Annotated in this window: 114 protein-coding genes and 1 pseudogene (1 of these 115 cut by a window edge); 41 read left to right on the top strand and 74 right to left on the bottom strand. The window is 70.5% G+C overall.

Annotated features, from left to right (window positions below; genetic code table 11):
• The 6 genes from M8H82_RS03480 to M8H82_RS03455 all read right to left on the bottom strand — a co-directional run.
• Positions 1-567, bottom strand: the 5' portion of a protein-coding gene (locus tag M8H82_RS03480; RefSeq protein ID WP_250070863.1) for a hypothetical protein. Its footprint begins 78 nt before the window's first position; the window shows 567 of its 645 coding nt (coding positions 1-567); it begins with the start codon at positions 565-567; the stop codon falls past the left edge of the window.
• A gap of 47 nt (positions 568-614) precedes the next feature.
• The gene (locus tag M8H82_RS03475; RefSeq protein WP_250070862.1) at positions 615-1,058 is read right to left on the bottom strand and encodes an SUKH-3 domain-containing protein; all 444 of its coding nucleotides are present in this window, start codon (positions 1,056-1,058) and stop codon (positions 615-617) included.
• A 2-nt stretch (positions 1,059-1,060) separates the two neighbouring features.
• On the bottom strand, positions 1,061-5,677 hold the full coding sequence (locus M8H82_RS03470) for a DUF6531 domain-containing protein (RefSeq protein WP_250070861.1): 4,617 nt from the start codon (positions 5,675-5,677) through the stop codon (positions 1,061-1,063).
• A 102-nt stretch (positions 5,678-5,779) separates the two neighbouring features.
• Positions 5,780-6,322, bottom strand: a complete 543-nt coding sequence (locus M8H82_RS03465) for a hypothetical protein (protein WP_250070860.1) — start codon at positions 6,320-6,322, stop codon at positions 5,780-5,782.
• Between the two features lie 40 nt (positions 6,323-6,362).
• A complete protein-coding gene (locus M8H82_RS03460) occupies positions 6,363-6,998 on the bottom strand; it encodes a hypothetical protein (protein ID WP_250070859.1) in 636 nt (211 codons plus the stop codon).
• Positions 6,999-7,000: 2 nt separating this feature from the next.
• Positions 7,001-7,648, bottom strand: a complete 648-nt coding sequence (locus tag M8H82_RS03455; protein ID WP_250070858.1) for a hypothetical protein — start codon at positions 7,646-7,648, stop codon at positions 7,001-7,003.
• Positions 7,649-7,720: 72 nt separating this feature from the next.
• Here M8H82_RS03455 and M8H82_RS03450 point away from each other — a divergent pair, with 72 nt between their 5' ends.
• Complete coding sequence (locus M8H82_RS03450; protein ID WP_250070857.1) at positions 7,721-8,056, top strand: hypothetical protein; 336 nt, start codon at positions 7,721-7,723, stop codon at positions 8,054-8,056.
• Positions 8,057-8,080: 24 nt separating this feature from the next.
• On the opposite strand, the gene M8H82_RS03445 is transcribed toward M8H82_RS03450, so the two are convergent.
• From M8H82_RS03445 to M8H82_RS03405, 9 genes are read right to left on the bottom strand one after another with little or no spacing between them, the layout of a single operon-like run.
• Entirely contained in the window at positions 8,081-8,497 is a 417-nt protein-coding gene (locus M8H82_RS03445) for a Tad domain-containing protein (RefSeq protein WP_250071134.1), read from the bottom strand.
• A 29-nt stretch (positions 8,498-8,526) separates the two neighbouring features.
• Positions 8,527-8,967 carry a TadE/TadG family type IV pilus assembly protein gene (locus M8H82_RS03440; RefSeq protein ID WP_250070856.1) on the bottom strand — a complete coding sequence of 147 codons (441 nt, stop codon included), beginning with the start codon at positions 8,965-8,967 and terminating at the stop codon, positions 8,527-8,529.
• Complete coding sequence (locus tag M8H82_RS03435) at positions 8,967-9,404, bottom strand: TadE family protein (protein WP_250071133.1); 438 nt, start codon at positions 9,402-9,404, stop codon at positions 8,967-8,969. The genes M8H82_RS03440 and M8H82_RS03435 overlap by 1 nt, the downstream gene beginning before the upstream one ends.
• Positions 9,405-9,430: 26 nt before the next feature.
• Positions 9,431-9,682: a hypothetical protein gene (locus tag M8H82_RS03430; RefSeq protein WP_250070855.1), complete on the bottom strand. Its 252-nt coding sequence runs from the start codon at positions 9,680-9,682 to the stop codon at positions 9,431-9,433.
• A gap of 32 nt (positions 9,683-9,714) precedes the next feature.
• Positions 9,715-10,623 carry a type II secretion system F family protein gene (locus tag M8H82_RS03425; RefSeq protein ID WP_250071132.1) on the bottom strand — a complete coding sequence of 303 codons (909 nt, stop codon included), beginning with the start codon at positions 10,621-10,623 and terminating at the stop codon, positions 9,715-9,717.
• Between the two features lie 11 nt (positions 10,624-10,634).
• Positions 10,635-11,606: a type II secretion system F family protein gene (locus tag M8H82_RS03420; RefSeq protein WP_250070854.1), complete on the bottom strand. Its 972-nt coding sequence runs from the start codon at positions 11,604-11,606 to the stop codon at positions 10,635-10,637.
• A 4-nt stretch (positions 11,607-11,610) separates the two neighbouring features.
• A complete protein-coding gene (locus M8H82_RS03415; protein WP_250070853.1) occupies positions 11,611-12,918 on the bottom strand; it encodes a CpaF family protein in 1,308 nt (435 codons plus the stop codon).
• Positions 12,915-13,751 carry a hypothetical protein gene (locus tag M8H82_RS03410; RefSeq protein WP_250070852.1) on the bottom strand — a complete coding sequence of 279 codons (837 nt, stop codon included), beginning with the start codon at positions 13,749-13,751 and terminating at the stop codon, positions 12,915-12,917. Before M8H82_RS03410 ends, M8H82_RS03415 begins: the two co-directional genes overlap by 4 nt.
• Positions 13,752-13,768: 17 nt before the next feature.
• On the bottom strand, positions 13,769-14,503 hold the full coding sequence (locus tag M8H82_RS03405; RefSeq protein WP_250070851.1) for a hypothetical protein: 735 nt from the start codon (positions 14,501-14,503) through the stop codon (positions 13,769-13,771).
• A gap of 483 nt (positions 14,504-14,986) precedes the next feature.
• On the opposite strand from M8H82_RS03405, the gene M8H82_RS03400 reads away from it, so the two are divergent.
• The 8 genes from M8H82_RS03400 to M8H82_RS03365 all read left to right on the top strand — a co-directional run bounded on the left by M8H82_RS03400 (position 14,987) and on the right by M8H82_RS03365 (position 22,414).
• Entirely contained in the window at positions 14,987-16,984 is a 1,998-nt protein-coding gene (locus M8H82_RS03400; protein WP_250070850.1) for a hypothetical protein, read from the top strand.
• A 244-nt stretch (positions 16,985-17,228) separates the two neighbouring features.
• On the top strand, positions 17,229-17,900 hold the full coding sequence (locus tag M8H82_RS03395; protein ID WP_250070849.1) for a hypothetical protein: 672 nt from the start codon (positions 17,229-17,231) through the stop codon (positions 17,898-17,900).
• Complete coding sequence (locus M8H82_RS03390; RefSeq protein ID WP_374211618.1) at positions 17,897-18,988, top strand: hypothetical protein; 1,092 nt, start codon at positions 17,897-17,899, stop codon at positions 18,986-18,988. The genes M8H82_RS03395 and M8H82_RS03390 overlap by 4 nt, the downstream gene beginning before the upstream one ends.
• Positions 18,989-19,024: 36 nt before the next feature.
• Positions 19,025-19,324 carry a hypothetical protein gene (locus M8H82_RS03385; protein WP_250070847.1) on the top strand — a complete coding sequence of 100 codons (300 nt, stop codon included), beginning with the start codon at positions 19,025-19,027 and terminating at the stop codon, positions 19,322-19,324.
• A gap of 4 nt (positions 19,325-19,328) precedes the next feature.
• The gene (locus M8H82_RS03380; RefSeq protein WP_250070846.1) at positions 19,329-20,687 is read left to right on the top strand and encodes a hypothetical protein; all 1,359 of its coding nucleotides are present in this window, start codon (positions 19,329-19,331) and stop codon (positions 20,685-20,687) included.
• 9 nt (positions 20,688-20,696) lie between these two features.
• Positions 20,697-21,110 carry a hypothetical protein gene (locus M8H82_RS03375; protein WP_250070845.1) on the top strand — a complete coding sequence of 138 codons (414 nt, stop codon included), beginning with the start codon at positions 20,697-20,699 and terminating at the stop codon, positions 21,108-21,110.
• Positions 21,097-21,729, top strand: coding sequence for a hypothetical protein (locus M8H82_RS03370; RefSeq protein WP_250070844.1), 633 nt, complete (start codon positions 21,097-21,099; stop codon positions 21,727-21,729). The genes M8H82_RS03375 and M8H82_RS03370 overlap by 14 nt, the downstream gene beginning before the upstream one ends.
• Positions 21,730-21,775: 46 nt before the next feature.
• Positions 21,776-22,414: a hypothetical protein gene (locus M8H82_RS03365; protein WP_250070843.1), complete on the top strand. Its 639-nt coding sequence runs from the start codon at positions 21,776-21,778 to the stop codon at positions 22,412-22,414.
• 237 nt (positions 22,415-22,651) lie between these two features.
• On the opposite strand, the gene M8H82_RS03360 is transcribed toward M8H82_RS03365, so the two are convergent.
• Positions 22,652-23,215: a hypothetical protein gene (locus M8H82_RS03360; RefSeq protein WP_250070842.1), complete on the bottom strand. Its 564-nt coding sequence runs from the start codon at positions 23,213-23,215 to the stop codon at positions 22,652-22,654.
• A 221-nt stretch (positions 23,216-23,436) separates the two neighbouring features.
• Entirely contained in the window at positions 23,437-23,739 is a 303-nt protein-coding gene (locus M8H82_RS03355) for a WXG100 family type VII secretion target (RefSeq protein ID WP_186287136.1), read from the bottom strand.
• Between the two features lie 342 nt (positions 23,740-24,081).
• Between M8H82_RS03355 and M8H82_RS03350 the strand changes: the two genes are divergently transcribed.
• Complete coding sequence (locus M8H82_RS03350; protein WP_250070841.1) at positions 24,082-28,794, top strand: FtsK/SpoIIIE domain-containing protein; 4,713 nt, start codon at positions 24,082-24,084, stop codon at positions 28,792-28,794.
• Between the two features lie 23 nt (positions 28,795-28,817).
• Here the strand turns inward: M8H82_RS03350 and M8H82_RS03345 are convergent, their stop codons facing one another.
• Both M8H82_RS03345 and M8H82_RS03340 read right to left on the bottom strand, forming a co-directional pair.
• Entirely contained in the window at positions 28,818-30,536 is a 1,719-nt protein-coding gene (locus M8H82_RS03345; protein WP_250070840.1) for a serine/threonine-protein kinase, read from the bottom strand.
• Positions 30,537-30,603: 67 nt separating this feature from the next.
• Complete coding sequence (locus tag M8H82_RS03340; protein ID WP_250070839.1) at positions 30,604-31,452, bottom strand: menaquinone biosynthesis protein; 849 nt, start codon at positions 31,450-31,452, stop codon at positions 30,604-30,606.
• Positions 31,453-31,736: 284 nt separating this feature from the next.
• Between M8H82_RS03340 and M8H82_RS03335 the strand changes: the two genes are divergently transcribed.
• Positions 31,737-31,940 carry a cold-shock protein gene (locus M8H82_RS03335; protein WP_003992177.1) on the top strand — a complete coding sequence of 68 codons (204 nt, stop codon included), beginning with the start codon at positions 31,737-31,739 and terminating at the stop codon, positions 31,938-31,940.
• Between the two features lie 92 nt (positions 31,941-32,032).
• Here M8H82_RS03335 and M8H82_RS03330 read toward each other — a convergent pair whose 3' ends face one another.
• Positions 32,033-32,599 carry a helix-turn-helix domain-containing protein gene (locus M8H82_RS03330; RefSeq protein WP_250070838.1) on the bottom strand — a complete coding sequence of 189 codons (567 nt, stop codon included), beginning with the start codon at positions 32,597-32,599 and terminating at the stop codon, positions 32,033-32,035.
• A gap of 70 nt (positions 32,600-32,669) precedes the next feature.
• Here M8H82_RS03330 and M8H82_RS03325 point away from each other — a divergent pair, with 70 nt between their 5' ends.
• Entirely contained in the window at positions 32,670-33,365 is a 696-nt protein-coding gene (locus tag M8H82_RS03325) for an AzlC family ABC transporter permease (RefSeq protein WP_250070837.1), read from the top strand.
• Complete coding sequence (locus M8H82_RS03320; protein WP_250070836.1) at positions 33,362-33,676, top strand: AzlD domain-containing protein; 315 nt, start codon at positions 33,362-33,364, stop codon at positions 33,674-33,676. Before M8H82_RS03325 ends, M8H82_RS03320 begins: the two co-directional genes overlap by 4 nt.
• A gap of 151 nt (positions 33,677-33,827) precedes the next feature.
• Here M8H82_RS03320 and M8H82_RS03315 read toward each other — a convergent pair whose 3' ends face one another.
• From M8H82_RS03315 to M8H82_RS03305, 3 genes are read right to left on the bottom strand one after another with little or no spacing between them, the layout of a single operon-like run.
• Positions 33,828-34,619: an ABC transporter permease gene (locus tag M8H82_RS03315; RefSeq protein WP_250070835.1), complete on the bottom strand. Its 792-nt coding sequence runs from the start codon at positions 34,617-34,619 to the stop codon at positions 33,828-33,830.
• Complete coding sequence (locus M8H82_RS03310; protein WP_250070834.1) at positions 34,616-35,575, bottom strand: ATP-binding cassette domain-containing protein; 960 nt, start codon at positions 35,573-35,575, stop codon at positions 34,616-34,618. Before M8H82_RS03310 ends, M8H82_RS03315 begins: the two co-directional genes overlap by 4 nt.
• A gap of 29 nt (positions 35,576-35,604) precedes the next feature.
• Positions 35,605-36,276, bottom strand: a complete 672-nt coding sequence (locus M8H82_RS03305; protein ID WP_250070833.1) for a DUF4097 family beta strand repeat-containing protein — start codon at positions 36,274-36,276, stop codon at positions 35,605-35,607.
• A 244-nt stretch (positions 36,277-36,520) separates the two neighbouring features.
• Here M8H82_RS03305 and M8H82_RS03300 point away from each other — a divergent pair, with 244 nt between their 5' ends.
• Positions 36,521-37,291, top strand: a complete 771-nt coding sequence (locus M8H82_RS03300; RefSeq protein ID WP_250070832.1) for a helix-turn-helix domain-containing protein — start codon at positions 36,521-36,523, stop codon at positions 37,289-37,291.
• A 10-nt stretch (positions 37,292-37,301) separates the two neighbouring features.
• On the opposite strand, the gene M8H82_RS03295 is transcribed toward M8H82_RS03300, so the two are convergent.
• Positions 37,302-37,724, bottom strand: a complete 423-nt coding sequence (locus M8H82_RS03295; protein ID WP_250070831.1) for an ATP-binding protein — start codon at positions 37,722-37,724, stop codon at positions 37,302-37,304.
• 115 nt (positions 37,725-37,839) lie between these two features.
• Between M8H82_RS03295 and M8H82_RS03290 the strand changes: the two genes are divergently transcribed.
• Together M8H82_RS03290 and M8H82_RS03285 are read left to right on the top strand one after the other, a co-directional pair.
• Complete coding sequence (locus M8H82_RS03290) at positions 37,840-38,694, top strand: helix-turn-helix transcriptional regulator (RefSeq protein ID WP_250071131.1); 855 nt, start codon at positions 37,840-37,842, stop codon at positions 38,692-38,694.
• Positions 38,691-38,900 (top strand): DUF397 domain-containing protein, encoded by a 210-nt coding sequence (locus tag M8H82_RS03285; RefSeq protein WP_250070830.1) that lies wholly within the window; start codon positions 38,691-38,693, stop codon positions 38,898-38,900. The genes M8H82_RS03290 and M8H82_RS03285 overlap by 4 nt, the downstream gene beginning before the upstream one ends.
• Here M8H82_RS03285 and M8H82_RS03280 read toward each other — a convergent pair.
• Positions 38,864-40,240: an FG-GAP and VCBS repeat-containing protein gene (locus tag M8H82_RS03280; protein WP_250070829.1), complete on the bottom strand. Its 1,377-nt coding sequence runs from the start codon at positions 40,238-40,240 to the stop codon at positions 38,864-38,866. The two genes, M8H82_RS03285 and M8H82_RS03280, sit on opposite strands and share 37 nt — an antisense overlap.
• 81 nt (positions 40,241-40,321) lie before the next feature.
• A complete protein-coding gene (locus M8H82_RS03275) occupies positions 40,322-42,250 on the bottom strand; it encodes an AMP-dependent synthetase/ligase (RefSeq protein WP_250070828.1) in 1,929 nt (642 codons plus the stop codon).
• A gap of 264 nt (positions 42,251-42,514) precedes the next feature.
• Here M8H82_RS03275 and M8H82_RS03270 point away from each other — a divergent pair, with 264 nt between their 5' ends.
• A complete protein-coding gene (locus M8H82_RS03270; protein ID WP_250070827.1) occupies positions 42,515-43,306 on the top strand; it encodes a MaoC family dehydratase in 792 nt (263 codons plus the stop codon).
• Here M8H82_RS03270 and M8H82_RS03265 read toward each other — a convergent pair.
• From M8H82_RS03265 to M8H82_RS03225, 9 genes are all read right to left on the bottom strand, one after another.
• On the bottom strand, positions 43,299-43,943 hold the full coding sequence (locus tag M8H82_RS03265) for a TetR/AcrR family transcriptional regulator (RefSeq protein ID WP_250070826.1): 645 nt from the start codon (positions 43,941-43,943) through the stop codon (positions 43,299-43,301). The genes M8H82_RS03270 and M8H82_RS03265 overlap by 8 nt on opposite strands.
• Positions 43,944-43,953: 10 nt before the next feature.
• Entirely contained in the window at positions 43,954-44,253 is a 300-nt protein-coding gene (locus M8H82_RS03260; protein WP_250070825.1) for a DUF4229 domain-containing protein, read from the bottom strand.
• Between the two features lie 86 nt (positions 44,254-44,339).
• On the bottom strand, positions 44,340-44,864 hold the full coding sequence (locus M8H82_RS03255) for a GNAT family N-acetyltransferase (RefSeq protein WP_250070824.1): 525 nt from the start codon (positions 44,862-44,864) through the stop codon (positions 44,340-44,342).
• 16 nt (positions 44,865-44,880) lie between these two features.
• On the bottom strand, positions 44,881-45,528 hold the full coding sequence (locus M8H82_RS03250) for a UdgX family uracil-DNA binding protein (RefSeq protein ID WP_250070823.1): 648 nt from the start codon (positions 45,526-45,528) through the stop codon (positions 44,881-44,883).
• 395 nt (positions 45,529-45,923) lie between these two features.
• Positions 45,924-47,087, bottom strand: a complete 1,164-nt coding sequence (gene mqnE, locus M8H82_RS03245) for an aminofutalosine synthase MqnE (protein ID WP_250070822.1) — start codon at positions 47,085-47,087, stop codon at positions 45,924-45,926.
• An 82-nt stretch (positions 47,088-47,169) separates the two neighbouring features.
• Positions 47,170-47,625 (bottom strand): Lrp/AsnC family transcriptional regulator, encoded by a 456-nt coding sequence (locus M8H82_RS03240; protein WP_250070821.1) that lies wholly within the window; start codon positions 47,623-47,625, stop codon positions 47,170-47,172.
• Between the two features lie 114 nt (positions 47,626-47,739).
• Positions 47,740-48,387, bottom strand: coding sequence for a UbiX family flavin prenyltransferase (locus M8H82_RS03235; RefSeq protein WP_250070820.1), 648 nt, complete (start codon positions 48,385-48,387; stop codon positions 47,740-47,742).
• Positions 48,388-48,439: 52 nt separating this feature from the next.
• Positions 48,440-49,342, bottom strand: a complete 903-nt coding sequence (gene mqnP, locus M8H82_RS03230; protein WP_250070819.1) for a menaquinone biosynthesis prenyltransferase MqnP — start codon at positions 49,340-49,342, stop codon at positions 48,440-48,442.
• Positions 49,339-50,796 (bottom strand): menaquinone biosynthesis decarboxylase, encoded by a 1,458-nt coding sequence (locus M8H82_RS03225; protein ID WP_250070818.1) that lies wholly within the window; start codon positions 50,794-50,796, stop codon positions 49,339-49,341. Before M8H82_RS03225 ends, mqnP begins: the two co-directional genes overlap by 4 nt.
• 86 nt (positions 50,797-50,882) lie before the next feature.
• Between M8H82_RS03225 and M8H82_RS03220 the strand changes: the two genes are divergently transcribed.
• Entirely contained in the window at positions 50,883-51,191 is a 309-nt protein-coding gene (locus M8H82_RS03220) for a PLD nuclease N-terminal domain-containing protein (RefSeq protein WP_250070817.1), read from the top strand.
• Position 51,192: 1 nt separating this feature from the next.
• Entirely contained in the window at positions 51,193-52,065 is an 873-nt protein-coding gene (locus tag M8H82_RS03215) for a LysR family transcriptional regulator (RefSeq protein ID WP_250070816.1), read from the top strand.
• On the opposite strand, the gene M8H82_RS03210 is transcribed toward M8H82_RS03215, so the two are convergent.
• Together M8H82_RS03210 and M8H82_RS03205 are read right to left on the bottom strand one after the other, a co-directional pair.
• Entirely contained in the window at positions 51,962-52,915 is a 954-nt protein-coding gene (locus tag M8H82_RS03210; RefSeq protein ID WP_250070815.1) for a DMT family transporter, read from the bottom strand. The genes M8H82_RS03215 and M8H82_RS03210 overlap by 104 nt on opposite strands.
• An 82-nt stretch (positions 52,916-52,997) precedes the next feature.
• Positions 52,998-53,852, bottom strand: coding sequence for a DUF6281 family protein (locus tag M8H82_RS03205; protein ID WP_250070814.1), 855 nt, complete (start codon positions 53,850-53,852; stop codon positions 52,998-53,000).
• Between the two features lie 72 nt (positions 53,853-53,924).
• Between M8H82_RS03205 and M8H82_RS03200 the strand changes: the two genes are divergently transcribed.
• On the top strand, positions 53,925-54,374 hold the full coding sequence (locus M8H82_RS03200; protein WP_250070813.1) for a nucleoside deaminase: 450 nt from the start codon (positions 53,925-53,927) through the stop codon (positions 54,372-54,374).
• A gap of 24 nt (positions 54,375-54,398) precedes the next feature.
• On the opposite strand, the gene M8H82_RS03195 is transcribed toward M8H82_RS03200, so the two are convergent.
• The 8 genes from M8H82_RS03195 to hemL all read right to left on the bottom strand — a co-directional run bounded on the left by M8H82_RS03195 (position 54,399) and on the right by hemL (position 62,389).
• Positions 54,399-54,794, bottom strand: coding sequence for a hypothetical protein (locus M8H82_RS03195; RefSeq protein WP_250070812.1), 396 nt, complete (start codon positions 54,792-54,794; stop codon positions 54,399-54,401).
• A gap of 15 nt (positions 54,795-54,809) precedes the next feature.
• Positions 54,810-55,916 (bottom strand): c-type cytochrome biogenesis protein CcsB, encoded by a 1,107-nt coding sequence (ccsB, locus tag M8H82_RS03190; RefSeq protein ID WP_250070811.1) that lies wholly within the window; start codon positions 55,914-55,916, stop codon positions 54,810-54,812.
• The gene (locus tag M8H82_RS03185) at positions 55,913-57,601 is read right to left on the bottom strand and encodes a cytochrome c biogenesis protein ResB (protein ID WP_250070810.1); all 1,689 of its coding nucleotides are present in this window, start codon (positions 57,599-57,601) and stop codon (positions 55,913-55,915) included. The genes ccsB and M8H82_RS03185 overlap by 4 nt, the downstream gene beginning before the upstream one ends.
• 3 nt (positions 57,602-57,604) lie before the next feature.
• A complete protein-coding gene (locus M8H82_RS03180; protein ID WP_250070809.1) occupies positions 57,605-58,378 on the bottom strand; it encodes a cytochrome c biogenesis protein CcdA in 774 nt (257 codons plus the stop codon).
• A 1-nt stretch (position 58,379) separates the two neighbouring features.
• A complete protein-coding gene (locus tag M8H82_RS03175; protein ID WP_250070808.1) occupies positions 58,380-58,970 on the bottom strand; it encodes a TlpA disulfide reductase family protein in 591 nt (196 codons plus the stop codon).
• A 66-nt stretch (positions 58,971-59,036) separates the two neighbouring features.
• Positions 59,037-60,275: a hypothetical protein gene (locus M8H82_RS03170; RefSeq protein WP_250070807.1), complete on the bottom strand. Its 1,239-nt coding sequence runs from the start codon at positions 60,273-60,275 to the stop codon at positions 59,037-59,039.
• Between the two features lie 120 nt (positions 60,276-60,395).
• Positions 60,396-61,076: a histidine phosphatase family protein gene (locus M8H82_RS03165; RefSeq protein WP_250070806.1), complete on the bottom strand. Its 681-nt coding sequence runs from the start codon at positions 61,074-61,076 to the stop codon at positions 60,396-60,398.
• Entirely contained in the window at positions 61,073-62,389 is a 1,317-nt protein-coding gene (gene hemL / locus M8H82_RS03160) for a glutamate-1-semialdehyde 2,1-aminomutase (protein ID WP_250070805.1), read from the bottom strand. The genes M8H82_RS03165 and hemL overlap by 4 nt, the downstream gene beginning before the upstream one ends.
• Positions 62,390-62,672: 283 nt before the next feature.
• Here hemL and M8H82_RS03155 point away from each other — a divergent pair, with 283 nt between their 5' ends.
• The 4 genes from M8H82_RS03155 to M8H82_RS03140 all read left to right on the top strand — a co-directional run bounded on the left by M8H82_RS03155 (position 62,673) and on the right by M8H82_RS03140 (position 65,425).
• On the top strand, positions 62,673-63,299 hold the full coding sequence (locus M8H82_RS03155; protein WP_250070804.1) for a hypothetical protein: 627 nt from the start codon (positions 62,673-62,675) through the stop codon (positions 63,297-63,299).
• A 289-nt stretch (positions 63,300-63,588) separates the two neighbouring features.
• Complete coding sequence (locus tag M8H82_RS03150; RefSeq protein WP_250070803.1) at positions 63,589-64,077, top strand: hypothetical protein; 489 nt, start codon at positions 63,589-63,591, stop codon at positions 64,075-64,077.
• 39 nt (positions 64,078-64,116) lie between these two features.
• Positions 64,117-64,464 carry a hypothetical protein gene (locus M8H82_RS03145; protein ID WP_250070802.1) on the top strand — a complete coding sequence of 116 codons (348 nt, stop codon included), beginning with the start codon at positions 64,117-64,119 and terminating at the stop codon, positions 64,462-64,464.
• A gap of 121 nt (positions 64,465-64,585) precedes the next feature.
• A complete protein-coding gene (locus tag M8H82_RS03140; RefSeq protein WP_250070801.1) occupies positions 64,586-65,425 on the top strand; it encodes a YhjD/YihY/BrkB family envelope integrity protein in 840 nt (279 codons plus the stop codon).
• Positions 65,426-65,481: 56 nt separating this feature from the next.
• On the opposite strand, the gene M8H82_RS03135 is transcribed toward M8H82_RS03140, so the two are convergent.
• Positions 65,482-66,087, bottom strand: coding sequence for a sigma-70 family RNA polymerase sigma factor (locus tag M8H82_RS03135; protein ID WP_250071130.1), 606 nt, complete (start codon positions 66,085-66,087; stop codon positions 65,482-65,484).
• A 220-nt stretch (positions 66,088-66,307) separates the two neighbouring features.
• Between M8H82_RS03135 and M8H82_RS03130 the strand changes: the two genes are divergently transcribed.
• Positions 66,308-66,517: a hypothetical protein gene (locus M8H82_RS03130; RefSeq protein ID WP_250070800.1), complete on the top strand. Its 210-nt coding sequence runs from the start codon at positions 66,308-66,310 to the stop codon at positions 66,515-66,517.
• Between the two features lie 125 nt (positions 66,518-66,642).
• Here the strand turns inward: M8H82_RS03130 and M8H82_RS03125 are convergent, their stop codons facing one another.
• On the bottom strand, positions 66,643-67,383 hold the full coding sequence (locus M8H82_RS03125; RefSeq protein WP_250070799.1) for a hypothetical protein: 741 nt from the start codon (positions 67,381-67,383) through the stop codon (positions 66,643-66,645).
• Between the two features lie 222 nt (positions 67,384-67,605).
• Between M8H82_RS03125 and M8H82_RS03120 the strand changes: the two genes are divergently transcribed.
• Entirely contained in the window at positions 67,606-69,165 is a 1,560-nt protein-coding gene (locus M8H82_RS03120) for a carbohydrate-binding protein (RefSeq protein ID WP_374211622.1), read from the top strand.
• A 42-nt stretch (positions 69,166-69,207) separates the two neighbouring features.
• On the opposite strand, the gene M8H82_RS03115 is transcribed toward M8H82_RS03120, so the two are convergent.
• The 5 genes from M8H82_RS03115 to M8H82_RS03095 form a co-directional block, all read right to left on the bottom strand.
• Positions 69,208-70,620, bottom strand: a complete 1,413-nt coding sequence (locus tag M8H82_RS03115; RefSeq protein ID WP_250070797.1) for a HAMP domain-containing sensor histidine kinase — start codon at positions 70,618-70,620, stop codon at positions 69,208-69,210.
• Positions 70,621-71,373: a response regulator transcription factor gene (locus M8H82_RS03110; protein WP_250070796.1), complete on the bottom strand. Its 753-nt coding sequence runs from the start codon at positions 71,371-71,373 to the stop codon at positions 70,621-70,623.
• A 105-nt stretch (positions 71,374-71,478) separates the two neighbouring features.
• The gene (locus tag M8H82_RS03105; protein ID WP_250070795.1) at positions 71,479-72,081 is read right to left on the bottom strand and encodes an FMN reductase; all 603 of its coding nucleotides are present in this window, start codon (positions 72,079-72,081) and stop codon (positions 71,479-71,481) included.
• Positions 72,078-73,181, bottom strand: coding sequence for an LLM class flavin-dependent oxidoreductase (locus M8H82_RS03100; RefSeq protein ID WP_250070794.1), 1,104 nt, complete (start codon positions 73,179-73,181; stop codon positions 72,078-72,080). Before M8H82_RS03100 ends, M8H82_RS03105 begins: the two co-directional genes overlap by 4 nt.
• 79 nt (positions 73,182-73,260) lie before the next feature.
• Positions 73,261-74,145 (bottom strand): NADP-dependent oxidoreductase, encoded by an 885-nt coding sequence (locus tag M8H82_RS03095; RefSeq protein WP_250070793.1) that lies wholly within the window; start codon positions 74,143-74,145, stop codon positions 73,261-73,263.
• A 128-nt stretch (positions 74,146-74,273) separates the two neighbouring features.
• On the opposite strand from M8H82_RS03095, the gene M8H82_RS03090 reads away from it, so the two are divergent.
• Entirely contained in the window at positions 74,274-74,693 is a 420-nt protein-coding gene (locus M8H82_RS03090) for a helix-turn-helix domain-containing protein (RefSeq protein WP_250070792.1), read from the top strand.
• Here the strand turns inward: M8H82_RS03090 and M8H82_RS03085 are convergent.
• Positions 74,690-75,160 (bottom strand): hypothetical protein, encoded by a 471-nt coding sequence (locus tag M8H82_RS03085; protein WP_250070791.1) that lies wholly within the window; start codon positions 75,158-75,160, stop codon positions 74,690-74,692. The two genes, M8H82_RS03090 and M8H82_RS03085, sit on opposite strands and share 4 nt — an antisense overlap.
• Before the next feature lie 129 nt (positions 75,161-75,289).
• Here M8H82_RS03085 and M8H82_RS03080 point away from each other — a divergent pair, with 129 nt between their 5' ends.
• A complete protein-coding gene (locus tag M8H82_RS03080; protein WP_250071129.1) occupies positions 75,290-75,625 on the top strand; it encodes a YnfA family protein in 336 nt (111 codons plus the stop codon).
• A 9-nt stretch (positions 75,626-75,634) separates the two neighbouring features.
• Here the strand turns inward: M8H82_RS03080 and M8H82_RS03075 are convergent, their stop codons facing one another.
• On the bottom strand, positions 75,635-76,063 hold the full coding sequence (locus M8H82_RS03075) for an ester cyclase (protein ID WP_250070790.1): 429 nt from the start codon (positions 76,061-76,063) through the stop codon (positions 75,635-75,637).
• A 112-nt stretch (positions 76,064-76,175) separates the two neighbouring features.
• Between M8H82_RS03075 and M8H82_RS03070 the strand changes: the two genes are divergently transcribed.
• Positions 76,176-76,952, top strand: a complete 777-nt coding sequence (locus tag M8H82_RS03070) for an SDR family NAD(P)-dependent oxidoreductase (protein WP_250070789.1) — start codon at positions 76,176-76,178, stop codon at positions 76,950-76,952.
• Between the two features lie 54 nt (positions 76,953-77,006).
• On the top strand, positions 77,007-78,272 hold the full coding sequence (locus M8H82_RS03065; protein WP_250070788.1) for a GNAT family N-acetyltransferase: 1,266 nt from the start codon (positions 77,007-77,009) through the stop codon (positions 78,270-78,272).
• Positions 78,273-78,315: 43 nt separating this feature from the next.
• Here M8H82_RS03065 and M8H82_RS03060 read toward each other — a convergent pair whose 3' ends face one another.
• On the bottom strand, positions 78,316-79,509 hold the full coding sequence (locus M8H82_RS03060) for an RtcB family protein (RefSeq protein ID WP_250070787.1): 1,194 nt from the start codon (positions 79,507-79,509) through the stop codon (positions 78,316-78,318).
• 170 nt (positions 79,510-79,679) lie between these two features.
• On the opposite strand from M8H82_RS03060, the gene M8H82_RS03055 reads away from it, so the two are divergent.
• The 3 genes from M8H82_RS03055 (at position 79,680) to M8H82_RS03045 (ending at position 82,794) form a co-directional block, all read left to right on the top strand.
• Positions 79,680-80,519 carry a DUF3558 domain-containing protein gene (locus tag M8H82_RS03055; protein WP_250070786.1) on the top strand — a complete coding sequence of 280 codons (840 nt, stop codon included), beginning with the start codon at positions 79,680-79,682 and terminating at the stop codon, positions 80,517-80,519.
• A gap of 107 nt (positions 80,520-80,626) precedes the next feature.
• The gene (locus M8H82_RS03050; protein WP_250070785.1) at positions 80,627-81,481 is read left to right on the top strand and encodes a DUF3558 family protein; all 855 of its coding nucleotides are present in this window, start codon (positions 80,627-80,629) and stop codon (positions 81,479-81,481) included.
• Positions 81,482-81,558: 77 nt separating this feature from the next.
• Complete coding sequence (locus tag M8H82_RS03045) at positions 81,559-82,794, top strand: DUF2637 domain-containing protein (RefSeq protein WP_250070784.1); 1,236 nt, start codon at positions 81,559-81,561, stop codon at positions 82,792-82,794.
• A 59-nt stretch (positions 82,795-82,853) separates the two neighbouring features.
• Here the strand turns inward: M8H82_RS03045 and lysS are convergent, their stop codons facing one another.
• Complete coding sequence (gene lysS, locus M8H82_RS03040; RefSeq protein WP_250070783.1) at positions 82,854-84,599, bottom strand: lysine--tRNA ligase; 1,746 nt, start codon at positions 84,597-84,599, stop codon at positions 82,854-82,856.
• Positions 84,600-84,726: 127 nt separating this feature from the next.
• Here lysS and argS point away from each other — a divergent pair, with 127 nt between their 5' ends.
• A complete protein-coding gene (gene argS / locus M8H82_RS03035) occupies positions 84,727-86,481 on the top strand; it encodes an arginine--tRNA ligase (protein WP_250070782.1) in 1,755 nt (584 codons plus the stop codon).
• Positions 86,482-86,548: 67 nt separating this feature from the next.
• Here argS and M8H82_RS03030 read toward each other — a convergent pair whose 3' ends face one another.
• Positions 86,549-86,986, bottom strand: coding sequence for a peptidoglycan-binding domain-containing protein (locus M8H82_RS03030; protein WP_308293230.1), 438 nt, complete (start codon positions 86,984-86,986; stop codon positions 86,549-86,551).
• Between the two features lie 228 nt (positions 86,987-87,214).
• Here M8H82_RS03030 and M8H82_RS03025 point away from each other — a divergent pair, with 228 nt between their 5' ends.
• Together M8H82_RS03025 and M8H82_RS03020 are read left to right on the top strand one after the other, a co-directional pair.
• Positions 87,215-87,931: a peptidoglycan-binding protein gene (locus M8H82_RS03025; RefSeq protein ID WP_250070780.1), complete on the top strand. Its 717-nt coding sequence runs from the start codon at positions 87,215-87,217 to the stop codon at positions 87,929-87,931.
• Positions 87,928-88,557 (top strand): annotated as a pseudogene (locus M8H82_RS03020) (helix-turn-helix domain-containing protein); the annotation flags it as partial. The gene M8H82_RS03025 and the pseudogene M8H82_RS03020, both read left to right, overlap by 4 nt.
• Positions 88,558-88,568: 11 nt before the next feature.
• Here the strand turns inward: M8H82_RS03020 and M8H82_RS36595 are convergent.
• The 3 genes from M8H82_RS36595 to M8H82_RS03010 form a co-directional block, all read right to left on the bottom strand.
• Positions 88,569-88,715 carry a hypothetical protein gene (locus tag M8H82_RS36595; RefSeq protein WP_308293229.1) on the bottom strand — a complete coding sequence of 49 codons (147 nt, stop codon included), beginning with the start codon at positions 88,713-88,715 and terminating at the stop codon, positions 88,569-88,571.
• Between the two features lie 37 nt (positions 88,716-88,752).
• The gene (locus M8H82_RS03015; protein ID WP_250070779.1) at positions 88,753-89,964 is read right to left on the bottom strand and encodes a PLP-dependent aminotransferase family protein; all 1,212 of its coding nucleotides are present in this window, start codon (positions 89,962-89,964) and stop codon (positions 88,753-88,755) included.
• A 145-nt stretch (positions 89,965-90,109) separates the two neighbouring features.
• On the bottom strand, positions 90,110-91,384 hold the full coding sequence (locus M8H82_RS03010; RefSeq protein WP_250070778.1) for a helix-turn-helix transcriptional regulator: 1,275 nt from the start codon (positions 91,382-91,384) through the stop codon (positions 90,110-90,112).
• A gap of 182 nt (positions 91,385-91,566) precedes the next feature.
• Between M8H82_RS03010 and M8H82_RS03005 the strand changes: the two genes are divergently transcribed.
• Positions 91,567-92,268, top strand: coding sequence for a DUF4232 domain-containing protein (locus M8H82_RS03005; RefSeq protein WP_250070777.1), 702 nt, complete (start codon positions 91,567-91,569; stop codon positions 92,266-92,268).
• Positions 92,269-92,270: 2 nt separating this feature from the next.
• Here the strand turns inward: M8H82_RS03005 and hemB are convergent, their stop codons facing one another.
• Positions 92,271-93,272, bottom strand: a complete 1,002-nt coding sequence (hemB, locus tag M8H82_RS03000) for a porphobilinogen synthase (protein WP_250070776.1) — start codon at positions 93,270-93,272, stop codon at positions 92,271-92,273.
• 274 nt (positions 93,273-93,546) lie between these two features.
• Between hemB and M8H82_RS02995 the strand changes: the two genes are divergently transcribed.
• Complete coding sequence (locus M8H82_RS02995; protein ID WP_250070775.1) at positions 93,547-94,929, top strand: FAD-binding oxidoreductase; 1,383 nt, start codon at positions 93,547-93,549, stop codon at positions 94,927-94,929.
• Positions 94,930-94,990: 61 nt separating this feature from the next.
• On the opposite strand, the gene M8H82_RS02990 is transcribed toward M8H82_RS02995, so the two are convergent.
• The 5 genes from M8H82_RS02990 to M8H82_RS02970 all read right to left on the bottom strand — a co-directional run bounded on the left by M8H82_RS02990 (position 94,991) and on the right by M8H82_RS02970 (position 100,613).
• Complete coding sequence (locus M8H82_RS02990; protein WP_250070774.1) at positions 94,991-96,691, bottom strand: uroporphyrinogen-III synthase; 1,701 nt, start codon at positions 96,689-96,691, stop codon at positions 94,991-94,993.
• A complete protein-coding gene (gene hemC, locus M8H82_RS02985; protein ID WP_250070773.1) occupies positions 96,688-97,647 on the bottom strand; it encodes a hydroxymethylbilane synthase in 960 nt (319 codons plus the stop codon). The genes M8H82_RS02990 and hemC overlap by 4 nt, the downstream gene beginning before the upstream one ends.
• Positions 97,644-99,332, bottom strand: a complete 1,689-nt coding sequence (locus M8H82_RS02980; protein WP_250070772.1) for a glutamyl-tRNA reductase — start codon at positions 99,330-99,332, stop codon at positions 97,644-97,646. The genes hemC and M8H82_RS02980 overlap by 4 nt, the downstream gene beginning before the upstream one ends.
• On the bottom strand, positions 99,329-100,093 hold the full coding sequence (locus M8H82_RS02975) for a redox-sensing transcriptional repressor Rex (protein WP_250070771.1): 765 nt from the start codon (positions 100,091-100,093) through the stop codon (positions 99,329-99,331). Before M8H82_RS02975 ends, M8H82_RS02980 begins: the two co-directional genes overlap by 4 nt.
• Positions 100,094-100,328: 235 nt before the next feature.
• Entirely contained in the window at positions 100,329-100,613 is a 285-nt protein-coding gene (locus M8H82_RS02970; protein ID WP_250070770.1) for a glutaredoxin family protein, read from the bottom strand.
• Positions 100,614-100,777: 164 nt separating this feature from the next.
• Here M8H82_RS02970 and M8H82_RS02965 point away from each other — a divergent pair, with 164 nt between their 5' ends.
• From M8H82_RS02965 to M8H82_RS02955, 3 genes are all read left to right on the top strand, one after another.
• Positions 100,778-101,683, top strand: a complete 906-nt coding sequence (locus M8H82_RS02965; RefSeq protein ID WP_250070769.1) for an HAD family phosphatase — start codon at positions 100,778-100,780, stop codon at positions 101,681-101,683.
• A 390-nt stretch (positions 101,684-102,073) separates the two neighbouring features.
• Entirely contained in the window at positions 102,074-102,847 is a 774-nt protein-coding gene (locus M8H82_RS02960) for an ECF subfamily RNA polymerase sigma factor, BldN family (protein ID WP_250070768.1), read from the top strand.
• A 233-nt stretch (positions 102,848-103,080) separates the two neighbouring features.
• On the top strand, positions 103,081-104,316 hold the full coding sequence (locus M8H82_RS02955; protein WP_250070767.1) for a DUF5667 domain-containing protein: 1,236 nt from the start codon (positions 103,081-103,083) through the stop codon (positions 104,314-104,316).
• 90 nt (positions 104,317-104,406) lie between these two features.
• Here the strand turns inward: M8H82_RS02955 and M8H82_RS02950 are convergent, their stop codons facing one another.
• The 8 genes from M8H82_RS02950 to M8H82_RS02915 all read right to left on the bottom strand — a co-directional run bounded on the left by M8H82_RS02950 (position 104,407) and on the right by M8H82_RS02915 (position 111,413).
• A complete protein-coding gene (locus M8H82_RS02950; RefSeq protein WP_250070766.1) occupies positions 104,407-105,459 on the bottom strand; it encodes a lysophospholipid acyltransferase family protein in 1,053 nt (350 codons plus the stop codon).
• 14 nt (positions 105,460-105,473) lie between these two features.
• Positions 105,474-106,535 (bottom strand): NAD-dependent epimerase/dehydratase family protein, encoded by a 1,062-nt coding sequence (locus M8H82_RS02945; protein WP_250070765.1) that lies wholly within the window; start codon positions 106,533-106,535, stop codon positions 105,474-105,476.
• A 287-nt stretch (positions 106,536-106,822) separates the two neighbouring features.
• Positions 106,823-106,921 carry a 30S ribosomal protein bS22 gene (locus M8H82_RS02940; protein ID WP_003948845.1) on the bottom strand — a complete coding sequence of 33 codons (99 nt, stop codon included), beginning with the start codon at positions 106,919-106,921 and terminating at the stop codon, positions 106,823-106,825.
• Between the two features lie 157 nt (positions 106,922-107,078).
• A complete protein-coding gene (locus M8H82_RS02935) occupies positions 107,079-107,291 on the bottom strand; it encodes a helix-turn-helix domain-containing protein (protein ID WP_004984898.1) in 213 nt (70 codons plus the stop codon).
• Between the two features lie 129 nt (positions 107,292-107,420).
• A complete protein-coding gene (locus tag M8H82_RS02930) occupies positions 107,421-108,236 on the bottom strand; it encodes a phosphatase (protein ID WP_250070764.1) in 816 nt (271 codons plus the stop codon).
• Positions 108,237-108,352: 116 nt separating this feature from the next.
• Positions 108,353-109,528 (bottom strand): acetoin utilization protein AcuC, encoded by a 1,176-nt coding sequence (locus M8H82_RS02925; protein WP_250070763.1) that lies wholly within the window; start codon positions 109,526-109,528, stop codon positions 108,353-108,355.
• On the bottom strand, positions 109,479-110,741 hold the full coding sequence (locus M8H82_RS02920; RefSeq protein ID WP_374211621.1) for an MFS transporter: 1,263 nt from the start codon (positions 110,739-110,741) through the stop codon (positions 109,479-109,481). The genes M8H82_RS02925 and M8H82_RS02920 overlap by 50 nt, the downstream gene beginning before the upstream one ends.
• Before the next feature lie 27 nt (positions 110,742-110,768).
• Positions 110,769-111,413: an HAD family phosphatase gene (locus tag M8H82_RS02915; RefSeq protein WP_250070761.1), complete on the bottom strand. Its 645-nt coding sequence runs from the start codon at positions 111,411-111,413 to the stop codon at positions 110,769-110,771.
• Positions 111,414-111,469: the final 56 nt, after the last annotated feature.

The raw sequence follows: 111,469 nt of genomic DNA, 5'->3' as shown, positions 1-111,469 counted from the left end.
CTCAGGACTGAGGATGGCCGGGAGATGAGCGACTCGCCACATCCTGAAGATGTCCGCCGGGGCACTGCGGCCCGTGGCATCGGCCAAATCAGAGGCCGTGGCAAGAACTTCGGCGACATGGGGCGCTCCTCGTCCGGCTTCCGTTCCGGCCGCGATGGCGGCGTTGATCAGAGCCTGGAGAAAGAGGGTGAGTTGAAGATCCGCCGCCATACGGCACATGCGCCGCACCACCGGCGGCTCCTCAAGTCGCTCCAGCGGCTGGGGCACGCCCGTGATGCCCCCTGACCAGAGCAGCAGGTAGGCCGCGGGCACGTCGTGGTCGCGGAGTCGGCCCAACTCGTCGACGATCGCCATCGCGTCGTCACTGAACCGGCAGACGGACCGGATGCCCTCCAGCAGGCGCTCGACATCGGACCGGCGACGCGCCAGATAGTCGCCCATGGAGACCTCGGTGAGCCGCCAGGTGCCGGTGGCGTTCACCGCACCGACTTCCACCACCCCACCGAGCGGCCCGAACACCGCGCGGGCGAGCAGCGCTTCCGAAATGGGAGTGACCTGCTCAGGCATGTCGTGAAGCCTCCCCCAGTCCCATCCGACGTCAGACGGGCCAATGCTTACCGGATGCCCTCGACCAACTTTTCCAGGGCCTCATCGGCTGTTTCTGCAAGCAGCGTGACGCTGTCCATGCCGACGTAGACCGCGCCGTTGGGCGCAATGCCCAAGTACAAGTTGCGGCGGTCGGCCTCCCCAATCGGGTACAAGTCGGTTCCCGCCTCCTCGCTCAGCACGTCAAAGATCTCGTCGTCCCACTCGGCCAGGGTCGGGTCAAGCGTGAATCCCATACGGGCCATCGTCTTCCCGGGACCTCGCTCCTTGCTCTCCAACCCGCCGAACTCGGCGAGAAAGCGCCGGGCCGCCTCGTGGATCTCGAAGCCGCCGTGCTCACTGAGGGTGTTCTCCCACTCCACCGTGGACACCGAGCGGCCGGGATACCACCCGGCCCCCCGCAATACGCGATCGGTCTCCTCGGACCATCGCTGCCCGCGCACTTCGGTCATCCTCAAGTCACCGCCGTAATTCCGAATTGGTCAAGCACATGTTGGCATGAGGAGCACGGCGGCTTCGGCGCACCGTGCTTCGGGTTGCCGGCCGCACGGACGTCCACAGCAGCACTGATACCGCCCCGTGGATCGACCCCGGCGTTCATAGCGTTCGACAGCGCTTCAGCCTCGGCGCATCTCCCGTGCTGGTTGCCCGCCGGGCGGACTTCGAGCGGAACCCGGTCGTACGCGGCCTGGACGTCGGGGTGCAGATTGTGGTTGCCGCCACCCTTGATGCTCGCACCGGTGAACGGCCCATGCTGTCCCGGCACGGAAAGACCGCTGGCAACCGTCGGCCTGGTCTGCTTGCTCGCCCCCGGCCTTGACTGTTCCTGGTCTGCGCGCCGTTTCGCGGCATCGCGCGCCTCCTGTTCGCAAGGTGAAAGCCCGAAGGGGTCCACAGCAGTGAACGGATTTCGGACGTATACGCGAGGGTTCGGACCCGGTGTGAGTCCGAGGGGGTCCAGAGAGGCGTACTGACCCGTCTCCGGGTCGTAGTAGCGCTGATAGTTGTAATTGAGTGACGTCTCGGGGTCGTGGTACTGGCCCGGGAATCGCAGCGGACAGTACGCATCGCCCTGCCCCGAAGCATCGAGCGGTGCGCCCCACACCGTCGTCCGCGCTCTCCAAGCGATTTCGCCATGCTCGGCGACCATCTCGGTTGGAGTTCCGACCAAGTCGGTGACGATGGAGTAGAACTTGTCGTCCACCCACTCCTGGGGGCGGTCCCGAGCGGGCACCCTCTCGACCTGAGTGACGGGGCTGAAACGGTCTTGCTCCCAATCCCAAACCGTGCACTTGGGCGCCGCGTCGTCCGCACGGGTGACCTGTTCAGCCGGTACGAAGCCGTCCCAGACATAGATCACCTCCTCGACCACAGTCATCCCGTCCGGTGCCAGCCGACGCTTGGCGATACGGCGTCCGAACGGATCGTATTGATAGGCCCACCGGGTGCCGTCAGGCGTGATCACTCCGACGAGTCGGTCCTGGCTGTCCCAGGCGTAGCGCCATACGTCGGGCTTGCGGGACAGGCGCTTCTTCCGCCTGACCACCACTCGCCCCTGAGCGTCATACTCGTAACTTATGTGGCCGACCGCGCCGCCGACAGATCGGGCCGTGAGTACCGACAGGGGGTGAGCGGGCGTAACGCTCTGCCACTCACCTTCCGTGATATTGCCGGCCGCGTCGTACGCATAGCGCTCCGACCAGGTCCCAGCCCGTACCCCGGTGACTCGCCCGGTGTCGTCGTTGTCGACGACACGGTCACCATTGAGCAGATCGCTGATCGCGGCGACCGTTCCGTCCTGCCCGTAACGGTACGCACGGTGCTGGAGACGCCGTGCGGTCGGTGCCACCCCCGAATCGGCGCCCATACCTTTGGCGGTCAGGATCTGCGAGTCAAGCCTGCCGGCCGCGTCCCAGGTCTGGTTGAGCGCGACAGTGCCCGTGCGCCGCTCGATCTCTCGTCCAGACCCGTCATAGGCGAAGCTGACAGTACGTCCCGCCGTCCGCAGCAACACAGGTCGGTCGCGCCCGTCGTACTCCCACGTACTCTCGGCGTTCGACGGGGTCACGCGACGAATGCGCCTGCCGAGCCGGTCGTAGGCGGAGCGTACGGTTGCCCCGTTGCAGGTTTCAGCAAGGATCCGGCCACGGGCGTCCCGCTCGTAGTTGAGCTCGATCCGGTCCCCGACCACACGACGCACGTGGCCGAGGGCGTCATAGGCGTAGGTTGTCAGGCCTTCCGGCGTGCGCTGCTCTATGACATTGCCGAGGTCATCACGGACATACTCCGTGGACACGCCCGCGCCGCTGGTCCGCCCGACGAGGCGGCCCGCCGCGTCGAACCGATAGCTCTGTACACGTCCACCGAAGTCCTGTTCGCGGACAAGTCGCCCCGCCGCGTCGTAGAGGTAACTCCACGTCGCACCCTGTTGGTTGGTGACCGAAGTGACGCGCAGCTGGCTGTCGTAGGTGAACACCAGCCGCGAGCCGTCGGGGTCGGTGCGGACCACGGGCAGGTCGAACCCGCCGTATTCGAAGCGCGTCACCTGTCCCCGGGCGTCCGTGTGCTCGACAAGGTTTCCTTCGCCGTCGTACACCCGGCGTTCCGTGGCTCCGTTCGGCAGAGTACGCCAGCTCGGCCGACCGTCCGTCGTCCAGCCGAGTCGGGTGACCGCCCCGTCCGGCTCGATCTGCGCGGTGATCCTTCCGAACGCGTCGCGCTCGTAACGTGTCGTCGAGCCCTCCGCGTCGGTGCAGGCCATGGGCAGGCCTGCACCGTCCGGCTTCAGCTGAGCCCTGCGCCCGGAGGCGTCCGTGACCGCGGTGAGCGCACCGAATTCGTTGTAGGAGTATGTGACGCGGGCCCCCGTGGGGTCCGTCTCCGACGTGAGGTTCCCCCGTGGGTCGTACTCCATGAGCCAGACGTGCCCATCGGCCTGAGTCACCGACACAGGCTGGCCGTAGTCATTGTTCTCCGCCGCCTCCCGACTGCCGTCGGGCCGGATGACTGCGGTCGGCGCGCCGTGCTCGTCATACTCATAGCGAGTCGTCCGTCCCAGGGCGTCCGTCCGGGCAGTCAGACGGTCGTAGCGGTCCCACTCGGAGTACGTCGTATGGCCAAGGGGGTCGGTCTCGGCGACCAGCTGGAGCAACTCGTTGTAGCGGTACGTCGTCGTGTTCCCGAGCGCGTCCGTGTAGCGCGTCTCGCGGTTCTCGCTGTCGTACTCGACCGTGCAGGAGAGGCTGCCGTCGTCGCCCTCGCCCGCAGTGCAGCGGTCCAGGGCGTCATAGGTGAAGCGGTAGGAGTAGCCGTTGCGGTCGGTCCAGGAGGTGACGCGGCTGCGGGCGTCGTACGTCAGCTTCCGGGGCAGGCCGCTGGAGTTGTGGATGTCGCTGAGGTTGCCCTCGGCGTCGTAGCCGAAGCGCCTGAGGAGCGTGCCGTCGGGGCCGTCCTCGGGGTTGTGGAGGCGCAGTGCGGTGACGCGGCCGTCGGCGGTGTCGACGTAGAGGTGGCGTCCGGCCGAATCCCTTACGGCTACCGGCGTGCCGTCGTCGTCACGGTCGAAGTCGATTCGGGAGCCGTTGCGGTCGGTGATCGCGGCGAGGGGGAGGGTGAAGGCCTCGTCGGGTGCCGCCGGCTTCCGGCGCGGGGCGAAGTGGCGTGTGATGCCGCTGAGCGGGTCGGTGATCCGGACCGGGGCGCCGGGAGCGCCGTCCCAGTCGAGTCGCAGGCGCGGGCCTTCCAGGGGCAGGACGGAGGTGCCCGGCGTCGGCACCGGGTAGAAGAGGAGCATGCCGTCCTCGGTGGCGAAGACGGCTCCCTCGTCGTCCAGTTCCAGGCGCTCGTCCAGGGTGGAGGCCCAGGAGGGGCCGAAGAAGCGGCCATAGGGGTAGCTGGACAGGTGCGTACGGCGCAGGACCAGCGGGAGGAGGCCCGGCAGGTCGACGTCCCTCTCCTCCATCAGCATGTCGCCGGAGATCATGTCGATGGGGTCGCCGTTCTTGCAGCGGCCCTTCGTCGGCTTGCTGTGCGCGGCGGCGTCGTCGGCTTCTCTGCGCAGGCCCTTCCCCAGCCCCTTGGCCATGCCCTTGAGACCGCCCTTGCCGAGCGCCTTCATACCCATGGCGAGCTTGCCGAGGCTGGTGAGGCCCTTCATACCGGGTACGCAGTCCAAGGCGGCGAAAGCGACGTCGAGTAGGCCGGCTTGACCTTTGGAGTATTTGTAGAGGGAGTCGGCGAGGACGATGAGGCCGGCGACGATCACGATCGCGGCGAGGATCGGCCCACCGATGATCATCGCGATCACGCCCACGACCGCGACGACGACCTTGCACACCGCGACGATCGTGTCCCAGTTGTCGACGAACCAGTCCCCGATGTCCTCCCACCACGACCGGTTCTGGATCCCCGCGTCCGACGCCTCGTCGATCTTCGTCTTCGCCGTCCGCGCAGCCTCCTCGCGCATTGTGCGCGCGTCCTCGGCCATCTTCTTCGCCGCGTCCAACGCACCCTGCGCATCCGCGACATCCCCACGCGCACTCGCCTGCGCGGACTCCGCCTGCTGCACATCCCGCGTCGCAGCCCGGACCTTCGCCTCATCCGGCTTCTCAGCCGCCTTGCTGCCGGTCGGGTCGTCCTTGTACTTGTCGGCTTCCTTCCCCGCCCGCGTCACCCACGAATCAGCCGTGGACAGACGGGACTTCGCCGACGCGAGATCCGAGCGCGCCTCGCGCCCCCTGGCCAGCGCCCGGTCCGCCAACGCCTGCGCCCGCTCCAGCTTCGGCCAGTAATCCGCCAGCGCATCACCGCACAACTCGTACGACGACTTCAGCTTCTTCAGATTCTTCGGCACATCGGCGAAGTCCTCCTTGAAGACATCCGCCGACTTCCCCGCCCACTCGGCGAGAGTGCCCTCCCCGGCCATCCCCTTCACCAGACGCAACGCATCCGAGACATCGTCCGCGAAGTCATGCAGCTTCTTCGCCAGCTGCCGCACCTGCTGCGGATCCCCCGGCACCGGATCACCGTCCAGGTCCAGGACATGCCAATCCGTGGGCCGATGCCCCGCCATACCGCAACCCCCGTCACGTACGCATCACCAACAACCGTATGCACACGTGAACATACAAGGATCAGACGTTCGATGCGAAGGGTGCCCGGTGGGTCCGTGGACTCAGAGATACGGGTCCGAAGAGAAGGAGGGCCGCTCGCCGGGAAAGTCGTCGGGGAAGAAGGGGACGCGCAGAGCCCTGGTGAGGAGTCCGAGGACGATGTCGACCGAACTGCGGTCACTCACGACCGCGCTGAGCCGGCCGGCCTGGATGATCAAGGTCGGCCAGCGCTCGGGGTCACCCACGGGGATCCATGCGAGCAGATCGGCGTTGTCCGTGACACCCCACTGGACGAGATCCCCCGATTCGGCCCGGTATGCGTCCAGGACGGGGAGCGGCTTGTCCTGGAGGAGGGAGCGCAACTGCCCGGTCTGCTCGGCGATGTCGAGATGCACGTTGGTCGCGCCCTGCGCGAAGACCCACAGGAATGCATCAAAACAGCCCACCCCGTAGATCTCGGTCAACGCGCGGTGACCGGCGGGGACGGCCAGGCCGGGCGGCTCGCCTGGCACAGGCCGACTCACCAGCGGGACCACCGGAACCGGCGGCGGGGGACACAGGTCCTTGAGGTGTGAGAGCACGGCATCCGCGTCCGCTTCCTCCATGTGATCCTCCGCTCTCAGGCACAAGCCAAACCAAAGGGGTCTACGGGTCAATCAGGCCCTCCAGTGCATGGGCGTAGGCCCTGAGCCCTTCCTTCACCCCCGGCGGCGCCGCAGCGTCCGGACGCAGGGCATCCGGCAGGAAGGCGATCCGCCACATCCGGAAGGCATCTCGGGCCTCCTGCTCGCCGTCCCCACCCAGCAACTCACCGGCCCGACACACCACATCGACGATCAGTCTCGGCGCCTCCTCCAAGCCAGGGCCGCGCACGGTGGCGGTCCCCACCAGTGCGTTCATGAGGAGGGTCTGCTGAAGGTCGCCCCCCATGCGCACCATCCGTCCCAGCACGCGAGGGTCGTCAGTGTCAGGCGGATAGCGCTCGATACAGCCCGAGTACAACATCAGGTACTCGGCCGTCACCTCACGTCCCTCGCTCCACCCACCCTGCCGCTCGAAAACGGACATGGTGTCGGCCGAGAAGTCTCCGATGATCCGGACGGTGTCGAGAATGCCGTCCAGCCGGGCCCGATGAACTTGCACGAAGTTCACGAGCGAAACGTCCCTGAGCGTCCGCGTCCCCGTAGCGGACACCGCAGCCAGCTCCAGAATTCCCCACAGCGGCGCGAACACCTCGTAGGCGAGCCCTGTCTCGGAAACCGGCGCAGGTCTGCCCGTCATGCCTACTCCGCGAAGCGGAACGTAGAAGTGATCGCGTCGAAGATGTCGAAGAACGAGTCCGCCAGGTCCAGCACCTGGCTGCTCCCCGCCACCAGTGCCACCTTCCCCTCCTGGCCCGGCACCGGGATGAACGTCTGCATCAGCACAGCCCGGATCGTGCGCTTCAGGGCGTCGTCCGGTACGGCGATGTCCTCGATGCCGTACGTCCGGGCCGCCGGGCCCACGCCCGGGATGTCGACCGTGGTCACCTTGCGCCAGGAGTCGCCCTCCCTCTTGGCCTCCTTGACGGCCAGTTGGCTCGCGATGACCGACGGGTCCGTGGACAGGGGCTCGCCCGACTGCGAGCGGCCGCCGACCAGGGACACCGTCACCGAGCCCGTGATCGGGGTCTCGCCGCCGAAGCTCTCCGCCATGCAGCCGCAGTACAGGGCGCCGGACTTCCAGGCGTCGGCGGCGGCCTTGCGGAGGAAGTCGGTGTACGCGTCGCGGTACTTGGCCAGCTCGGGGTGGCCGGCCACCCGGTCGTTCACCATGCGGCGGATCGAGTCGTCGCGGGACTCGGGGCGGACGTCGAACTCCCACCACGATTCCGGGACCTTGATCCGGAAGCCGCCGCGCTCGATCGTGAGCGCCTCCATGTAGCGGGCCATGACGTCGACCTTCCCCCTTCATCCGATGTACGGTGCCGATCAGCCTACGAGTACCGGTCGGGGGACGAATACATGGGCAAGGGCAAGAGCGATCTCTCGCTGCCGCTCACCGAGCTGGAGGACTACGGGCGGCGGCTGCGGTCCATCAAGACCCGGATGAACCACACCAAGAAGATGTTCGAGGCCTACGCGGACGACATCGGCGACGGCACCGTCAACAGCGCTCTCGGGGACTTCGAGTCCAACTGGGAGGACGGCCGCGAGGACATCGGCCAGCAGCTCGACGCCCTCGCGGGCATGTCCGACGCCGTGGTCCGCGAGTTCAAGAAGCTCGACGACGAGCTCGCCAAGCAGGTCAACGACGCGATGAAGACCGAGGACAAGCGGCCCAAGAAGGACCAGGGCTGAGCCCGGGACGTGAGCTGAGCCCGGTCAGCCGACCTCGTTCTCGGCCACGGCCTCCCCGCGGACGGTCACATCACCGCCGTAGAACATGCCGGTGAACACCGGGGAGTACGTGAGCTGGACCTGTACCTGCACCTGGTTCACGTCCGCCGCCACGCAGTGCGTCGCCGCGATGTCCGGGCCGGTCATGTCCATCTCGCGCGCGAAGGCCTTCACGCGGGCGTCGCAGTTCTCGAAGTTGATCGGCGCGGGGCCGCCCTCGTTGTCGTAGAGGGCCTCGCGGTCGATGTCCTGGGCGGCGTAGCGGGCCGCCTGTTCCGCGATGTCGGCCGCGCGCTCGCGCTTGCTGATGGACATGCCCCCGTCGATGACGAACGCCGCGAGGGACAGGAACAGCAGCGCGAAGATGATCACCGCGCCTGCGCCCGAACCCCGGTCGTCCATCCCCGCCCGGACCTGCGAGAACCACCGTCTCACGCCGACCTCCGGAAGGGATCGAGCGGCGAGCTGAAGGTCGCGTCCATCGTCGGGTCGATGTCCAGTCCGAGCATCGCCAGGCCCCGCACCTCGCAGCTGACCTGGACCGAGAAGAGGGGGTCCACCTCCGGGTCGAAGCCCGCGCTCGTCTGCGTCACCGTCACCGGGCCCGAGCACACGTCCGCCAGGTTCGCGGCGGCCGCCTTGCGGGCCTCGGCCATCGCCGTGCCGTGGTCCTTCTGGATGGAACCCGCGCGGGCCGCGTCCCGGGCGGCGCCGTCCAGGGCGCCCCGCCCGTCGACGAGTTGGCCGAAGGCGACCAGCACCAGGATGAACAGCATCATCACCGGGGCGAGGATCACGACCTCGATGGTGGACAGGCCCCGGTCCTCCCGCAGGGACCACACCCGGAGGTACCGCACCCGCAGAGACCGCATCAGTTCTCCCCCTCCGGCACGAACCGCTCCACCGGCCCCGCCGACTGCGCGTGCACCGTCAGGTCCAGGCCCGGGAAGACCGACGGCACCTTGGCGGTGATCTCCACGCCCACCGTGTTCTGCTCCGGCTGGAGCATCCTCACGTCCGGCGAGAGCACCAGCGTCGGGCCCAGCTGGTCGATGTAGCTGTCGACGACCGTACGGGCCTCGCCGCGCCAGCCGCCCGGCTGGGCGTCCGCCGTGGCTCGGGCCTTGCGGGCACCGGCCTGGGCCGCCGCCTGGGCGACGTGATCGGCGAAGAAGTACAGCGCGAACTGCACGGTCGCGAAGATCATGAAGAACAGGACGGGGGTCAGCAGCACGAACTCGATCGCGGTCATGCCGGAGTCGCCGCGCACGGCGGCTTCCTCCCGTCTACGGCGTACCCACGCCCGCATACGTCGCTGCACCCCCGTCACCATGGTCAGCAGGTGCCGGCCGCGCTGGCGCCCTCGATGCAGTCCTCCACGTTCTCCGCGCCGCTCTCCAGCGCGCGGTTGATGATCGCGGCGACCACGCCGACGATCGCCACGACGACCGCGGAGATGATGACCCACTCCACGGCCGAGGCACCGCGGTCCAGTTCGCCGGAGCGGGCGCGCTGCACGCGGCCCTGGAGGAAGGTGACGAGGAAGTCCACCGCCGGGATACCGGTGCGGAAGTTCCGTTCGGTCATGGTCAGTTGTCCTTTCAGAGGGTTGGTCGGCGTCAGACCTGGAACACGCGCATAGCGGCCGGATAGATCAGGAACACCAGGAAGCCGGCGCACAGCAGCAGCTGCGCCACGAGCATCGACTGGGACTTCTCGCCCGCGCTGCCCTCGATCTCGGCGAGTTCGCGGTGCCGCATGGTCTCGGCGCGGGAGGCGAGGGACTCCCGGACCTTCGCGCCGTCGTCGGCGACCAGGGCCAGCGACGCCGACAGGTCCTTCAGTTCCTCCACGCCCAGCTCCTCACCGAGCGAACCCAGCGCCTGCCACTGGCTGGTGCCGGTGATCCGGGCGTCGGCGAGGGCGTTGCGGATGCGCTGGTTGGCCCAGCCGTCCGAGATCTCGGCCGCCGCCATCAGCGCCTCCGGCAGACCGCGTCCGCCGGCCAGGCTCATCGACACCAGGTCCAGGTAGGCGCCGATCACCCGCCGCAGGTCGCGCCGCTTGTCGGCCGCGTCCCGCCGTACCTCCACATCGGGGAGGAAGAAGAAGAGGACCGCGAAGACCAGGGCCAGCCAGACCGGGATGATCGGGCTGCTGCCGAAGCCGAGGGTCCAGACGACCGCGAACAGGAACGGGCCGAAGAACAGGCCCGCCACCCCCAGCAGCACCTTCGTCGCCAGGAACTTCTCCCAGCTGCGCTCCAGCACCGCGAGGTCCGCCCGCAGCGAGCGCTGCTCCCAGCCCTGCTGCAGGTAGAACTCGGCGACCCGGCGGCCCACTTCGGCCCGGGACGAGGAGAGGCGGCCCGTGTCCTGCCTGGTGCGTGCCGACTCGTACGCCGCACCCCGCGCCCGCATCGCGTCGATCCGCGCGACCTGCGCGACGGCACTGCGCTTGGTCGGCATCAGGGCGCGGACGAGGGCGTAGACGCCCAGTCCGAAGATCGCGCCGACGACGATCGGCATCGTCACATCGCTCACTGGCGTGCCCCCTCCTCCGGCTGGAACGGCGACTGCTGGGCCGGACCGGCGGGCGTCCGCGGGCGCACGAACTGCACCGACGCCTCGTCGCGGACCAGGAAGCGCTCCGGTGTCTCGATCGTCGACAGCTTGCGCAGCCACAGGAAGCCGAGCGCGAACAGGCCGCAGACGCAGGCGAGGACGAGCTGGCCGACCGGGTCGCCGTAGGGCTCGACGAACTCGCGGTTGAAGACGGACAGGCCGAGCACGAAGGCCACGGACACCGCGACGACGATCTGCACCGAGCGCCGCGTGGACGCACGTTGGGCCATCACGCGCTGGCGCATGTCGACCTCCTCGCGGGCGGACTTGGCGAGCGCGCCGAGGACCTGCCGCAGACCGGGTCCGCGCAGCCGGGCGTTGAGGATGAGCGCCGCGACGATGATGTCGGCGGAGGCGTCGTCGATCTCGTCGGCGAGCTGCTGGAGCGCGTCGGGCAGCGGGGTGCGCGAACGCAGCCGGTCGACGAGCGCGTCCAGGTGCGGCCGCAGCACCGGGGCCGCGGCCCGCGCCGAGGCGGGGATGGCCTGCTCCAGGCCGACCGCGCCGGCGATGGTGTCGCGCAGCGACTCCGTCCAGGAGGCCAGCGCCTCCACCCGCTTCATGGCGCCCCGCTCCTCGGCGGCCCCGCCGAAGAGCCGGTCCCAGAAGAAGACGAGGATGCCGGCCGCGATGCCGAGCACCGCCCACCGGGTGAGCAGCAGGACGACCAGTCCTACGCCCGCGGCGAGCGACCCGCGCTGACCGGCGAACCGGATCAGTTCGTTGGCGCGCTCGCTCGCCCGCTGCTTCTCGTGCTCGGGCTTGGCGGGCAGTCCGCGTACGGCGATCAGGAGCAGCGCGAGCCCGCCGCCGACGGCGACACCGCAGGCGAGCGCGTACAGGACGGTGGTGGAGAAGAGGCCGCCCATGGAACCGAGTTCACTCATGTGCTCACCCCCATGTTCCGGCGGGCCGGTATCCGTGCGCCATCAGGTCCTCCAGGCAGGCGAGCGGTGCGTGCGGTACGACCCGGCCGTCGGGCGCCTCGGCGAAGACCTCGCTGGACAGCACGCGGCCGTCGACGCCGTTGACCTCGCGGATGGAGGTGACCATGCGCTGGAGGCGGCCGCCGGTCTGGTAGTCGTTGCGCCGCTGGATGAAGACGACGAAGTTCACCGCGCCCGCGATCAGCATCTGGCTGGCCTCGATGGGCAGTCGCTCGGTCGCCTGCAGCGCATAGGTGGAAATGCGGTTGAAGACCTCGCTGGAGCTGTTGGCGTGGATCGTGGACAGCGAGCCGTCGTTGCCCTGCGACATCGCGTTGAGCATGGTCACGATCTCGTCGCCGAGGACCTCACCGACGATGACCCGGGAGGGGTTCATGCGCAGGCTGCGGCGGACCAGTTCGGCCATGGTGATGGCGCCCTGGCCCTCGGAGTTGGGCAGCCGCTCCTCGAACGCCACGACGTTCGGGTGGAGTTCGGGGAAGGTGTCGAGCCCGAGCTCCAGGGCGCGCTCGACGGTGATCAGGCGCTCATGGCCCGGGATCTCGTTGGCGAGGGCCCGCAGCAGCGTGGTTTTACCGGCGTTGGTGGCGCCCGCGATCATGATGTTCTTGCGGGCGCGGACCGCGCAGGCGAGGAAGTGGCCGACCTCGGGGGTCAGCGTGCCGTTGCCGACGAGGTCGGAGATGAAGACCTTGCCCATGCGCGCGCGACGGATGGACAGCGCGGGCCGCCGGGCGACGTCCATGACGGCCGACAGCCGGGAGCCGTCGGGAAGCCGCAGGTCGAGCTGGGGGTTGGCGGAGTCGAAGGGCCGGGAGGAGAGACCGGAGTACGCGCCGAGCACCTGGATGAGCTCGATGAGCTCCTCGTCGGTCTCCGCGACCGGGTCGCCCTTGACCTCCCGGCCGTCGCTGTAGCCGACGAAGACCTGGTCGCACCCGTTGATGTCGATGTTCTCGACCTCGGGGTTGTCGAGGAGCGGCTGCAGGCGCCCCACCCCGAACAGCGCCGCGTGCACGGCCGCCGCGTACTGCTCCTCGGTCTCCGCGTCCAGCGGGGTGCGCCCGGCGTTGATCTCGGTGCGGGCGTACTCCTCCAGTATCTGGGCGATGACGGCACGGGCGTACTGCCGCTCGTCCTCGCTGGACATGGGGGTGACACCGCTGACCTGGTCCAGGCGGCGCTGTTCGGAGATGCGGTCGCCGGCCTCCTGCCGGAACCGCTTGACCAGCTGATGATCGACAGCGCTCATCGAGCCGGGCCGCCGTCCAGCTGCGCCTGGTGGGCCCATGCGGCGCCGTACTGCTGGTAGATGTCGGCCGCGACCTTGCGGGCCGAGCGGATCAGCAGCGACTTGTCGAGGCGTCCGCGCTTGCGGCCGGCCAGCTGGTCGGCGCCGCTGGGGTCCTCGGCGATGGTGCCGACGACCCGGGCGCCGGTCTGGGCGTGCACGAGCATGTCGTTGACCTGGCCGGCGATCTTGGGTGCGTCGCCCGGGTCGGCGATGAGCACGACGCCGATCAGCGGGGTGGCGAGGCTCGCGGCGCCGCGCGGGCCGCCGTGCAGCTTGGTGGCGAGGGCGGCGGCGCGGTCCCGGACCCGGGCGATGGCCTCGGGTTCGGTACGGCTGATCAGCAGGACGAGGGCGGCGTGCGGGAAGAGTTCCACGGCCGGGGTGTCGCCGCTGATCCGGCCGCAGTCGGCGATGACGTCGGCGGGCGCGTGCGGGGAGTCGGCGAGGGCCGAGAAGGCGCGCCCGAGGGTGGGCCACAGCCCGGCGAGTCCGGCGGCCTGCTCGGCGATGCCGAGTCCGACGAGGACTTCGAGCCCGCCGCTCAACGGCTGGACGTGGTCCCAGAGCTGGTCGGGCACGAGGCCGCGTCGCGCGGTCGCGGCTATGGACAGCATGCCGGTGTTCGGGTTGAGCGGCCCGCCGTGCGCGGCGGCACTGCGGTACACCAGGTCACCGCCCGCCGGGTCGGTCTCGGCGAGCAGGACGCGACGCGGCCAGACCGCCGAGAGGGCGACGGCCGCGGTGGTGACGCCGGGGGAACCCTTGTCGGCGGCGAGAGCGATGAGCGCCATGGGTGGTGTGCCGCCTTCTAGTTGCTGCCGGGGACGAGCACGAGGGCCACTTCGTTGTTGGAGGCGGCCTGGGCCAGGAGGGCGGCTTTGTCAGCGTCGACGGTGAGAGTCACGGCCAGGTTGCTGCTGGCGACGATGTCCTCGCCGCCGGCGCCCGGCACGGAGGTGACGGTGGCCTGGTCGACGATGAGGGTGTCGTTGCCGCCGGCGGCGGAGCCGCTGCTGTCCTGGTCGTTGGAGTCGGAGTTGGAGCTGCCGCCGGTGGTGCCGACGCGGTAGGCGGCGACGGTGTCGCCCGCCTTCAGACCGGCCGGATACTGGCCGGCCTTGAGGGAGAGGCCGACGGTGGCCTTGCCCTGGGTCACGCCCGTCTCTTTGGTGAGCATCTCGCCGATGACCAGGGTGCCCTTGTAGATCGTGGACTTGGCCTTGTAGCCCTCGAGAGCGGCCCGGTCCTTCCACTGGACGTAGTTGATGCTGTCGTCGTCGGCGACCAGCACGGAAGTGATGTTGTCGCCCACCGACTCACCGGCCTGGATCTCCCCCGTCACCTTGACGACTTCGATCCGGTCACCGGCCTGCAGCACGAGCATGGTCGCGCCGAGCGCGCCGACCAGGATCAGCAGCACCGCCAGTGCGGCCAGCGCGGGTTTGCGCTCGCGAGGAGGGGTGGGAAGCCGATCGCCGACCGACGGCTGAGCCGGAGCGGCGGAACGCCCAGCGCCCGCCCCCGTACGCTCTTGGATCTTCACGCAACCGCTCCCCGTACACCCAAGAAATTGTCTGCCACGACTGTCAAATTCTTTGCATTTCCGGACACTTCACCCGGCATCCCGCCTCATCGTCGCGGTCTGCGCGGATAGTCAGCAGCTGGGGTGAGTGTCAAGCCATGGCACCGTATCAGCCGCTCATAAGCCCCTCAAGACGCGTCCGGCCCCGTGGGGATCGGTGGCTGGACTGTTACTCACCTGCAACGGAAGCCCCTGGTCACCCAGTGGTGCAAGGCCCCGGATCCCGCACCTGCCTGTGCGGCCGCGAAGCCGACGCGGGCGGGGCGGCCCGCCCCGCCCGGGAGGTTCCTCACGCGTCACTCATCAGGCCTGCACGATTCGCTCACGCGGGTGGGCGCGGGATCGGGCTGCGGCCGTTGCACACCTGTGGGTGAACCGGCGGCAGCAGCGAAGCGCTGAGTAGAGTGCCGCGGTGAACTGCGGGGCTTGTACGGGGAGGCGACAGTGGGTGTGAGGCAATTCGCGCTGCGGGTACGGACGTTGCTCGTGCTCTCCGTCCTGACCGCCCTGTTCGCGGGATTTGCCGCAGCGACTCCCGCCCGCGCCGACTCCCAGGCGGCCTACCTGGCCGACCGTCTCCGCGAGAGCCCGGTGTACGTCTCGGACCAGCTCCCCCGGGAAGTCCCGAAGTCGATGACCCGCGACTTCGAGCGGGTGGCGAAGGACACAGGCGTACCGACGTACGTCCTGGTCCTGCCCGGCCTTGCGGGGGACGGCGAGGCCCTGCTCGGCGCGGTGCACGACCGGCTGGGCCGGGACGGGGTGTACGTCCTCCTCGACGAGTCGACGGCCTCGCACGCCGCCGCCTTCGGGGTCAGCGCCCCGGTGGACGACGCCCTGACGGTCTGCCTCTACGAACTCCCCTACGACGCCGGCCCCTTGCGCGAGTTCGAGCTGTTCGCGGAGGTCATCGCCGGCGGCGCTGAAAAGGCCGCGGACCGGGCGGAGGCGGCCCGGGAGAAGTACGGCGACGACGAGCCCGAGGAGATGTACATCGGGCCGTCCGACCGGGAGAACCAGTCCTTCCTGACCGGGATGCTGCTCACGGGCGTACCGCTGCTGATCCTGCTGCTGGCCCCGTACGTGCGCCGGCTGCGCGGCCGGAAGGGCAAGCCCAGGCACCGCTGGCTGGTCCCGGCCGTTGCGCTGGCCGCCGCGCTCACCGTCCCCTTGATCGCCACGGCGGCCTTCGACCAGACCACGTCGAGCGCCTCCCCCCGCCCCCGGGCGATGGACCTCAACGCCCGCCTCGACCGGGTCGCCCAGGGCCTGGCCGAGGACCCGGTGTACACGGACCCCGAGAGCCCTCGGGTCCTGGACGCGGCGCAACTCGCGCGCCTGCACGGCCGTATCGAGAAGTTCCGGAAGTCCGAGGGCGGCGGGCCGGTCTACGTGTCCGTCGTACCGCAGCTGCCGGCGGACGAGTCCGAGGGGGACGAGGAGGCGTTCGCGTCCGCGCTCCACGACAAGCTGGGCGAGGACGGCGTGTACGTCGTCGCGGACCCGCTGTACGGCTCCATCGAGATCTTCAACCACGGCCTCCGGCTGGACAGCCTCGACCTCCTCTTCGACCTCCCGGAGTCCATCACCTACGGCGACGACAGGGCAGAGGAAGCCGACGACCACCTGCTCGGCGATCGCCTCGACGCCCTGATGACGGTCCTCGACAAGGCCCCGCGCACGGACCGGCCCGAGAGTTCCGGCGATCCGTACCCGGTCACGGACCCCGTCACCGAGGACGACCTCCCGCCCCTGTTCGGGACCGACTTCACCCCCGGACTGTTCATGGGGACGCTCGCGGCGGGGGCGGCGTTCGGACTCGTGGTGGCCGTCGTGGCGGTCACCCGGAGGGTGCTGCGGCGCCTGCGGCCCGGGCCGTTGCCGACGGCTTCGCTCCCGGAGGTGTCGCCGACCGAGCCGCCGATGACGTACCTGCGGAGCACGGCCCGAGTCGAACTGCGCGCGCTGACCCGCGACTTCGACGCGTCGACCGGCGTGACGGCGACGGACCGACGGCCGGCGGACAGCCTCGACGCGGCGCTGCTGCTCCTCGACGGGGACGCGGGCAGGATCGAGGACTCCGCGACGTCCGCGGCCACGTTGGTGGCGGTGATCGTACTGGCCCGGGCGGGCCGCGCCGCCCTGGCAGGCACGGGCTACAACCGCTGCTGCGCGGTCAACCCCCTGCACGGCCCGGCGGTCACCCGCCACCATGTACGGGTCTCCGCCCAGGGCAGGCAGCGGCGGCTGCTGCACGTGTGCGGATTGTGCCGCGATACGGCGATCGCGACGCCGGCCGACCTGCACACCCGGATCCTCAACCTCCCCACCAGCGGAGGCGCCCGGGTGCCGTACGAGGAGGCGGACGAGCTGCTGACGGCCGTACCCGAGGGCGTTCGGCGGCTGATCGAGCGGGTGCGGGAGTCGGCGAGCGTTCCGTAACCCGTAACTAGTAACTCGTAGCTTCCGCGAAGCGGGCACGCCGGACTCAACCCGGATCGCCCCCGCCGCCCGAGACCGACGTCACTCCCCACCGGATACGATTCAGGACACACACGGCGCACGATTTGCACCAGATGTTTCCTGAACGCCCACCTCACAGGGCACGTTCCGCCTGGCGAACCGACCAGCCCCACAGATACCGTCAGTGCTCCCAACTGCATCTGTATCCCACGGGGAGTCCACTGTGAAGCGCCGCTCTTTGCCCGTTGCTGCCGCGCTCGCCACGACGGCGGCTCTGCTGCTGACAGCGTGTGGCAGCGAGGACGACAAGTCCAGCGCCAACGACAAGATCGCCGGCGCCGAACAGAACACGGGCAAGCCGACGAAGTCGGCGCAGCCTTCCGGGGCACCGGCGCAGGACAGGCCGGACGGGGTGGATGTGTCCCTGCCGAAGGATATGAAGCTGGTCTTCGACTGGGCTCGGCCGGAGGGGGAGAACGAGGCGGCGGCGATGGATGATGCGGCGAACTTCCTCCGCGCCATCTACCGGGGTGTCGATAAGCGCACGACCAAGGACGCAGCCTTGACTGCCTACGGCACCGGCGACGGGCTCCGCTACGGCCAAGTGCAGATCAACGAGTGGATCAAGGGTGGCTGGACCGCCACCGGGACCCGACGCCACTATGACGCCACCACTCGGTCCGCCTCGAACGGCAGCTCGGTGGAAGTCGCGTTCTGCTCGGATGCCAGCAAGTTCTACGGCAAGGAAGTCAAGACAGGGAAGGTCCTGAAGACCGAGCCCAGCCTCAAGGACTTCGGACACTACAAGATCATCATGGTCAAGGTTCCCACAGGTGACGGTCTGTGGCAGGCATCCAAGGTATTCGTGGAGACCGGAGCGGAGCAGTGCCAGTGAACCGATCGCTGCGTACGCTCCTCGGTGCCAGCGGTGCCCTGGCCATCGCGATCAGCACCGTCCTCCTCACGGCAACCAACTCCGCCGCGGAACCGGTGGACTACGGCAAGGGCGACGGCGCGGAAGAGACGGGGGGAAGCGACAAGAACGGCATCTACGCCGCCGCACGGATCACGTACTCCGGCTCGGTCGCCAAGGGCGGCGGCACCGGAAACGTCACCCCCGCCGACGTCAACTGGACGCCCCCGCCCTGCTGGTACGCCCCCTACCTCGGCGCCAAGGACTTCAAGGAAAAGATGTCGAAGGACATCGAGGGCCAGCTGAACGCACCCGGCATGGGCGGCCACGCCGGCGCCGCGCTCAGCGAGTTGCAGCGCCACTACGAGGACGAGTACGGCTGGACCGACACCCCCGGCTACAAGGACTACAACGTCGAGAACGACGGCAAGGGCATGTTCTGGGCCGCCGTGGAGAACCCGGACGAGCCCGACCTGCTCAAGCGCAGTTCCTGCAACGACCTCCCGTTCTGGGTCGAGAACGGCGAGGCCCCGCCGCCCCAGTACGAACAGGCGATCACCCCGCAGATCCTCGCGGCCCTCGCCTATCAGCACATGGAGCTGCCGGACACCGAGGTCACCCTGGCCCCCGAGGCGGTCACCAAGGTGAATCTGCCGACCTGGGCCTGGCTCGACAAGGCCGTCTTCGACGAGGTCCAGGCCACGGCCGCCATCAACGCCCCCGGTTTCAACCTCCAGGCCACGACCACGGCCAAGCCGGTAGCCCTGAAACTGCAGCCGGGCACGGAAGACGCCGAGACCTACCCGGCATCAGGCGAGTGCGTCATCAACGCCGACGGCTCCATCGGCGAGCCGTACGCCAAGGGCAAGGCCGACAAGACCCCACCCTGCGGCCTGAAATACCTCCGCTCCTCGGGCAACGGCACCTTCAACCTCCAGGCCACGATCACCTGGGAAATCACCTGGACAGGCACGGGCGGCGCGGGCGGCGCGGGCGGAGACCTCCCGAACGGCACCTTCGGCAACGACCAGGCCATCACGGTCCAGGAAATCCAGGCCGTCAACCGATAGTTGCGGAAGTACTGAAGTGCACATAGGGAGCAACCGGTGGCAGATCCGGACCTGACAGTTGACTACGACTTCCTCATGGACTCCGAGAAGAAGCTGGGTCAGCTCAAGAAGACATTCGAGGATCTTGAGGACCGGCGCGACGACATGAAGGAGCACTGGGGCTCCGGTGACGTCGCCGGGGCCATGAAGAAATTCGTCGACAACTGGGACGACTATCGCACCAGACTCGTCGAGTCCATTGAATCCGTCGGCAAGCTCGTCGCCAGCAGCAAGAAGGCATTCGAGGATCTCGACGAAGAGCTGGCCAAGGCAAACAAGACGAAGCAGAAGAAGTGACGCCGTGACACCGACATCCAAGCGCCGTCCGGTGGACTGGCAACCACTCTGCGAATCCGACCCCGTACCCGGCGATCCGGAAGAGATCCGCGCCGAGGTCAAACACATGATCTCGGTGGCCGAGAAGCTCCGGGACCAGGCCAAGAACCTCAAGGCGATCAGCGACGACGAGACCCTCAAGGGCAAGTACGTAAAGGCCCTGCGCGAGGAGTCGTCCACGCTGGAGAAGCACATGCGGGAGGTGGCCGGACGGTACGAGCGTGTGCACGGCCACCTGACCAAGTGGTCGAACGAGCTGGAAGACTTCCAGTCCGACGCGGACAAGGTGCTGCACCAGGCCAAGCAGAAGCAGGACGAGATCGAGGCGGACAAGGCCAAGAAGTCCGGCTCCGACGACAAGGACGGTCCGCAGACCTCACCCAGCGGAACCGACCATCCCGACGACGACCCCCTTCAGCAGTACCGCACCCGGCTGAGCACCATCACCGGCAACCGGGATACCCGCGCAAGCCACTATGCGGGCAAGATCCGCCACGAGATCGACGACGTGATCGAGGACTCGTGGTGGGACGACATCAAGGGATGGGTCCATGACCATGCCGACGCAATCAAGGCCTTCATCGATGTTCTCGGCTGGGTCGCGACATTTGCCGGCTTTCTGGCGCTCGCCATTCCCGGCTTGGGCTGGCTCGTCCTCGGCATCGCGTTCCTCACGATCGGACTCAGACTCTTGCTGGTGGCATCCGGTGACGCCACCTGGACGGATGTCATCTTCGACGTCGTGGGTGGGCTGCTCGTCGTGGGTGGCATCAGGGCCGCCGCGAAGCTCGCCAGCGGCGCCAAGGCCACCGTGGGCGCCGCTCAGGCCGCCCGGACCGCCGGCCTGAGCCGAGGGCTCAGCGGCGTCAAGGGCATCATGGACGACATGGGACGTCTGATGTCCAAAATGCCGGAAGGGGCGGGACGACAGGTTGTCCGCACGGCCCGCAACAACATGCGCAAGTCCATCTCCCAGAACGTGGGCCTAGTGGCCAAGGGACCTCTGCGGGTCAGCCCGCTGTCGACCCTGCTGCACCTCGGCGACAAGGAAATGGCTGGAATGGCCAAGATGCTGAAGGCAAACAAGGCCACCTTCCCGGAGGCTGCCGGGGCCGCGGCAGACAGGGCATACAAGTCCTACCAGATGGGCCTCGGAGTCGCGTGGACCGGTATGGGGATGGACGTCATGGACAAAACGCTGGGCAAGAGCGACCTGACAAGCTGGACACACGAAAACCTCGGGACCGGCGAAAAACCGTACAACGAGGGCTATTCCGACTGGAAGGACAACACCCTGAAACCCGCCCCCGACACCCATTGGTAAGGAGCGATCATGGACCAGTACGCAGCGCAACGCATCGCCGATGCCGAAGCCGCCCGCACGGGACTCGGCACCGGCCCCAACCGGCGGCTCAGGCTGACTCTGTTCATCGGAATGCCGCTAGTCTTTCCGGTGATCGGAATCATGATCCTCGTGCCGAAATTTCTGAGGAACGATGTTCTATACGTCTATGAGGCCGGGATCATCGGCTGCCTCCTCCACTATGTCTGGGTCTTCGCGAAGTACCCCCGGTATGCAGGCCGACCGCCCTACCTCACCCGAGATCTCGCCATGGGCGGCGGCTTCTTCCTGCCCTCTTTGATGCTCGGCTTCTGGCCGGGCATCATCGCCGCCCCGGCGTGGGCTCTCTTCGTTGGCGTTGCCTACGCAGTGGAAGGAGTGCGGGAGCACCGTGGCCACCGCTGAACACCGGCGGGCCCCGAACGGCTTCAACTTGGTGCCGCCGCCGGGCTGGGACGTGATTCCGCTGCACACGGGCACCAAGGAAGCGATGGACCGCATCGTCCGCAAGGCCGTGGCGCAACTGCCCGTCGGCTTTCCCAAGGACGACATTCCGAAGGCCCGGCTGAAGCTCACTCAGGAGATGAAGAAGGTCGTCCGCCGAGCCAGCGCCAAAGGAGGAATGACCCTATATCTCCCTACCGAACGCCTTCACGGCGTCGCGCTGCCCGTCTCGATCGTGGCCTCCGCGCCGATCGAGATTCCACGGGTCAAACCCAACAGCGGCCCGGAAGCAGTTCTGACCGCGCTCGCCTCCGTGACTCCCGGTGCCGAAATGCGGGAACTCGACGACACCGCGGCGCTGCGCTCGGAGCGAGATGTACCCGCCGACGCGGCCCAAGGCGTCGATGTCGCTCACCGACAGGTCGAGTACCTCGTTCCGGTTCCGGACAGCACCCCCGATCAGTACCTCACCTTCTCCTTCAGCGCCTTGATCGCGCCCGGCTCGAATCCCGCCTTCTACGACACCCTCGTGGAGTTGTTCGATGCCGTGATGGGCACCTTCCGCTGGGCCTACGCCTGATGGCACCACCGCCCCACTACCCGCGCCCCGATGAAAGGGACCGCTCATGTCTGAAGGCACCTTGTGGAGCGCCGACCTCGGTGTGCTTCACGTCGATACGGATGCCAATAAGGGCCTCTGGGGCTATCTCTGGCTCCAGATGGACAAGAAGACCTTCAAAGAATGGCTGGACGCGACTCTGGCCGATCTGGCCGCCGCACACGGCGTCGAACTCACCCGCAAACTCCGCCGGTTCCACAAAAGCTTCTACGAGCAGACGATCGTCACGCTCCGGGACAAGCTCCAGGCCGACGAGGCGTTCATCTACCACCCCGTTCCACTGACCTACATGCCGCTGGTGGTGCACGCCACCCGCATCCATTGCGAGGCCCGTGACGCTGCCTCCTGCGAGGGAATCACCGCGCTCACGGTGCCGCACCCCGACATCCCCGAGTGGCAGCAGCGGACCGGCAGCATTTCGTTCGACTCTCCGCATCTGGGCGCGGACGGGGTCCGGGTCACGCGCTCCTACCCTGCGGACAGCACCATCATGATGACCTCGGTGACGTACCACTGGCACACACAGCCTGGCCTCCCCGACGTCATGCTCCGCGGGCACCACGACGATCCGGAGGTGATCGCCGCGGCACTGGAGGCGCTGGACGACTTCGCGCGGACGCTCCGGCTTCCTGGTGCGGCCCATTGACCGGAACCGCCGGGGGCGGGTTCCCGCCGTGAGCTGATCTCGGTCCTGGGAAGTTCTTGCGTTGACTGCACCGGTAGGAGCCGCGGGTCTCGCGGCTCGAGGTCGTCGGCCGAGGTTGCGCGGATCGCGTGGACGTGGTGCTTCAGGTCGGCGTCAGCAGTTCCTCGCGTCTGAGTTCGGGGCTGAAACCAGGCATCAGGTGCTACTCGGCCTCCTCTTCGGGCCATGCAACGTCCGCTACCGCCGCGCCCGCTCCCGCGCCGCCCTGCTTTTCCTCCCCCGCTTGCGGAGATTGCGCATGCGGGTGCGCTCCTTGGCCGCGTGGCCCTCCTCCAGCACGCTGAGCGTGCGGAGCACGATCCATGCCACCAAGGCCACGCTCATCGCGTAGGCCAGCAGTGCGCTGCCCGTTCCGGGGATGTACGCGCATTTCGGGCCGTTGGAGCAGTTCTTGCCCGGGAGGGTGCTGATGAAGTAGAAGAGCGGGCCAATGGCGGCCAGGCAGCAGACGCCTGCCGCCAGGCTCCACAGGGCTCGCTGCACGCCCGTCCGGGACGGTTTCGCGGCAACGCACCACAGACCACCGAAGGCTCCGAGAACGGAGACGACGCCAAGGACACCACCCGCCATCCAGGATCCCCCGGGCAGGTCGACCAGCGTCGGTGCGGTGGCCCGGGCAAAGCTCTTCCACAGCCCCAGGACCAGCAACAGCAGGGCCACAGCGGCGGCCCCTGCCCCGATGGCAATGGCCAGACCGAACCCGATCTGCGCTCGCGAACCGATACCCGCTCTCTCTGTCATCAGTTCAAATCCCCGGATAGTCCTGCACGCTGAAATTCGAGCACCTGAGGAAGACCTTTTCCTCCATCAGCGACCGCATGGAGGACACGCGCCGCAGTCTCAAGGGGACTGACGCCTCAGCCGTCGGCGAGAGGGTGCGGTATCGAGCAACTCGGCAAACACACTGAACGAACGGTGCGGCGAGGCGACCCATCGCCCCACCGCACCGAGAGTTCAGGAACTCACTTACCCCGAGCCTGCTTCGCCAGCTCGTCGTCGATCTGCTCGAACTTGTCCGCCGCCATGGTCAGGTAGTCCCCCATGCCGTCCAGACCGTCCAGCGTGTCCTTCGAACCCTGCACGAACTCCGTGAAGTTCTCGTCGAAGGCCTTGGAGGAGCTCTTCGTGACGTAACCGGACTCGACCAGGTTGTTGATGTACTTCTTCAGGCCGTCGAGCTTCTCCTGAAGTCGCTCCTTCTCCTTCACGACATGCTTGGCAGCGTCCCGCATGTCCTGATATGTGACGTCAAGGTCCTTGGCCATGAAGCCGCTCCATCTCCACAACGCCGCAGGGCCAACCCCCGTGGCTCCCTGTTTGCGGTCCGACAGTGACCGGCCGGCCCCAACTCCGTGTGGCAGCCGGTGTGATCGTCCGCTCTCGAGGCAGCAGCTTACGGGTGAGGCCTGAGGTGTCACATCCCGGCTTCGTGAACAAGCCGTCATGACCCCGTCACAGCAGCTCCGCACCTCGTTGCCATCGGGAAGACGGAACAGCAAGTCGCCCGCCTCCCGCTGTCGCCGCTCCGGCCCCAGCGGATATCGTCGCTTCCAACTGTGGCCAGCGTTGCGGAAGCGGTCACGGGGGCATCGGGGAGGACAAGAGACGTGCGCCTGACTCTGACCGTCGTCGACCCGTTCGGCGGGGGCACCGCCGACGTCGTGCTCGATGCCGATCCTGAGTCCACCATGGGCGACATCGCCCAGGAACTGGCCCGGCAGGTCGGGCACAGCGGGGCTCAAGTCATCCCCATCGGGCAGCAACACCCCGTCAGCGGCAGCGCTCCCCTCCTCTACGTCGACGGATACGCCGTCGATCCCTCCGCCACCGTCCTCAACTCGCCCCTGCGCGAAGGGGCCGTCGTCAGTCTCCAGGACCCCGCCGGCTGTCTGCCCGGGGAACCCACCGGACTCGTCGAGCTGCGCATCGTCGGCGGGCCCGTCGCCGGCTACGTGCACCGGCTCGGTGTCGGGCGGTACGACATCGGCAGCGGGCCGGCCAGTCACATCCGTATCGACGACCCCGAACTCGGCGACCGCGCCCTCACCCTCTCCGTCGCCACCGACGGCACCTGCCGGTTCAAGGTCCACGGCGAAACCGACGGCGTCTTCCTCGACGGCACCCCCGTCGACGACATCCTCAACCCCAAGGACGACAAGGACTCCGGGAAGAAGAAGAGGAAGGAGAGGAGGGAGGAGAAGAGGAGGAAGAAGGAGGAGGAGAAGCGGGGGCGTGAAGGTGCGTCCGGTGATTCTCCCGCTCCCGCTCCCGCCCCCGCCCCTCCCGACCCCGACATATGGCGCCTCGGCGCCCAGATCGCCATCGGCAACTCCCTCATCGAGCTGGCCCGTTATTCACCCCCCAACGCCGCCCTGAAGTGGTCCGAGGACGGCATCGGCCTCGACTACAACCGGCCCCCGCGCCTGCGGCCCCCGGAGCGGCAGACCCGGTTCCGGCTGCCGTCGTCGCCGCGTGAGTACGAACCCCGGCCGCTGCCCTGGCTCATGGCGCTGACGCCGCTCGTCGGGGCCGTCGTCGCCGTGCTGATCTTCCAGCGCTGGTACTACCTGATCATGGCGGCGCTCAGCCCCTTCCTCCTCTTCGCGAACTACTACAACGACAAGAAGCACGGCCGTAAGTCGCACGCGAAGCAGGTCAAGGAGTACGAGGAGCAGAAGGCGCGGATCGAGCAGGACGCGCAGGACGCCCTCGTCGCCGAGCGCGACGACCGGCGGCACGCCATTCCCGACCCGGCGACGGTCCTGTCGCTGGGGACCGGCCCCCGCACCCGGCTCTGGGAGCGTCGGCGTACCGACCGCGACCACCTTCTGCTGCGCGTCGGCACCGGGCAGTTGCCCTCCGAGGTCGTGCTCGACGACCCGGAGCAGGACGACCACAAGCGCGAGGTCACCTGGACCATCGAGGACGCGCCCGTGGCGCTGAACCTGCGCGGGCTCGGCGTCATCGGCATGGCCGGTCCCGGCGACTCCGCGCGGGCGATGGGGCGTTGGGCCGTCGCCCAGTTCGCCGCCCTGCACAGCCCGATGGACGTGCAGTTCTACGTCCTGTCCGAGCACTCCGCGCAGGAGAGCTGGGACTGGATGCGCTGGCTGCCGCACTCCAAGCCGTCCGGCGGGCAGGACGTCAACGTGCTCATCGGCACGGACGCCGAGACCGTCGGCGCCCGCATCGGCGAGCTCACGCAGATCCTCGACGCGCGCAAGAAGGCCGCCGAGCAGAACCGCGGCCAGGGCAGCACCTTCAGCGACCCGGACATCGTGGTCGTGTGGGACGGCTCGCGCCGGCTGCGGTCGCTGCCGGGGGTCGTACGGCTGCTGCGCGAGGGGCCGTCCGTGTCCATGTACGCCCTCTGCCTCGACGCCGAGGAGCGGTTCCTGCCCGGCGAGTGCCAGGCCTTCGTCGTGGCGGAGCCCAAGGCCGAGGAGATCCGGCAGCGGCAGGAGAGCGTCCAGCAGGCCCAGCCCGCCGGGGGTTTCCCGTCCTTCCAGGCGTGGCATCAAAGCGCCCCCGAGCCCGGTGGACCCGGCGCCCAGGAGCCCGACAAGCTGCGGCTGCGCGTCGAGGAGGCCGGGGCCGAGCGGCGCAAGGACGTACGGCCCGACTTCGTCTCCGCCGCCTGGTGCCTGCGGCTGGCCCGGTCCCTGTCCTCGCTGCGTGACATCAGCGGGGAGACGGAGGACTCGGCGCTGCCCGGGTCCAGCCGGCTGCTCGACGTGCTGCAGCTGGAGCCGCCGACCAGCGATGCCATCGTGGCGCGCTGGCGGATGGGCGGGCAGTCGACGCTCGCCGTCATCGGTGAGTCCTACGACGGGCCCTTCGGCATCGACATCCGCAAGGACGGGCCGCACGGCCTCATCGCCGGTACGACCGGTTCGGGAAAGTCGGAGCTGCTGCAGACCATCGTCGCGGCCCTCGCCGTGGCGAACACGCCCGAGAACATGACCTTCGTGCTCGTCGACTACAAGGGCGGTGCGGCCTTCAAGGACTGTGTCCATCTCCCGCACACCGTCGGCATGGTGACCGACCTCGACGCCCATCTCGTGGAGCGGGCGCTGGAGTCGCTGGGTGCCGAGCTGCACCGGCGTGAGCACATCCTCGCCAAAGCCGATGCCAAGGACATCGAGGACTACCAGGATCTGGTGCGCAGGGATCCGTCCCACAAGCCCGTGCCCCGACTCCTCATCGTCATCGACGAGTTCGCGTCGATGGTGCGCGACCTGCCCGACTTCGTCACCGGTCTCGTCAACATCGCCCAGCGAGGGCGGTCCCTCGGCATCCACCTCCTCCTCGCCACCCAGCGGCCCTCCGGTGTCGTGTCGCCCGAGATCCGGGCCAACACCAACCTCCGGATCGCGCTGCGGGTGACGGACGGCGGTGAGTCGACCGACGTCATCGACTCCCCCGAGGCCGGGCACATCTCCAAGAGCACGCCGGGCCGGGCGTACGTCCGGCTCGGGCACGCCTCCCTGGTGCCGTTCCAGTCGGGCCGGGTGGGCGGCCGCCGGCCCGGCGCCGCGGACCCCGCGGCCCTCATGCCGTGGGTGTCGCCGCTGACCTGGGAGGACCTGGGCCGGGCCGCGCTGACCAAGCCGAAGGCCGAGTCGCGCGAGGACGAGGAGATCACCGACCTCAAGGTGCTCGTCGACGAGATCCGCCGCGCCAACCAGTCGCTGGGCATCCCCGCGCAGCACAGCCCCTGGCTGCCCGCCCTCGACGAGACGCTGCTGCTCGACGAGGTCCCGGCACCGGCCTTCACCCCGGCCGCCGGCAAGCTGCCGCCCGCGGTGTACGGCGTCGAGGACCTGCCCGCGCTCCAGGCCCGCCGCCCGGTCGCGGTGGACTTCGCGAGCTTCGGGCACCTGATGATCGGCGGTGCCCCGCGCAGTGGCCGTTCCCAGGTGCTGCGCACCATCGCGGGTTCGATCGCCCGTACGCACTCGGTGGCCGATGTGCATCTGTACGGCATCGACTGCGGCAACGGCGCGCTGAACGCGCTGACCCGGCTGCCGCACTGCGGGGCGGTCGTCAGCCGCAACCAGACCGAGCGGGTGGTCCGGCTCGTCAACCGGCTCAAGGGCGAGATGGACCGCCGCCAGGGCGTGCTGGCGGACAAGGGCTTCGCCGACATCGGCGAGCAGCGGGCCGCGGTCGCGGAGGACGAGCGGCTGCCGCACATCGTCGTGCTGCTGGACCGCTGGGAGGGCTGGGTGCCCACGCTCGGCGAGGTCGACCACGGGGCGCTGACCGACGATCTGCAGACGATGATGCGGGAGGGTGCGAGCGTCGGCATCCATCTGGTCCTCACCGGTGACCGGACGCTGCTGGTGGGCCGTATCGCCACGCTCACCGAGGACAAGTACGGTCTGCGGCTGGCCGACCGCAGCGACTTCTCCACGCTCGGCATCCCGGCGCGCAAGGTGCCCGAGGAGATCCCGCCGGGCCGCGCCTTCAAGAACGAGGCCGGTACGGAGACGCAGTTCGCGCTGCTCGCCGAGGACACCACCGGCCAGGGCCAGGCGGCGGCGCTGGCGGCGATCGGCGAGGCGGCGACCGCCCGCGACGCCGGGGTGCCACGCGCGCGGCGGCCGTTCCGGGTGGACAGCCTGCCGAGCCGGATCTCCTTCCCCGAGGCGTGGGAGCTGCGCGACCCGGACGTCTCGGGCTCCAAGCTGTACGCGCTGGCCGGCATCGGCGGCGACGAGATCGTCGGCTTCGGCCCCGATCTCGCGCAGGGCGTGCCGTCGTTCGTCATCGCGGGCCCGGCGAAGTCCGGCCGCTCGACGGTCCTGATGAACTTCGCGCAGTCGTTCCTGAAGCAGGGCGCACGGCTCGTCGTCGCGGCGCCGCGTCAGTCGCCGGTCCGCCAACTGGACGGTGTGGAGGGCGTGCTGAAGGTGTTCACCGGGGACGACATCGACGAGGACGAGTTCGAGGAGCTCATCGACGGCGCGGAGCCGTCGGTGGAGAACCCGGTCGTCGTCCTGATCGACGACGGCGAGATCCTGGAGGACTGCGACGCCGAGAGCCAGATGAAGAAGATCGTCTCGCGGGGTGCCGAGCGCGGGCTCGCGCTCGTCATCGCCGGTGACGAGGAGGACGTGTGCAGCGGCTTCTCCGGCTGGCAGGTCGACGCCAAGAAGGCCCGCCGCGGCATCCTGCTCTCCCCGCAGGAGTCCTCCAGCGGGGATCTGATCGGCTTCCGCCTGAACCGCGGGATGGTCGGCGGGCCCGCGGTGCCGGGCAAGGGCATGCTGCACCTCGGCGACGGCGAGCTGCGCACGGTGGTCATCCCGGGGTGACGGTGGTCAACCCCGGCTGAGGGCTACCCGGTCTTCGTCAGCCGCGCCGTCGGCTTCCCCGACTCCTCGCTGTCGGAGGCGTAGTCGAGGTCGTCGCCGACCGGGGTGAGGGTGACCGTGGTCGGCGCCGGGTTGCAGCCCTTGTGGTTGGACTCGGCGCCCACGGAGGTCGCCACGAGCCGCTCGGCGCTGACGCTCTTCAGGGTCAGTACGTCGTTGCAGACGCCGCCGAGCACATCCGTCTGCCGGATCTTGCCCAGCTTCTCGCCCGCCTCCGCCCGGTGCACGGTGAGCCGGAACGTGCCGAGGGGGAGCTTGCCGTCGAGGGCGACGCCCTGGCCCTCCCAGGTGCCGAGGTAGGCCGTCAGGGCGTCGGGGGCCGCCGAGGCGGAGCCGGAGTCGCCGGGCGCGTGGGAGGACGAGTCGGTGCCCGCACCGCCCGAGTCGTCGGGGGAGTTGCCCGGGAGCAGGTCGAGCACGAACACCGACCCGACGGTCACGGCGGCCAGCGCGCCGGCGACGGCCAGCGCGACCGTGCAGCTCATGCGGCGTCCCCGGCCGCCGTCGCCCGGTACCGAGGTCGCCGCGACCGAGACCGACAGCTTGCCGGGCCGCTGTGTGGCGGGCTCGGCGTCCCGCGGCTCGGGCACCGCCCCGGAAGCCATCGAGCCACCGGACATGACCGGCGGCGGACCGAACTCCCCCACGGCAGGGCGGCCGAACTCCCCCAGACCACCGAACTCCCGCACCCCGGAGCTGCCGTACTGCCCCACCCCGTGGCTGCCGTACTCCCCCACCGCCGGGCTGCTGAACGCCACCGGTCCCGAGGCCGCCCCACCCCCGTCCGTCGCCTCCAGGTTGAGCACCTGCACCGCGCTGCGGCTGACCCGCTCGACCAGCACCCCGGGCAGCCAGCCGGACGCCACCAGCCGCGCCGCGCCCTCGGGAGCCAGCCGCCGGGCCAGGTCGGCCGGGGTGGGACGGCCCGCGGGGTTCTTGTCGAGGCAGGCCTCCACCACCTCCCGCAGTTCGCCGTCCAGGGAGCCGAGTTCGGGCTCCTCGTGCACGACCCGGTACAGCAGCGCCGCCGAGGAGTCGCCGGGGAAGGGCTGTGCGCCCGTCGCCGCGTACGCCAGCACCGCGCCCAGGGAGAAGACGTCCGCCGCGCCGGTGACGCTCTTGCCGAGGATCTGCTCGGGCGCCATGTAGCCGGGGGAGCCGATCGAGACGCCGGTGGAGGTGAGGGAGGCCGTGCCGTCGATGGCGCGGGCGATGCCGAAGTCGATCAGGGTGGGGCCGTCGACGGTCAGCAGGACGTTGGAGGGCTTGACGTCCCGGTGCACCAGGCCCAGTTCGTGCACGGTGGCCAGCGCCTCCGCGAGCCCCGCCCCCAGGACTCGTACGGTGTGGTCGGGCAGTGCGCCGGTGTCCGCGACCGCCGCCGTCAGGGAGGGGCCCGCCGCGTACACCGTGGCGACCCAGGGGACCGGCGCCTCCGGGTCCGCGTCCAGGACGGGGGCCGTCCAGGCGCCGCCGACCCGGCGGGCGGCCTCGACCTCGCGGCGGAAGCGGGCGCGGAACTCCTCGTCGAGCGCGAAGTGCGGGTGCACGATCTTGACGGCGACGGTCCGGCCGCCCGCGCTGCGCCCCAGGTAGACCCGTCCCATCCCGCCGGAGCCGAGCCGGCCGAGCAGCCGGTAGGGCCCCACGACCGTGGGTTCGTCAGCTCCGAGCGGCTGCACGGCGTCCCCCTCCCCCGCGTAGAACTCCCGTAGAACTCCCCCGTGGAACTCCCAGCAGGTTACGGCCTCAGGGCTGCAGCAGATCCACCTTCACGTCGGCCGGGAAGCCGGTGGTCGGGCCGACCCGGCGGGCGAACTCCGCGACCGCCTGCAGCTGAGGTGCGCCGAAGCGGAAGTCGAGGGTGGTGAAGTAGCGCTCCAGGATCCGCTCGTCGAAGGCCTCCCAGCGGGCCGCCTGCTCGGCGACCTTGCCGACCTCCTCCAGGGAGAGGTTGCGGGAGGCGAGGAACGCCTGGTGGACCTTGCGGGTGATCAGCGGCTCGCGCTCGAGGTAGTCGCGGCGGGCGGCCCAGACGGCGAAGACGAACGGCAGCCCGGTCCACTCCTTCCACAGCGCGCCGAGGTCGTGCACGTCGAGGCCGAAGCGCGGGCCGTCGTGCAGGTTGGCGCGCAGGGCCGCGTCGCCGATCAGTACGGCCGCGTCCGCCTCCCTCATCATCAGGCTCAGGTCGGGCGGGCAGGTGTAGTAGTCGGGCTGTACGCCGTAGCGCTCGGCCAGCAGCAGTTGGGCGAGGCGGACCGAGGTGCGCGAGGTCGAACCGAGGGCGACCCGGGCGCCGTCCAGCTTCTCCAGCGGGACCTGCGAGACGATCACGCACGACATGACCGGCCCGTCGCAGCCGACGGCGATGTCGGGGAAGGCGACCAGGTCGTCGGCGTTCTTGAGGAACTCGACCAGGGTGATGGGCCCGATGTCGAGGTCTCCCTGCACCAGCTGCTCGCTGAGCTTCTCCGGGGTGTCCTTCGTGAGCTCGAAGTCGAGGAGCGTGCCCGTCCTCGCAAGCCCCCAGTACAGGGGCAGGCAGTTCAGGAACTGGATGTGGCCGACGCGCGGCCGGGTGCGAGAATTGTCCACATCGCGAGGCTAGACCCTCCGGGCTACGCTCCAGACTCCGGGCCGGACGTCAAGCGGTTTTCGGCCTTTCAAACGTTCGGGTGACGTGATCTTGACCTCTATTGCTTTCGGCTGCTCGCGTGCTAGGCTCGCCGCAAGTTGCAGTTTGGTTTCCCTTGCAGTACAGAGCCTGCGGAGCATGTAACCGCAGGCTCTAGTCGTTTTCAGAAGTATGCAGTGCAGGCATTTGCTCTCACACTTGCAGGTTCTGGAGCAGGGCAACCCTTTGGGCCCAAGGAGGGCTTATGGCTACCGGAACCGTTAAGTGGTTCAACGCCGAAAAGGGCTTTGGCTTCATCGCCCAGGAGGGCGGCGGCCCCGACGTCTTCGTCCACTACTCCGCGATCAATGCGAGCGGCTTCCGCTCGCTGGAGGAGAACCAGCAGGTCTCCTTCGACGTGACCCAGGGCCCGAAGGGCCCGCAGGCGGAGAACGTCACCCCCGTCTGAGGCGAGCCTCGTCTCTGATCCGCACCTGAGAGCAGTACCCAAGGAGCCCCGCGCCGTCAGGCGTCGGGGCTCCTGCCTTTTCCGGCCCCCCGCTACACGTGCTGCATGACCAGGACGAACGTCGTGCCGGGCGCGAGGGCCTCGTACGAGTGGGGGACGTCCCCGCGGTACGACATGTAGTCGCCGGGGGCCAGTTCGACCTCCTCGCCCGCGGGGCCGGCCTTCATCCTGCCGGTGCTGACGATCAGGTGCTCGACCGAGCCGGGGATGTGCGGCTCCGACTCCCGGGCAGGGCCGGGTTCCGCGCGCAGGTGGTAGATGTCGCGGCGGGCGCCGGGCGGGCTGGCGGAGAGCAGGGTGGCGGCGTAGTCGGCCTTCTCCGAGGCGACGGTCGGGCCCTGCCCGGCGCGGATGACCTGCACGGACGGGGCCGGGGGTTCCACCAGGGCGCTGAACGGCACGCCGAGGGCGACGCCGAGGGCCCACAACGTCTCCACGCTCGGGTTTCCGCCGGCCGCCTCCAGCTGGGAGAGCGTGGACTTGGCGATGCCGGCGCGCTTGGCCAGCTCGGAGAGGGAGAGGCCGGCGCGGGTGCGTTCCCTGCGCAGGGAGGCCGCGATCCAGTCCAGGGGGAGCCGCGGGGGCGGGGTGTCGGCCATCTGTCGTTCGCTCCATCGGTACGATCGTTCGCCTTGACGTACGAGGGGTTCGCTGTCCATCGTAGTGAACATGCGTACGGTGAAGCGAACAGTGGGTGGGGCGCGGGGGCTGGTCCGCGATGCGTCGCTGGTGTGGGTGGCCAGTGGGGTGGTCGGGGTCTCCTTCGGGGCGATCTCCGTGGCGGGCGGGCTGCCGGTGTGGGTGCCGGTGGTGATGTCGGTGGTGGTGTACGCCGGGTCCGCGCAATTCAGTGCGGTGGGGGTGCTGCTGGCCGGAGGCGGGCCACTCGCGGCGGCGGCGACGGGGTTGCTGCTGAACACCCGCACGGCGGCCTTCAGTCTGGCGGTGGCGGACGTCCTCGGGAGCGGTGGGCGGCTCTCCCGCTTCCTCGGGGCGCATCTGGTGACCGACGAGACGGTGGCCTTCGCGCTGGCGCAGACGGATCCGGAGCGGCGGCGGGCGGCCTTCTGGGTCTCCGGGGTGGGGCTGTTCGTGGTGTGGAACGCGGGGGTGCTCGCGGGAGCGGTGGCGGGTACGGCGCTGGGGGACACGGCGGTGTACGGGCTGGACGCGGCGTTTCCTGCGGTGCTGGTGGCTCTGGTGCTGCCGGTGCTGCGGGCGGATGCGGCGGTGCGGCGGTGTGCGATGGCGGGGGCGGTCCTGGCGCTGGCGGCGTCGTCCGTGGCCCCTGCGGGAGTTCCGGTGCTGCTGGCTCTGCTCGGGCTGGCGCTGTACGGACGCGGGCGGAAGGCCGGTGCGGCGTGAGTGCGACGGTGGCGTTGATCCTGGTGCTGGCGGTGGGGACGTACGCCTTCCGGCTGGTGGGGCCTGTGCTGCACGGGCGGGTCGAGCTGTCGGGGCGGGTGCAGGAGCTGTTGGCGGCCGGGGCGGTGGTTCTGCTGGCGGCGCTGATGGCCACGGGGGCGTTGACGGAGGCCGGGGACTTCGCGGGCTGGGCCCGCCCGGCGGGGGTCCTGGCGGGAGGCGTACTGGCTTGGCGCCGGGCCCCGTTCGCGGTGGTGGTGCTGGGTGCGGCGGCGGTGACGGCGGGGTTGCGGTGGGTTGGGGTGCCGTGACCGTCGGTCGGGGTTGAGGTAGGGGTGGGTCCGCTCCCCCGCGCTGGCGGGGTGCCGCTGCGCCCACCCGTGCCGCCCCAGCGGCACGACTGCCCGCAGCCAGGAAGCGCCCCGCTCCTCGGGAGGAGGGGGGCGCTCTGGGAGCTGTTGGTTACTTGGGGTCCGCGTTGAAGCGGGCCGTGGACCAGCGGTAGCCGAGGAGCGTCAGGGCTGTGCACCAGGCCAGGGTCAGCCAGCCGTTGATGCCGATCTCCGTGCCGAGGAGGAGGCCGCGGAGGGTTTCGATGGCCGGCGTGAAGGGCTGGTACTCGGCGACCGGCTGGAACCACCCCGGCATCGCGTCCAGCGGCACGAACGTGCTGGAGAGCAGCGGCAGCAGGATCAGCGGCATGGCGTTGTTGCTCGCCGCCTCCGCGTTCGGGCTGACCAGTCCCATGCCCACCGCGATCCAGGTCAGCGCCGTGGCGAACAGGACGACGAGTCCGAACGCCGCCAGCCATTCCAGCACCGTCGCATCGGCGGAGCGGAAGCCGATCGCCACCGCCACCGCCCCGACCAGGATCACGCTGGCCACGGCCTGCAGCACACTGCCGATCACATGGCCGACGATCACCGACCCCCGGTGGATCGCCATGGTCCGGAAGCGGGCGATGATGCCCTCGGTCATGTCGTTGGAGACGGAGACCGCCGTGCCGATCGTCGTGCTGCCGATGGTCATCAGCACCAGCCCCGGCACCACGAAGGCGATGTACTCGGCCCGGTCCGGACCACCGCCTCCGATGCCCGCGCTCATCGTGTCGCCGAAGATGTACACGAAGAGCAGCAGCAGCATGATCGGCGTCAGCAGCAGGTTCAGGGTCAGCGACGGGTAGCGCCGGGCGTGCAGCAGGTTGCGGCGCAGCATCGTGGAGCAGTCGCGTACGGCGAGGGACAGAGAGCTCATCGGGCGTTCTCCTTCGGCTGGTCGGGGACGGTCGCGGCGCCGCCGGTCAGGGCGAAGAACACGTCGTCGAGGTCGGGGGTGTGCACGGTCAGCTCGTCCGCCTCCACGCCTGCCGCGTCGAGCCAGTCGAGGATGGCGCGCAGTTCGCGCTGGCTTCCGCCGCTGGGGATCTGCAGCGCCAGCGACTCGTCGTCGCGCGTGGTCTCGCGCAGCGCCGACGCGGCGGCCCGGTACGCGTCCGGGTCGGTGAAGCGGAGCCGCACGTGCCCGCCGGGGACCAGCCGCTTCAGTTCGTCGGCGGTTCCCTCCGCCGCGATCCCGCCGTCGTTCAGCACCGCGATCCGGTCGGCGAGTTCGTCCGCCTCCTCCAGGTACTGCGTGGTGAGGAAGACCGTGACCCCGCCCGTGACCAGCTCACGGATGATCTGCCACATGTTGTGCCGTGAACGGGGGTCCAGCCCCGTCGTCGGCTCGTCCAGGAAGATGATCCGCGGGCTGCCGACCAGCGTCATCGCGATGTCCAGGCGGCGCTTCATGCCGCCGGAGTAGGTCGAGGCCGGCTTCTTCGCGGCCTCCACCAGGTCGAACCGCTCCAGCAGTTCGGCCGTCACCCGCCTGCCCTCGCTCCGGGACAGGTGGTGCAGGTCCGCCATGAGGAGCATGTTCTCCTCGCCGGTGATCAGCCCGTCCACCGCGGAGAACTGACCGGTGACCCCGATGGCGGCCCGTACCGCCTGGGCCTCGGCGCCGAGATCGTGCCCGGCGACACCGGCCTGACCGCCGTCCGCCGAGATCAGGGTGGACAGGATCTTCACCGCCGTCGTCTTGCCCGCGCCGTTCGGCCCGAGCAGGGCGAAGACCGTGCCTTCCGGTACGGCCAGGTCGATCCCGTCGAGGACCGTCTTGTCGCCGTAGGACTTCCGCAGCCCGGTCGCCGCGATCGCCAGGTTGGTCATGAGAAGGGCTCCTTCGAGGGCTCGGTGGCTCAGAGGCTGCGGGCGGTGATGTCGCCGTGGGTGGTGGTGGCGTGGAAGGCGAGGGCGGCACCGGAACCGTCGCTGTTCTTCAGGGAGTTGTGGACGCGGCCGTAGCCGGTGCCGGCGTCGAGGGTGGCGGAGACGCCGGGGGCGGCGCCGATCTCGATGTCGCCCTGCTGGGTGGTGAGGGTGACGGTGCCGCGGGTGGCTTCGGTGATGTGGATGTCGCCGCGCTGGGTGGTGATGTCGGCGGGGCCGGTGAGGCGGCCGATGGTGATGGTGGCGTCGTGGGCGGTGAGGCGGGCCCCGGCGGTCTCGTCGAGCTTGACGGAGCGGTAGCCGCCGTCGAAGTCGACGTGGCCGAGGCGTCCGACGCCACGCAGTTCGGCGGCGTCGGCCTTGGCCTGGATACGGGATCCGGCGGGGAGTTGGACGGTGACCTCGACGGAACCGAGGTTGCCCAGGAGCCGGTTGGTGGCCTCGGGGGCGGTGATGCGCAGGACGCCGTCGTCGTAGGCGACTTGGACCTGCTCGGCGGTCTTGGTGTCGCGGTTCTTGCCGGGGGCGGCCGGGCGGATCTCGACGGTGGTGTCGGTGCGGTCGGCGGCGATGATCTGGATGCGTCCGGCGGGGATGTCCAGGACGGCGGTGATGGCGGCGGGAGTGGCGAAGGTCTGCATGGTGGCTCTCCTGGTTCAGGTGGCGGGCGGTTCGTCCACCCGTCGTTTCCGATGATGGAAAGCTACGTTGCGTTCGAGACCTTGGCAACGACTTCGTTGCGCGACATCACAGTAATTGCAGGTCATGGGCTCGAAATCGTTGCAACGGAATTGAAGCTAACGCAACACACCGCACCCCGGCCGTTGCAATGGTCAGTAACTGAACGCTATGGTGACCGCACCAAGGACCACGAAGGAGACAGCGATGCCCGGAGGCAGGCTCACCCAGCAGGAACGTCAGCAGATCGCGCTGGGACTGGCCGACGGCCTCGCCTACGCGGAGATCGCCCGGCGCCTGGACCGCCCCACCTCGACCATCACCCGCGAGGTCATGCGCAACGGCGGCCCCACCGGCTACCGCGCCGACCTCGCCCACCGCGCCACCGAACAGCGCGCCCACCGCCGCAAGCAGGCCGCTCCCCGGGACCCGAAGGCGCCCGCACCGGCCTACGGCCGCGATCCCGAGGCGGTGCGGGAGTACGAGGAGATGTTCACCACCCTCCTCATGGCACAGGGCCTGCCCAAGATGACGTCCCGGGTGCTGACCTGCCTCTTCATCACCGACGCGGGCAGCCTCACCGCCGCCGAACTCGTCCAGCGCCTCGACGTCAGCCCGGCGTCCATCTCCAAGTCGGTGGCGTTCCTGGAGAGCCAGGGGCTCCTCCGCCGCGAGCGCGACGAACGCCGCCGCGAGCGCTATGTCGTCGACAACGACGTCTGGTTCCAGTCCATGATGTCCAGCGCCCGCTCCAACTTCGATCTCGCCAAGACCGCTCGGCAGGGTGTCGGCGTCCTCGGCGCCGACACCCCGGCCGCCGTCCGCCTCGAGAACATCGCCCGCTTCGTCGACTTCGTCGGCGAGAGCATCGCCCGCGCCGCGGAGCAGGCCCGCGACATACTGTATGCGGAACCGCCCGCTCCGGCCTCGGACGAGGACGAGGACGAGGACGGGGACGGGGACGACGACAACTCCTAGCGGGCAGGCCTCACTTCCGGGCCGGACCCAGCTCCGCCCACACCGTCTTTCCCACGTCCCGGTCCGCCACGCCCCAGGCCCGCGCCAGCAGCGTCACCAGGATCAGACCCCGGCCGCCCTCGCCGTCCGGGTCCGTCACGTACCGCAGTTTCCGGTCGCCCCGCGCATCGCTCACCTCGATACGGAGCGTGTCCTCCGGCAGCAGGAGCAGCCGGAGCTCGAAGGCGCGGCCGGGCACGCGGCCGTGCGTGACGGCGTTGGCCGCCAACTCCGCGACCAAGTGCTGCGCGGTCTCGCTGACCTCGCTGTCCGGGGCGTAACCCCACTGGGCCAGCTGCTGGATGGTCAGGTACCGGGCCAGCAGGGCGCCGCGCGGAGTGGCGCTGATGCGCTGGGCAAGTACGGCAGTGGGGGTGGTGATTTCGGCGTTCACGTCACCGAGAGTGGCGGGTTCTCTCTACCCTGACCAGGAGGGACGGATCGACGCTGGGTATCTGTACGACTGCGTTGAGTTCGGTGTGCGGGTTGTCGGACGGGAGGGTGCGGGCGTGCGCGAACGGGGTCCTGAGACACCGGCGGAGGCGGACGGCACGACGGGGTTGTTCACGGCCGTGGGCAAGATGCTCAGACTTCTGCGGGAGCGGAAGGGGCTGACGCAGAAGGAGTTCGGGGCGCTGGTGGGGTACGGCCCGGACGCGATCTCGGCGATCGAGCGGGGCGTACGGACGCCACAGCCGGATCTTCTGGAGAAGGCCGACGAAATCCTGGATGCCGGGGGCCTGTTGAGGGAGGTCATCCCGGAGGTGCAGGCGGCGATGACCAAGGCGAGGACTCGGCATCCGGAGTGGTATCGCAGTTACGCCGGGCTGGAGGCGGAGGCCGTCTCGTTGTACGACTACAGCACGATGGGCGTGCTGGGGCTGCTTCAGACCGAGGACTACGCGCGGGCCGTGTTCACGCAACGGCACCCGCCGCTGGACGAGGAGACGATCGAGAAGCGGGTGGCCGACCGGCTCTCCAGGCAGCAGCTCTTCGAAAAGTGGCCACCGCCGGAGTGCAGCTTCGTCATCGAACAGGCCGTGCTTGAGCGGCCGATCGGCGGGTCCTCGGTGCACTCCGGGCAACTACGGCAGTTGCTGCGCATCGGACGCATGCGGAACGTGCAGCTTCAGGTGATGCCGACAAGCCGACACGAACACCCCTGCCTGGACAACTCGTTCACGCTGTTGATCCCCAAGGGACGCGAACAGGTGGTGTACATGGAGAGCCAGGGATACCCGCGTCTGATCACCGACCGAGAAGAGGTGCGCGTTCTCGCAGCCCGCTATGGGATCATCCGGGCTCAGGCCCTCACCCCGGACGAGTCCCTGGACCTGATCGAGAAGATGCTGGAAGAGCGATGACCATAGAAACGTTGAGCTGGTTCAAGTCGAGCTACAGCAGCGGCGAAGGTGGACAGTGCCTGGAGGTTGCCGTAACCCCCCAGTGCATCCACCTCCGCGACTCCAAGACCCCCACCGGCCCCCGGCTGACCCTCGCCCCCGCCGCCTGGTCCGCCTTCCTCGCCTCGGACTACTGCGGGAACGACGCCACGATGTTCAACTCCTGAGCCCCGCTCCCCGTGATACCGGACCCCGTACCCGGCAGCAGCACACCCGGGCTGTAGTAGTCGCTGGACACCAGCACGTCCTTGTCGCCGTCCCGGTCGATGTCGCGTACGCGGACCATCGCGCCGAAGTTGTTGTACTGGCTCGGGCTGCCGGGAACACCCGCCGTCGCCCGCGAGAACCACTGCGAGTTCGCGCCGGTGAGGCCGGACGCGCCGCCGCGCAGGACGTGGAGGCCGCCCGCGTCGTCCATGGAGCTGACCGTCTCGTAGGGGACGCCGACCGCCAGGTCCGGGTAGCCGTCGCCGTTGGTGTCCCCGGCGGACAGGCTCGTACCGAAGTACTCCCTGGGTGAGGCGGCCGTGGCCACGCCCGAAGTCGCCTGTGAGACTCGGTACTTCGTGCCCGGCCCCGTGCTGCCGCCGCGCCAGACGACGACCGAGCCGGCCTTGCCGTTGTACTGGGTGTCGCCGACCGCGAGGTCCCCGTAGCCGTCCTTGTTGAAGTCGGCGACGACGCCGGTCGGGCTGTAGTCGGGGTTCGAGCCGTTGTAGGTCGTGATCTTGCCGGGCTGGATCGTGGAGCCGCCCCGGATGAACCAGGCGTCCTGGGTCATCTTGTCGTCGTGATAGCCCTGGCCGAGGAGGAAGAGGTCGGTCGCCGAGTCCTTGGTGACCTTGCCCGCGACCATGCCGGCGAGTTCGAGCAGGGCGTTCGGGACGTGCTTCGTGACCGAGCCGGTCGTGCCCGTCTTGGAGAAGCCGCCCCGATAGATCCGTACCGCCTCGATGCCGTCCGCGACGGCCAGGTCGGTCTTGCCGTCGCCGTTGAAGTCACCGGCCTCGATCTCCTTGCCGAACCCCCGGTGGGAGCTTGGGGTGATCTTCAGGCGAACGGCGCTCGTGCCGGTGAGGCCGGACGCCGAGCCCCACAGGATGGTGACCGCGCCGGAGCTGACCTTGCCGTCGACGTTCTCGGTGAAGTCACCGACGGCGAGGTCGGCGTAGCCGTCGCGGTTGAAGTCGGCGGGGGCGAGATCCTCGCCGAAGGCGTCGACGTAGCCACCCGAGTCACCGGCCGTGCCCGGGACGCCGGATGTGGCCTGGCTGAAGGTCTTGGTGACGGTGCCGGGCCCGGTGGCCGTCCCGTACGTGACGACGAACTTGCCGTCGAAGGCGGAGGCGGCGGCGTAGTCGCGATAACCGTCGCCGTTGAAGTCGTCGACGTACTTCGCGGGCGTCGCCGCGTGCGCGGTGCTGACCGAGAGGGTGAGCAGTCCGCCGGTCAGGGAGGTGGCCGTGGCCGTGGCGAGCGCCAGGCGGACGGTGCTGCGCGTGAACATGGGTCTCCTGCATGATCAAGGATTGGCGAGGAGGAGACGCACGGCAGTGGTTGAAGGTTGTACGCCGCCCCGGCGCCTTCCTCAGCGCTCGTACAACGCCTCGATCTCGGCCGCGAAGTCCCTCATGACCGCCGCCCGCCGCAGCTTCATCGACGGGGTGAGGTGGCCGGTGAACTCCGTGAAGTCCGTGGGCAGGATCGCGAACCGGCGGATCGACTCGGGGCGCGAGACGAGCTTGTTCGCCTCGTCCACCGCCCGCTGCAGGACGGCCCGCAACTCCTCGTCGTCGACGAGGAGTTCGGCCGGCACCGGGTGGCGGCCGTTCATCCGGCGCCAGTGGGTGATGCCGTCGGTGTCGAGGGTGATCAGGGCGGTGACGTAGGGGCGGCGGTCGCCGAGGACCATGGCCTGCGAGATGAGCGGGTGGGAGCGAAGCCAGTTCTCCAGGGGGGCCGGGGCCACGCTCTTGCCGCCGGCCGTGATCAGCAGCTCCTTCTTGCGGCCGGTGATGGTCAGATAGCCCTCGTCGTCCAGTTCGCCGATGTCCCCGGTGGCGAGCCAGCCGTCCACCGCGGCCGGGACCACTCCCCCGGCGGCCGGGTCCCAGTAGCCGCGCAGCACCTGCTCGCCGGAGATCAGGACCTCGCCGTCGGAGGCGATCCGGACCCGGGTGCCGGGCAGCGGCCAGCCCACCGTGCCGAGGCGGGGCTTGAGGGGCGGGGTTGCGGTGGCGGCGGCGGTCGTCTCGGTCAGGCCGTAGCCCTCGTAGATCTCGATGCCCGCACCGGCATAGAACGCGGCGAGGCGTCGTCCGAGCGGGGAGCCGCCGCAGATCGCGTGGCGGACCCGGCCGCCCATGGCGTTGCGGATCCGGCGGTAGACGAGCGGGTCGTAGAAGGAGCGGGCCATGCTCAGGGCGCGGCCCGGACCCGAGCCGGTGCCATGCTGCTTGGCCTCCATGGCCTCGCCGTAGCGGCGCGCGACGGCGGCGGCCCGGTCGAACATGGTCAGCCGGCCGCCCTCCTCAGCTTTGGCGCGGGCGGAGTTGTAGACCTTCTCCAGCATGTAGGGGATGGCGAGGAGGCAGGTCGGGCGGAAGGCGGCGAGGTCCGCGAGCAGGTCCTCGGACTGGAGGCTCGGCGCGTGGCCGAGGCGCACCCGGGCGCGGACGCAGGCCACCGCCACCATGCGGCCGAAGACGTGGGACATCGGCAGGAAGAGCAGGACCGAGATGTCCTCGTTCGATCTCGACTTGAAGACGGGGTAGAGCAGTTCGATGGCGTTGTCGACCTCGGCGAAGAAGTTGCCGTGGGTGAGCGCGCAGCCCTTGGGGCGGCCGGTGGTGCCGGAGGTGTAGATCAGGGTGGCGAGGGTGCTGGGGCCGAGCATGGCCCGGCGTACCTCGACCTCCTGGTCGGGTATCCGGGCGCCCGCTTCCGCGAGCCGCTCGACGTGACCCTTTTCCATCACCCACAAGTGCTGCAGATCGGGGAGGCGTTCACGCTCGGGGCCGAGGGAGGCGGCCTGCGCGACGGTCTCGGTGACCAGGGCGACGGCGCCGGAGTCCTGGAGGATCCAGCGGGTCTGGAAGACGGAGGAGGTCGGGTAGACCGGGACGGTCACCAGGCCCGCGGCCCAGGCGGCGAAGTCGAGCAGCGTCCACTCGTACGTCGTACGCGCCATGATCGCGATGCGATCGCCCGGCATCAGCCCCTCGGCGATCAGTCCTTTGGCGACGGCGAGCACCTGCGCGGCGAACCGCGTCGCGCTCACGTCGGTCCAGCCGCCGTCCTGCGTCTTGCGGCTGAGCAGCACCTTGTCCGGCACCGCGAGGGCGTTGTCGAACGGCAGATCTGCCAGCGAGCCGTGCGAGACGGCCGGTGCGAAGGGCGGTACGTACGCCTCCCGGACGACTCCGTCCAGCCGCCGCGTCTCCGGCTCCACGAGGGTGGGGGCGGGCGCGTCATCGAAGGCGGCGGACGCGGCGAAGGAAGGCAGTGGCGTGGACACGGGCGGCTCCTGGCACGGCGTTCGCGGACGGATCCCCACGTGCGGACAGGGTCGGACAGGGGTTACCGCCGGTTAGGAAGGAGATCGTACGGGGCTGACGTGTGGGGGCTGTGCGGGTTCGGGGAGGGACGGGGGGCGGGGCTGTGCAACCTCGGGGGTTACCTGAGGGTCACTCCGGTCCGGGGCGTACACAGGGGCTTACCTCCGGTAACCTTACTGCGAAGTAAGCAGCTGTCACGAGGGGGAAGCACAGTGGAAGCCGCCATGGCCGTCGTTCTCGGTGCCCTGCGCTCGCCCTTCAAACGGCCCCGCCCCGACGCCGACTTCCCGCGCGGCCCGCTGGTCCTGCCGGGCCTGCGCGTCGACCTGGCGCGGCTCGCCGCCTACGAGCGGGTGTGCGGCTTCGCGACCGGGGAGGACGCGCTGCCGGTCACCTACCCGCATGTGCTGGGCTTCCCGTCCGCGCTGCGGCTGATGAGCGGACGGGACTTCCCGCTGCCGCTGCTGGGTCTCGTGCACACCTCGATCGAGATCACCCAGCGGGAACGGCTGGCGGCCCTTCAGGAGTACGAACTCACCGTGTACGTCGACGGACTGGCCCCGCACCGGCGCGGTACGGAGGCGACGGTCGTGACGGAACTCAGGGCCGGCGGGGCCGCCGTGTGGGAGTCGCGCAGTACCTACCTCGCGCGGCACCGGACGGGCACGCGCGCCGCGGCACCGCGGGAGGAACGGCCGCCCCTGCCCGCCGTCACCGACTGGCAGCTCGGCGCGGACCTGGGACGGCGGTACGCCGCGGTCTCCGGCGACCGCAACCCCATCCACCTCCACCCGCTCACCGCCCGCCCGTTCGGCTTCCCCCGGCCCATCGCGCACGGGATGTGGACGGTGGCCCGCTGCCTGGCGTCCTACGGGACTCCCCCGGCGGCCCGGATCACCGCGGAGTTCCGGGCGCCGGTGCCGCTGCCGGGGACGGTGACGTTCGGGGCGGAGCCGGGGCGGTTCGAGCTGCGCGGCAGTGCGGGCCGCGTGCACCTGGCGGGGACGGTCAGCTGACCGGCGGCACCCAGGGGCGGGCGTCCATCATGTTGCCGAGCCCTGCCCAGGCGAAGTTCATCATGGTCGCGGCGGCCTGGCGGGCGGTGACGCCCGGGGTGGCGTTGGCCCAGTCGGCGAGCGACTCGGCGGCACCGACCAGGGCCTCGGCGAGTCCGGCGACCTCGTCCGCGGGGAGGTCCGGGTCGCGGTGGGCGGCGCGCGCGGAAGCGAGGATCAGCTGGGTGACGAACGCGACGATCTCCTCGCGCATCGCGTTCACCTCGGCGGCGAACGCATCGCCGTGGGTGCGGGCTTGGAGATGCAGCACCGCCCAGCCGTCCGGGTGGCGCGCGGTGTGCGTGAAGAACGCCCGCAGACCGTCCCAGAGTTGGCGGTCGGCGGGCGCGTCGGTCTCGACCCCGGCCCGCACGGCGGCGGTGAGCGCACGCGCCTCGCGGCGGATGCAGGCGGTGAAGAGGTCTTCCTTGGAGTTCAGGTACAGATAGACCAACGGTTTGGAGACACCGGCGAGTTCGGCGATCTCGTCCATCGAGGCGGCCATGTATCCGCGGCGCCCGAAGGTCCGCACGGCGGCGTCCAGCATCTGCTGTTCCCGGACCGCACGCGGCATCCGCTTGGTCTTGACTGCACCCATGGGGCAAAGACTAGGACGTCTGCCCCTGCGCCCGAGCGGAGTCGTCGACGGCGTCCTCCTGGGAGCGGTTCGCCTCCAGGTTCGCCTTCACCCGGTCGACCTTCTGGACGATCTGCACGGAGGCGCGGTCCCGCTCCTTGCGCAGCACGACGAAGCTGATCGGGGCGGAGATCAGTAGGGCGAGCAGGACGACCCACATGCCGTTGGAGTCGCCGAGGCCACGCGGGGCGACACCGGAGTAGACGAGGCCCCAGACGACCACGAGGCAGCCCGCGAAGATCCCGAGGCGCATCAGCGTGTAGCGGAGCATCTCAATCCAGTCTTCCGATTCCGACAAAGTCCCAAAGGTGCGACATCCAGTGAAGCATGTCCGCGCCGGGATCTTGGGGGCGGGGCTCAGTCGAGCGGCAGCAGCATGATCACGTCGTCGCGGCGGTCACCGGGGGCGACCTGGATGGCGTCCGGGATGCGGCCGACCTCCTTGTAGCCGCAGGAGCCGTAGAAGCGTTCCAGGCCCTCGCCGCCGCGGCAGTTGATCCGTATGGCGTCGACGCCGTCGAGACCGCGGGCCGCGCGCTCGGCGGCGGCGAGCAGGTCCCGGCCGTAGCCCTTGCCCTGGTGCCGGGGGTGCACCATCACCGTGTACAGCCACACCCAGTGCCTCATCAGCCGGTGCGTGTTGAAGGTGAGGAACGCGGTGGCGGCGACCTGTCCGTCCGGATCGTGCCCGACGAGCAGCCGGGTGCGGCCCTCGGCCATCGCCGCGAGGTGCTTGAGCAGCTCGGGGCGTATCGCCTCGCGGGTCACCGGGGGGACGAAGCCGACGGAGCCACCGGCGTTGGAGACGTCCGTCCACAGACCGAGGACGCCGTCTCGGAGGGCGGGATCGACGGCGGGGTCGAGAGTGAAAGTAAGGGACACGGGTGCATCGTAACCCTTACGCGAGCACGCGTGCCGCTACTTTCAGATCCGAGACCAGGCCCTGGAACGCCGCCTCACGATCGTCCGCACGCAGCACCGACGAGGGGTGAACGGTCGGTACCAGTCGCTCCGGGCGGCCGTGGATCTCCTCCTCCAGGACCGTCCCGCGCACCTGCGTGACCTTGAACGACGACCCGAGCAGGGCCTTTCCGGCGGTGGCGCCGAGCACGACGATCAGCTCCGGCTCGACGAGTGCGAGTTCCGCGGCGAGCCAGGGGGCGCAGGCGGTCATCTCGCGCAGGCTCGGTGACTTGTGGATGCGGCGCTTCTTGGGTTCGGCCTGGGTGAACTTGAAGTGCTTGACCGCGTTGGTGACGTAGGTGTCGTCCGGGTCGATGCCGGCTTCCGCCAGCGCCCGGTCGAGGAGTTTTCCGGCGGGGCCGACGAAGGGTTTGCCCTGGCGGTCCTCCTGGTCGCCGGGCTGCTCGCCGACGAGCATGACGTGCGCGATCGCCTTGCCGGCGCCGAAGACGGTCTGGGTGGCGTCGCGATGCAGAGGGCACCCCTGGCAGCCGGCTGCCGCCCGGCGCAGCGCGGTGAGCGTCGCTTTCTCCGGGTCCTCGGGGAGGAAGGGCGCGGCGGTGTATTCATCCTTGGACGCCATGGGGTCCGGGTACCCGTGGGGGGACGATCGGATTCATGCCGGGTGCGGGCCGGTGGGGGCTTGTCGCGCAGTTGCCCGCGCCCCTGGGTGGGAACAGTCGAAGCGCCAACGGATTCCTGCCGGGTGCGGGCCGGTGGGGGCTTGTCGCGCAGTTCCCCGCGCCCCTGGGTGGGAACAGTCGAAGCGCCAACGGATTCCTGCCGGGTGCGGGCCGGTGGGGGCTCGTCGCGCAGTTCCCCGCGCCCCTGGGTGGGAACAGTCGAAGCGCGATCAGCTGTACCGGCTTAGGGACGCGGGGAACTGCGCGCCCAGCCCCCACACACCCGCAGACAAAAACAGGGGCGCGGGGAACTGCGCGATCAGGCCCCGCGCACCCGCAGACCAAAGCCGCGCCCTCACACCCGCATCGGCTGCGGGGACTCCCTGCGCGCCGGGTCAGGACCGTCGTACTCGCGAAGCACCTCGTAGCGCGTGTTCCGCTCCACCGGGCGGAAGCCCGCGTCCCGGATCAGGTCCAGCAGATCCTCACGCGTGAGCTTGTTCGGCGTGCCGTAGTTGTCCGCGTCGTGGGTGATCTTGTACTCGACCACCGACCCGTCCATGTCGTCCGCCCCGTGCTGCAGCGCCAGCTGCGCCGTCTGGACGCCGTGCATGACCCAGAAGACCTTGACGTGCGGCACGTTGTCGAACAGCAGCCGCGACACCGCGAACGTCTTCAGCGCCTCCGCGCCGGTCGCCATCTGCGTGCGCGCCTGGAGGCGGTTGCGGACCTTGCCGTCCTGCATGTCCACGAAGTCGTGCTGGTAGCGCAGCGGGATGAAGACCTGGAAGCCGCCGGTCTCGTCCTGCAGCTCGCGCAGCCGCAGCACATGGTCCACCCGGTGCCGCGGCTCCTCGATGTGGCCGTACAGCATGGTGCTCGGGGTCTTCAGACCCTTCTCGTGCGCCAGGCGGTGGATGCGGGACCAGTCCTCCCAGTGCGTGCGGTGGTCCACGATGTGCTGGCGGACCTCCCAGTCGAAGATCTCCGCCCCGCCGCCGGTCAGGGACTCCAGACCCGCGTCGATCAGCTCGTCGAGGATCTCCGAGGCCGACAGCCCGGAGATCGTCTCGAAGTGGTGGATCTCGGTGGCCGTGAACGCCTTCAGCGAGACGTTCGGCAGCGCCGCCTTCAGCTCCCGCAGCGAGCGCGGGTAGTAGCGCCACGGCAGGTTGGGGTGCAGGCCGTTGACGATGTGGAGCTCGGTCAGGTTCTCCGACTCCATCGCCTTCGCGAGCTTCACCGCCTCCTCGATGCGCATCGTGTACGCGTCCTTCTCCCCCGGCTTGCGCTGGAAGGAGCAGTAGGCGCAGGACGCCGTGCACACGTTGGTCATGTTGAGGTGGCGGTTGACGTTGAAGTGGACCACGTCGCCGTTCTTGCGGGTCCGCACCTCGTGGGCGAGACCGCCGAGCCAGGCGAGATCGTCCGACTCGTACAGCGCGATGCCGTCCTCGCGGGTCAGCCGCTCACCGGAGCGGACCTTCTCCTCCAGCTCGCGCTTGAGCCCGACGTCCATGCGTACACCCTCTCCTAGACCGACATGACCAACCTACTCCCCACCCTTCGGGCGGGCGGTACCCCCATAGGGCCCTGCGGGCCTACACCTCTTCGGGCAACTCACCCACCCGGTTCTCCCACTTCGTGGAGAGCACGATGGTGGTACGGGTCCGGGAGACGCCCTTCGTCCCGCTGAGCCGCCGGATGATCTTCTCCAGGCCGTCCACGTCGTTCGCCCGCACCTTGAGCATGTACGAGTCGTCGCCGGCGATGAACCAGCAGTCCTCGATCTCCGAGAGGTCCTTCATGCGCCGGGCCACGTCCTCATGGTCGGCCGCGTCGGAGAGCGAGATGCCGATCAGGGCGGTGACACCGAGGCCGAGGGAGGCGGCGTCGACCGTGGCGCGGTAGCCGGTGATCACCCCGGCCGCCTCCAGCCGGTTGATGCGGTCGGTGACACTGGGTCCCGACAGGCCGACGAGGCGCCCAAGCTCCGCGTAGGAGGCCCGGCCGTTCTCCCGCAGGGCCTGGATGAGCTGCCTGTCCACCGCGTCCATGCGATTCGAAGCCTTCCGCTGAAATGGTCCGAAAGATCTGAAGAGGTCTGAGAGGTCTGAGAGGTCTGACAGGTCTGAGAGGTCTGAAACGGTCGATGAGTCCTGCTGTGCTGCTCAGTCGGTGCGCGCGCCGCCGAGGTCGCCCTTCCAGCGGCGGTAGAGGCGGTGCTCCACGCCCGCCGCGTCGAGCACCCGTCCGGCGACGAAGTCCACCAGGTCCTGGATGTGGGTGGCCCCGGCGTAGAAGGCCGGCGAGGCGGGCACGACGCTGGCGCCCGCGTCGTCGAGGGTGACCAGGTGCCGCAGCGTCTGCCCGTTCAAGGGGGTCTCCCGTACGGCGACGACCAGCTTGCGGCCTTCCTTCAGCGTGACGCTCGCGGTCCGCTGCAGCAGGTCCTTGGACAGCCCGAGCGCGACGCCCGCGACCGCGGCGGTGGACGCCGGCACGATGAGCATGCCCTTGGTGGGGTACGAGCCGGAGGACGGCCCGGCCGCGAGGTCCCCGGCACTCCAGTGCCGTACCCCCGCGATGTCCGGGTCGAAGGTGCCCGGCTTGCCGTCCGCCCCCCGGGACAGCCAGGCGCGCAGGTCGTCCTGCCAGTGCGCGTCCCGGTAGGAGATCCCGGTCTCGTCGAGCAGCGTGAGCCGCGAGGCCCTGCTCACCACCAGGTCGACGCTCTCCCCCGCCACGAGGAGAGCACGCAGCACAGCAGCCGCGTACGGCGTCCCGGATGCTCCGGACACCCCCACGATCCAAGGCACGCGCTGCGTTTCTCCTGCGTTCACATCTTGAGCGTACCGGTGTACGGGACGGTCAGACGGTCAGCCCCCGCACCAGGAGGTCCAGCAGCGCGCAGCCGAACAGGGCGATGCCGATGAAGCCGTTGACGCTGAAGAACGCCCTGTTCAACCGGGAGAGATCGGTCGGGCGGACGATGGTGTGCTCGTAGACGAAGGCGCCCGCCACGATCAGCAGGCCCAGCCAGAAGAACGCGCCCGCGTCCGTGGCCAGCGCGTACCAGACGAGCAGCAGCGTGGTGAGGGCGTGGCAGACCCGGGCGGCCCGGATGGACGCCGGGACGCCGAAGCGGGCCGGGACCGACCGGACGCCGGTCTCGCGGTCCGACTCCACGTCCTGGCAGGCGTAGATCAGGTCGAAGCCGCCGATCCAGATGCCGACCGCGAGGCCCAGGATCACCGCCTCCCAGGACCATTCGCCGGTGATCGCCAGCCAGCCGCCGATCGGGCCCATCGCCTGGGCCAGACCCAGGATGACCTGCGGGTAGTCCGTGAACCGCTTGCCGTAGGGGTAGACCACCATCGGGATCACCGCGACCGGCGCGAGGGCCAGGCACAGGGGGTTCAGTGCCGCCGCCGAGCCCAGGAAGATCACCACCGCGATCAGCGCGCCGGTCCAGGCGTGCTTCACCGACACCGCGCCGGTCACCAGCTCGCGGTGCGCGGTGCGGGGGTTGCGGGCGTCGATCTCGCGGTCGATGATCCGGTTCACGGCCATGGCGAAGGTGCGCAGTCCGACCATGCAGACGGTGACCAGCAGCAGCCGGCCCCAGTGGATGTTCTCGTCCCACTGGAACATCGCGGTCAGGGCGGCGATGTAGGCGAAGGGCAGCGCGAAGACCGAGTGCTCGATCATGACCAGGCGCAGGAACGCCTTGGTGCGGCCCGGCTGGGGAAGCGCGGCAGACGCGGAGGTCACAGTCCGTATTCCTTCCACCGGCGGTCCACCTTCGCCGCCGTCTCGGGGTCCGACTCCACCATGTCCGGCCAGCCCCCGTCGCGGGTGTAGCCCTCCTCGGGCCACTTCTTCGTCGCGTCGATGCCCGCCTTGCCGCCCCAGAACTGCTGGTAGGAGGCGTGGTCGAGATGGTCGACGGGACCCTCGACGACCGACAGGTCACGGGCGTAGTCGGTGTTGCCCAGCGCCCGCCAGGCGACCTCGTGCAGATCGTGGACGTCGCAGTCGGAGTCGACGACCACGATCAGCTTCGTCAGGGACATCATGTGGGCGCCCCAGATCGCGTGCATCACCTTCTGCGCGTGCTTGGGGTACTTCTTGTCGATCGAGACGATCGCGCAGTTGTGGAAGCCGCCGGCCTCGGGCAGGTGGTAGTCCACGATGTCCGGGACGATGATCTTGAGCAGGGGCAGGAAGAAGCGCTCGGTCGCCCGGCCCAGAGGTCCGTCCTCCGTCGGCGGGCGGCCCACGACGATCGACTGGAGCAGCGGGCGCTTGCGCATGGTCACGCAGTCGATCTTCAGGGCGGGGAACGGTTCCTGCGGGGTGTAGAACCCGGTGTGGTCGCCGAAGGGGCCCTCGGGGAGCATCTCACCCGGCTCCAGCCAGCCCTCGATCACCACCTCCGCCTGCGCCGGGACCTGGAGCGGGACGGTCTTGCAGTCGACCATCTCGATCCGCTTGCCCGCGAGGAACCCGGCGAAGAGGTACTCGTCGATGTCGCCGGGGAGCGGGGCGGTGGACGCGTAGCTGACGGCCGGGGGGCAGCCGAAGGCGATCGCGACCGGCAGCCGCTCGCCCCGGCGCGCGGCGACCTGGTAGTGGTTGCGGCTGTCCTTGTGGATCTGCCAGTGCATGCCGATGGTGCGCCTGTCGTGGCGCTGGAGCCGGTACAGCCCGAGGTTGCGGACCCCGGACTCCGGGTCCTTGGTGTGGGTCAGCCCCAGGTTGAAGAAGGAGCCGCCGTCCTTGGGCCAGGTGAACAGGGCGGGCAGGGCGTCCAGGTCGACGTCGTCCCCGTGCAGCACGACCTCCTGCACCGGCGCGTCGGAGGACTTGACCTTCTTCGGCGGTACATGGGCCATCGCGCCGAGCTTGCCGAAGGCCTCCCGTACGCCCACGAACCCGTGCGGCAGCTCGGGCCTGAGCAGCCCGCCGATCTTCTCGCTGATCTCGGCGTAGGACTTCAGGCCGAGCGCCTTCAGCAGGCGGCGGTCGGTGCCGAAGACGTTCATCGCGAGGGGCATCGAGGAGCCCTTCACGTTCTCGAAGAGCAGTGCCGGGCCGCCTGCCTTCTGCACCCGGTCGACGATCTCCCCGACCTCCAGATACGGATCGACCTCAGCCTTGACGCGCTTGAGGTCGCCTTCGCGTTCCAGTGCCCTGAGCAGGGAACGAAGATCGTCGTAAGCCATGGGGACAAGTATCCCCGAGCCGCTACCCTGGCCCTGTACCTGGGGGCCCTGATCGCGTCCCCGACCACCGATCGCTGGAGGGCCCCATGCTCCGGGTGCTGATGTTCCTGGTACCGCTGGCGCTGAGCATCTACGCCTTCATCGACTGCATCAGCACCAGGGACGAGGACATCCGGCACATCCCCAAGCCGCTGTGGGCGATCCTCGTGCTGCTGTTCCCGCTGGTCGGCTCGATCTCGTGGCTGATCGCGGGCAAGAAGCGCAGCCCGGCCGCCGAAGGCTGGTCGGGGGTGCGCGCGGGCCGCTCCCGGCAGTGGGTGGCGCCCGACGACAACCCGGAGTTCCTGAAGTCCCTCGACGAGGACGACGACAAGAAGAAGCGGGACGAGCCCTGACATGGAGCTGCGGCTCCTCGTCACCTTCGAGAAGGTCGCGACCGTCCTGAGCTTCACCCGGGCGGCAGCCGAGCTGGCGTACGCCCAGTCCAGTGTGACCAGCCAGATCCGGGCCCTGGAATCCTCCCTCGGCACCGAGCTGTTCGACCGGCTCGGCGGTCGGATCCGGCTGACGGAGGCGGGTGAGCGGCTGCTGCCCTACGCCCGGCAGATCATCGAGCTGAGCGCGGAGGCGCGGGCCGCGGTGACGGCGGCGGAGGAGCCGACGGGGTCGCTGGTCGTCGGCACCATGGAGTCGCTGACCTCCTACCGGCTGCCCCCGCTGCTGGAACTGTTCCACCACCGCTATCCGAAGGTGCGGCTCGCGCTGCGCACCACGATCGGCGACGAGACGCGGCAGGCGCTGCGGCAAGGGACGTACGACGTCGGCTTCCTGATGGAGGCGGAGACGGAGCATCCCGGCCTGGAGAGCGAGGTGCTGGCGGTCGAGCCGCTGGCGCTGGTGGCGGGCGCCGCGGTGGAGGTCCCGGGGACGGCCGATCTGCTGCGGCATCCGCTGCTCGCCACGGAACCCGGCTGTGCCTACCGGGACTTGTTCGAGCGGGAGCTCAAGTCGCTTTCCCCGGATGTGGAGTTCATGGAGTTCGGCACCATCGAGGCGACCAAGCGCGCGGCGGCGGCCGGTCTCGGGCTCGCGTTGCTGCCCGAGGTGACGGTCGCCGCCGAACTCGCGGAGGGGTCGCTGGTACGGCTGCCGTGGGAGCCGCCGTTCACGCTTCGGACGCAACTGGCGTGGCGGGCCGGGAAGCGGCTTCCGGCGCACGCCCGGCTGTTCCTGGAGCAGGCGCGGAAGCTGATCGCCGAGCAAGGGTGACCTTCAGGCTCGCCGTCACGATCAGCGGGACGCCGAGCGCCTGGACCAGGCCGATGTGGTGGCCGTACACCGCCCAGTCGACGACCATCGCGACCGCCGGGTAGACGAAGGCGAGGACGGCGATCTTCGGGGTGGGGAGCTGGGCGTAGGCGGCGTACATCAGGACGTACATCAGTCCGGTGTGGATGACGCCGAGCCCGACCAGCCAGCCCCAGTCCGCGCCCGTGCCGGCCATCGCGCCGAAGTCGGCGAAGGGGAGGAGCAGGGGGATGCCGACGAGGACCTGGACCAGGGCGATCAGGTGCGGGCGGACGCCGGTGATGCGCTTGGTGACGACGGTGGACAGGCCGTAGAGGAGCGCGGCGAGGAGGGCCTGGCCGAGGCCGATGACGTAGTCGCCCGAGGCGGACAGATCGCCGGGCCGGATGCCGGAGACGAGGATCAGGCCCGCGAAGGCGACGCCGATCCAGCCCGCCTTGGCGGCGGTGATCCGCTCGCGGAAGAGGAGGGCGCCGAGCAGGACGACGTAGAACGGCTGGGTGTGGTAGACGACCGTGGCGACCGAGATGGACGTGTTCTCGTACGACTCGAAGAGCAGGACCCAGTTGAAGACGATGAACACGCCGCCGAGGACGGCGAGTCCGAGGGTGCGGGGCGTGAAGCCGAGGCCGCGCTCGCGGAACCAGCCGCGGGCGAGGATGTAGCCGCCGAGGGCGAGGGCGCCGAACAGGACGCGGAAGAAGACGACGTTGAAGGGTGAGGCGCCCGACTCGACGACGAAGACACCGAGGGTGCCGGAGAGCACCATCGCCGCCGCCAGTTGAACCGAGCCCTTGCTCTGTGAGGTCATGACGGTGACGCTACGAGCCGGTGTCGGCGCAGGTCCACGGGCTGCTGGGGCGTCCTGCCGATGGGCCCATCGGGGGTGCCGATCAGTTGGCTTCAGCCTGTCCGACGTGCACGACCTTGATGTACTCCGTGCCGAAGGCGTCCTTGATCAAGGGCTCGGCGGTGCCGGGCTCGTCGACCCCGACATGGACCCAGCCGCGCTCGTCGACCGCGACCTCGCGGAGCTCGAAGGTGCCGTCCCAGCGGCTCATGTCCTCGCTGATCCGCGCGGCCAGGGCGTCGAGATCCTCGCGGTCGACGTCGGTGTCGTGGATCCGGACGGTGATGCCCTGCTCGGCGGCGTCGCAGACGGCCTTGTCGAAGGCGGCGGAGGGGATGCGGTAGAGGTCGGCCGCGGTGTCGTCCTGGTCGACGGAGAGCCCGGTGAAGGACCCCGCGTACCGCTTCGCGGCGAGTCGGTCGATGTGGGCGAGGGTGCGATAGAGGGGGGTGTCGTCCGGGTTGTCGTCGGTGCCGGACGCGGTGGGGGCGGGGCGGGTGCCGACGCACTCGTCCGTCGCCGCCTGCCGCAACTTCTCGACTTCGCGGGGCAGTTCGCCGTTCCGGCGGACGGCGACCAGGAGGAGGTCGTCCGGGCCGTCCCCCACCGCGATGGCCACCTCGGGGTCCAGGCCCTTGACCCGGTACGCCGTCACCTCACGCGCGGGCGAGCCGTCGTCGCCGTCGCTCGGGGTGTCGTCACAGGGGGGCTCTACCGCCGTGCCCAGCTTCCCGCCCCGCTGGAAGTCGATGTTGGACACGTCCCCGTACTGACGGTCGTCGTAATCGACGCGGTACGCGCAGAGCGCGTCCGCTGCCCCGCCCCCGCCCGCCTCGGCGCAGCCGACCGCACTCAGCGCCACGACCGTCATCCCGGCCATCACCACTACCGCCCTCATGGACGCCCCCTCTTCCCGCTGCCTGTGACTCCGACGTGGCAGGCACCGGTTTCGTTCGGCCAGAGTGGAGACATGGATCAGGCACAGGCACGCACCTGGCTCACCACCGCCGTCGAGGAGGCCCGCGCCGGGCTCGCCGAGGGCGGCATCCCGATCGGCGCGGCGCTCTACGGTGCCGACGGCACCCTGCTCGGCCGCGGCCGCAACCGGCGCGTCCAGGACGACGACCCGTCGACCCACGCTGAGACGGCCGCGTTCCGGAACGCGGGACGGCAGCGGTCGTATCGCGGGACGACCATGGTGACGACCCTGTCGCCCTGCTGGTACTGCTCCGGGCTCGTCCGGCAGTTCGGGATCCAGCGGGTCGTCATCGGGGAGGCCGTCACCTTTCACGGCGGGCACGACTGGCTGGCCGGGCACGGCGTGGAGATCGTGCTGCTGGACGACCCCGAGTGCGTCGGGATGATGCGCGACTTCATCCGGGAGCGGCCTGAGCTGTGGCACGAGGACATCAGGGAGTGACACCTGGCTCCCGCGGTCCGGGGCCTACCGCAGCAACTCGATCAGGCGTTCGAATCGGGTGCGCCAGCGGTCCTCCGACTCCGTTTCGCCCTGGTGCTCGTGGGTGAAGCGGAGGGCGCTCGCCTCCTCGCCGTCGCGCTCCAGGTGGAAGCGGATACGGCCGCCGCCCTCCACGGTGTACTCGGCGACCCGGTCCACGTCCCAGGCGGTGACCTCTCCCGCGCCCAGCCCGCGCAGGGCGACGATCCCGCCGAGCCGGGGTTCGAGGACGTCGACGTCGGTGAACCAGCCGGCCAGCCCCTCCGGGGTCGCCAGCGCCGGCCAGACCGCTTCCATACGTCTCGGGAGCCGCACCAGGAAGTGCAGGACGTGCGTGCTCCCGTCGGCCCGGCTGGTGCCCTGTTCGATGGGTCCGGTCATGACTCCAGCGTAGGTTCAGAACCCCACGGACTGCAGCGCGCCCAGGCCCACGTCGGCGTAGGAGTGCTTGCCGGAGACGAAGATGTTGACGCCGTAGTAGTTGAACAGCCAGCAGCCGAAGGCGACCAGGGCCAGCCAGGCGGCCTTGCGGCCCTTCCAGCCGGCCGTGGCACGGGCGTGCAGGTAGCAGGCGTAGGCGACCCAGGTGATGAACGACCAGGTCTCCTTGGGGTCCCAGCCCCAGTAGCGGCCCCAGGCGTCGCCCGCCCAGATCGCGCCCGCGATGATCGTGAACGTCCACAGCGGGAAGACGGCGGCGTTCACGCGGTAGGAGAACTTGTCCAGGGACGACGAGGCGGGCAGCCGGTCCAGCACGGAGTTCGCGAACCGGCCCGGGGTGCCGCCGCCCGCCAGCTTGTTCTCGTAGCTGTCCTTGAACAGGTACAGCAGCGAGGAGAGCGCACCCACGTAGAACACCGCACCGCAGAAGATCGCCGTGGAGACGTGGATGTACAGCCAGTACGAGTGCAGCGCGGGAACCAACTGGTCGCTGTCGGTGTACAAGACAGTGACGGCGAGACCGAGATCGAGGAGGACCGTGGTGATCAGGAACAGCCCGAGCCAGCGCACGTTCTTCTTCAGCGCCAGCAGCGTCAGGTACACACCGACGGCGACCGTGGAGAAGGTGATGTTGAACTCGTACATGTTGCCCCACGGCGCCCGCTGCACCGACAGGGCCCGGGCGAGCACACCACCGAACTCGATGAGGAAGGCGAGCACCGTGAGCGAGACGGCGATACGGCCGTAGAGGTCGCCCTGCTCGTCCCCGCCGTGCGCGCCCGGACCGTCGGGCACGTCGCGGGTGCCGCTCGCGGCCCGGACGACGACCTTCGGCCGCTCCAGCACGGTGGTGCCGCCGGCCTTCTGCACCGTGACCGCCGGAGCGCCGGCCTTCTTCGTCGCGGTGAGCGCGGCGGCGGTGCGGCCGACCTTGCTGCGGCTGCCGAAGAGCCATTCGGCGATGTACGCGAAGAACGCCAGGGTGTAGACGGCCATCGCGGAGTAGATCAGCGTGTTGCTGAGGCTCGCGAGGCTTTCGTTGGTTGCGGCGGCGAGAGTCACTTCTCAGCCCCTTCGGCAGGTACAGCGGGGTCGGTTGTGGGTTCGGGGTCCGGCGCGCTGGGCGCCGCCTGTTCGTACAGGATCCCGGCGAGGTCGCCGAGCTCCTCGGGCACCTTGGCGGACTCGCTGCGGCCGAGCCCGGCCATCTCCACGACGGTCACCCCGTCGGCGCCCTTGACCGCCCGCACCCACACCCGGCGGCGCTGGATGAACAGGGAGGCGGCCAGACCAAGGATCGCGGCGAGGGAACCGGCCAGCGCCCAGCCGCTCGCGGGCTGCTGGGTGATCTGGAAGTTGGCCCACTCCTTGGTGCCCTCGTAGGTGATCGAGCCGGCGCCGTCGGGCAGCTTCATGGTCTGCCCGGGCCGCAGGTTGTCCCGCATCTGCTTGCCCTTGGTGTCCTTGAAGCCCTTCATGTGCTTCTTGTCGAGCTGGTACACGCTCTGCGGGATGCCCGAGTTGACGCCCAGGTCGCCGTGGTAGGGCTCCAGGTTCAGCACCGGGTTGATCAGGGCGGGGAAGGTGGAGGCGATCTCGCTGCCGGCGGTGTAGGTCGGCAGGAAGAAGGCCTTGAGCCCGAGCTGCTCGGTCACGCCCTCGGCGTTCTTGTAGCCGTCGAGGACCTTGATCACGCCGGAGGAGGTGACGTTGGAGTCCAGCGGCAGCAGCGGCACGGCGTCCCGGAACACCACCTTGCCCTTGCCGTCCCGGACGGTGACGACGGGCGCGTAGCCATGGGCGGTGAGGTAGACCTTGGAGTCGCCGATCTCCAGCGGATGGTTGACCTTGACGGTCGTCTTCCGGTCCTTGCCGTAGGCGCCCTCGGCGTAGGTGAGGGTGGTCTGGTAGGTGCGCGGAGTGCCCTTGTTGGGACCGGAGGTCTCGTAGGTGCCGGTGAAGTCGCCGAGGGTGAAGCTGAACGGCGTCAGGTCGTCGGTGCTGAAGAGATTGCCGGACTTGAAGTCGTCGTAGGAGATCAGGGTGTTGGAGAAGCCGTGGCCCTCGACGAGGAGCTTGTTGCCCTCGGACTTGAACAGCTGGCCCCAGGCGAAGGCGATCAGCATCACGATCAGCGCGATGTGGAAGAGGAGGTTGCCGACCTCGCGCAGATAGCCCTTCTCGGCGGCGACCGCGTCACCGGCGAGATGCGCGCGGAAGCGGTTCTTCTTCAGCAGCGCCAGAGCGGCCTCGCGGACCTGCTCGGGCTCCGCCTCGGTGCGCCAGGTGGTGTAGGCGGGCAGCCGCGTCAGCCGCTTCGGGGCGCCCGGCGGCCGGCCGCGCAACTGGCCCACGAACTGCCAGGTGCGCGGCACGATGCAGCCGATGAGCGAGACGAACAGCAGGATGTAGATCGCCGAGAACCACACCGAGCTGTAGACGTGGAAGAGACCGAGCTTGTCGTAGACCGGAGCGAGGACCTCGTGCTGCTCACGGAACTCGGCGACCTTCGTCTCGTCGCTGCCGGTCTGCGGGATCAGAGAGCCCGGGATCGCGCCGAGGGCCAGCAGCAGGAGCAGCAGCAGCGCGACCCGCATCGAGGTCAGCTGGCGCCAGAACCAGCGGACCCAGCCGACGACCCCCATCGCGGGCAGGTTCGACAGCTCCTCCTTGGGGGCGGTCGAGAGCTGGGAGCCGGCGGCGCCGAGGTCCTGGTCTTCGGCGCGGTCGGTGGTCGTGTTGCTCATCGGTCAGATCCCCACGGTGAATCCAGCGGACCAGGACTGCATGTCCTGTACGAGGCTGTCCCAGGCTCCGGTCAGCAGCAGCAGACCGGTGACGATCATCATCGCCCCGCCGATCCGCATCACCCAGACGTAGTGGCGCTTGACCCAGCCGAAGGCGCCGAGCGCCTTGCGGAAGGCGACCGCGGCGAGCACGAACGGCACGCCGAGGCCCAGGCAGTAGGCGACGGTCAGTATGGCACCGCGGCCGGCGCTCGCCTCGTTGTAGGACAGGGCGATCACGGAGGTCAGGGTCGGGCCGATGCATGGCGCCCAGCCAATGCCGAACAGCGCGCCGAGGACGGGGGCGCCGAGCAGCCCGGCGGTGGGCCGCTTATGGAAGCGGAACTCGCGCTGGGTCATCCAGGGCATCAGGCCCATGAAGAAGACACCCATGGCGATCATGAGCACGCCGAGCACCTTGGACAGGACGTCCTTGTGCTCTTGGAGGTGGTCACCGAAGTAGCCGAACAGGGCGCCGGTGGAGACGAACACGGCGGTGAAGCCGAGCACGAACAGGGCGGCCCCCGCCGCCATCCGCCCCCGGCGTGCCTCGGCCAGGTCGGTGCCGGCGACTCCGGTGACGTACGACAGATAACCGGGGACGAGCGGCAGGACGCAGGGGGAGAAGAAGGAGACGAGGCCGCCGAGCATCGCGATGGGCAGGGCGAGCAGCAGGGCGCCGCTCATGACCGTCTGGTTGGGGTCGGTGGCGGCCGCGAGTGTCGTGAGGGCGCTCACGTCACTTCTCCGCGAGGACCGGGTCGATCATCTTGCGGAGTTTCTCCTCGCTGAGCGCGGCCAGGGAGCGGGCCGCGATCTTCCCGTCCCGGTCGAGGACGAGCGTGGAGGGGATCGCCTGCGGGTTGAGAGTGCCCTTCTCGAAGCGGAGCATCAGCTTGCTGCTCGGGTCGTACAGGCTGGGGTAGGTGACGCCGTACTGCTCCTCGAAGGCGCGGGCGCTGCGGGCCTGGGGGTCGGCGACGTTGATGCCGACGAACTGCACGCCCTGCGGCTTGAGGTCCTCGTAGACCTTCTGGAAGTTGGGGGCCTCGGCGCGGCAGGGGGCACACCAGGAGCCCCACACGTTCAGCACGACGACCTTGCCCTTGAAGGACGAGACCGCGAGCTGCTCGTCGTCGATGGTCTTCCCGGACAGCTCGGGGGCCGCGTCGCGCTTGCCCTTCGCCACGGTGGAGATGCCGTCCTTGCCCATGATGAAGTTCGTGTCACCGCCGCCGCCCGAGGTGCCTCCGGACGTGCACGCGGACAGCAGCGACGCGGCGACGACGGCACCGGCGAGGGTCAGGGGGGCGCGACTGGCGGCACTCATGTGAAAAGTTTCGCATGTCCGTTCCGGGGATCTTGCGCACCCCCCTTGCAGGTGAAAACCCGCATTTCAGAAGCGCTTCCAGCCTTCCGCGGGTGCCTGGCCGACGTCCAGTGTGCGGAGCTTGTCCAAAACCTCCGGCGACTGCACGTCCAGCCAGTCCGTGAACTGCCGGAAGGAGACGAGCCGCACGTCCCCGCCCTTCTCCTTCTCCCGCGCCATGTGTTTCAGGGCCTCCTCGACGGCGTCCATGTAGATGCCGCCGTTCCACTGCTCGAAGTGGTTGCCGACGAAGAAGGGTGCGCGATTTGTCTCGTACGCCCGCTTGAAGCCCGATATGTACGCCTGGGCCGACTGCTCGCGCCAGGCCGGGTAGTTGTGGGCGGGGGCGTTCGTGGAGTTCAGGGACTGGTTGGCGAGCATGTTGTAGTCCATCGACAGCACCTCGAAGCTCCGGCCGGGGAACGGTATCTGCTGGAGCGGCAGGTCCCAGATGCCCTGCTTCTTGGTGGGCCAGACCTGACGGCCGCCGGGCGAGGAGGCGTCGTAGCGCCAGCCGAGGTCGCGGGCGACGGGCAGCAGGTTCTCCTGGCCGAGCAGACAGGGCGTGCGGCCGCCGACGAGTTCCTTGTCGCAGTCGAAGGGCAGCGGGGGCAGGTCGGTCCAGCCGCTGTTGGTGCGCCACTCCTTCACGAAGGACTTCGCCTGGTCGATCTCGCTGCGCCACTGCCGCGGGGTCCAGTTGCCGACCGAGCCGGAACCGGCGCAGAAGTGGCCGTTGAAGTGGGTGCCGATCTCGTGCCCGTCCAGCCAGGCGCGGCGGACGTTCTCCAGGGTGTCCTTGATGTGCGCGTCGGTGAGGTAGCCGATGTCGGAGGCGCCGCGCGGGTTGTTCGGAGGGTCGTAGAGCCGCTTCCTGGACTCGGGCAGGAGGTAGAGCCCGGAGAGGAAGAAGGTCATGCGGGCGCCGTGCTCCTCGGCGAGATCGAGGAAGCGCGGGAAGAGCCCGTTGCCGACCTCGCCCGCCCCGTCCCAGGAGAAGACGACGAACTGGGGCGGCGTCTGGCCGGGCTCCAGCGGCACCGGCCGCTCGGGCTGCTTCGGCTGCCTGCCGGTGTACGAGGTGGAGCCGTCGCCGATGAGACGGGCCGACGGCTTCGGCCCCGAACCGGCCGGCCGGTGATCCGCGGAACCTCCGGAGGGGGCCCGCCCCTCTGACGGGGTGGAGGTCCCGCACCCGCCGAGTCCGACCGCGGCGGCCCCGGCGGCGCCGAGTCCGAGTGCTCCCCTGCGGGTGAGAGTGCGCATGGCATCCCCGTTCGTCACGTTCTCTGGTGGTCACCCGGTCAGAGGACGTGACGGAGGGGGAGGTTCCGGCGGATCACATGTGTTTCACAACAAATGCGAAGAATGCACACCGGGAGCCGGTCAGGCCCCGAATGCCTTGTTCTTGCCCTTCACCGGCCGTGCCCCGGCCCGCAGATGCGGCGGGACCAGGTCGATCGCCGGTTCGCTGTAGCCGACCGAGACGATCCGGTCGCCCTGGTACGTGAACGTCGTCAGGGACGCCAGCGTGCACTGGCGGCGGCGCGGGTCGTGCCACAGGCGGCGCTTCTCCACGTAGGACCGCACGATCCAGATCGGCAGCTGATGGCTGACCAGCACGGCCTCGTGACCGCGCGCCCGGTCCTTGGCGGTGTCCAGCGCGCCCATCATCCGCACGACCTGCTCGAAGTACGACTCGCCCCAGGACGGCTTGAAGGGGTTGACGAGGTGCTTCCAGTTCGCGGGCCGCTTGAGCGCCCCGTCGCCGACGCCGAAGGTCTTGCCCTGGAAGACGTTGTCGGCCTCGATGAGCCGCTCGTCGGTGGCGATGTCCAGGCCGTGCGCCTTGGCGATCGGCGTGGCGGTCTCCTGCGCCCGCTCCAGCGGGGAGGAGCCGACATGGGTGATGTCCCGGGCGGCGAGGTGCTCGGCGACCCGGTCGGCCATCTGCCGGCCGAGCTCGGAGAGGCGGTAGCCGGGCAGCCGGCCGTAGAGGACGCCGTCCGGGTTGGCGACCTCGCCGTGCCGCATCAGATGGACGACGGTGATGTCGGAGTCGCTCATGCCCGCGCCTCCGCCGCCGCCCGGGCCGCCGCCGGAAGGGCGTCGGCGATCTTCTGCACGGCCCGCTCATCGTGGGCCGTGGAGACGAACCAGGACTCGAAGGAGGAGGGCGGCAGGTAGACGCCGTTCTCGAGCAGCGAGTGGAAGAAGGCGGTGAAGCGGAAGGACTCCTGCTTCTTGGCGTCCTCGTAGTTCTGCACCGGACGGTCCGTGAAGAACACCGAGAACATGTTGGAGGCGGTCTGCAGCCGGTGCGCGACGCCCTCCTTGGTGAGCGCCTCGGTGACGAGGGTCCGGATCTGCTCCGAGACGGCGTCGACCTTCTCGTACGCGGCGTCGTCGAGGAGCCGGAGCTGGGCGAGCCCCGCGGCCGTCGCGACCGGGTTCCCGGAGAGGGTGCCGGCCTGGTAGACGGGCCCGGCGGGCGCGAGGTGCGCCATGACGTCCTCCCGTCCGCCGAAGGCCGCCGCCGGGAAGCCGCCGCCCATGACCTTGCCGAAGGTCATCAGGTCGGGGACGACACCGTCGACGCCGAACCAGCCGGCGCGGCTGGTGCGGAAGCCGGTCATGACCTCGTCGGAGATGTAGAGGGCGCCATTGGCCTGGCAGGCGTCCTTGAGCCCCTGGTTGAACCCGGGCGCCGGCGGTACGACGCCCATGTTGCCCGGCGAGGCCTCCGTGATCACGCAGGCGATCTCGCCCGGGTGCCGGTGGAAGGCCTCGTGCACGGCCTCCAGGTCGTTGTACGGCAGCACGATGGTGTCGCCGGCCTGGGCGCCGGTGACACCCGGGGTGTCGGGCAGCGCGAAGGTGGCGACGCCGGAGCCGGCGGCGGCGAGGAGGGAGTCGACGTGGCCGTGGTAGCAGCCGGCGAACTTGATCACCTTCGAGCGCCGGGTGAACCCGCGGGCCAGCCGGATCGCGGACATGGTGGCCTCGGTCCCGCTGGAGACGAGGCGCACCTGCTGCACCGGGCCGACCCGGTCGACGATCTCCTCGGCGAGCGCGACCTCGCCCTCACCTGGCGTGCCGAAGGAGGTGCCGCGCGCGACGGCCTCCTGCACGGCGGCGATGACCTCGGGGTGCGCGTGCCCGAGGATCATGGGCCCCCAGGAGCAGACGAGGTCGACGTACTCGCGTCCGTCGGCGTCGGTGAGGTAGGGACCGGTGCCGGACACCATGAACCGGGGTGTTCCGCCCACGGCACGGAAGGCGCGCACCGGGGAGTTCACACCGCCGGGCGTGACGGCCGCCGCACGGTCGAACAGAGCCTGCGACTCAGGCGCATCGTATGAATAGGGCAGTGAGCTCATGTCGTGCGACTTCTCCGACCTTCTCCGACTGCTCGGACTCCGGTTGCCAGTGACCTCCTCAGGGTAGGCCAGCGGGCGCGCGGGACTGTGGGCCCGCTCTCCCTGAGCGGACATCCGGCCCCTACCCCCGGGCGATCTGCGAAACTGGGTGCTGGTACAAGATCCTGCGGACGGGTGTTGCAGCGCGCACGTTTCGGCGAGCGGCCGTGGGGGAGGTCACTGACACGATGATCGGGTTGCGCGGCGGGGGCCACGCGTCCTAGAAAAGCAGTCGGGTGGAGATATGCATCGCGGTGGCGGACTGGGCGAGGGGACTGATGACCTCGGTCCTCGACGTGCCCGGCGGGGGAGGCACCGGCGCGAGGCGGAGGACACCACCGACGCACGGCAGGCACAGGGCGGACAGACCGACCCCGAGCGGATCGACGGACGTGTCGACCGGCTCCGGGAGGCGAGCGGGAATGGTGGTCGGGTGGGGGTGACGTACAAGTACTTCGGCGCGCCGGACGGCGCGACCGCGGCCCGCGTCCCGATCTCCATGCGCCCCGAGGAACTCGGTGGCGACGAGCTCGGCATGAACGGCATGTTCACCAAGATCAAGCCGGAGACCATGGCCGCGATGGTCCTGACCGGCATCGAGGGCGTCCCCCTGCACAAGGTCCCCCCGCTCGAGCTGGTCGTCCTGCACCCCGACTACGCCGTGGTGAAGCTCCCCATGACGGTCGTCGACCCCTTGCGCGGCATCGGCGAGGAAGCGGTCGGCGCGGCGGCCTTCATCTGGTCCACGGTCCCGGACCGCGGAGGTCCGCGGGACGCGTTCAACGTCTACCAACTGCTGCACGAGTGGCAGGACTTCAGCCATCGCCTGCATGAGGCGGGGCATCAGCCGTATTGCCTCGTGTGGCCCTGAGGCGGGTTTCTCTTCCCGGGGGCGTCGTCGGACGGCATCGGCAGCAGTGAGGCGTCGAGGACGTCGCTGCCGTAGTGCCGGCCGGATGCCTTGCGCCGTGTGGTGTCCCCTTCCCGTCCCCTGTTCCCTTTCGGTGCTCGTCCGGCGGCCCTGGCTGTCCGGGTGAGGCGCCACGCCCGATGGGGCTGTTGGTGTGAATCGCCGGCTCCCCAGGTCACCCGGGCATGCGGGCGCTGTCCGGCGGCCCTTCACTGGGATGACGGCTGATCACGGACAGGCAGGAGACGTCATGGCTGGACAGGTGGGACGGGCCGCGGTGGCCGCGGTGCTGGCGGCGGTGTGCGCCGCGGCGGTGGGCGGCTGCTCGGACGGCGGGGACGGCGCCGGCTCGGACGCCGCGAGCAGGGCGGCCTCCGCGGCCTCCTCCCTGGCCTCCCGGGGCTCCGACGCCGTCGCCTCGGCCACCGCGGAGGCCGGAAAGGCGATGGAGTCCATCAAGGGGGGCGTCGAGGCCAAGGACCAGGTGACGCTGGGCAAGCCGGACACGGACGGCGACGGCCGCACCACCGTCCCGGTGACGGCGCGGAACACCTCCGGCGACCCGAAGTCCTTCGCCGTCCGCGTCGAGTTCCGCGCCGAGGACGGCAAGCTGGTCGACATGGTGGTGGTGACCCTCTCCGACGTGGCCCCAGGCGCCACCGGCGAGGGGACGGCACGCAGCACGCACAAGCTCTCCGGGAGCGTGCGGGCGGAGGTCGGCACGGCCCTGCGGTACTGACCTGCCAGGCCACTCGAAGTCCCCCACTCCCCTGGACCGGTGAATGGCGACAGAGCCCCTGCGCGCCCGGCCGCCGCACCGCGGCAGCGGCAGTCAGCGTGCCCGGCGCGCCCGCAGCAACAGCGCCGCGCTGGTGCTGGTCGCCGCCGGGGCGCTGCTGGGCTGCTCTGCGGCTGCGGCAACCCCCAGGTCGTACGGCGGCTGCGTGCCCTGCTCGACCGGGTGGGCGCCGAGACACCGGAGGACCGCGCGCAGCCGCTGCACGAACGCCGGGCGGCACTGGACCGGCTGACCGCGACCGCCCTGCCCGACCCCCTGCTGCACCGGACGGCGTCCCGCCCGGACTCCCAGGGCCTCGGCGCCCCGACCGACGAGAACCCCCGCTGAGCCACGCGGCACGCCCAGTACCTCGGCACCCCACCCCCTGCCCCCGTCGGGTCAGTCCCGCTCGCCGTCCGGGGGCGGGGGGCCTTGACTGAGGGCGAGCGGCGCACCTGTGGGAGGCGGTATGGCGTGGACGGCGCGGATCCAGCGTCTGCGCGGCCGTGCCGAGGAGCGCTTTCCGGTCTTGACCGAGGTGACCAGCCGCCTGTTGTCCGCGAACCTCCTGGACGCCGGGACCAGGCTCGCCGCCCAGGCGTTCCTGGCCTCCGTACCGCTGCTGTTCGCCGTCGCCGCCTTCACTCCGAACGGCGTGCGCGAACAGCTCGGGGAGTCGTTGCGCGCGATGTTCGGCCTCAGCGGCCGGGCCGAACTGGAACTGCAGCAGGTCCTCGGAGGCTCGGTCGACGAGACCGCGCGCGAGACCGGCGGTGTCGTCGGGCTGCTCGTCGCGCTGGTCTCCGCGACCAGTTTCAGCCGGGTCATGGCCCGCGTCTGCGAACGCGCCTGGCAGTTGCCGAGGGCGAGCACCCGGATCGCGGCCTGGCGGTGGGTGGTGTGGCTTCTCGCCCTGGTGCTGTTCGTGCTGTTGCAGGGCCCCATCCGCGACGGTTTCGGCGTCGGCCTGTGGCTGGGCGTGCCGCTGCTCTTCCTGACCAGCACGGGGGTGTGGCTGTGGACGCAGCGCCTGCTGCTGGCGGGCCGCGTCGACTGGCTGGCGCTGCTGCCCGGCGCGATCCTGACGGCGGCCTCCACCACCGCCCTGGCCCTGACGGCCCGCCTCTACATCCCCAACGCGCTCAACCGCAGCCTCGCGGAGTACGGCTCCCTCGGCCTCGTCCTCACCCTGCTCTCCTGGCTGATCGTGGTCTGCGCCGCGGCCACGTTCTCGGTCACCATCGGAGCGGTACTGGCGGAGGAGCCGCCGCTGAACCGGTACCTGACGAAGGGCCGGCCGCGGTCATGACAGGGGTGGGGGCGTCCGGAAACGGGGCGCCGGAGACCCGGCACCCCTCCCCCGGCTCACGCCGCCTGGCGCACGGCCTCCAGCAGCGTCGCCCGCGCCCGCGCCACCCGTGAACGCACGGTGCCGACCGGGCAGTCGCTGACCTCGGCGGCCTCCTCGTACGGCAGGCCGAGCACCTGGGTGAGCACGAACGCCTCCCGACGCTCCTCGGGCAGCGCGGCCAGCAGATCGAGCAGGGCGACACCGTCGTCGAAGCCGGGCAGGCCTCGCGGCTGCGCGTTCTCCACGGCCAGCTGCCAGTCCGGTACGTCGCACAGGCGGGGGCGTACGGACGCGCGACGGTAACTGTCGATCACCGCGCGCCGGGCGATGGCCAGCAACCAGGACCGGGCCGAGGAACGCCCCTCGAACCGGTGCAGACTGCCGAGCGCCCGCAGGAACGTGTCCTGCGCGAGGTCGTCCACAGCCTGTGGATCAGCGCCGAGATGAGCGACATACCGCAACACATCCCGCTGAAGCGCCCCCACGAAGCGCTCGACAGCAACAGAGTCCCCACCCCGCGCAGCAAGCGCCCACCCGGTTATCACCTCATCGAGCGCACCAGACCTGACGACTGCGGGATGACGTGGCCGGGGGGCCGGGGGGTGCGGGGCGGACGCCATCGGCTGCGCCGCGGACGCCGGGGACTCCGGCACAGGCGGGGACAGGCGCGGCACGGACGCCATCGGCTGAGGCGCGGACGCCGGGGACTCCGGCACGGGCGGGGACAGACGCGGCACGGACGCCGCCGGTCCCGGCACGGACGCCATCGGCTGAGGCGCGGACGCCGGGGACTCCGGCGCAGGCGCGGCCAGTTGAGGCTCGGACGCCGCAGGATCCGACATGGGCGCCTCGGAGCCCGGCACATACGCCGGGCCCTCCGGCGCGGACGCCACCGGCTTCGGCGCAGACGCCACCAGTACCGGCACAGAAGCCACCAGCACCGGCACGGACGCCGGAGGTCCCGGCACAGCCACCGGAGGTTCCGGCACGGATGTCGCCGGTTCCGGCGCGTGCGCCACCGGTTTCGGCAAGGCAGGAGCGATCACCTGATGTCCTTCGGGTCGTCCCGGGTCCGAACCGCGGCGTGCAGTGCGTGCAGGCGTGCAGGCGTGGAGGTCCGGAACCCGGTGAGAGAAGTGGGGGTACGGCCACAGGGCCGTATGCGCCGGCTGTCGTCAGGCGACAGCGGGCCCCACAGGCGGACCCCGAGAGGTGATCGCGTGGACGAGGAGAAGGCGCGGTACGCGGTCGGCGCGGCCCCGGCCCAGGCGTGGGCGCGGGCTTCGGTCGGCGGGAGCGGGCAGGGCGAGCAGCAGGCGCAGCGGTGCCGCCAGCCATCCGGCCACCGCCCGCAGGATGCGGAACGCCGCCTTCTCGCCGTACGCCAGCCACAGCCCGCACAGCAGGGCGGCGAGCAGGTGGGCCGCGACCATCCCGGCGGACATCCCCGCGACCGTCCCGACGGGCACCTCGACGAACCCTCCGACGGACCCCCCGGCTGGCATCCCCACCGACGGCGACACCTCCGCCGTAGCCGTCATCGCGCCAGAGCCAGAGCCAGAGGCAGAGCCGTAGCCGAAGCCACCGTGGTGCATGTGGGCCACATCCACGGAGTGCACGTGCCCGGCACCCACCTCCCCCGCCGACGCCCCCGACGTCGACGCCGACTGCGCCCACGAGAACCCCGAGTGCAGCCCCGTCTGCGCCGCCACCACCACCGTCACGACCAGCGGCAGCCCTCGTTCACGGCCCCCCAGGCACCAGCCCACGGCCCCGGTACCGGCCACCCCCGCCGCCAGCGCCCACCCGGGCACATGGCTCCCGGACATCAGCACGTGCCCCAGGGCGGCGAGCAGCACGCACACGGCCGCGAACACCGCGGCCCGTATCGTGCGCGTACACCACCCTGCTGCCATGGCGCCTCATCCTCGCATCCCGGCACATTCCGTCAGGCGTGGGTACGGCGCCCACCCCCGCCGCGCACTCAATCCCGGGCCTGTGACACACCCCACGCGCCCTACACGTTCATGTCCGTGAATAAGAATCAAGTACCGGGATATTGACGCGCACACAACACCACTCCCAAGCTTCCGGGGAGAAAGCGCTTGCTCCCAAGAGCCTGGAGGCACCCGATGCACATGAGACCCGCCCTCGCGTGCGCCGCACTGCTCGCCGGTGCGCTGGTCGCGCTGTCCGGCAACCCGGCACAGGCCGCGACCACCCGCTACGAGGCCGAAGCCGCCGTCTGCACCGGCACCATCGACTCCGACTGGACCGGGTACTCCGGCAGCGGCTTCTGCAACGGCACCAACGCCACCGGCGCCTACGCCCAGTTCACCGTGAACGCGGCCACCGCCGGCACCGCCACCCTGCACATCCGCTTCACCAACGGCACCACCACCCCCCGCCCGGCGAGCCTGATCGTCAACGGCACCACCGTGGCGACCCCGTCCTTCGAGGGCACCGGCACCTGGTCGGCCTGGACCACCAGGACGCTGACCGTCCCGCTCGCCGCGGGCAGCAACACCGTCCGCCTCAGTCCGACCACCGCGGCCGGCCTGCCCAACCTCGACCACCTGGACGTCGTCACCGGCGACACCCCGCCGCCGACCGGCACCACGCTCTACGCCGCCCCGAACGGCACCGCCGACGCCGCCGGCACCCAGTCGGCCCCGACGACCCTCACCTCGGCGATCAGCCGGATCTCCGCGGGCGGCACGATCTACCTGCGCGGAGGGACGTACCACCAGCCCTCGACGGTCACCGTCCCGGCCGGCCAGAACGGCACCGCCGCCGCCCGCACCACCCTGGCCGCCTACCCGGGCGAGACCCCGGTGCTCAACTTCAGCGCGCAGACCGAGAGTTCGGCCAACCGCGGACTCCAGATCAACGCCTCGTACTGGCACGTCAAGGGCCTGATCGTCGAACGCGCCGGGGACAACGGCATCTTCGTCGGCGGCAGCAACAACGTCATCGAGCGCACGGTGACCCGCTTCAACCGCGACACCGGACTCCAGCTCGGCCGGATGACCTCCACCACGCCGACCGCCCAGTGGCCGTCCAACAACCTGATCCTGAGCGCCGAGTCGCACGACAACGCCGACTCCGACGGCGAGGACGCCGACGGCTTCGCCGCGAAGCTCACCACCGGCACCGGCAACGTCTTCCGGCACGCCGTCGCCCACAACAACATCGACGACGGCTGGGACCTGTACACCTACGCCGACGAGGACCCCATCGGCCCGGTCACCGTCGAGGACTCCCTCGCCTACGAGAACGGCACCCTCAGCGACGGCTCCCAGGCCGGCAACGGCGACCGCAACGGCTACAAGCTCGGCGGCGAGAACGTGCCGGTCAACCACGTCGTGCGGCGCAGCTTCGCCGTCGACAACGGCAAGCACGGGTTCACCTACAACAGCAACCCGGGCACGATGACGATCTCCGACAACGTCAGCGTCGACAACACCGAGCGCAACTTCAACTTCGACGCGGGCACCTCGGTGTTCCGGAACAACACGTCCTGCCGCTTCAGCAGCGGGACGAACGACCGGATCATCGGCAACTCCGACAGCTCCAACCAGTTCTGGTCCGGCACGAACGGCTCCCGCTGCTCCTCCTACGACGGCGCCCTCGGCTGGTCCTTCGCCTCGGACGGCCGCCTGGTGGTGACGTTCGGCGGCACCACGGTCACCCCGTAACCCCGCTGCACCGGCGCCCGGCCCGCTCGCGGGCGCCGGTGCTCAGCCGCCCCCCACCGTGAACCCGATGACCGACCCGCCCCCCGCCCGCCGCGCAGCGAACGTCGCTCCCCCGTGAGCGAAGGCCACCTCGCGGACGATCGAGAGCCCCAGCCCCGACCCCGGCAGGGACCGCGCGTCCGCGGCCCGGTAGAACCGGTCGAACACATGCCTGAGGTCGTCGTCGGTGATGCCGGGCCCCCGGTCCAGCACCTCCACCCGCACCGTCCCGTGCACCGCGGGCCCCGCCACATTGATCTCGATCGGCGCCGTGCCGCCCCGGTCGAACTTCGCCGCGTTCTCCACCAGGTTGGACACGGCCCGCTGCAGCATCCCCGGCCGCCCGTCCGTCGTCGTGTCCCCGCTGGCCCGCACCACGATCCGCCGCCCGGTGCGGCGCCGGGCGAGCCCCGCCACGTCCTCCGCGACATCGGCGAGGTCCACCCGCTGCGGCGGCTCCGCGTCGGACTGCCCGGCCGCCAGGTCCACCAGCTCGTTGACCAGGTCGGTCAGTTCCCGCGCCTCCTGGGCGAGGTCGGCGACCAGCTCCTCCCGGGTCTCAGGCGGGAACTCGTCGATACGGCGCAGCAGCGAGATGTTGGTGCGCAGGGACGTGAGCGGCGTCCGCAGTTCGTGCCCCGCGTCCTGCACCAGTCGCCGCTGGTCCTCCTCGGACTGGGCGAGCCGTCCCAGCATGCGGTCGAAGGCCCGCCCGAGGCGCCCCACCTCGTCGTACCCGGTGACCGGCACCTGGATGCCGAGCCGCCGGGTGCGGGCCACGTCCTCGGCGGCGGAGGTGAGGACGATCAGCCTGCGGGTGATCCGCCGGGCCAGCCACCACCCGAACAGCCCGGCCGCGACGACGACGGCCGACATCAGGATCAGGGTCCGCTGCTGGAGCGCGCGCAGCAGGTCCTCGGTGTTGCTGAACTCCTGGGCGATCTGCACCGCTCCCCGGCCGCCCCCGAACGAGACGGTGGCGACGCGGTACACGTCGTCGCCGACATCGACGTCCGCGTGCACGACCGTGCGCCCGGAGACCTGCTGGGCGGCGATCCGCCGGTCGGCGCCGGTGACGGGCAGGCCGGGCCGGCCGGGGTCGTAGACGGAGCCGTCCGCGCCGAGGACCTGCACGTCCGTGCGGGCGGGGCGGACCAGGTCGTGGCCGGGCGCGGTGGAGGAGAAGTCGACGGGTTCCATCCGCCGGTTGCGGACCTCGCTGCGCACGTCCTGGACGACCTCGTCGAACACGGACTGCTGGTCCACCCGCACCAGCCGGGCGGCGGCGCTGTAGGACAGGATGCCGACCAGGACGGTGACCCCGGCGGTCACGGCGGCGAAGGAGACCGCGAAGGTGGTGCGCAGGGAGACCAGGCGCGGCCGCGGGCGCCGCACCAGCCGGCCGAAGCGGGCCACTCAGTCCGCCCGCAGCACGTAACCCACCCCGCGCACCGTGTGGATCAGCGGCGGGGCGCCGGGCTCGTCGAGCTTGCGGCGCAGATAGCCGACGTAGACGGCGAGGTTCTTGGAGCCGGGGCCGAAGTCGTAGCCCCAGATGCGGTCGTAGATGGTGGCGTGGTCGAGGACGATCCCGGCGTTGCGCACCAACAGTTCCAGCAGCTCGAACTCGGTGCGGGTCAGTTCCAGTTCGCGCCCGCCGCGCCAGGCCCGGCGCGCCTGCGGGTCCATCCGCAGCCCGGCCGCCGCCAGGGTCCGCTCGGCCGCCTGCCCGGGGGCCCGCTCGCGGGTCTGCTCGGGCGCCCGCCTCGGTGCGTCGGCGGGGGCGCCGCCGGTGTCGTTCTGGCCGGTGCGGCGCAGCAGGGCGCGGAGCCGGGCGAAGACCTCCTCGACGTCGAAGGGCTTCACCACGTAGTCGTCGGCGCCCGCGTCCAGGCCCGCGATGCGGTCCTGTGTCTCCACGAGCGCCGTCAGCATCAGGATCGGGGTGCGGTCGCCCTCGGCGCGCAGGACCCGGCAGACCTGGAGGCCGTCGATGCCGGGCATCATCACGTCGAGGACGAGCACGTCCGGCGGTGCGGTGTGGGCCTGCGCCAGCGCCTCCACGCCGTCGGCGACCGCGGTGACCCGGTAGCCCTCCAGGGTCAGGGCACGCTCCAGGGCGTGCCGGATGGCGCGGTCGTCTTCGGCGAGGAGCACGGTCTGAGGCACGCGGCCAGTCTGCCAAGGCCTCCGGCGGTTCAGCAGGGCGAGCGGGCTCGCCGTCACCCTTCTTACTGGGCTCTCACCCGGTGGGTAGCTCACCCGGTGGGTCGCTCACCCGGTGGGCCGCAGCGCGGCGAGCTGTTCCGCGAACGGCACCACGCTCTCCGGCTCGGCCTTCTTCGTGCCCAGCCCGCTCATCAGCGCGGCCAGCTCGCCCGCCGCCCGTTCGACCCGGCCGTCCAGGCCCTGCGCTCCCCAGTCCTCCGAGGCCGCGTAGACACCGGTCGGGACGACCACGGCCTTGAGGTAGGAGAAGAGCGGGCGCAGGGCGTGGTCCAGGACGAGCGAGTGCCGGGCGGTGCCGCCGGTCGCGGCGACCAGCACCGGCTTCCCGGCCAGCGCGTCCTGCTCCAGGACGTCGAAGAACGACTTGAACAGTCCGCTGTACGAGGCGGAGAACACCGGGGTGACGACGATCAGCCCGTCGGCCCGGGTGACCGCGTCCTGCGCGGCGGCCAGCTTCCGGCCCGGGAAGCCGTTGGTGAAGTGGTGCGCGATCTCCACCGCGAGGTGGCGCAGTTCCACGACCTCGATCTCGGCCCCGGTCCGCCCGGCGGCCCCGGTCCGCCCGGCGGCCGCGGCGGCCAGCCGGTCGCCGAGCAGCCGGGTGGAGGACGGGACGCTCAGCCCCGCCGAGACGACGACGAGCTTCATGCCTCGGCTCCTTCCTTGACGGCGTCCGCGGCCTTGGCGGCCAGCAGGGACGCGTGGGTCGGCGCGTCCGGCACGTTCGCCGGGCGGTTCTTCGCGAACTCCGCGCGCAGCACCGGCACGACCTCCTCGCCGAGCAGGTCGAGCTGCTCCAGCACGGTCTTCAGCGGCAGTCCGGCGTGGTCCATCAGGAACAGCTGGCGCTGGTAGTCACCGGCGTACTCGCGGAAGGACAGGGTCTTCTCGATCACCTGCTGCGGCGAGCCGACGGTCAGCGGGGTCTGCTCGGCGAAGTCCTCCAGCGAGGGCCCGTGGCCGTAGACCGGCGCGTTGTCGAAGTACGGACGGAACTCGCGCACCGCGTCCTGGGAGTTCTTCCGCATGAACACGTGCCCGCCGAGTCCGACGATCGCCTGCTCGGCGGTGCCGTGCCCGTAGTGGGCGTAGCGGGTCCGGTACAGCTCGACCATCCGCTTGGTGTGGTCGGCCGGCCAGAAGATGTTGTTGTGGAAGAAGCCGTCGCCGTAGAACGCGGCCTGCTCGGCGATCTCCGGCGAGCGGATGGAGCCGTGCCAGACGAACGGCGGTACGCCGTCCAGCGGCCGGGGCGTGGAGGTGAAGCCCTGCAGGGGCGTCCGGAACGTGCCCTCCCAGTTCACCACGTCCTCGCGCCACAGCCGGTGGACCAGGTTGTAGTTCTCGATGGCGAGGTTGATGCCCTCGCGGATGTCCTTGCCGAACCAGGGGTAGACCGGGCCGGTGTTGCCGCGGCCCATCATCAGGTCCACCCGCCCGTCGGCCAGGTGCTGGAGCATCGCGAAGTCCTCGGCGATCTTCACCGGGTCGTTGGTGGTGATCAGCGTGGTCGAGGTGGACAGGACCAGCCGCTCCGTCCGGGCCGCGATGTAGCCGAGCATGGTGGTCGGCGAGGACGGCACGAACGGCGGGTTGTGGTGCTCGCCGGTCGCGAAGACGTCCAGGCCGACCTCCTCGGCCTTCAGGGCGATGGCGACCATGGCCTTGATGCGCTCCCGCTCGGTCGGCGTCCGGCCCGTGGTGGGGTCCGGTGTGACATCGCCGACGCTGAAGATCCCGAACTGCATGGTCGCTCACCCTCCAGGTTGTTGACCGTTCAACTATACCTGCCGAACGACACCCGGGGCCCCGCTATTCCCGCCCCCGTCAGGGCACCAGGACCAGGCGCCCCCGGACACCGCCCTCGGCCAGGCGCGCGTGCGCCTTCTGGGCGTCGTCCAGCGCAAAGGTCTCGGCCACCCGGAGGGTCAGGACGCCCTCCTCGGCCAGACGGGACAGCTCGGCGAGCCGGCGGCCGTCCGCGGCCACCTCCACTGCGCCGGTCCGCACCCCGCGCACGGACGCCGGTTCGGCGTGCGGGATGACGCCGAGGTAGGCGCCGCCGTCGCGGACCCGCTCCAGGGCCGCCTCGCCGAGCACCGCCGCGTCGAGCACGGCGTCGAAGCCGCCCTCGTCGGCGCCCGCGAGCCGGGCCGCCCCCAGCGACCGTACGAGCTCCTCGTCCGCCTCCCGGGCCAGCGCCGTCACCGTGATCCCGCGATGCGCGGCGAGCTGGAGCGCGTACCCGCCGACCGCCCCGGCGGCCCCGGTCACCAGCAGCGACTGACCGGGCGTCACCTCCAGCAGGTCCAGCGCCTGTACGGCGGTCAGGGCGTTCAGCGCGAGGGTGGCCGCGTGCACGGCGTCCGCGCCGGCCGGCGCCTTGGCCACCGCGTCCGCGTCCACGACGACGTACTCGGCGTGCGTGCCCAGCGGCTTCACCGTGCCGTAGTGGAGCGCCACCACCTCCTCGCCGACCGTCCAGGCCGCACCGGCGCCCGTCGCGTCCACCGTCCCGGCGACGTCCCAGCCCAGCCCGATCCGCTCCCCGGCACCCCCGAAGACCCCCTGGCGGACCCCGGCGTCGACCGGGTTCAGCGCGGCCGCCGCCACCTTGATCCGTATCTGCCCCGCCCCCGGCGCGGGTACCGCCGTCTCCACGACCTGCACGGCCTCGGGTCCCCCGAACGACGTCACCACTGCTGCGCGCATGACCGACCAGCTCCTCGAAAAGCTTGCTGAAAGCCTCGGTATCTCCTCGGCTGCAGCAACCCTAGGAAGAGCTACTATCTTTCAGTAAGTAGTTACCCGAAGGTGCGTACATACCCCAGAGGTGAGCCATGGCGACCATGACGGCGGCACAGCGGCGCGAGCAGGCGCGCAAGGAGTACGACGCCTTCATCAAGGGCTGCCCCACCAACCAGCTCCTGGACCGCCTCAGCGACAAGTGGGTCAGCCTGGTCGTCTCCGCCCTCGCCACCGGACCCATGCGCTACAGCGACCTCGGCCGCAGGATCGCCGGGGTCAGCCCCAAGATGCTGACCCAGACCCTGCGTTCGCTGGAGCGCGACGGCATCCTCACCCGCGAGGTCACCCCGTCCGTACCGGTCCGCGTCGACTACGAACTCACCCCGCTCGGCCACAGCCTGGCCCTGCTGCTGACCGCGGTGAAGGACTGGGCCGAGACCCACATCGAGCAGGTCCACGAGGCGCGCGAGCGCTACGACTCGGACAGCGTCCCGCAGCCCGCCGGGGCCTAGAAGTAGTACGCGTCCCCCGTGTCCAGGATCAGCACCCGCTGCCGGTCGTTGGCCGGGTTGCGGTCCACCGCCCCGCTGCTCCACACCGTGTCGAGCTCCAGCTGCACCTCGGGCGCGGCCCTGCTCAGCTGGATCCGCAGCGCGATCCGCTCCCCCGCCTCGTCCGCCTCCAGCGCCCCCACCCGGCACAGCACCGCCCGCGCCCCGGACCGGGCACACCCGTCCGGCAGCTCCTGCCGGTCGGCGAGCGGCTCGGACCAGCGCAGCCGTACGGTCGCGTCCGGCACCGCCGACGGCCCGTGGTTGTGCGGGGTGAACCGCAGGTCGACCTGACCTGAGGCCAGGGACGCGGCCCCGTGATAGGCGAGGTCCGCCTCCCGCCCCTCGGCGGCGCCGGCCCCCGCCGCCCCGCCCGCCGCCAGCAGCACCACCGCGACCCCGGTCCCGAGCACCCGCACACTCCGCATACCGCCCACTCCTCCGCGCTCGCACACCGCCGGTCATCTCGTCGTACGGATGTATCCCACGCGGAGCGGGTCACAGGCGCCGTCCATCAGGTGACGGGACGCGGACGGCCGTATGCGAAGCTGCTGCGCATGCTCGTCGCCCGGTCCGCAGCCCTCTTCGTCGTCGCCGCGCTGTTCGAGATCGGCGGCGCCTGGCTGGTCTGGCAGGGCGTACGGGAGCACCGCGGGCTGCTGTGGATCGGCGCGGGCGTCCTCGCGCTCGGCGCCTACGGGTTCGTGGCCACCCTCCAGCCGGACGCGAACTTCGGGCGCATCCTCGCCGCGTACGGCGGGGTCTTCGTGGCCGGCTCGCTCGCCTGGGGCATGGTCGCCGACGGCTACCGGCCCGACCGGTGGGACGTGACGGGCGCGCTGATCTGCCTCGCGGGCATGGCCGTGATCATGTACGCCCCGCGCGGCGGCTGAGCCCGGGGATCAGCCCGGCGGCAGCAGACCGAGCTGGTCGAGGAAGTCCATCTCGTCGAAGTAGAGCCGGTAGTCGACGATGTGCCCGGTGTCGTCGACGGTGGCGAAGTCCACGCCCCGGATACTGATCTCCTTCTGCGTCGGGGGCAGCGTCTCCCCCGTGGGCAGCTGGATGGGCCCGGTGTTCCGGCCGGTGAAGATGCCCTCGTCGATGGCCGTGTCGCCGACCTCGTACGCGTGCACCGACTCGTAGCGGGCCTCCGGCATCGCCTCCGTCATCTGCCGCCAGTACGCGACGATGTCGTCCCGGCCGTGCAGCTCACCGCCGTCCGGCGTGAGCGCGACGGCGTCCTGCGCGTAGAGCTCGCCGATGGCCCTCCGGTCCGCCGACGTGATCGCTTCCGTGAGCCGGTCCATGACCTCACGTGCCTGTCCCATGATCCACCTCCCAGGTGGGGATCACCCGTTTCATTGTCCCACCGCCCGCCTATCCTGGCCGGACAGCCTTTCGACCCGAGACCTTCGACGGTCCGCCCCGAGGAGCAGCCCCATGGCCACCGCCGCACCCTCCGCCGCCACCCGCATCGCCGTCGTCACCGGTGCGAGCAGCGGAATCGGCGCCGCCACCGCACGGCAGCTCGCGGCGGCCGGATACCGGGTCGTCCTGACCGCCCGCCGCAAGGACCGCATCGAGGCGCTGGCCGAGGAGATCAGCGCGGCCGGCCACTCGGCGGCGGCCTACCAGCTGGACGTCACCGACCGCGCCGCGGTCGACGAGTTCGCCACGGCCTTCCGGACGATCGGCGTCCTGGTGAACAACGCCGGCGGAGCCCTCGGCGCCGACCCGGTGGCCACCGGCGACCCGGCCGACTGGCGCACGATGTACGAGACGAACGTCATCGGCACCCTCAACCTCACCCAGGCCCTGCTGCCGAAGCTGGAGGCCAGCGGCGACGGCACGGTGGTCGTCGTCTCCTCCACCGCCGGCCACAGCACCTACGAGGGCGGCGGTGGCTATGTCGCCGCCAAGCACGGCGCCCATGTCCTGGCGGAGACCCTCCGCCTGGAGATCGTCGGCCGCCCGGTCCGCGTCATCGAGATCGCGCCCGGCATGGTGAAGACCGACGAGTTCGCGCTCACCCGCTTCGGCGGCGACGAGGAGAAGGCGGCCAAGGTCTACCAGGGCGTCGCCGAGCCGCTCTCCGCGGACGACGTGGCCGACACCATCACCTGGGCGGTGACCCGCCCGAGCCACGTCAACATCGACCTGCTGGTCGTCCGCCCGCGCGCCCAGGCGTCCAACACCAAGGTCCACCGGGACCTGTGACGGTCTTCCGGCTTCCGGGGACTCGGCGGCGGCCCGGGCAGTAGAACGATCACTGTGGACAGACACATACGCTTCGACGCCCTGCACAACTTCCGCGACCTGGGCGGCTATCCGGCAGCGGACGGCCGCCGCGTCCGCCCGGCCCGCCTCTACCGCTCGGACTCCCTGGGCAAGCTGGCCGAAGCCACCCCGGACTGGTCCCGGTTCCTGTCCCTGGGCATCCGCACGGTGATCGACCTGCGCCACCCCTGGGAGATCGAGAGCCGCGGCCGCGTCCCGCACCACGACGGCCTCGCCTACCACGCCCTCAGCATCGAGCACCGCCCCTACGACCAGCCGGCCCTCGCCGCCGACGTCGACCCCGGCCCCTATCTGGCGGAGCGCTACCTGGAGGTGGCGCAGGACGGCACGGCGGAGATCCGCCGGGCCCTGGAACTGGTGGCCGAAGCAGCGGCGGCCGACCAGCCCCTGGTCTTCCACTGCGCCTCCGGCAAGGACCGCACGGGACTGCTGGCGGCCCTGGTCCTGGGCCTGCTCGGCGCCGACGACCACACCGTCATCGAGGACTTCAGCCTCACCGAACTCGCGGCGCCGGCACTCCTCGCCGAGTGGCGGGCGAGGAACGACGGCCGGGCACCGACCTGGCTGGGCTTCGGCCGCGCCCCCGAGTCGGTGATGCGCCTGTTCCTGGCCGCCCTCACCACCCACTACGGCTCGATCGAGGACTACGTCACCAAGGCCCTGTCCCTGGACGCGGCGGCCCTCACCCACACCCTGCGGACCGCACTCCTCGAACAACCCCCCGCCACCTGGCCGCCGTTGACCTACCGCAAGGCCGCGGAGACGGACGCCGGCACCCTCGCCCGCCTCCACGGCTCGTCGGCCCTGTGGCAACTCGCCCGCGGAATCGACCAGTGGAAGCCCGGCGAGAAGGACGAGACCCACTTCCTCGACCGCATGCGGGACGGCGAGGTCTGGCTGGCCCACGCCGGCGGCCACCTGGCCGGCGCCTGGGAGCTGTGGTGGACCGACCCCGCGGCCTGGGGACCCCGCCCGGACGACGCCGGCTACATCCATCGCCTGATGACCACACCCCACACCGCCCCGCCGGGCACCGGCCGCGCCCTGCTGGCCGAGGCGGAGTCCCGCATCACCGCGACCGGCCGCCCCTACGCCCGCCTGGACTGCCTCACCTCCAACCCCCGCCTGCGCGCCTACTACGAGGCCGCGGGCTACCGGGCGGTCGGCGAACAGCCCACGAAGGACGGCGGCACGGGAACCCCGTACGCGGTGACGCTGCTGGAGAAGAAGCTGACCTGACCGCGCGGGGCCCGAGCCGGAACGGCCCGGGCCCCGCGGTCGGTCAGCCCTTGACGCAGACGACCTGCTTCAGCTTCGCCACGACCTCGACAAGGTCCCGCTGCTGATCGATGACCTGCTCGATCGGCTTGTAGGCCCCCGGGATCTCGTCCACGACACCGGAGTCCTTGCGGCACTCCACGCCCCGCGTCTGCTCCTCCAGGTCCTTCGTCGAGAAGCGGCGCTTCGCGGCGTTGCGGCTCATACGCCGACCCGCGCCGTGCGAGGCCGAGTTGAAGGACAGCGGGTTGCCGAGGCCCTTCACGATGTACGAACCGGTGCCCATCGAGCCGGGGATGATCCCGTACTCGCCGGAGCCGGCCCGGATCGCGCCCTTGCGGGTGACCAGCAGGTCCATCCCCTCGTAGCGCTCCTCGGCCACGTAGTTGTGGTGCGCGCTGATCTCCGGCTCGAAGACCGGCTTGGCCTTCTTGAACTCCTTGCGGACCACGTCCTTCAGGAGCGCCATCATGATCGAGCGGTTGTACTTGGCGTACTCCTGCGCCCAGAACAGGTCGTTGCGGTACGCCGCCATCTGCGGGGTGTCCGCGATGAAGACGGCGAGGTCGCGGTCGACCAGGCCCTGGTTGTGCGGCAGCTTCTGGGCGACGCCGATGTGGAAGTCGGCGAGCTCCTTGCCGATGTTCCGGGAGCCGGAGTGCAGCATCAGCCAGACGGCACCCTCGGTGTCGGTGCAAACCTCAACAAAGTGGTTGCCGCTGCCAAGCGTCCCCATCTGCTTGGTGGCCCGTTCCTGGCGGAACTTCACCGCGTCCGCGACCCCGTCGAACCGCTCCCAGAAGCCGTCCCACCCGGCCGTGCCGAAGCCGTGCATCCGGGTCGGGTCGACGGCGTCGTCATGCATCCCCCGGCCCACCGGGATCGCCTGCTCGATCTTCGAGCGCAGCCTCGACAGGTCCCCCGGCAGATCGTTCACCGTGAGGGACGTCCGGACCGCCGACATACCGCAGCCGATGTCGACGCCGACCGCCGCCGGGCACACCGCACCCTGCATCGCGATCACCGAACCGACCGTCGCGCCCTTGCCGTAGTGAACGTCCGGCATGACCGCCAGACCCTTGATCCACGGCAGCGTCGCCACGTTCCGCAGCTGCTGGAGGGCCACGTCCTCCACCGTCGCCGGATCCGTCCACATCCGGATCGGGACCTTCGCTCCGGGCATTTCCACGTACGACATATTGTCCTCATTCCCCCGATAACCGACACAAGTCTCAAATCGCAAAACCGGCGCCAAGGTCAACGTAAAGGACAACGGACCGGCGTTCACGGCAGTGCGTGCGATACACATTGTCTGCAGGGGCCGCCCCCACCCCGCAAACGATTAACCCGCAGCGAGAGGAGCCGACCGTGCAGCGGAAGGCGTACGTATCCGGCGCCGCCGCGCTCCTCGCGGCCCTGCTGGCCGGCTGCACCGGCGGCTCCCCGGGCGGCGACACGACGGACGGCTCCAACCCGGACGACTCCGGTACGGCGACGGCGGCGGCCGAGCCCGGCCGCTACCGCACGCTCCCCGAACCCTGCGGCGCGGTCAGCGACGACACCCTCGACGTGCTGCTGCCCGGCATCCCGCAGATCGCCGACGCCGACCAGCGCGAGAAGGCCTACGAGGGCACCGCCACCCTCACCTACGACACCGACCGCAAGGTCGGCTGCCGCTGGAAGGTGGAGTCGGCCGACGCCACCGACCATCTCTTCATCGACTTCGAGCGGGTGGTGTCCTACGACAACGCCGTCAGCGACGAGACCCAGGCCGAGCAGCTCTTCGCCGACCGGCGCACGGAGGCCGACCTCCCGGTGCCGACCGTCACGGAGTCCGACCCCGCGGCCCCCACCATCACCCCGAGCGGCTCCACGTCCGCCACGGCGATCCCCTCCGGTACGTCCGCCCCCTCTTCTTCCTCCTCCCCGTCGTCCCCGTCCGCCACGCCGTCCACCACCCCCACCGACCTCCAGCCCCGGGTCCTCGACGACCTGGGCGACGAGGCGTTCCTGGACGACGTGTTGAGCAGCGCCGGTTCGACGGTCCAGCAGCGCACGGTGACTGTGGCGTTCCGCACGTCCAACGTCATCGTGACCATCCAGTACGAGGAGCAGCCGGCGACTGTCGGCGCGGTGCCGGACAGCAAGGAAATGCAGGACAGGGCGCGGAATCTGGCGGCCGAGCTGGCGGACGCGCTGGCCGGCTGAGGCCCGTTCGCCGCCGTTCGTGAAGACGGCGAAACCAAAACGCGCGCCGTGCCCACCGCGTACCGTGGCCCCTCGGACCCGATCCGACGGCAGGAACCACGAGTCTCATGAGTGAAGGAACCATGCAGCGAGCAGCCCAGCGTGACCCGAGCCACCAGCGAGCCAGGCGCTTCTCCCGCGCTGTTGTCGGTGCGGCCGCCGTCCCCGTGATGCTGATCGCCGCGGGCTGCTCCTCGGACTCCGGCACGGACGACGCGAGCAAGGAGTCCGCGAGCGCCTCGGCCTCGGCGAGCCCGTCGCCCACGGTGCAGGCGGCCGCGTACGGCAAGCTGCCCGAGGCCTGCGACGTGCTGTCGAAGGGCACCCTGGGCGACCTCGTGCCGAAGGCGGGCACGTCGGGCAAGGAGGGCGCGTCCAACGACACGGCCTCGCGCGCCAGTTGTTCCTGGAACAGCCTGGACAACAACGGCGTGGACGGCTCCCAGTTCCGCTGGCTGAACGTCTCGCTGCTGCGCTTCGACTCCGACGTCACCCGCGGCGAGGGCGACAAGCTGGCGCAGGAGTACTACGCGAAGCAGGTCGAGGACGTCCAGGCGGTGGAGGGCGCGAAGAACGTCAAGTCCGAGCCGGTCACCGGCACGGGCGACGAGGCGACGGCCGTGCGGTACGACCTGAAGAAGAAGGAAGGGCTCTTCAAGCAGCAGACGGTCGTGGCCCGCGTCGAGAACGTCGTCGTCACCCTCGACTACAACGGCGCCGGTCTCGCCGGCGAGAAGACCCCGAGCGCGGACACCCTCACCACGCTGGCGAAGAAGGCCGCCAAGGAGGCGGTGGCCGCGGTGACGGAGGCGAACGGCGCGGGCGGCGGCAAGGCGAGCGCGAACCCGTCCAAGTCGGCCTCCGGCTCGGCCACGAAGTCGCCCTCGAAGAAGCCCTCCGCCAGGGCGACGAAGAAGAGCTGACCCCTCCGGCAACGCGTGCGCCGCACACATGTGCCACCCTGTTGCGCGCAACAACAGGTAAGGGGAGGGGATTAGGGGTGGCCGCGCCAATACAGCTGACCCGGATGCACCGCGTTCTCATCGGCGTGGTCGTGTTCGGCGCCGTGATCATCGCCGGCATCGGCTTCGCGGGGTCGTACGCCGCCGTCCGGGAACTGGCCCTGCAGAAGGGGTTCGGGAACTTCAGCTACGTCTTCCCGATCGGCATCGACGCGGGCATCTGCGTCCTGCTGGCGCTGGACCTGCTCCTGACGTGGATCCGCATCCCGTTCCCGCTGCTGCGCCAGACGGCGTGGCTGCTGACGGCGGCGACGATCGCCTTCAACGGCGCGGCGGCCTGGCCCGACCCGCTGGGCGTCGGCATGCACGGGGTCATCCCGATCCTGTTCGTGGTGTCGGTGGAGGCGGCCCGGCACGCGATCGGCCGGATCGCGGACATCACGGCCGACAAGCACATGGAGGGCGTCCGGCTGACCCGCTGGCTGCTGAGCCCGGTGCCGACGTTCCTGCTGTGGCGCCGCATGAAGCTCTGGGAGCTCCGCTCCTACGAGCAGGTCATCAAGCTGGAGCAGGAACGTCTCGTCTACCAGGCCCGCCTCCGCTCCCGCTACGGCCGGGCCTGGCGCCGCAAGGCCCCGGTCGAAAGCCTGATGCCCCTGCGCCTGGCCAAGTACGGGGTCCCCCTGGCGGAAACGGCCCCGGCGGGCCTGGCGGCGGCGGGCATAGAACCGGCACTGCTGCCTCCGGCGCCCCGGCCGGAGCCGGTCACGGCCGGCCGCGCCGACGCGGCGGTGCCCGCTCGCGAGCAGCGCCCCGAACTTCCCGGCGACCCCCACCCGGAGTACCTGGAGTACGAACCGGAGCCGGAGGAGAGCCCCTGGCTGCACGCCAGGCACCCGGAGGAGATCGAGTACCACGGCGGCTACGACCCCACGTACGACCCGGGCTTCGACCAGTGGCACCAGGAAGAACCCCCCGCCCCGGAACCCTCCATGGAGGAGACCGGGAGCTTCCCCATCCCCGTCGCCCCCGGCCGCACCCGCGAGCTCGGCGAGGGCGGCGGCACCCTCCCCGCCGAACCGGACGAGGACGCCTACTACCAGGTCTTCCGCGAGTCGATAAAGAGCGGGAACGGCGCGCCCACCCCCCGCGGCTTCATGGCCGACGTGGAGGCGACCTACGGCGTCACGCTCCCCGAGGCCGAGGCCAAGCGCATGGTGAACCGCTTCTCGAACCGCCTCAACGCGGAACTGGCGGACGAGCACATCGCCTGACAGGCACACGAAAGGGGGCCCTCAGCCTGGCTGAGGGCCCCCTTTCCCCTACCTACTGCCTACTCCCCGAGCAGGGCCCGCACCCGCTCCTGCCCCACCGCGAGCAGCAGCGTGGGCAGCCGGGGCCCGGTGTCCCGCCCGACGAGCAGGTGGTACAGCAGCGCGAAGAAGGTCCGCTGAGCCGTCTTGATCTCCGGCGGCAGCTCCTTGGGCGTGGCGTCGGCCGAGAAGCCGGCCTGCACCTTGGGCACGCCGTAGACGAGGTGGGTCAGCCCGTCCAGCGACCAGTGCGAGGCCAGCCCGTCGAGCAGCAGCCGCAGCGACTGCAGTGACGCCTCGTCGAGCGACTTCAGCAGCTCGGCGTCGGGCTCGGACCGCACGATGGTCCGCTGGTCGGCGGGCACATGCGTGTTGATCCACGCCTCGGCCTTGTCGTACCGCGGCCGGGCCTCGTCCAGCGACCCCAGCGGGTTCGCCGGGTCCAGCTCGGACAGGATCCGCAGCGCCTGGTCCGCGTGCCCGGCGGTGATGTCGGCGACGGACGCGAGGGTCCGGTACGGCATCGGCCGGGCCGTGCGGGGCAGCTCCCCGGCGGCCGTGCGCACCGCACGCGCGTGCGCGGCGACGTCCGCCGGGAGGGCCGACCCGTCGGCGACCTTGGCGTCGAGCTTGTCCCACTCGTCGTACAGCCGCTGGATCTCCTGGTCGAAGGCGATCTTGAAGGACTGGTTGGGGCGGCGGCGGGCGTACAGCCAGCGCAGCAGCTGCGGCTCCATGATCTGGAGGGCGTCCGCGGGCGTGGGCACGCCACCGCGCGAGGAGGACATCTTCGCCATCCCGGAGATGCCGACGAAGGCGTACATCGGCCCGATGGGCTGCTTGCCGCCGAAGATCCCGACGATCTGCCCGCCTACCTGGAAGGACGAGCCCGGGGACGAGTGGTCGACGCCGCTCGGCTCGAAGACGACGCCTTCGTAGGCCCAGCGCATGGGCCAGTCGACCTTCCACACCAGCTTGCCGCGGTTGAACTCGCTCAGCCGGACGGTCTCCGCGAAGCCGCACTCGTTGCAGGTGTACGACAGCTCGGTGGTGCCGTCGTCGTAGGAGGTGACCGTGGTGAGGTCCTTCTCGCAGTTGCCGCAGTACGGCTTGTACGGGAAGTACCCGGCCGCGCCCAGGGAGCCGTCGTCCTCGCTCGCCGCCCCGGATCCCTCGGCGGCCTCCAGCTCGGCCTCGTCGAGCGGCTTCTGCGACTGCTTCTTCGCGGGGGACTTCTTGGTCCGGTACTGGTCGAGGATGGCGTCGATGTCGCCGCGGTGCTTCATGGCGTGCAGGATCTGCTCGCGGTAGACCCCGGAGGTGTACTGCGCGGTCTGGCTGATCCCGTCGAACTCCACGCCCAGCTCGGCGAGCGAGTCGATCATCGCGGCCTTGAAGTGCTCGGCCCAGTTCGGGTGCGGGGAGCCCTTGGGCGCGGGCACCGAGGTGAGCGGCTTGCCGATGTGCTCGGTCCAGGCCTCCTCGTCGACCCCGGCGATGCCCTTGGGCACCTTGCGGTAGCGGTCGTAGTCGTCCCAGGAGATCAGGTGCCTGACCTGGTGACCACGGCGCCGGATCTCGTCCGCGACGAGATGGGGGGTCATGACCTCACGGAGGTTGCCCAGGTGAATGGGGCCGGAGGGGGAGAGCCCGGACGCGACGACGACCGGTTTGCCCGGGGCCCGACGCTCCGACTCCTCGATGACCTCATCCGCGAAACGGGAGACCCAGTCGGTGGTCTCGGTGCTCTGAGCCACGATCGGCACGTCCTTCTTTCTGAACGGGTGAGGCTCCATTGTCACAGACCTGCGTGCGGCCGGAAAAACGGCTTTACCCCCCATGGGATACTGAGCGTGTCTATCGATCCCCACGAGGAGAACGGCACCCACACCTATGGCTCCGGTCACGTCCCTCAGCGACTCCGTCGAACAGCAGCTCACCGCCGCGATCTCCGCCGCTCTGCCGGAGACCTCCGCGGACCCCCTGCTGCGACGCAGTGACCGGGCCGACTTCCAGGCGAACGGTGTCCTGGCGCTGGCCAAGCAGGCCAAGGCCAACCCGCGCGAGCTGGCGGCGCAGGTGGTCGGCAACATCGTCACCGGTGACGTGATCCAGGACGTGGAGGTCTCGGGCCCCGGCTTCCTCAACATCACGCTCACCGACAAGGCGATCACCGAGAACCTCGCCGCCCGGTACGCCGACCCCGACCGTCTCGGCGTGGCGCCGAAGCAGAACCCCGGCGTCACCGTCGTCGACTACGCCCAGCCGAACGTGGCGAAGGAGATGCACGTCGGCCACCTGCGGTCCGCGGTGATCGGCGACGCCCTGCGCGGCATGCTCGACTTCACCGGCGAGAAGACGATCGGCCGGCACCACATCGGCGACTGGGGCACCCAGTTCGGCATGCTCATCCAGTACCTGCTGGAGCACCCCGGCGAGCTGGCCCCCGCCTCGGAGGTCGACGGCGAGCAGGCCATGTCGAACCTGAACCGGGTGTACAAGGCCTCGCGCGCCCTCTTCGACTCCGACGAGGAGTTCAAGGAGCGGGCGCGCAAGCGGGTCGTCGCCCTGCAGTCCGGCGACCAGGAGACCCTGCAGCTGTGGCAGCAGTTCGTGGACGAGTCGAAGGTCTACTTCTACTCGGTCTTCGAGAAGCTGGACATGCGGGTCCGGGACGAGGAGATCGTCGGCGAGTCGGCGTACAACGACCTGATGCCGGAGACGGCGCGGCTGCTGGAGGAGTCCGGCGTCGCCGTGCGCTCCGACGGCGCGCTCGTGGTCTTCTTCGACGAGATCCGCGGCAAGGACGACCAGCCGGTGCCGCTGATCGTGCAGAAGGCGGACGGCGGCTTCGGCTACGCGGCGAGCGACCTCTCCGCCATCCGGAACCGTGTCTTCGACCTGAAGGCGACGACCCTGCTCTACGTCGTGGACGTCCGTCAGTCGCTGCACTTCAGGATGGTCTTCGAGACGGCCCGCCGGGCGGGTTGGCTCACCGAGCACGTCACCGCGCACAACATGGGCTACGGCACCGTGCTGGGCGCGGACGGCAAGCCGTTCAAGACCCGTGAGGGCGAGACGGTGAAGCTGGAGGACCTCCTCGACGAGGCCGTCCAGCGGGCCGCCGAGGTCGTGCGGGAGAAGGCGCGGGACCTCACCGAGGACGAGATCCAGGAGCGGGCCGCGCAGGTCGGCATCGGTGCCGTGAAGTACGCGGACCTGTCGACGTCGCCGAACCGGGACTACAAGTTCGACCTGGACCAGATGGTGTCGCTCAACGGTGACACGTCCGTCTACCTCCAGTACGCGTACGCCCGGATCCAGTCGATCCTGCGCAAGGCGGGCGCGACCGAGCCGGCCGCGCACCCGGAGCTCGCGCTCGCCCCGGCCGAGCGGGCTCTCGGCCTGCACCTGGACGCCTTCGGCGACACGGTCTTCGAGGCGGCGGCGGAGTACGCCCCGCACAAGCTGGCCGCGTACCTGTACCAACTGGCGTCGCTGTACACGACGTTCTACGACAAGTGCCCGGTGTTGAAGGCCGAGACGCCCGAGCAGGTGGAGAACCGGCTGTTCCTGTGCGACATGACGGCGAGGACGCTCCACCGGGGCATGGCCCTGCTGGGCATCCGCACCCCCGAGCGGCTCTAGGCGGCGCGGGACCGCGGCCCGTCCTCTCCCCCGCGGGAGGGCGGGCCGCGGCGTTCCGGGCGGCGGTTCAGCAGCCGATGGAGTTGAAGTCGGCGAAGGCAGCCCTGGTCTTCGTTCCGGCGACCCCGTCGACGACGAGGCCGTAGTCGAAGATGTTCAGGTAGCGCTGGAGCGCCTTGACGGTGTTGGTTCCGACGACGCCGTCGACGGCACCGGCGCCCAGTCCCAGGTCGTTGAACTTGCGCTGGGCGGCCTTCCAGCTGTTGGTGCCGAGCTGGCCGTCGATCGTGCCCGGGTTGTAGCCCGTGTCGCGCAGCCAGCACTGCCAGTTCTTGGCCTGGGTGGTGTTCAGGCCGAGGTTGTTGACCGCGAGCGGTGCGAACGCCTCGGCGCTCACGGCCGGCCCGGCGGCGGGTGCGGACGCCGCGTGGGCGGTGCCGGTGGCGGCGAAGCCCCCCGCGGCGATCCCGGCGGCGGCGGTCAGACTGACGAGGGTCCTCGTCATGGCTCCCATGGTGTTCCCCCTTCGGTTGGCGGTGGTGCGTTGCCCTCGACACTGGGGGGCGGGGCGGGCCGCCCGCCACACTCGGCGGGCAAGTGACGGCGTCCCGGGACGTCCCGCGCGCCGACCTGCGGGGACGCGGTCCGCGGGGACGGCGGCGCGGGACGGCGGCGGTGGCCGGTTCCGTACGGCGGTGGGAACCGCGGGACGGTGGGGGCCGTGCTTGTCGGCATGGCGCGTTGGAAAGAGCTGCCCGCCGAACTGAGCCCTCAGGTGCGCCGGTTGGTGGTGCGCCTGCGCCGGCTGAAGGACCACAGCGGGCTGAGCATGCGGCAACTGGCCGCGAAGACGGGGTACAGCGCGAAGTCCTGGGAGCGGTACCTGGGCGGCCGGTCGCTGCCGCCCCGGCAGGCCGTGGAGGCGATGGCCCGCATCGGCGGCGACGACCCGACGCGGCTGCTCGCCCTGCACGAGGTCGCCGCGGAGGCGTGGGGTGCGCGACGGGCGGCACCCGAGCCACCGCGGCGCCTGCGGCTCGCCTTCGTGGCGGGGGCGGTGGCCCTGGTGGTGGTGATCGCCGTGTCGGTCGTGCTGATCGTGCGGTTCACGGACGGCGGCGCCGGCGAGGAACGGGCGTCGGCGCCCCCGAAGCCCCCGTCGGCGTCGCGGTCGAAACGGACGTACGAGTGCCGGGTCGAGCGGAGCGCGGACGGCCGCTGGTACGCGGGCAACAGCCGTACCCGGGACGCGATCCTGGCGTACGGGCAGGCCGGACCGGAGGTCGCGGAGGCGCAGTGCCTGCTGCGCCGGGCGGGGTTCCCGGCGGGCGAGATCGACGGGATCTACGGCCCGTTGACGCAGGGCGCGGTCAAGCGGATCCAGGAGCGGGAGGGTCTGGTCGTGGACGGCATCGTCGGGCCGCACACCTGGAAGGCCTTGCGCGGATGACCCGCAGCCGACTGGCCGCCGAGCTGCGGGAGTTGCGGTCGCGCACCGGCCTGAGCCTGGCGGCGCTGGCGGGCCGGACGACGTACAGCAAGTCGTCCTGGGAGCGGTACCTGAACGGCAGGACGCTGCCGCCCCGGCGGGCCGTGCAGGAGCTGTGCCGGATCGCCCAGCAGCCCGAGGGCCGGTATCTGGCGCTGTGGGAGATCGCGGAGGCGGAGTGGAGCGGCCGGGCGAAGGAGCCGGAGCCGCCCGGCACGGCACGCGGGCGGCGGCGCGCTCCGCTGGTGGCCGGGTGCGCCGTACTGCTCGCCGCGGTCGTCTCGGCGACCCTGGTCCTGCTGCCGGGCGACGGCACCGAACCGGCCGCCGCCCCCGCCACGCCGACCGGCCCCCGCTGCCGGGGTGCCGCCTGCGAGGGCCAGGACCCCATGCACATGGGCTGCGGCCGGGGCCCCGCCACCCTCACCGAGCACCGCACGGCCTCCGGTGCCTGGGTGGCGGTGCGCTACAACGCGGCCTGCGGGGCCAGTTGGGGCCGGATGTGGAGCACGCGCGTCGGTGACCGGCTGGAGGTGCAGGCGGGCGGCGCGACCCGCGGCAGACGGATCGAGGACGGCATCGACGCGGGCGCCTACGTCTACACGCCGATGACCGCGACGGCCCCCGGAGCCACCGTCCGGGCCTGCTTCTGGCCCGCGGACGGGCGCCGGGAGTGCGTGGACGCCCGCGCCGGCCAGGCCTCGATCCCGGACTCCTCCTTCAGCAGCCGCTCGACGGTGCACACCCCGCAGCGTGGCTCCCCGTCCCCTCCGGCTTCGGTGCTAGTCCCGCAGCCCTCGGCCCAGCCGCCGCAACCCCTCCCCGATCCGTTCCGGTGTCTCCGTCACGAAGCACAGGCGCAGGGTCGAGGGGTCGGGCTCGCCGGCGTAGAAGGGGGCGCCGGGGACGTAGGCGACGTCCTCCCGCACCACCTTCGGCAGCAGGGCGGCCGTGTCGTACGACTCCGGCAGCCGGGCCCACAGGAACATGCCGCCCTCGGGACGGTTCCAGGTCGAGCCGGGCGGGAGGGCGTCGGCCAGGCCCGCGAGCATGGCGTCGCGCCGCTCGCCGTACACGCGCGCCACGCGGGCCACATGGGCGTCCAGGTCCCGGTCGGCCAGGTAACGGGCGGCGGCGAGCTGGTTGACGGTCGGCGTGTGCAGGTCGGCGGCCTGCTTGGCGACCGTGCAGGCGCGGCGCAGCCCGGCCGGCGCGCGCAGCCAGCCCAGGCGCAGACCGGGGGCCATGACCTTGGAGAAGGAGCCGAGCAGGACGGTACGGTCCTCGGCGCCCGGGTGGGCCGCGATCCACGGCACCCGCTCGCCCTCGAAGCGCAGTTCGCCGTACGGGTCGTCCTCGACGATCCACAGCCCGTGCCGGGCGGCCACGGCGGCGACGGCGGCCCGGCGGGCGGCGGGCATCGTGCGACCGGTCGGGTTCTGGAAGGTGGGGACGGTGTAGAGCAGCTTGGGGCGCTCCCGGACGACCAGTTCCTCCAGCGCGGCCGGGTCGACGCCGTCCCCGTCGCCGGGCACCGCCACGAGCCGCGCCCCGGTGAGGCCGAAGGCCTGAAGGGCCGCCAGATAGCAGGGCCTTTCGACCAGCACGGTGTCCCCGGGCTCCAGCAGCGCGGTGGCGAGCAGGGACAGCGCCTGCTGCGAGCCGGTGGTGACGAGGATGTCGTCGGCGTCGGTGGCGAGCCCCCGCACGGACGTCCGCGCGGCGAGCGCGGCCCGCAGCTCCGGCTCACCCTCGGTGGTGGCGTACTGGAGCGCCCGCGCGGGCAGTTCGGCCAGCACCGCCCCGTAGGCCGCCGCGATCCCCTCGACGTCGAACAACTCCGGCGCGGGCAGCCCGCCGGCGAAGTTGATCACTTCGGGCCGTGCGGTGACGGCCAGGATGTCCCGTACCGGTGAACCTCCGATCGACCGGGCACGGGAGGCGAGCGGCGGCACGGGCGCGGATGGGGACGGCGCGGGCTCGACGACGGTCACGGGGCGGCTCCCTCGTTGGCGATACGGCTGCTTCCCGCACTGTAAGGAGCTAGGTGGTGCCTACAAGCAGCTTTCCGCGATACGGACGCCGGGTCTCCGCAAGGGCGCCGGAGACCGGGCCCGCTCCTCGTGTCCGGCGGAACGGCTAGGAGCCCTCCCCACCGGCCGGGATCCACCCCTCCGCGCCGGGCGGGAACTCGTACGCGGGACGGCCGTTGTTGCCGCTCGTGCGGAACGGCTCACCGCCGTCGTCGACGACGAGCGTGCCGTGCCGGTCCCCGCTGGACCAGGCCAGCTCCAGATACCACCGCACGTCGTAGGCCGAGGCGTCGGCCGTGATCCGCAAGACCTCCGGGTCGGACTCGCTCACCTTGAACGGCAGGTCCCGCTGCCCGGCCGCCGCCACCACGACCGGACGGGCCGCGTCGAGGGCCACGGTGAACGGACGCGTCGGCACGTCACCGCCGCAGCCGACGCCCATCGTGTAGTCGTTCCAGGCCAGGGGCGTGTCCTTGGAGACGACGTGCACGGTCAGGCTCTCCAGGACGACGGTCTCCTCCCCCGTGCCCTGCACGGTGACCGTCACCAGCTGCTCCCCCGCCGACACGGCCCCCACCGCGTCCACCCAGGCGGGCGCCCCCTGCTGGAACGGCGGCGGAGGGGCCTTCGCCGGCTCCCGGTCGATCAAGTAGTGCTGGGAGCAGGGGTCTTCCCAGGTGTACGGCCGCGTGTTGACGGTCAGCAGCGGGTCGGTCCCGCTCTCCCGCGCACTGTCGGCACCACCACCACCGCCGCCGGTGCGGCCGGTGGAGGGCGAGGCGGGCGGGGTCGTCCTCTTCGCCTCTTTGGAAGGGGAGTTGGAGGGGGAGTCGGCGGGCGAGGGCTTGGCCGAGGGTGAGGGGCCCGCGTCGGAGGCCGCGGCGCCCACGGGACCGCGACGGGCGTCGTCGCTCCCACGGCCGTCGTCGGAGAGGGGGTTCACCGCGAGGGCGACGCCACCGAGAACGGCGGCGACGGTGATTGCGGCGAGGAGGGCGGTACGGCGGCGGGGGCGGGAGGGGGTGGGAGTCGGGGTGGGAGTGGGGTCGACGGGCGCCGGTGCCGGAACAGCCTCTGGTGCCGGTGCCGGTGCCGGTGCCGGTGCCGGTGCCTGGTCCGCCGTCTTGCGGCCACGCCCCGCATCCGCCAGCACCCACCGCCGGTGCAGCTCCACCAGCTCCTCGGGCGAGGCCTTGCAGAGGCGGGCGAGCCGCTCCACGGGCGCGTAGTCGACCGGTACGGCGTCCCCGTTGCAGTAGCGGTGCAGCGTCGACGTACTCATGTGCAACCGCTTGGCCAGCACCCCGTAACTGAGCCCCGAACGGTCCTTCAACTCACGCAGTAATGCGGCGAACCCCTCACCGGCAGTGCCGTCGGACACCTTTCCTCCCACCCCGTCCATCCCGTTCCCCCGTTCCAGGGGAAGGGTGTTCCCCCAGGTCAGACCCATCGCGGGCGTTCCAGCGTCCCGTATCCCCCGCCGGTTGCTGCGCCCGGGACAAAAGATCGCACACGCTCTCCTCATCCACAGCCGACCCGGTCACACGGACAAGGAATCCAGACATGCGCACCTTCCGCCACGCCCGCCTCCTCGCCGCCGCGGGCGCCACCCTCGCCACGCTCGCCCTCACCGCCTGCGAGAGCGGCACGGGCACCCAGGACGAGGGCGCGTCGAAGCCGACGGCGTCGACGACCACGACGCCCCAGACCCCGAACGCCGAGCAGCCGACCGGGACGGCCGGGTCAACCGGATCGACCGGGACGCAGCAGCCGGCGCGGACCGAGCAGCCGTCCGCACCGGACCGGTCGACGGCGAGCGACGAGCCCGCCGCGCCCGCCCCGGCCGTCTGCAACGGCTCGAACACCAAGGTCACCGCCCAGCCGGTGGCCCGCCCCCTCAACCACATGCTGCTGACGGTGACCAACACCGGATCGAAGCCGTGCGCGCTCCTGTACTACCCGGTGCTCCGGTTCGACGAGATGCAGTGGGTGCCGCAGCCGATGGCGGACAGCAAGCCGCAGGCGGTGCCGACCCTGGACCCCGGCGGGTCCGGCTACGCGGGCGTCCTGCTCAGCGCGGCCGACGGCAGCGGCGAGGGCGGTACGACCGGCAAGAAGCTGACGGTCGCCTTCCAGGGCGCGACACCGAACAGTTCCGGCGGCGCCTCCGCGACTCCGACGCTGCCGGCGAAGGGCCTGTACTACGACAGCACGCTGGCGGTGACGTACTGGCAGGCGGAGGCGGAGGACGCGCTGCGCTACTGACGCTACTGACGCTCCTGCAGCTTCTGGGCCGCTTCGACGGCCCAGTAGGTGAGGATGTTCCGCGCCCCGGCCCGCTTGATCCCGGTGAGCGTCTCCAGAATGGCTCGATCCCGGTCGATCCAGCCCTTCTCGGCGGCGGCCTCGACCATGGAGTACTCGCCGGAGATCTGGTAGGCGGCCACGGGCACGTCCACGGCATCCGCGACGCGCGCGAGGATGTCGAGGTAGGGCCCGGCGGGCTTGACCATCACCATGTCGGCCCCCTCCTCGAGATCGAGGGCCAACTCCCGCAGGGACTCCCGGGCGTTGGCGGGGTCCTGCTGATAGGTCTTGCGGTCGCCCTGGAGGGAGGAGCCGACGGCCTCGCGGAAGGGGCCGTAGAAGGCGGACGCGTACTTGGCGGTGTAGGCGAGGATGGCGACGTCCTCCCGGCCGATCTGGTCCAGGGCGTCCCGGACGACCCCGATCTGCCCGTCCATCATCCCGCTGGGCCCGACGACATGGGCGCCGGCGTCGGCCTGGACCTGAGCCATCTCGGCGTACCGCTCGAGGGTGGCGTCGTTGTCGACGCGCCCCTGGTCGTCGAGCACCCCGCAGTGTCCGTGGTCGGTGGTCTCGTCGAGACACAGGTCGGACATCACGAGCAGGTCGTCGCCGACCTCGGCGCGCACGTCCCGCAGGGCGACCTGCAGGATGCCGTCGGGGTCGGTCCCGGGGGTCCCGAGGGCGTCCTTCTTGCTCTCCTCGGGCACGCCGAAGAGCATGATCCCGGAGATCCCGACGGCGACGGCCTCGGCGGCCGCCTTCTTCAGACTGTCCCGGGTGTGCTGCACGACGCCCGGCATGGCGGCGATCGGAACAGGCTCACCGACCCCTTCCCGCACGAAGGCCGGAAGGATGAAGTCGGCCGGATGCAACCGGGTCTCGGCAACCATCCGCCGCATGACAGCGGAACCCCGCAACCGCCGGGGCCGAGTCCCCGGAAAAGATCCATACGTCGTCATACCACCTACGCTACGCCCGCCCCGACCCCCCCGATGCCGACGCAATGTCGGCCTCCACTCCGGGGAGGCACCCCCGGCGCGGGCGCAGCAAAACCCACCTCACCTCAGCCCGGCACCCCCCGAACCGACGAGCATCCCGAACCAACCCACCCCCGGCCGCCAACCTGCACACCCCACCCCCACCAGTCATCCTGGAAGAACAAGCGCACCCAGGACCCCGACGGCCGCCCCCGACCGCCGCCGTCCCTCCGTACGCCCCCCGACGGAGGACCCCATGACCGCTCCCCACCCCACCCCCGACCTCTTCGCCCTCTCGGAGATCCAGGGCCCAGTCCTGCGCCCCCGCGACCCCGGCTACGGCGACGAAGTCACCGGCTTCAACCTCGCCGCCCTCCACGCCCCGGACGTGGTCGTAGGAGCCACCAGCCCCCACGACATCGTCACCGCCCTCCGCTGGGCCTCGGCCACGCACACACCCGTGGCCGTCCAGGCCACCGGTCACGGCGCCAACTTCCCCATCGACCACGGCCTGCTCATCAACACCGCCCGCATGACAGACGTGACGGTCGACCCGGAGACCCGCACCGCGACAGTCTCCGCGGGCGCCAAGTGGCGACACGTCCTGGACGCAGCCACCCCCCACGGCCTCGCCGCCCTCAGCGGCTCCGCCACCGACGCGGGAGCCATCGGCTACACCCTCGGCGGCGGCCTGCCCGTCCTGGGCCGCACCTACGGCTACGCGGCCGACCTGGTCCACAGCTTCCAGGTGGTCACCCCGGACGGCACCCTGCACGAAACGGACGCCACCCACGAACCGGAGCTGTTCTGGGCCCTGAAGGGCGGCAAGGGAAACGTGGGCGTGGTCACCTCCATGACCTGCGGCCTGCTCGAACTGCCCACCCTCCTCGGCGGCGGAATCTACTGCGAGGCCCAGCACGCCGAACCCCTCATGACCGCCTGGGCGGAGTGGATCAAGCACGTCCCGGAGACCATGTGCAGCGCGTTCACCCTGCTGCGCCTGCCCCCGATCCCGCAGATCCCCGAACCCCTGCGCGGCGGCTTCTGGGCCCGCGTCGCGGTGGCCTGGACCGCGGACCCCGCCGAGGGAGAAGCCCTGCTGGCACCGCTCCGCGAGGCCGCCCCGGTAGCCGTCGACCTGGTCGAGGAGATGCCGTACGCGGCGCTCGACCGCATCTACATGGAGCCCCAGGACCCGCTCCCCGCCCGCGAATCGTGCAGCCTGCTGCGCGAACTCCCGGCGGAGGCGATCCGCGCCTTCCTCGACGAGGCCGGCCCGCAGGCAGCCGACTACCCCCTGCTGGCGGTCGGCCTGCGCCACATGGGCGGCGCCCTGTCCCGCCCGGCCCGCACCGAGGACGCGATCTGCGCGCGGGACGCCGGCTTCCTCCTCGAAGCGGTGGGCGTGCTGGCCGCCCCGCCGGCGGCGGAGGCGATAGAGCGGGCCACGGCCTCCCTGCACCGCGCCATGGCCCCGTACGGCACCGGCCTCACCATGGTCAACATCCACGGCACCCCCGGCGACGCCGAGGACCGGGCCCGGGCCTGGACCCCGGAGGTCCTCACCCGCCTGCGCACGGCCAAGAAGACGTACGACCCGGCCAACCTGCTCCGCTACGGCCACACCGTCACCCAGTAACGGCGCCGGACATGCCACTGGGGCGGCACCGGTCCGGTGCCGCCCCAGCCGACCGTCACCTTCAGGTCGTCGTACGCCTGCGCCGCGCCCCCGGCCGCCGCTCGCTCGGCCGGGTCACCGCGTCCCCCGCCTCGACGGCCGCGGCCCTGCGCCTGGCGCCGAAGTCCGCCAGCGCCTCGGCCAGCTTGTGCACGGACGGCTCCGGAGCCATCACGTCCACCCGCAGCCCGTGCTCCTCGGCGGTCTTCGCCGTGGCGGGACCGATGCACGCGATCACGGTCACGTTGTGCGGCTTGCCGGCGATCCCGACCAGGTTGCGCACCGTGGAGGACGACGTGAAGAGAACGGCGTCGAAGCCACCCCCCTTGATCGCCTCCCGCGTCTCCGCCGGCGGCGGCGACGCCCGCACGGTCCGGTAGGCCGTGACGTCGTCCACCTCCCAGCCGAGCTCGATCAGCCCGGCGACCAGCGTCTCCGTGGCGATGTCGGCCCGCGGCAGGAACACCCGGTCGATCGGGTCGAAGACCGGGTCGTACGGCGGCCAGTCCTCCAGCAGGCCCGCGGCCGACTGCTCCCCGGACGGCACCAGATCCGGCTTCACGCCGAAGGCGATCAACGCCTTGGCCGTCTGCTCGCCCACCGCCGCGACCTTGATCCCGGCGAAGGCCCGCGCGTCGAGCCCGTACTCCTCGAACTTCTCCCGCACCGCCTTGACCGCGTTCACCGAGGTGAAGGCGATCCACTCGTACCGCCCGGTCACCAGCCCCTTGACCGCGCGCTCCATCTGCTGGGGCGTGCGCGGCGGCTCGACGGCGATGGTCGGCACCTCGTGCGGCACGGCCCCGTAGGACCGAAGCTGGTCGGAGAGCGAAGCCGCCTGCTCCTTGGTGCGCGGCACGAGCACTCGCCAGCCGAAGAGCGGCTTGGACTCGAACCACGACAGCTGGTCGCGCTGGGCGGCTGCGGAACGCTCACCGACCACGGCTATGACTTGCCGCCCGCCCTCCGGCGAGGGCAGCACCTTGGCCTGCTTCAGCGTCTGCGCGATGGTGCCGAGCGTGGCGGTCCAGGTCCGCTGACGAGTGGTCGTACCGGCGACCGTGACCGTCAGCGGCGTATCGGGCTTGCGCCCGGCCGCCACCAGCTCACCGGCGGCCGCGGCGACGGAGTCGAGGGTCGTCGAGACGACCACCGTGCCGTCGGAGGCGCCCACCTCCGTCCAGCACCGGTCGGACGCCGTGCGCGCGTCCACGAACCGCACGTCCGCGCCCTGCGCGTCGCGCAGCGGCACTCCGGCGTAGGCGGGCACACCGACCGCGGCCGCGACACCGGGGACGACCTCGAAGGGCACCCCCGCCGCGGCGCACGCCAGCATCTCCTCGGCGGCGTAGGCGTCGAGCCCGGGGTCCCCGGACACCGCACGCACGACCCGCCTGCCGCCCCGTGCGGCCTCCATGACAAGATGTGCGGCATCCCGCACAGCGGGTGCACCAGCGGTTGTTGACGTACCGTCAACGACCGCGAGCTGAGGCGTGCCTGTGCCCGGAACGGGGTCCGAGGACGGATCCGTGTTCACGACGGACACGCCTGACCTGGCGTGCACCCGGACGACCTCGAGCACCTCGTGCTCGGCGACGAGGACGTCCGCGTTCGCCAGCGCCTCGACGGCGCGCAGAGTCAGCAACCCCGGATCCCCGGGTCCGGCACCGAGGAAGGTGACGTGACCGTGTTCCAGGCCGGCGGAAAGGGCGGTGGGGCTCACTGTGCTCGCTCCCCCATCAGACCGGCCGCGCCCTGGGCAAGCATCTCGGCGGCGAGTTCGCGACCGAGTGCCAGCGCATGGTCGTGCGTCTCGGGCACGGGACCGGTGGTGGACAGCTGCACCGTACGAGAGCCGTCGGTCGTGCCGACGACGCCCCGCAGGCGCATCTCCTTGACAATCTGCCCGTCGCCCAGCAGGTCGGCCAGCGCGCCCACAGGGGCGGAGCAGCCGGCCTCCAGGGCGGCGAGCAGGGACCGTTCGGCAGTCACGGCGACCCGCGTGAACGGGTCGTCGAGCTCACCGAGCGCGGCGATCAGGTCCGCGTTGTCCGCGGAGCACTCGATCGCCAGGGCCCCCTGGCCGGGGGCGGGCAAAACTGTGTCGACCGAGAGGAAGTCGGTCACCTCGTCGCTGCGGCCGATGCGGTTCAGACCGGCGGCGGCGAGCACGACGGCGTCCAGCGCCCCGTCCCGCACGAACCCGATCCGCGTGTCGACGTTGCCGCGGATCGGCACCGTCTCGATGTCCAGCCCGTGGCTGCGCGCATACGCGTTCAGCTGCGCCATGCGGCGCGGCGAACCCGTACCGATGCGCGCCCCGCGCGGCAGGTCGGTGAACTTCAGCGCGTCCCGGGCGACGATCACGTCCCGCGGGTCCTCGCGCACCGGGATGGCGGCCAGCGCCAGGTCCTCGGGCTGCCCGGTGGGCAGGTCCTTCAGCGAGTGCACCGCGAAGTCGACCTCGCCGCGCAGCAGCGCCTCGCGCAGCGCGGTGACGAACACGCCCGTGCCGCCGATCTGCGCGAGGTTCTCCCGCGACACATCCCCGTACGTGGTGATCTCGACGAGCTCCACGGGCCTGCCGGTCGCCTGGCTCACGGCATCCGCCACCTGCCCGGACTGGGCCATGGCCAGCTTGCTGCGCCGGGTCCCGAGCCTCAGTGCCTTGTCTTTCATGCCGGCCCTCGGTCCTTCTCGGTGCTGTCCTCGGCCCGGGAGACGGCGGCCACCGTCTCGGGGTCGAGGTCGAACAGGGTCCGCAGTGCGTCCGCGTACCCGGCGCCGCCGGGTTCGGCCGCGAGCTGCTTGACCCGTACGGTCGGCGCGTGCAGGAGCTTGTCCACGACGCGCTTCACGGTCTGGGTGATCTCGCTGCGGTGCCTGTCGTCCATGCCCGGCAGCCGCCCTTCGAGCCGGGCGATCTCCCCGGCGACGACATCCGCGGCCATGGTGCGCAGCGCGACCACGGTCGGGGTGATGTGCGCGGCCCGCAGCGCCGCCCCGAAGGCGGCGACCTCGTCGGAGACGATACGGCGCACCTGGTCGACGTCGGCGGCCATCGGAGCGTCCGCCGAGGCGTCGGCGAGCGACTCGATGTCCACCAGCCGCACTCCGGCCAGCCGGTGCACGGCCGCGTCGATGTCCCGCGGCATCGCGAGGTCGAGCAGGTACAGCACGGGCTCGGGCCGCGCGGGCTCGGCGACCCGCTCGGGCCTGCGGCGCTCGGGGATCCGTCCGACGGTGGCCGCGGCAGCCGCGAGCGCGGCGATGGCCTCGGCCTCGTCGGGGGTGCTCTGCGGACGCGGGGCGTTGTCCACCCAGGCGGCGTGCTGCTCCAGCTCGGCGGCCCCCATCCCGGCCACGGCGGCTTCCCCGAGCACGGAGAAACCGGCGGTGGCCCGGACGGCGGGCAGGTCGAGCGGGCAGTTCTCCTCGACGGCGACGCCCGCAGGCTGGCGTACGGCGGGGGTGGCGTCCGCCGCGGCGGAGGCCGGCGCCTCGTCGGTGCCGGGCCAGGCGAGGGGCCCCCGGCCCGAGAGCGCCGCCGCGATCGTCTCCGCGGCCAGCACGAGTCCGGTCGCCCCGGTGCAGGACACCGTGACATCGGCACGTGTCAGTTCGTCGGGCACCGCGTTCATCGGCACCGCGCGGGCGAGCCCGGCCGCGCCCTCGTTCAGGATCTCGGCGAGCCGCTCGGCCCGGTCGGCCGTACGGTTCGCGATCACGATCTCGGCCACCCCGGCCCGCGCCAGCGTCGCCGCGGCCAGCGAGGACATCGACCCGGCGCCGATGACCAGCGCCTTCTTCCCGCGCACCCAGTCCTGCACGGCCGTACCGCCGGAGAGCTGCTCGAGTCCGAAGGTGACCAGGGACTGCCCGGCGCGGTCGATGCCGGTCTCGGAGTGGGCCCGCTTGCCGACTCGCAGGGCCTGCTGGAACAGGTCGTTCAGCAGGCGCCCCGCGGTGTGCAGGTCCTGCGCCCGGGCCAGCGAGTCCTTGATCTGCCCGAGGATCTGCCCCTCGCCGACGACCATGGAGTCCAGCCCGCAGGCCACCGAGAACAGATGGTGGACGGCCCGGTCCTCGTAGTGCACGTAGAGATAGGGCGTGAGCTCGTCCAGCCCCACCCCGCTGTGCTGGGCGAGCAGGGTGGACAGCTCGGCGACACCGGCGTGGAACTTGTCCACGTCGGCGTACAGCTCGATCCGGTTGCAGGTGGCGAGCACCGCGGCCTCGGTGGCCGGCTCGGCGGCAACCGTGTCCTGGACCAGCTTGATCTGGGCGTCCGCGCTCAGCGCGGCCCGCTCCAGCACGCTGACCGGGGCGCTGCGGTGGCTCAACCCCACGACGAGAAGGCTCATGCCGGCATCACGGCGGGTACGTCCCCGTCGGGTCCCTTGTCGCCGGACTCAGCGCGGACCGCGGGCACCGCACCGGCGCCGTCGGCCGCCGCGGCTTCCTCGCCGGCCTTGCGCTGCTCGTGGAAGGCGAGGATCTGCAGCTCGATGGAGAGGTCGACCTTGCGCACGTCGACGCCCTCGGGGACGTTCAGCACGGTCGGCGCGAAGTTCAGGATGGAGGTGACCCCGGCGGCGACCAGCCGGTCGCACACCTGCTGGGCGGCACCGGCGGGGGTGGCGATGACCCCGATGGACACGCCGTTGTCGTCGATGATCTTCTCGAGCTCGTCGGTGTGCTGCACCGGGATCCCGGCGACGGGCTTCCCGGCCATCGCGGGATCGGCGTCGATCAGCGCCGCGACCCGGAAGCCGCGCGAGGCGAAGCCGCCGTAGTTGGCCAGCGCGGCGCCGAGGTTTCCGATACCGACGATCACAACCGGCCAGTCCTGGGTCAGCCCCAGCTCGCGGGAGATCTGGTACACGAGATACTCGACGTCGTAGCCCACGCCACGCGTCCCGTAGGAGCCCAGGTAGGAGAAGTCCTTGCGCAGCTTCGCGGAGTTGACCCCCGCCGCGGCCGCGAGTTCCTCGGAGGACACCGTGGGTACCGAACGCTCGGAGAGTCCGGTCAGCGCGCGGAGGTACAGCGGAAGCCGGGCGACGGTGGCCTCGGGAATCCCTCGGCTACGGGTCGCCGGTCGGTGAGTTCGGCCAGTTGCCACGGTGCTCCTGCGGGTAGAGCGGGGCTGTAGGCGGTCATGCGTCCCCAGACCGCCCCGTCGAATGCAGGCTATGTCTTTGTGAACGCGTGCACAAAGATGGTGTCCGATTTGCCCGGCCAACGTGACCGGGGTCACGCGCGTCTGTCTCGGAGGCAAAACCGCACACTTCCCTCATCAATCTCGCCCCCAAGACCAACTCTCCATCGATCCTAAGCGACCGGCCGGACGAGTTGGACTAGTCGGTCAGTGCCTTGCGCAGGCGCTCCTCGCTCACCCGCCAGAACGTGTGCTGCTCTCCGTCGACGAGCACGACGGGGATCTGTTCCCAGTACTGGTCGTGGAGTTGGGGGTCCTGGGTGATGTCCTTCTGTTCCCACGGGACCCCCAGATCACCGCAGACCTTCTCGATGACGATCTGTGCGTCATCACACAGATGGCAGCCCGGCTTGCGGACGAGAGTGACGAGCCGGTCCTGGGGTGCCACGGCCTTGCGGCGGAAGAGTGGACTCATGTCAGCCATTCTCGCCCGCGGCGGGACGGGCGGGACAGCCGTGGAACGGCGCGGGAGCCCGGGGAGGGTGGCCGCCGCGGGGACGACTTCTTTAACGACACGGTCGCGGAGAGTTCACAGCCTCCCAACCTCGCGACTCCGGAACCACCGAACAAAATGGCTATGCTCACGCCATGGCCGCTCTCGGATGGCTCACTCCCCGTAGGCGCTCCGCCACGGCGCGGAGCGTGTTGGCAGGCGAGGCCTCGGCGGAGGCCGCGCGCAAGTTGGTCCCCCCGGAGGAGGAACCGGCGTTCCCCGTGCTCGGGGACGACCGGGCGGCGGCCTTCTTCGACCTGGACAACACCGTGATGCAGGGCGCCGCCCTGTTCCACTTCGGCCGCGGCCTGCACAAGCGGAAGTTCTTCGAGACCCGCGACCTGGCCCGCTTCGCCTGGCAGCAGGCGTGGTTCCGGCTGGCCGGCGTCGAGGATCCGGAGCACATGCAGGAGGCGCGCGACTCGGCGCTGTCGATCGTCAAGGGCCACCGGGTCTCCGAGCTGATGTCGATCGGCGAGGAGATCTACGACGAGTACATGGCCGAGCGGATCTGGCCGGGGACCCGGGCGCTGGCACAGGCCCACCTGGACGCGGGCCAGAAGGTGTGGCTGGTCACGGCGGCACCGGTGGAGATCGCCCAGGTGATCGCCCGCCGACTGGGCCTGACCGGCGCCCTCGGCACGGTGGCGGAGTCGGTGGACGGCGTCTACACGGGCAAGCTGGTCGGGGAACCCCTGCACGGCCCGGCGAAGGCGGAGGCGGTACGGGCGCTGGCGACGGCGGAGGGCCTGGACCTGACCCGCTGCGCGGCCTACAGCGACAGCCACAACGACATCCCGATGCTGTCCCTGGTGGGTCACCCCTACGCGATCAACCCGGACGCGAAGCTCCGCAGGCACGCCCGTGAACTGGACTGGCGCCTGCGCGACTACCGGACGGGCCGCAAGGCCGCCAAGGTCGGCATCCCCGCGGCGGCCGGAGTCGGCGCGGTGGCCGGCGGCACGGCCGCGGCGATCGCCATCTCCCGCCGCCGCCGCTGAACCGGCCCGCATCCGGGTCTGCGGCCGACCGGACCGCGCCCGACCGCGCCCACCTCTGATCACCACCACCCCGCGCCGACGGAACCAGGCCAATCGCAAGGCCGTACCCCCTCGACCCCCTGTCCAGCCCCCTTGGCTGCACACGGCCACAACACACCCCGGCCCTGACCGGAATACGCCCTCACCTGATCAACAAACGATCAGAGTGCGGCACTTGAACGGGCCTCATTCGGTTACAGAAGCGACGTAATCGATGATTTGAGCAACTGGGTGTAGCAGTGCCTGTACGAAGCGTTATTCTCCTCAGACGCAATCCGGTACCCCTCCGTCGCTACGACGGGTGAACGGTCCCGTACTGCACGTGATGGAAGCTCTGCCTCTGGGAGTCCCGTGTACCCACACGTCGGGGTTGACGCCTCGGGCCTGGCTACGCTGCGCGCAACGGTCCAAGACCTGTTGCGCGGCTTCGTCCCCACCGCGTACGCCGTCCCCACCCTTGCCGTAGCCGCCACCCCCGTCGGGCCGTGCTACGCGCTCGCCGACGGCGGACCCGCCGTCGGCAGACGGGGGCGTTCGACCGGTGCCACGACCGCCCGGCGTCCGGCCGCTGACAGCGACAGCGCCCGCATGATGGATCTCGTCGAACGCGCACAGGCCGGCGAGGCCGACGCCTTCGGGCGTCTCTACGACCAGTACAGCGACACTGTCTACCGGTACATCTATTACCGCGTGGGCGGAAAGGCCACCGCCGAGGACCTTACGAGCGAGACCTTTCTGCGCGCCCTCCGGCGGATCGGCACCTTCACCTGGCAGGGCCGTGACTTCGGCGCCTGGCTCGTCACCATCGCCCGCAATCTCGTCGCCGACCACTTCAAGTCCAGCCGCTTCCGGCTGGAGGTCACCACCGGCGAGATGCTCGACGCCAACGAGGTCGAGCGCTCCCCCGAGGACTCGGTGCTGGAGTCGCTGTCCAACGCGGCCCTGCTGGACGCCGTCCGGCGGCTCAATCCGCAGCAGCAGGAGTGCGTCACGCTCCGCTTCCTCCAGGGCCTCTCCGTCGCCGAGACCGCCCGCGTCATGGGCAAGAACGAAGGGGCCATCAAGACCCTCCAGTACCGCGCCGTCCGCACCCTCGCCCGGCTCCTGCCGGATGACGCCCGCTGACCGCATACGCTCAGTAATAACCAACTTGCTTTCGGTGAAAGTCCGTTGACTCCCCGATCCGATCATCCGCCGTCCGTAACCCAAGTGCCGCGACGCTCGTTGTGCGGGATGCAGGCTCCCTGTGGTCACTACCCGGCCGCCGCCGATCACACGATCGGGTGGATGTGGTCGGGTCGTGCAACCCTCAGGACCCCCTGGGGAGTCGACCGTCATGACGAGAGGAGGTGCCGCCAGTGATCGCGAACGTATCGGCGCACCGGCGGGCGAACGCCTTCGCCCTGGCCCTGGAGGAGCAGTCCGACCGGGGCACGGCGGCCGAGCAGTCCGAAGGACCGGCACCGGCCCCGGCTGCTGCGGAACAGACCGAGGCGGGTCGCCTGCTGGCCCTCGCCTCGGGTCTCGGCGAACTGCCCAAGCCGGAGATGGATCCGGAGGTCAAGGTCGTCCAGCGGGCCCAGCTCGTGGCCGCGATGGAGGCCATGCTCCTGGAGGGCGCGGGCGGCGGGGCGGATTCCGCCGTACCCGAGCAGCGCTCCCATCGGGCCCGGGGCGCCCATCGGGCGAGCCCGCTCGGCAAACTGCGCCCGCGTTCCCGGCTCACCAAGGGCCTGGCCGCGGGCGGTCTCAGCGTCGGGGTCGCCGCCGGCGCCTTCGGCGGAGTCGCCGCCGCCAGCGGTGACGCCCTGCCCGGTGACTCGCTCTACGGCCTCAAGCGCGGCATCGAGGACTTCAAGCGCGGTCTCACCGACGGCGACAGCGAGCGCGGCCAGGTCTTCCTCGACCAGGCCTCCACCCGGCTCAGCGAAGCGCGCCGGCTGATGGAGCGCGACCGCGGCGGCCACCTCGACCACGAGTCCCTCGGCGAGATCCGCCGCGCCCTGTCCGGGATGCACCACGACGCCTCGGAGGGCCACCGGCTGCTCTCCGCGGCGTACGCGGCCGACCCGGACTCGCTCGGCCCCATGCAGGCGCTGTCCGCGTTCTCCCGCTCGCACCGCGACACCTGGGGCGCCCTGCGCGACCGGCTCCCCGTGCAGCTCGGCGACGTCGGCGAGCGGGTGTCGTCGGTCTTCGACGCCATAGACGAAGAGGTGGCCCCGCTGCAGTCCCTGCTGCCCGAGCCCCCCGCCAAGGGCGGCGGCTCCGGCCCCCGGCAGGGCGGTTCCGGCGCGGCCTCCACCGGCACGTCCGGCACGGACCGCTCCGCGGCCCCCAGCAGCGGCAACACCGCCTCCGACGGCCGCCAGTCCAGCAGCGGCGGCCCCAGCAGGTCCGCGAGTTCCGGCAGCGAGGACGACGGCCTGCTCGGCGGAAACACCGGCGGCCTGCTCGACCCGCCGAAGGACAGCGCGGGCAGTACGACTCCGTCGACCAGCACCCCGCCGGTGCCGGAGCCGGATGTCACCCTCCCGCCGCTCCTCCCGGGCCTGCTCCCCGGGCTCGGCATCGAGGGCGAGGACGCGGACTAGCCGGCCACGCGGATCGGGGGCGCCCTTCTCAGGAAGGGCGCCCCCGTTGCCGTATAAACGTTTCTTCGGTCCGCCCGTCTGCGGCAGGGCTCAGAAGAAGACCGACCTGCGCTGCACCAGCAGCTTGTAGAGGGTGTGCTGGATCTGCTCCCTGACCTGGTCCGTCAGGTTGAACATCAGCATCGGGTCCTCGGCCGCCTCCATCGGATAGCCGTCCGTGAGGATCGGCTCGCCGAACTGGATCGTCCACTTCGTCGGCAGCGGGATCGCGCCGAGCGGGCCGAGCCAGGGGAAGGTCGGGGTCAGCGGGAAGTACGGGAATCCGAGGACCCGGGCCAGCGTCTTGGCGTTGCCGATCATCGGGTAGATCTCCTCCGCGCCCACGATCGAGCACGGGATGATCGGGGCGCCCTGGCGCAGCGCCGTGGAGACGAAGCCGCCGCGGCCGAAGCGCTGGAGCTTGTAGCGCTCGCTGAAGGGCTTGCCGATGCCCTTGAAGCCCTCCGGCATCACCCCGACGAGCTCGCCCTGGCCGAGGAGGCGTTCGGCGTCCTCCGCGCAGGCCAGGGTGTGGCCGAGCTTGCGGGCGAGTTCGTTGACCACCGGCAGCATGAAGACCAGGTCCGCGGCGAGCAGCCGCAGATGACGCCCGGCGGGGTGGTTGTCGTGGACGGCGACCTGCATCATCAAGCCGTCCAGCGGCAGGGTGCCGGAGTGGTTGGCGACGATCAGGGCGCCGCCCTCGGACGGGATGTTCTCCACGCCCTTCACCTCGACCCGGAAGTACTTCTCGTACACCGGGCGCAGCAGCGACATCAGGACCTGGTCGGTCAGCTCCTCGTCGTAGCCGAAGTCGTCGACCTCGTAGTCCCCGGTGAGGCGGCGGCGCAGAAAGGACAGACCGCCCGCGAGGCGCCGCTCCAGGCCGCCGCCGTCCTGCGGCTCCTGCTTCTCTTCAGTCACCTGGACATCATCCTGCGCGGCCGCCGGGTCGGGCAGGGGCTGGACCTCACGGACCTCACGCACCAGCGCGGGGTCCGCGCCGGTGCGCCGGTTCCCCGTGCTCCGGCGCCGCGGCGGCCGCTGTACGGCGCCCGCGCGGGACCGGTCGTCGTCGAACGGAATGACCTTGGCGTCCGCCATCGTTGATGCGCTCCTCAGTTGGCGCTCTGCGTCGGGGGGTGACCGCTGCCCTCGAGGGACAGCGCGGCGATCCGGTCGACGGCCCCCGCGAGGGCCTCCGGCGGGAGCAGTCCGGGTCCGCGGCTGCGCGCGAAGTCCGCGAAGGTCTCCGCGGTGGTGTACTTCGGCCGGAAGCCGAGCGTCTCGCGCATCTGGTCCGTGGACACGACCCGGCCGTGGGTGAGCAGCCGGATCTGTTCGGGCGAGAAGTCCGTCATGCCGAGCGTGCGCACCAGCGAGCCGGCCCAGGTGACGGCGGGCAGCAGCAGGGGCACGGTGGGCCGGCCGAGCCGTCGCGCGCACTGCGACAGCAGCAGGACTCCGTCACCGGCGATATTGAAGGTGCCGCTGTTGAGAGTGCCGCGCTCGGGTTCGTGCGAGCCGATCCGCAGCACCTCGATCACATCGTCCTCGTGCACGAACTGCAGCCGCGGGTCGTAGCCGAACACGGTCGGCAGCACGGGCAGCGAGAAGTACGCCGCGAGGGGCGAGTCCGCTGTCGGGCCGAGGATGTTGGCGAACCGCAGCACGCAGACCGCGACGTCCGGCCGCCGCCGGGCGAAGCCGCGCACATAGCCCTCGACCTCGACGGTGTCCTTGGCGAACCCGCCGCTCGGCAGGGACTTGGGCGGGGTGGTCTCGGTGAACACGGCGGGATCGCGCGGCGCCGACCCGTAGACGTTCGTACTGGACTTCACCACCAGCCGCTGCACGGTCGGCGACTTCTGGCAGGCCCCGAGCAGCTGCATGGTGCCGATGACGTTGGTCTCCTTGACCGCGGTCCGGCTGCTGGTGCCGAGCGCCGTGCCCGTCACATCCAGGTGTACGACCGTGTCGGCGCCCGTCTCGGCCAGGACCCGCGCTATGCCGGCCTGCCGGATGTCGGCCTGGATGAAGTCCGCACCGCCCAGATGATGCTCGGGCGGGATCGCGTCCACGCCGACGACCCGGTCGACCCCTGGGTCACGCTGGATCCGTCGTACGAACCGGCCCCCCAGTTGACGGGCCACTCCGGTCACGAGCACGACCTTGCCCAAGATCAGCGCCTTCCTTCCAGGAATCGTCCAGACCTGATGTACCGCTGCTCGTTACCCTGCCGGGTTCCCCGTGTGCCGCCAACTTAGCGGGTCGGTGTCGCCCTGTGATGACCACCCGCTGCGCGAAGTGACGGCACCCCCGGACGTACGAACAGACCAAGCCATCCCGGCGGCCGGGCCTACGCACAGGGTCCGGTCCGCCGCACACCGGCCCGGGAAACGCGCGTGGCCCCCCACCGGATCCGGTGGGGGGCCACACATACGCTCTCGCGGCTCGCGTCGCGAACCTACTTCTTGTTACGACGCTGAACGCGCGTGCGCTTGAGCAGCTTGCGGTGCTTCTTCTTGGCCATCCGCTTGCGCCGCTTCTTGATAACAGAGCCCACGACTACCCTCGCTCACTTCTCATCACTCGGTGTTTGGGCGCCATGGGCCCACACGACCTACGAGGGGCTAGCCTACCCGCCCGAGCGCTGAGGTCGTAATCGAGGTGGACGGGGGAGATCCGGTGGTGCCCTGAGGATCCCCCCGGACCCCGTGCCATCAGGCTGTTTCCACCCCCACATAACTCTCGCGGAGGTACTCGTGCACCGCTTGCTCGGGGACGCGGAAGGACCGCCCCACCCGGATCGCGGGCAGATGACCGCTGTGCACCAGCCGGTACACGGTCATCTTCGACACTCGCATCACCGAGGCGACTTCCGCCACGGTAAGGAACTGAACCTCGTTCAGAGGCCTCTCGCCAGCTGCAGCCATGACACACCTGAACCTTCCGCACTCGACGGCCACCGGCTTCCCCTTCCGGTGACTCTTCGTCGTTGCGTGCTCACTCCCCAATGTAGGGGCGGGTGATGCGAGTGGGGAAGAGGTGCACCCATCGGCGGCCTACTGTGACAGACACGCTCGATTGAGTACGTAGCGGGTAAGCGGCCGGTAGTAATCAGACCGCACAGCGTCATCAAGTGGAACGACGACGGACACGGTCCCCTCGGCCTCCCCCACGAAGAGCGCGGGGTCATCGGTATCGGCGAGACCAATGGCCTCAAACCCCAGCTGACCTGCTCCGCAGACCCAGCCGTGATCCCCGATGACCAGCTCCGGCAACGGCCCTCCGGCCTCGGCCGCAGCGGCCAGCGCGGTACGAACCGGGAGGGGCGAGTGCGTGTGTGCGCCGGTCTCACAACCGGAGCTCAAGCGGCCCGGTTCCCGCACGAGCGCGACTCCTCGTACGTAGTCCAGGTTGTACGTGCGTAGACCGAACCGGGTCGTTATGTCGACACAGCGACCCTGCGCCGGTGTGAGGACAACACAGCCTGCCGCCGACAGAGCGTCCGCCAAAGCGACGTAGAAACCGAGCAGTCGATGCGGATGTCCGGTGCCGATCAGCACGGGGCCGCTGCGCTGAGCGACGGCCGCGATCCGGGCGGCGAAGGAGTCGAGAGCGGCAACCGTTCGGGCCGGATCGATCACATCATGCCCGTCCACGCGCGAGGGATCAGCGGAAACCCCGCATTTGTCGGCCATGAGTGCGACCAATTCCCGGGCCTCCCAGGAACATTGCGGGTCAATCCCGAGCAGAACCCTCGGGTCCCGGGCGGCGAAGAGCCGATAACTCCGCAGACTCGCCTCCCGCGAGGTGGCCACCACCCCCGCCAGCCGAGCAGCGACCAGATGAGCTCGCAGAGCACCGATGGACAACACGGGAGCGATGCTGACGCACGATCCCCCACGGGAGGACCGGAACAGCGGAACTTCCCACGGTCGGCGTAAGCGTTTTCAGCCCGTCCGGCGTCCGAGGACGAGGCCCCCTTCAACCTCTACGGCAGCAGCCCCCGCAACGGAAACACCGCCCGCCGAGCCGCCAGCACAGCCTGGTCCAGCCGATCCGCAGGGTCGTACCCCGCCTCCCAGGCCTCCCACTGCACCGGCCACCGCCCGTCCGTCATCCGCGCCGGCGCCAACTGCCGCGTACGAGCGAACACTTCCTGCCGCCATCCCTCAGGGATCATGGCCTCCGGCGCGATCTCCCGCCCCGCCGCGATCCCCACCAGATGCGTCCACGACCGCGGCACCACATCCACCACCGCGTACCCGCCACCCCCGAGCGCCACCCAGCGCCCATCGGCGTACTCGTGCGCCAGCTCGTGGCAGGCGACCTGCACAGCCCGCTGCGCGTCCAACGACACCGCCAGATGCGCCAGCGGATCCTCGAAGTGCGTGTCCGCCCCGTGCTGCGTCACCAACACCTGCGGCCGAAAATCGGCGATCAACTCCGGCACCACCGAATGAAACGCCCGCAGCCACCCCGCGTCCCCGGTCCCCGCCGGCAACGCCACATTCACGGCGGACCCCTCGGCCTCCCCCGCCGCCCCGGTCTCCTCCGGCCACCCGGTCTGCGGGAACAGGGTCCGCGGATGCTCGTGCAGGGAGATCGTCAGAACCCGCGGGTCCTCCCAGAAGGCGGCCTGCACTCCGTCCCCGTGGTGCACGTCCACGTCCACGTACGCGACCCGCTCGGCGCCCAGCTCCAGCAACCGCGCGATGGCCACCGACGCGTCGTTGTAGATGCAGAATCCCGACGCTCCCCCGGGCATCGCATGATGCAGCCCACCCGCGAAGTTCACCGCGTGCAGCGCATCCCCCCGCCACACCGCCTCAGCGGCCCCCACCGACTGCCCCGCGATCAGCGCCGAGACCTCGTGCATCCCCGCGAACGCCGGATCGTCGAGCGTCCCCAGCCCGTACGACCCGTCCGCGGCCCGCGGCTCCACCGACGCCGCCTTCACGGCCGCGATGTAGTCCTCCCGGTGCACGAGCCGCAAGGTCGACTCCCCCGCCGCCTTCGCCGCGACCACATCCACGTCCCGGTCGAGCCCGAAGGCCTCGACCAGTCCCCGGGTCAGAGCGAGCCGGACCGGATCCATCGGATGCTCCGGACCGAAGTCATAGCCCGTTACTGCCTCGTCCCACATCAGCTGTGCGCGCCCGCTCATGCCCGCCACCGTATCGGTCCGGTTGAGCGTCGAACGACCGGGCATACACGAGCGTCACCACCACCAACACCATCGGCACAAGCATCGCCCCGCGATAACTCCACGCATCCCCCAAGGCGCCCACCAACGGCGAACCAACCAGAAAACCGACATAGTTGAACACATTCAGCCGCGCAACGGCCGCGTCGGACGCCCCCGGGAACAACCGCCCCGCCGCGGCGAAGGTCTGCGGCACCAACACGCACAACCCCAGCCCCACCAAGGTGAATCCGAGCATCCCGACCCACGCCCCGGGCGCCACGGCCACGACGGCGAACCCACCCGCCGCGACCACCGTCCCACCGCGCACCACCGCCACGGCCCCGAACCGCCGCACCCCGAAGTCCCCGAGGGACCGCCCCAGCAGCGTCGTCACCATGTAGACGGCATACGGCACGGTCGCGAGCTGCTCACTGCTCCCCAGCACGTCCTGGAGATACTTCGCACTCCAGTTGGAGACCGTGGAGTCCCCGATGTACGCGAAGGTCATCACCAGACACAACGGCAACAGCACCTTGAACCCGACGCCGGCCGCGGACCCCTGCGCAGCCTCCTCCCGCACCGCCGCGGCCGGCTCCCCGTCGGCGTACCACCGGCTCCCCGCGAAGGCGGCAGGCAGCAGCACGACCACGACCGGCAGATACGACACGAACAGCGCGAGATCCCAGTGCGCCCCCGCCCACGCCAGCGAGGCCCCCAGAATCCCGCCCAGGCTGTACGCGGCATGGAAACTGAGCATGATGCTGCGCCCGTACGACCGCTGCAGACTCACCCCGAGCATGTTCATGGAGGCGTCCAGCGCCCCCACCGCAAGCCCGAACGCCCCGAGCGCCAGGGCCAGCGCAAGCATCCGGTCCCCGGCGGCGACCCCGAGCAGCGCCAGGAACACCACCGGCTGGGACCACCGCAGCACCCTGCTGGGCGGCACCCGCTTCACCAGCCGCCCGGTCGCCACGCTCCCGACCCCGGCGAGGATCGGCACGGCGGCGAGGAAGACCGGCAGCAGCGCGTCGGAGACCCCGTACCGGTCCTGGATGGCCGGGATCCGGGTCACCAGCAGCGCGAAAGCGACGCCCTGGGCGAAGAAGCTGAACGCCAGCGAGGCCCTGCCGCGCCGCAGCACATCAGTCATGGCGGGAGCGTAGGGCCCCGGCGTACTCGTGGGTAGATCCAGCCAAAGATGAGTTCTCCTCAGCTTTGGTCAGCCCAGCAGATCGCGCAACTCCCCCATGGCGCCGAAGAGTCCGGTGGCACCCGCCAGCCGCGAGGCGGGCGTCATCGCGGTGAACCCGTAGACATCCATTCCGGCCGCGACGGCAGCCCGCACCCCCAGCGGACTGTCCTCCACGACCACACACCGCTCCGGCGCGACCCCCATCCGCTCGGCCGCGTACAGAAACAGATCCGGCGCCGGCTTCCCCCGCCCGACGTCCTGCGAGCTGAATATCCGCTCCTCCTCGAACCACCGCGCCAGCCCGGTCGTCCGATGCCCCACCCGAATCCGCTCATGACTCCCGGAGGAGGCCACACAGTAGGGAACCCCGTCCGCGGCCAGCTTCTCCAGCACCCCCTCAGCTCCGGCCACGGGCTTCAACTCCCGCTCGAAGGCAGCGAACACCCGAGCGTGAAAGACATCGTCGAAGTCCCCCGGAAGCCGCTCCCCGGTCCGCTCCTCGATCAGATCGTGTACGCGATGCATGGCGGCGCCCATGTACTCGCGCAGCGAGTCCTCGTAGGTGGTCGGGTGCCCCAGCTCGGTGAGATAGGCGGCGAGCAGCCGGTTGGAGATGGGCTCACTGTCGACGAGCACACCGTCGTTGTCGAAGATCACGAGGTCATAGCGCATGACAAAGAGCCTAAACGCAGAAAACCCCCGTACCGAATAAACGGTACGGGGGTTCT

The organism is Streptomyces sp. YS415 (genome assembly GCF_023544665.1).
In the GTDB taxonomy this organism is placed as follows: Bacteria; Actinomycetota; Actinomycetes; order Streptomycetales; family Streptomycetaceae; genus Streptomyces.
This window is presented reverse-complemented; position numbering and strand designations above follow the sequence as displayed.

Excerpts from the sequence above, each read along its gene's own strand:
- M8H82_RS03260 (WP_250070825.1), bottom strand. The coding sequence starts at position 44,253 with ATGCTCCGCTACACGCTGATGCGCCTCGGGATCTTCGCGGGCTGCCTC.
- M8H82_RS03315 (WP_250070835.1), bottom strand. The coding sequence starts at position 34,619 with ATGAGCTCTCTGTCCCTCGCCGTACGCGACTGCTCCACGATGCTGCGC.
- M8H82_RS03155 (WP_250070804.1), top strand. The coding sequence starts at position 62,673 with ATGCATCGCGGTGGCGGACTGGGCGAGGGGACTGATGACCTCGGTCCT.
- M8H82_RS03265 (WP_250070826.1), bottom strand. The coding sequence starts at position 43,943 with ATGGGTGCAGTCAAGACCAAGCGGATGCCGCGTGCGGTCCGGGAACAG.
- M8H82_RS03435 (WP_250071133.1), bottom strand. The coding sequence starts at position 9,404 with ATGCGGGCGTGGGTACGCCGTAGACGGGAGGAAGCCGCCGTGCGCGGC.
- M8H82_RS03185 (WP_250070810.1), bottom strand. The coding sequence starts at position 57,601 with ATGAGCAACACGACCACCGACCGCGCCGAAGACCAGGACCTCGGCGCC.
- hemC (WP_250070773.1), bottom strand. The coding sequence starts at position 97,647 with ATGAAAGACAAGGCACTGAGGCTCGGGACCCGGCGCAGCAAGCTGGCC.
- M8H82_RS03430 (WP_250070855.1), bottom strand. The coding sequence starts at position 9,682 with ATGACCGAACGGAACTTCCGCACCGGTATCCCGGCGGTGGACTTCCTC.
- M8H82_RS03030 (WP_308293230.1), bottom strand. The coding sequence starts at position 86,986 with ATGACGAGGACCCTCGTCAGTCTGACCGCCGCCGCCGGGATCGCCGCG.
- M8H82_RS03095 (WP_250070793.1), bottom strand. The coding sequence starts at position 74,145 with ATGCGCGCAGCAGTGGTGACGTCGTTCGGGGGACCCGAGGCCGTGCAG.
- M8H82_RS03200 (WP_250070813.1), top strand. The coding sequence starts at position 53,925 with ATGGATCAGGCACAGGCACGCACCTGGCTCACCACCGCCGTCGAGGAG.
- M8H82_RS03105 (WP_250070795.1), bottom strand. The coding sequence starts at position 72,081 with ATGAAGCTCGTCGTCGTCTCGGCGGGGCTGAGCGTCCCGTCCTCCACC.
- M8H82_RS03220 (WP_250070817.1), top strand. The coding sequence starts at position 50,883 with ATGCTCCGGGTGCTGATGTTCCTGGTACCGCTGGCGCTGAGCATCTAC.
- M8H82_RS03335 (WP_003992177.1), top strand. The coding sequence starts at position 31,737 with ATGGCTACCGGAACCGTTAAGTGGTTCAACGCCGAAAAGGGCTTTGGC.
- M8H82_RS03420 (WP_250070854.1), bottom strand. The coding sequence starts at position 11,606 with ATGAGTGAACTCGGTTCCATGGGCGGCCTCTTCTCCACCACCGTCCTG.
- M8H82_RS03465 (WP_250070860.1), bottom strand. The coding sequence starts at position 6,322 with ATGGAGGAAGCGGACGCGGATGCCGTGCTCTCACACCTCAAGGACCTG.
- M8H82_RS03050 (WP_250070785.1), top strand. The coding sequence starts at position 80,627 with ATGAGTGAAGGAACCATGCAGCGAGCAGCCCAGCGTGACCCGAGCCAC.
- M8H82_RS03205 (WP_250070814.1), bottom strand. The coding sequence starts at position 53,852 with ATGAGGGCGGTAGTGGTGATGGCCGGGATGACGGTCGTGGCGCTGAGT.
- M8H82_RS03300 (WP_250070832.1), top strand. The coding sequence starts at position 36,521 with ATGCCCGGAGGCAGGCTCACCCAGCAGGAACGTCAGCAGATCGCGCTG.
- M8H82_RS03195 (WP_250070812.1), bottom strand. The coding sequence starts at position 54,794 with ATGACCGGACCCATCGAACAGGGCACCAGCCGGGCCGACGGGAGCACG.
- M8H82_RS03100 (WP_250070794.1), bottom strand. The coding sequence starts at position 73,181 with ATGCAGTTCGGGATCTTCAGCGTCGGCGATGTCACACCGGACCCCACC.
- M8H82_RS02995 (WP_250070775.1), top strand. The coding sequence starts at position 93,547 with ATGACCGCTCCCCACCCCACCCCCGACCTCTTCGCCCTCTCGGAGATC.
- M8H82_RS03025 (WP_250070780.1), top strand. The coding sequence starts at position 87,215 with ATGGCGCGTTGGAAAGAGCTGCCCGCCGAACTGAGCCCTCAGGTGCGC.
- M8H82_RS03250 (WP_250070823.1), bottom strand. The coding sequence starts at position 45,528 with ATGGCGTCCAAGGATGAATACACCGCCGCGCCCTTCCTCCCCGAGGAC.
- M8H82_RS03125 (WP_250070799.1), bottom strand. The coding sequence starts at position 67,383 with ATGGCAGCAGGGTGGTGTACGCGCACGATACGGGCCGCGGTGTTCGCG.
- M8H82_RS03080 (WP_250071129.1), top strand. The coding sequence starts at position 75,290 with ATGCTCGTCGCCCGGTCCGCAGCCCTCTTCGTCGTCGCCGCGCTGTTC.
- M8H82_RS03135 (WP_250071130.1), bottom strand. The coding sequence starts at position 66,087 with ATGGCGTCCGCCCCGCACCCCCCGGCCCCCCGGCCACGTCATCCCGCA.
- M8H82_RS03280 (WP_250070829.1), bottom strand. The coding sequence starts at position 40,240 with ATGTTCACGCGCAGCACCGTCCGCCTGGCGCTCGCCACGGCCACGGCC.
- M8H82_RS03165 (WP_250070806.1), bottom strand. The coding sequence starts at position 61,076 with ATGAGCGACTCCGACATCACCGTCGTCCATCTGATGCGGCACGGCGAG.
- M8H82_RS02965 (WP_250070769.1), top strand. The coding sequence starts at position 100,778 with ATGGCCGCTCTCGGATGGCTCACTCCCCGTAGGCGCTCCGCCACGGCG.
- hemL (WP_250070805.1), bottom strand. The coding sequence starts at position 62,389 with ATGAGCTCACTGCCCTATTCATACGATGCGCCTGAGTCGCAGGCTCTG.
- M8H82_RS03355 (WP_186287136.1), bottom strand. The coding sequence starts at position 23,739 with ATGGCCAAGGACCTTGACGTCACATATCAGGACATGCGGGACGCTGCC.
- M8H82_RS03090 (WP_250070792.1), top strand. The coding sequence starts at position 74,274 with ATGGCGACCATGACGGCGGCACAGCGGCGCGAGCAGGCGCGCAAGGAG.
- M8H82_RS03470 (WP_250070861.1), bottom strand. The coding sequence starts at position 5,677 with ATGGCGGGGCATCGGCCCACGGATTGGCATGTCCTGGACCTGGACGGT.
- M8H82_RS03450 (WP_250070857.1), top strand. The coding sequence starts at position 7,721 with ATGGGCAAGGGCAAGAGCGATCTCTCGCTGCCGCTCACCGAGCTGGAG.
- M8H82_RS03060 (WP_250070787.1), bottom strand. The coding sequence starts at position 79,509 with ATGTCGTACGTGGAAATGCCCGGAGCGAAGGTCCCGATCCGGATGTGG.
- M8H82_RS03130 (WP_250070800.1), top strand. The coding sequence starts at position 66,308 with ATGGGCGCCTCGGAGCCCGGCACATACGCCGGGCCCTCCGGCGCGGAC.
- M8H82_RS03170 (WP_250070807.1), bottom strand. The coding sequence starts at position 60,275 with ATGCGCACTCTCACCCGCAGGGGAGCACTCGGACTCGGCGCCGCCGGG.
- M8H82_RS03325 (WP_250070837.1), top strand. The coding sequence starts at position 32,670 with ATGCGTACGGTGAAGCGAACAGTGGGTGGGGCGCGGGGGCTGGTCCGC.
- M8H82_RS03005 (WP_250070777.1), top strand. The coding sequence starts at position 91,567 with ATGCGCACCTTCCGCCACGCCCGCCTCCTCGCCGCCGCGGGCGCCACC.
- M8H82_RS03085 (WP_250070791.1), bottom strand. The coding sequence starts at position 75,160 with ATGCGGAGTGTGCGGGTGCTCGGGACCGGGGTCGCGGTGGTGCTGCTG.
- M8H82_RS03305 (WP_250070833.1), bottom strand. The coding sequence starts at position 36,276 with ATGCAGACCTTCGCCACTCCCGCCGCCATCACCGCCGTCCTGGACATC.
- M8H82_RS03270 (WP_250070827.1), top strand. The coding sequence starts at position 42,515 with ATGGCCGTCGTTCTCGGTGCCCTGCGCTCGCCCTTCAAACGGCCCCGC.
- M8H82_RS03455 (WP_250070858.1), bottom strand. The coding sequence starts at position 7,648 with ATGGCCCGCTACATGGAGGCGCTCACGATCGAGCGCGGCGGCTTCCGG.
- M8H82_RS03075 (WP_250070790.1), bottom strand. The coding sequence starts at position 76,063 with ATGGGACAGGCACGTGAGGTCATGGACCGGCTCACGGAAGCGATCACG.
- M8H82_RS03140 (WP_250070801.1), top strand. The coding sequence starts at position 64,586 with ATGGCGTGGACGGCGCGGATCCAGCGTCTGCGCGGCCGTGCCGAGGAG.
- M8H82_RS03330 (WP_250070838.1), bottom strand. The coding sequence starts at position 32,599 with ATGGCCGACACCCCGCCCCCGCGGCTCCCCCTGGACTGGATCGCGGCC.
- M8H82_RS02915 (WP_250070761.1), bottom strand. The coding sequence starts at position 111,413 with ATGCGCTATGACCTCGTGATCTTCGACAACGACGGTGTGCTCGTCGAC.
- M8H82_RS03440 (WP_250070856.1), bottom strand. The coding sequence starts at position 8,967 with ATGCGGTCTCTGCGGGTGCGGTACCTCCGGGTGTGGTCCCTGCGGGAG.
- M8H82_RS02935 (WP_004984898.1), bottom strand. The coding sequence starts at position 107,291 with ATGGCTGCAGCTGGCGAGAGGCCTCTGAACGAGGTTCAGTTCCTTACC.
- M8H82_RS03365 (WP_250070843.1), top strand. The coding sequence starts at position 21,776 with ATGTCTGAAGGCACCTTGTGGAGCGCCGACCTCGGTGTGCTTCACGTC.
- M8H82_RS03415 (WP_250070853.1), bottom strand. The coding sequence starts at position 12,918 with ATGAGCGCTGTCGATCATCAGCTGGTCAAGCGGTTCCGGCAGGAGGCC.
- M8H82_RS03460 (WP_250070859.1), bottom strand. The coding sequence starts at position 6,998 with ATGACGGGCAGACCTGCGCCGGTTTCCGAGACAGGGCTCGCCTACGAG.
- M8H82_RS03240 (WP_250070821.1), bottom strand. The coding sequence starts at position 47,625 with ATGGACGCGGTGGACAGGCAGCTCATCCAGGCCCTGCGGGAGAACGGC.
- M8H82_RS02980 (WP_250070772.1), bottom strand. The coding sequence starts at position 99,332 with ATGAGCCTTCTCGTCGTGGGGTTGAGCCACCGCAGCGCCCCGGTCAGC.
- M8H82_RS03360 (WP_250070842.1), bottom strand. The coding sequence starts at position 23,215 with ATGACAGAGAGAGCGGGTATCGGTTCGCGAGCGCAGATCGGGTTCGGT.
- M8H82_RS03210 (WP_250070815.1), bottom strand. The coding sequence starts at position 52,915 with ATGACCTCACAGAGCAAGGGCTCGGTTCAACTGGCGGCGGCGATGGTG.
- M8H82_RS02970 (WP_250070770.1), bottom strand. The coding sequence starts at position 100,613 with ATGGCTGACATGAGTCCACTCTTCCGCCGCAAGGCCGTGGCACCCCAG.
- M8H82_RS03285 (WP_250070830.1), top strand. The coding sequence starts at position 38,691 with ATGACCATAGAAACGTTGAGCTGGTTCAAGTCGAGCTACAGCAGCGGC.
- M8H82_RS03150 (WP_250070803.1), top strand. The coding sequence starts at position 63,589 with ATGGCTGGACAGGTGGGACGGGCCGCGGTGGCCGCGGTGCTGGCGGCG.
- M8H82_RS03410 (WP_250070852.1), bottom strand. The coding sequence starts at position 13,751 with ATGGCGCTCATCGCTCTCGCCGCCGACAAGGGTTCCCCCGGCGTCACC.
- M8H82_RS03225 (WP_250070818.1), bottom strand. The coding sequence starts at position 50,796 with ATGGCTTACGACGATCTTCGTTCCCTGCTCAGGGCACTGGAACGCGAA.
- M8H82_RS03310 (WP_250070834.1), bottom strand. The coding sequence starts at position 35,575 with ATGACCAACCTGGCGATCGCGGCGACCGGGCTGCGGAAGTCCTACGGC.
- M8H82_RS03445 (WP_250071134.1), bottom strand. The coding sequence starts at position 8,497 with ATGGACGACCGGGGTTCGGGCGCAGGCGCGGTGATCATCTTCGCGCTG.
- M8H82_RS02950 (WP_250070766.1), bottom strand. The coding sequence starts at position 105,459 with ATGGCGGACGCCAAGGTCATTCCGTTCGACGACGACCGGTCCCGCGCG.
- M8H82_RS03215 (WP_250070816.1), top strand. The coding sequence starts at position 51,193 with ATGGAGCTGCGGCTCCTCGTCACCTTCGAGAAGGTCGCGACCGTCCTG.
- M8H82_RS03175 (WP_250070808.1), bottom strand. The coding sequence starts at position 58,970 with ATGAGTGCCGCCAGTCGCGCCCCCCTGACCCTCGCCGGTGCCGTCGTC.
- M8H82_RS03375 (WP_250070845.1), top strand. The coding sequence starts at position 20,697 with ATGGACCAGTACGCAGCGCAACGCATCGCCGATGCCGAAGCCGCCCGC.
- argS (WP_250070782.1), top strand. The coding sequence starts at position 84,727 with ATGGCTCCGGTCACGTCCCTCAGCGACTCCGTCGAACAGCAGCTCACC.
- M8H82_RS03120 (WP_374211622.1), top strand. The coding sequence starts at position 67,606 with ATGAGACCCGCCCTCGCGTGCGCCGCACTGCTCGCCGGTGCGCTGGTC.
- M8H82_RS03070 (WP_250070789.1), top strand. The coding sequence starts at position 76,176 with ATGGCCACCGCCGCACCCTCCGCCGCCACCCGCATCGCCGTCGTCACC.
- M8H82_RS02925 (WP_250070763.1), bottom strand. The coding sequence starts at position 109,528 with ATGAGCGGGCGCGCACAGCTGATGTGGGACGAGGCAGTAACGGGCTAT.
- M8H82_RS03475 (WP_250070862.1), bottom strand. The coding sequence starts at position 1,058 with ATGACCGAAGTGCGCGGGCAGCGATGGTCCGAGGAGACCGATCGCGTA.
- hemB (WP_250070776.1), bottom strand. The coding sequence starts at position 93,272 with ATGACGACGTATGGATCTTTTCCGGGGACTCGGCCCCGGCGGTTGCGG.
- mqnE (WP_250070822.1), bottom strand. The coding sequence starts at position 47,087 with ATGGACGTCGGGCTCAAGCGCGAGCTGGAGGAGAAGGTCCGCTCCGGT.
- M8H82_RS03425 (WP_250071132.1), bottom strand. The coding sequence starts at position 10,623 with ATGCCGATCGTCGTCGGCGCGATCTTCGGACTGGGCGTCTACGCCCTC.